Genomic DNA, 101862 nt, shown 5'->3' with positions numbered 1-101862 from the left:
GCCTCCCGAGACACCGGCACCCGCGATCCGGCCATGACACCGATCGGGTCACCCGCGCGGCCGTCCTCGTGGGCGAGATCCTCCAGGGTGGTAGTGACCACCACCGTCACGGGCATCCCATCCAACACCGGCGCATCAACGGCGCGGGCGGCGGCGATGAGGATGGTCGCGAGGGTGTCGTGGCGGCGCTGCTCCGGGGTGCGGGTATCAGTTGGCTCGTAGTGCGCGAGGTCGGGTTCCTCGGTGAACCGGGGCGTGCGGCGGTGGGCTTCCATCAACCCCAGCAGCAGCGACCCCACTTCAGGCATGAGCAACCCAGATACCGGGATGAGCCCGTCGGAGTCCTGCTGACCAACCCGGAACGACCGGCGCCGCCTCGCGCGTTCCTCCCGCGGCCTGGCCCCGTCCGGGTCGATCGCCGCGGTGATCAGCGAGAACTGTCCCGCCAGCGACGTCACCGACTCCGGCACCACCGGGTGCGAACCAGAAGCATCCAACCCGGAGGCCAAGTTCACCAAGACCTGCTCGGTCGCCCCCAGCAACCCCGGCTCCACGTGCGGTTGAACGGCACCCAGCTGTCGAGTGATGAGCTCGGCAGCATCCAACCCGACCTGCTCCAACGAGGCAGCCAGCACCGGCAACCGTGCCGGTACCTCCGCCCCCGACAGCGACCGGTCCACCCGTGTGACCGCCGCCACAGCCAACCGGGCGCGGGCCGTCTTTTCCGACACCCGCGCCAACGTCGCGACCGCCGCCACCGGAGAGGCGAACCCCAAAGCCTCCGCCGTCCCCGCATCCACCGAACCCGCGACACGCACCCGCGCGGCATCCACGACCCGACCGATCTCCTCCACCGCCACCACCCCGTCAGCACCCGACGGCAGGGCGTCGAGCAGCTCACGCAGAGCGGTCAGGGCAGGAGAAGTCATACACCAAGTTTAGCCAACAATCGAACACACGTTCTAATAAACCAGAATCTGTGGAAAACTCCGCCCCGACCTGCCGTCAGCGCACCCCGGCCGCATGCACGACAATGGAGACGTGGCTCAGAGCACCGATTCCCCCCGCCGCGTCGCCGTCCTCGGTTCCGGATCATGGGGCACGACGTTCGCCAAGATCCTCGCCGACGGCGGCTCGAGCGTGGCGATGTGGGCCCGCCGCCCCGAGCTCGCCCGGGAGATCTCTCAGTCGAACCGCAACAGCGACTACCTGCCCGGCATCAACCTGCCCCGCAACATCTGGGCCTCCGCACGGCTGCCCGAGGTGCTCGAGGGCGCCGAGCAGGTGTACCTCTCGGTTCCCTCGCAATCGCTGCGCGAGAACCTCCGCATCGTGCGAGAGATCATCCCCGAGGACGCTCTCGTCGTCTCGCTCATGAAGGGTGTCGAGAAAGGCACCGGTGCGAGGATGAGCGAAGTGATCCGCCAAGAGCTCGGGCTCGGCGGAGAGCGGGTGGCCGTGGCATCCGGGCCCAACCTCGCCCTCGAGATCGCCAAGGAGCAGCCCACCGCCGCGGTCGTCTCCTCTGAGAGCATCGATACCGCGACCGCAGTGGCCATGACCGCGACGAACCCCTACTTCCGCAGCTTCGTGAACACGGATGTCATCGGCACCGAGTTCGGCGGAGTGCTCAAGAACCTCATCGCCGTCGCCATCGGCATCGTCGACGGCGTCGGCTACGGTGAGAACACCAAGGCGTCGATCATCACTCGGGGGCTCGCCGAGATGACCGACTTCGCGGTCGCTTACGGCGCCCGCCCCGAGACGCTCTCCGGGCTCGCGGGCCTCGGCGACCTCATCGCGACGTGCGAGTCGAGCCTGTCGCGCAACAACACCGCGGGTCGCCTCCTCGGGCAGGGATACAGCTACTCCGAGGTCATCAAGCAGATGAACCAAACCGCCGAGGGCCTGTCATCCGTCGCTCCCGTGCTCGAGCTTGCGCTCGCCAAGGGCGTGCAGATGCCGATCGTCAGCCAAGTCGCCGAGGTGCTGGCCGGTACGCTGAATCCGCGGGACATCGCGCCCCACCTCACCACCGACGAACTGCCGCAGGGAGAATGACGTGAGCCGAACCCGAGTCGCCCTCCTGTTCGGCGGCCGGTCGTCGGAGCACGAGATCAGCTGCTCCACGGCGAGCGGCGTGCTGTCGGCGATCGACCGCGACAAGTACGAGGTCGTGCCCATCGGGATCACCAAGACCGGCGCCTACACGCTGCAGCCGGATGACGCCGCCGTCTTCGCCATGAACCCGGAGGCCATGCCGACCGTCGCCGACAACGGCACGCGCGTGCTCTGGCCCGACTCCACGGCAACCCGCGAGCTCGCCTACTTGGATGCCTCCGGCCACCGTCACTCGCTCGGCGACATCGACATCGTCTTCCCGATCCTGCACGGCCCCTGGGGCGAGGACGGGACCGTGCAGGGGATGCTCGAGCTCGTCGGCCTCCCGTACGTCGGCAACGGCGTGCTCGCGTCATCCCTCGGCATGGACAAGCACTTCACGAAGACCGTCCTCGAGGGCGCCGGCGTCGCGGTCGCGCCGTGGATCACGGTCTCCCGCCGGGAGTGGGCCGACGACCCCGAGCTCTGGACGCGCCGAGCGCATGGTCTCGGCCTCCCCGTCTTCGTCAAGCCCGCTCGCGCCGGCTCCTCCGTCGGGGTCACCAAGGTCGACGGCTTCGCGGATCTCGACGCCGCGCTGCAGGTCGCCCTCGCCGAAGACTCGCGAGCCCTGGTCGAGAGCGCCGTCGTCGGCCGCGAAGTGGAGTGCGCCGTGCTCTCCGGTCGGGGCGGCGGGGCGACGCGGGTGAGCGTCGCGGGCGAGATCATCATGCACGGCCGAGAGTTCTACGACTTCGAGGCGAAGTACATCGACCCGGATGCCGCGGAACTGGTGTGCCCGGCATCCCTCGCCCCTGGCGAACTGGCCGAGATGCAGCGCATCGCCGCCCGGGCGTTCGAGGCGATCGGCGGTTCGGGGCTCGCGCGAGTCGACTTCTTCTTCACGGGCACGGAGTTCGTCGTCAACGAGCTCAACACGATGCCAGGGTTCACCCCTATCTCGATGTACCCGAAGTGCTGGCAGGCGAGCGGGATGAGCTATCCCGAGCTCATCGACGAGCTCATCCAGCTCGGTCTCGAGGCGGTGCGCTAGGTTCCTGGCGCGATGCAGGCACCAACCACGGGTAGGCGGGATACCGCAGGGCCCAGGGCCGTCAGCACATCTCGACCGGATGCCGCCTCGCCGTCGATGATGACTTCCACGGCGGGCTCGCGCCCGTAGGTGGTGAAGACGAAGTTCGGGTCGTCCGAGTCATCCCGCAGCCAGTCCACGCCCTCGACCGTGATGCACGGCAGCTCAGCGGTCGGCGCCGGGGAGGGCACCCCGCAGCGCAGGATGACGGCGGTCGGCTCACCCCAGGCGCCGGTCGCCTGGGCGTTCGTCTCGCGGGATGACAGCTCTCCGATGGCCTCCGGGAGGCGCACGCTCACCTCGGCGCACAGCGGGCTCGCGGCGTCGTCCGCGGGCTCGAGTGCGACGGTAGGGGAGCACCCCGCGAGCACGAGGGCAACGGGAACCAGGGCGGCGGCGAGGAGGCGTCTCATCGTCATCAAGGCTAGCCGGTGACTATTCTGACTGCGTGACCAGCGTGCTCGACGTACTGGTGGGAGAGACGCTCGACGCGGTCGTCTTCGTCGCCGACTACTCCCAGGTTCAGTTCACCATCGATTCCCGCCCCGAGCGGGTGAACTTCGGGGCGTGGCCGGAGGTCGCTCAGACGGATCGGATCTACCGTTTCGGCGAGCCGGGATATCGTGACGCTTACTGCGAGTTGATCGGTCGGAAGGTCACAGGAGTCGTCGAGTGGCAGACGCGCGGCCTCGGCATCGAGTTCGACGACCGCTCCCTCATCATCACGATCGCGGCAGGGCTAGCCATCGGCCCCTACGAGATCGCCGACTTCCGCACCTGGATCTGGCGCTCAGATCTGCCGCCGTTCGGCGGTACCTCGTGACCGGCGACCGTCCGCAGCGAATCCCGCTCCGGAGCATCATCGTGATTGTGATCGCGGTGCTCGTCGTCGTGGCGGGCATCGCGCTGCGCGTGTGGATGGGCTGGCGCCTCTGGCCCTGGACGGGGTCCGGTCCGTGGCCCGGGTCGTGAGCGCTAGCGTGGAGGGGTGACCACCCTCGGAACGCTCGGCGAGTCGGCCGTCCTCGCGCGAGTCTTCCCGCGACTGCCCGCCGCCCGGGCACAGCAGCTCGGACCGGGGGATGATGCGGCCGTCGTCGCGGCGCCCGACGGGCGGTTCGTCGTCACGACCGACATGATGATCCACGGCCCCGACTTCCGGCTCGCGTGGTCTGCTCCGTTCGACCTGGGGTTCAAAGCCGCAGCCACGAACCTGTCCGACGTCGCCGCGATGGGAGCCGTGCCGACAGCGCTCGTGGTGGCGCTCGCGGCGCCGGCTGAGACCCGAGTCGACTTCCTTGAGGCGTTCGCCGACGGACTGCGCGCCGCGTGCGACGAGCTCTCGCCCGGTGCGGGAGTCGTCGGCGGCGATCTGTCCGTGTCCGCGACGCTCACGATCGCGGTCACCGCATTCGGCGACCTCGAGGGCCGAGCGCCCGTGCTGCGCTCCGGCGCGAGACCTGGCGACGTGGTGGCTGTGTCCGGCACTCTCGGACTCGCGGCCGAGGGGCTGCGACTGCTGTTCGAGCGGGGCGTCGTCGACGGGCGCCCGGATGCCGCGGCCGCCGCCGAGCTCGCGCGCGAGCATCCCGTTCCGATCGCCGCCCAGCTCAGGCCGCACCCGCCCATCGCGGACGGCAGGGCCGCCGCGATCGCGGGCGCTACCGCGATGCTGGACGTCAGTGACGGGCTCGCGAGGGACGCGTCCCGGATCGCTGACGCGAGCGGCGTCGCGATCGACTTCTCGGGCGTCTCCGCAGCCGAGCTCGCGGGGGCCGAGGACCACGGCCTGCTCGCGTGCTTCCCGCCGGGCATCCCGTTGCCGGGAGGCTTCCGGCAGATCGGTTCGGTGCTCGAGGGCACCGGTGTGCTCTCGGACGGCGAGCGGATCACGGGCTCCGGTTGGGACCCCTACGCGGGGTGGGACGGCGGGTCGGACTAGCTGTCGCGAGCGCGCCTCCGCTACAGTGAAGGCCTCCGGATCGCGAGGGGGAGAGCCCGTGAAGAGCTTCACCGGCGTTGCTGCGGTGGTTGCCGCGCTCGTCGTCGCGCCGATCCTGGGGATCGTGACGCCGGCGGCGGCCATCACGGTGACGTCCAGCCCGGTTTCCTCCGGCGAGCTCCACTACTCCGGTCTTTCGGGGGATGCGTCGCACGCAACCGATGGCGATGACGACTCCCATATCGTGGTGCCGGCGGAAACCCCGGAGCTGGCGGAGACGGGCGCCGGCGACCGCGCGCTCCTCGTCCTCGGCGGGATCGGCGGGGTGCTCCTGCTCGTCGGGTCGGTCGTGTTCGCACTCACCGCTCGACGCAACGCGAACCGTTAGTCGGCGGAGGCCCAGTAGACGGCGGTCTCGCCGTAGTCCTTGCGGCGCTCGAACTCGAGCCCCTCGGGCCAGCTCGGCTCGGCCGAGCGGGAGCTGCGCTCCACCACGACGACTGCACCGGGCGTCAGCCGCGGCACGAGGGCGACCAGGTTGCGATCGAGTTCGGCGGTGGTGAGGTCGTACGGCGGATCGAGGAACACGAGGTCCCAGAACGACCGTGCAGAGTCGAGGAACGACTGCACCGACTGTCCGGTGGAGACGAGTTCCGGCCGTGTACCGGCGGGGGCCTGCTTGAGCACGCGCGCGGCGTTCTGCTGGGCGGTGCGGATGACTCGGTCCACAAGGGTCACGTGGGATGCCCCGCGCGACACCGCCTCGAGCCCGAGCGCGCCGGAGCCGGCGTACAGGTCGAGCACGCGCATCCCGTCGATGGCGTCCCGCGCTTCCAGCGCCGAGAACATGGCCTCCCGCACTCGGTCGCTCGTGGGGCGGGTGCCGCTCGGGGGCACGGAGATCGCGATCGAGCCGGCGAACCCGGAGATGATGCGCGTCACGGCAGGTTCTCCCGCAGCCACGTGACACTCCGGCCCACCAGGTCGAGCTCGTCGACCTCGCCGGATCCGAGTGACGCGATCTCGACGCACACGTCGCCGCGGTAGTCAGCGCGCTGCAGGATGTCGAGGATCGCGGGGAGATCGGCGACCCCGTCTCCGAGGGCGGTGCACACCGGCCCGCCGTCGGCGAGCGGGTCGCCCGCTTCGTGGTCCTTGAGCTGCACGAGCAGGGTGTGCGGGGCGAGCAGGCGGGTGCCCTCCAGCATGTCGTCGCCGACGCGGACGAGGTTCACGTTGTCGAGGCACACCCCGAGGGAGTCGGGGAGGGCGACCGCGTCCAGCAGCGCGACGATGTCGACCGCACGGAGGTCGCCGTGGTTCTCGAGGGCGAGCCGCACGCCCGCCCCCTGGGCGTGCCGGGCTGCTCGCCTCAGCGGTCCGACGAGGCGCTCGACGAGCACCTCGGCCGGCTCATCGCCCCTCGAGGCCGGGCTGCCCGCGGTGATGCGGAGCACGCGGTGGCCGAGTCGGGCGGCGGCGTCGATCCAGCGCCCGAGTTCCTGCTCGGCCGCCCAGGACCGGCCGCCTTCGAGGCCGTGCACCCGGCCGGGCCAGGGATGCCCCCACGAGAGCCCGACGTCGAGCGGGGAGTCGAGCATCCCCGCCGTCACCTCCTCCGGCTCGGGGAGGTAGCAGGTCTCGAGGTAGACCGCCTCGGCTCCCACGGAGAGCGCGTGCTCGAGCACGGGCCGCGGGTCGAAGGGCCAGGGCTCGCGATCGAGCTGTCGCTCGCCCGCCCTGATCTCGCCGTAGAGGCGGTGGTACGAGTAGCTGTCGATGCCCGCGCGCATCACGCGTCGCGCCTGACCCCGACGGTGCAGACGGAGTTGACGGACGTCAGCACGATCGGCGTGCCCGGGTAGTAGAGCGCCTTCACGAACGCCGCCGACACCGCGATGAGGGGGCCGGCGGTGAGGCGGTGCAGTCCGTGCACGATCGACGTCCGGAACCCGCGTCGCACGGGCCCGCGGTACCGGAGAACCTCCAGCCCAGCCGCTTCGGCGAAGTAGGTCATCTTGTAGTACCCGATCTGGGTGACGTGGGTGGGGTCGCCGTATTGCAGGGCGTTGCCGAGCCAGGTGTCGACGTTCGGGTAGCGCAGCAGCATCCGCCCGTCCGGTCGCAGCAGGGACCTCAGTTGCGAGAGGAAGTCGACGATCGTGTCCTGCTCGAGGTGCTCGAGCACGTCGAACAGCACGATGAGGTCGAAGGATGACTCGGCGAACGAGTCGAGGGCGGTCGAGGGGTGCACATCGAACCCCGCCTCGAGGCCGGCGGCGACCTGCACCGATGAGAGCTCGGTGCCGGTCATCCGCCACCCTTGCGACCGGCCGTAGCCGAGGAAGGCGCCGTCGCCGAAGCCGACTTCGAGCACGTCGGCGACCGGTCGGCCGATCGCGGTTGCCGTACGGAGCTCGCGGCGGTAGTAGTCCGCGTCCCCGGCAGTGAACTGCCCGAAGCGGTGGGTGGACCCCCAGCCCTTCCACCGTGAGTACGCGGCGTCGTCGCCCTGCCGGTCAGCCATTGCGTCATCCTATCGAGCCGGGATGCCGCGGCGGAGCGCACCGATGGGGCCGGGGGTCGCCGGTAGCCTCGACGTGTGACCTCTCCGCTGGACCAGAAGCTGAGCGCCGCACTGGGCGGCCGCTCGGCTCAGGCGCTCCAGCGCGGCCTCGGCTTGGAGACCGTCGGGGATCTGCTCAGCCACTACCCGCGGCGCTACGCGCGCAGGGGGGAGCTCAGTTCGCTCGTCGACCTCCCCATCGACGAGAACGTGACGATCGTCGCCGAGGTGCTCGAGGTGCGGTCTCGGTCGATGCAGGCCCGTCGCGGCACGATCTCCGAGGTGCTCATCGGCGATGGCCGAGGCACTCTCACGCTCACATTCTTCAATCAGAAGTGGCGGGAGAACGAGCTGCGACCGGGGGTGCGCGGCATCTTCGCCGGCAAGGTGGGCGTCTACCGCAACTCGAGGCAGCTCGCGCATCCCGACTACGAACTGTTCGACGTCGCGGCGGATCCCTCGGCGGCGCGCGCGTGGGCGGAGACGCCGATCCCGATCTACCCGGCCACATCGACGGTCGCGAGCTGGCAGATCGCCAAGGCGGTCGGGGTCGTGCTCGACACGCTGCCGGAGCTCGACGACCCCGTTCCCGATGCCGTGCGGTCGGCGCGCGGGCTCGTGCCCTTCCGTCGTGCCCTGGAGCTCGTGCACCGCCCCGCGGTCGACTCCGAGTGGCAGGCGGCTCGATCGGCGCTCAAGTTCCAGGAGGCCTTCGTGCTGCAGGCCGGTCTCCTGCTGCAGCGCGAGCGGCTGCGCGCCACGGCGGCGACGCCGCGCGAGGCCGGCGCTCTCCTCGAGGGGTTCGACGCGTCGCTCCCGTTCGAGCTCACGGGAGACCAGCGCGCCGTCGGCGAGGAGATCGCCAGCGACCTGGCGGGCGATGTGCCGATGAATCGACTCGTTCAGGGCGAGGTCGGCTCCGGCAAGACCCTCGTCGCGCTCCGCGCAATGCTCGCGGTCGCCGAGTCCGGCGGGCAGTCGGCGCTGCTCGCCCCGACCGAGGTGCTCGCCGCCCAGCACTTGCGCTCCATCGTCCGCACGCTCGGCCCCGACCTCGCCGCTCGGTTGCGGCCGACCATCCTCACCGGCCAGCTGCCGGCGGCGGAGCGGCGCAAGGCGCTCCTCGCGATCGTCTCCGGGTCGGCGCGGATCGTGGTGGGCACCCACGCCCTGCTCGGTGACGCCGTGACGTTCTTCGACCTCGGTCTCGTCGTCGTCGACGAGCAGCACCGCTTCGGCGTGGAGCAGCGCGAGGCACTCCGGGTGAAGGGCGCACAGCCCCCTCACGTGCTCGTGCTCACGGCGACACCGATCCCGCGCACGGTCGCGATGACCGTCTTCGGCGACCTCGACATCTCGTCGATCGCTCAACTGCCCGCGGGGCGCTCGCCGATCTCGAGCCACGTCGTGCCGCTCGCCGAGAAGCCGGGCTGGATGACGCGAGTGTGGGAGCGTGTCGCCGAGGAGCTCGCCCAGGGCAGGCAGGCGTTCGTCGTCTGCCCGGCGATCGACGAGTCGTCGGCTGAGGATGCCCCGCTCGAAGCCGAGGCGCCGGCCACGAGCGACACCGTCGCGCGCCCCCGCGCCACCGTGCTCGAGACGCTCGCGGAGCTGCGCTCGAATCCGCTGCTCGAGGGCCGCCGCGTCGAGGCGCTCCATGGCCGCATGTCGAGTGACGAGAAGGATGCCCTGATGCGCGCCTTCGCGGACGGGAGCATCGACGTCCTCGTCGCCACCACCGTCATCGAGGTCGGCGTCGACGTGCCGAACGCCTCCACGATGGTCGTGCTCGACGCCGACCGCTTCGGGGTGTCGCAGCTCCACCAGCTCCGGGGCCGGGTCGGTCGCGGCTCCGTGCCGGGGCTGTGCCTGCTGGTGACGGGGGCGGAGGAGGGCACACTCGCCCGGGAGCGGGTCGACGCGGTCGCAGCGACCCTCGACGGCTTCGAGCTCGCCAACCGCGACCTGGAGCTGCGGCAGGAGGGAGACGTGCTGGGGAGCATCCAGTCGGGCGGGCGGTCGAGTCTGCGACTGGTGCGGGTCACGCGCGACGGCGAGCTCATCGGCGATGCACGACTGCTCGCGGGGCAGCTGCTCGCTGACGACCCCGGCCTCGAGCGCCACCCGGCTTTGCGCGCCGCGCTCGACCGGCGGCTCGACGAGCAGTCCCAGTCGTTCCTCTCGAAGAACTGACACGATCCGTCATTGTCACAAACCGGTAACACTCACCGGCTATCGTGAGGAGCATGAGCAGGATCGCCGTTGTTCCTGGGTCGTTCGACCCCGTCACCCGTGGCCACTTGGACGTGATCGAGCGGGCGGCCGGGATCTTCGACGAACTCCACGTACTCGTCGTGCACAATCCCGGAAAGACGGCCCTTCTGCCGATCGCCCAGCGCGTGTCGCTCATCCAGGAGTCCATCGCCGAGGCGGGGATCGCCGGAAGCATTCTCGTCACGAGCTGGAGCGTCGGACTCCTCGTCGACTACTGCACCGACGTGGGCGCGAGCGTGCTCGTGAAGGGCATCCGCTCGGAGGTCGACGTCGCGTACGAGACGCCGATGGCGATCGTCAACCGCGACCTCGCCGGGGTCGAGACGGTCTTCCTGCTGCCGAGCCCGGAGCACTCGCACGTGTCGAGCTCGCTCGTGCGCCAGGTGTCGTCGCTCGGGGGCGACGTGACCCCCTACGTGCCGCCGGCAGTCGCCCGATTCCTGCAGACGCCGCGCGACTAGCCCGCGGGGACGCGGGAGCAGGCTAGAGCCCGGCGACCTGGCGGGCGGTCCGAACGAAGGTCTCCCGGATCGTGTCGGGGCCATCGAGGTAGCCGCCGACAAGGGCGGCATCGCGGAGCAGCACGAGCGCTCCCGCTCGCTCGGCCGCGTCATCCCGCCCCGCCGCCGCGAGCGCGCCCTCGAGCGTGCCACGGAACCATGCCCGGTGCTCGGCGACGGTCTGCCGCACCGCACTCGAGGCATCCGGGTACTCGGCGGAGGCGTTGATGAACGGACAGCCCCGCGTGTGGTTGCGGCTCACGTCGTCGGCGATGCCCTGGATGATCGCCTCGAGCATCTCCTCGGGACCCGCGTCGATCGCTCCGAGGTGCTCGGCTGCCGCCGCGAAGGCGGAACGCAACGCGGCGTCCTCCGCCTCCAGATAGGCGACGACGAGGTCTTCCTTGCCGGGGAAGTGGCGGTAGAAGGTCGCTCGGGTGACCGCACCCTCGGCGACGATGCGGTCGACGCCGACGGAGTGGATGCCCTCCCGGTAGAAGAGGTCGGACGCGGTGCGGAGCAGTCGCTCGCGGGCGTCGGAGGGGCGGGTCGAAGTGGCCATAGCAAGAATGATAGAACGATCTTTCTCTTTTTTCTTGACTTCTGCGGAATAGGTGCCGTAACTTCTCAGTTACCAAGAAAGAACGATCGTTCTCCCTGAGGGCGACTGAGAAAGGAAACCGAAATGACTGCATCGAAGACCCCTATCGTCCTCATCCACGGACTCTGGATGACCCCCACGAGTTGGGACACCTGGGCGGAGCGCTTCCGCGCCCTCGGTCACGACGTCATCGTCCCGGGATGGCCCGGCATCGACGACCGCGACGTCGCCGACATCCGCCGCAACCCGGAGGCGCTCAAGGGCGTCGGCCTCAAGCAGATCGCCGACCACTACGAGGCCATCATCCGTGCCCTTCCCGAGAAGCCGATCATCATGGGCCACTCCTTCGGCGGCGTCATCACCCAGATGCTCGCCGACCGCGGGCTCGGCGTCGCCTACGTCGGCGTGACCCCCGGCCAGACCGCCGGCATCACGACGCTCCCGCCGTCGACGGCGCGCACCGGCTTCCCGATCCTCCGCAACCCCTTCAACAGGAACGGTGCCTCGCCGATCTCGAAGAGCCACTTCCACTTCACGTTCGGCAACGACCTCACCCGCGCCGAGTCGGACGCGATCTGGGAGGAGTACGCGGTCAACTCCTACAACCGGGTCTTCTTCGAGGGCGTCGCGGGAGCGTTCAACGAGAGGGGCGGGGTGACGCACGTCGAGTACGGGCGCCCCGAGCGCGCACCGCTGCTCATCATCGCGGGTGAGATCGACCACGTCGTGCCCCCGGCCATCGCCAAGGCCATCGTTGCGAAGTACACGAAGAGCGGCGGCCCCGCCGTCGTCGACTACAAGGAGTTCGCGGGTCGCACGCACCGCATCGTCAGCCAGGACGGCTGGGAGGAGGTCGCCGACTACGCCCTCAACTGGGCGCTCGCGAACGCGGCCAAGTAGTACTCACACGCACCACGACACGGCGCGGGGCCCTCGGGCTCCGCGCCGTCGGCGTACCCAGAGTCCGCAACCCGCCCGAACGGGGTACAGAGCCGATCGCTCAGCGTGCTCTAAGGTGAACTCACTGTGAGTGCGAAGCCGCGTCAGGCTTCGCACTCGATCCGTTTAACAGCAGGTCCCGCGCCATCCGACCTCGGCCCGTAGGGGGTGATGAGCACCGTGAGCGACACCGTAGCGATGCCGCCCGTCGATGCCCCGTTCGTCACCGGCTCCTCCGCGCCGCCGCCCCCGCCCACCTCGCCGGGCTGGAGCGCCGCAGCGACGGCGATCCACGGTATCCAGCAGATCCCGCGACCGATCCTCGTCTCGCTGTCGCCGGCGGGCTTCTCGTCGATCGCCATCGACTTCCGCCACCAGGAGTTCGTGTGGGCGACTCCGCTGGAGGAGTTCCCCGAGCATCCGTCCGACGTCGCCGTCGGGACCTACCCGATCGAGATGGACTCGCCGCGACTTGCCGGGCAGACGGTCGGGGTGGATGCCCTGCTCTGGCTGATCGGCCTGCACTCGTACCCCGGGCAGCGGGCATCCTGGCTCCGGCCCGGGGACAAGTACCGGCTCAAGTGGTGGCCGGACTTCGACCACCTGCCGGCGACGCCCGAGCAGGTCCGCATCGTCAAGGCGTCGGTGAAGGGGCTCATGACCGTGGAGAAGCTCGCAACCGTCGCCAAGTGCGACGTGGGCGACGCTTACTCGGTGATCAACGCGCTGAGCCTCATGGGTGCCTTGCGCCGGGTCGAGGGAAAGGGCGGCTCGCCCACGCAGCCGATGCCCGAGGGCAAGTACGACCTGCCCGACCGCCAGCGCGGCGGGCGGCACGTCAAGCGCGGTGGCTAGGTCGTCGGCTTCGTCGCCTTGCCGTCGAGCCAGAGCTCGTTCGACTCGTCACGGTGGCTTCCCGTCGTGCCGACGTGCTTGTCGCTGATCGTCGCCCCCTTCTGGATGACGTGCACGATCGCCATCCCGTGCCCCCGGCCGAGACCGTAGTCGGCGGCGAGCCACTCGAGGATGGCGCCGGCCTTAGTGCCCGGGGTATCCAGTCCCTTCTCGGCGGCGAGAGCGATGAGCTGCCGGGGAGTGAGCCCCGTCTTGTCCTCGACCGCGTCGAGGTAGGCCTGGAACGACATGGCGCCAGCCTAGTCGCGGGGCGGCTCCGCGACGGTGGGCCGCCGTCGCTCCGGGAGCAGCAGCAGGATGCCCAGCAGCAGGCTGCTCCCGACACCGATGACGTTGCCGATCGCATCGAGCACCGACAGCCCGACCAGGTGGTGCAGGTGGTAGTAGAGGTGCGGGATGCCGAAGACCGTCCACGCGATGCCGGCCGCGCGCGTCGCCGCCACCGACGGCCAGAAGAACGCGTACGCGGCGATCGCGCCGATCGCCAGATACAGCGCGCCGACATCGCGGATGAGGTGCTCGTTGAACGGACCGTCGATGGCGATCCACATGAAGCCGAAGCCAGGGAACGAGTCGTAGAACGACTGGGGGAGGATGGCCGCCCAGCCTCCGACGTAGAGGCCGGTGACGGCGACGAGGGCGAGCGCGATGCGGTGGAGGAGTCTCATGCCAGCTACGACCGGGCGGGCATCCGGAGTGTGACAGGGCCGTAGCGGCGCGAAGGTGATGCATACTCTCAATGGCACGTGCCAAATACCTGGACCAACGGAGCTCAATGCGTCGTCGAACATGGACAGTCGAAGAACTTGCCCGGGAATCTGATCTCGATGTCGAGCAGGTGCTAGTCGCGTTGTGGTCCGAAGGCGTCGAATATCCCGTTCAACCTTCGCATCGAATACGGAGCGAGCACGCGACGATCGCCGAGCGCGCGACCGGAATCGTCGGCGGACAGGCCAAACGGATCTCCTACTGGACGCAGGCTTTCGGCGTTACGCGAGAGCAACTTGCGGCAATTCTCGACGGCTACGGCATCCGGTTGCCGCGGGACGCGCAGGTGCTTCCAAAGGGCGCAGTTAGGCGACTTCGCGCGCATTTTGGTGCAATGCCCGCCTCAAGCGCCCCCGAGGCTACGGACCTTGCGCCCCAGCTTCCCACAGCTCCACCTTTCGAGTGGTCGGCGCCCGGGACTGCCCGAGACTGCCAGCACCTGACATCAGAAGAGCTCGTTCAGGTCCATGAGGCTCTGGCGGCAGACTTTGCTTCCACGGCGGACCCGATTTCTCCCGCCGGCGTCAAGAGCATGGCCCTTCTGGAGAGCGCAGCGGCCCGGCCCGCCACGAGCTACGGAGACTCCAGGAAGTACCCGACGGTCGAGTCAGCGGCGGCCGCCCTGTTGCACTCGATCGTTCATAATCATCCGTTCCACAACGGGAACAAGCGTTCGGCTCTCGTTTCTACGATGGTTTTCCTGGATAGACACAACCTCGTCATCGAATCGAACGAAGAAGAGCTTTTCCGCTTCATGATTCGGGTCGCTGCACACGATCTCCTGCCCGACGGATACGTCTATGACCAGGTATCCGACCGTGAGGTTGCGGCGATTGCAGATTGGCTGATTGCACGATCCCGACAGATTCGACGAGAAGAACGTTCACTGACCTGGCGGGAGTTGCAAAAGAAACTGAAGCAACGAGGATGTGACGTCGAAGTAATGCGTGGTGGGAAGATCCACATAACGCGCGAGGTTCAAGGGCGACGGCGATTTCTAGGCGGGCACAAGACGGACACCCTTTCGACCTACTTCATCAACACCGGCGACGGTCGAGAGGTTCCGAAAACACAGCTCAAACGAATGAGATCCGATCTTCACCTGGATGCTGACCACGGTGTTGACGCTGAAGTGTTCTACGGCGACCACAAGGACCCTGACTTCTTCATTCTGCGATACTCGCAGTTGCTCAAGCGTTTGGCGCGGGTGTGATCGGGGGCCGTAGTCGCCGCGATGCGCCCGTCAGCTAAGTATATTCGGCCGAGGGCGTCAACTTGACATGCCTAGGCTCGGTGGGGTGAGCAGCCTCGGCTGGATTCGCGCGTGGATCGTGTTCTTCATGGTGGCGCTCGTGGTGAGCGGGGTGACGGCGTTCCCGCTGCTCGAGGAGCTCACGCTCGGATCGAGCATCCTGCACTCCTGGGGGGTGGAGCAGTGGATGCCCGCGCTCGTCGAATGGATCGACCGGGTTCGCGCCGGACTCGCCGACACCTACGCCTCGTACCCCTGGCTCGCTTACGGAACGGACTGGCTGGCGTTCGCGCATCTCGTGATCGCCGTCGCGTTCGTCGGGCCACTTGGCGACCCGGTGCGCAACGTGTGGGTCATCCACTGGGGCATGATCGCGTGCGTCGGAGTGATCCCGCTCGCCCTCATCGCCGGCTCGATTCGGGGACTTCCCTGGGGCTGGATGCTCGTCGACATGTCGTTCGGGGTGTTCGGGATCATCCCGCTCCTCATCATCCTGCGCCTCACTCGGCGAATAGAGCATGAGCAGGCCATCCCAACCAGCGAGTCGCCCGAGCGCCCCGTGTGAGTTCCCTCCGTATCGGAGCGACCCCCTTGAGGCTCGCGCCGGACCTTGGAAGCGTGGAAGCCACCGCTGAACAAGGAAAGGAAGCGCAATGCTCACCCTCACTGAAACAGCCAGCACGGTCGTGAAATCGATCGTGGACCGCGATCCGAACGTCGTGGACGGCGCCATGCGCATCGCCACCGGTGCCACCTCGCACGACTTCGCGATCTCCGTCGTGAGCGAGCCGGAGCCCGGCGACGCCCTCGTCGAGTCGCACGGCGCGCGCCTGTTCGTCGAGCCGGGCGCTTCGCTCGTCCTCGAGGACAAGACGCTCGACGCGACGGTGTCCGAGGAGGGCGCGATCTCGTTCGCGCTCACGCCGCAGACCTGATGGGGAAGCCGAGGGCCAGAAGCCCGAGGTGGGAAGGGGCCGGTTACGCCGGCCCCTTCTTCTGTTCGCGGGGCGGGCGAGGAGCGCGGGCAGGCTTCGGCGGCTTCGGGGGGAGCTCCCCGATCTGCAGGTAGGCGAGGTGCAGCCACTCCACGAGCTCATCCCGCGGCCACGTCAGCGGGAGCCCTACGTATTCGCGCAAGGGCTTCTCGCCGGGGCCGAAGCCGCCGGCGCCCGGGCGGTTCGCGAGTTCGGCGCGGGCCGAGTCATCCGGCAATCGCACCCCGATCGTGTCGCCGATGAGCGCGGCGAACATCGTGCCGTTCACGAACGCCCCGAGGTTCGCGAACATCGGCTTGACCGTGACCCCGGAGAAGTCGGTCACGAGATCGCGGAAGAACTCCTTGCCCTCGTCGGTCGGCCGCGGCATCTTCATGCGCGCCAGGCTAGCGGTACCGTGAGACGATGCTCACCGTCTTCGCTGTCCCGCTGCCTGAGATCGTGCCGGGAGACGACCTCGCTGCCCTTGTCGGTGATGCGCTCGAGGGCAGGCTCGAGGACGGCGACATCCTCGCCGTCACCTCGAAGATCGTCAGCAAGGCCGAGGGCCGCGTGATCGCCGCAGCCGATCGGGAGGACGCGATCACCGCCGAGACGGTGCGCGTCGTCGCCACGCGCGAGCATCCGGGGGGAGTCACGCGGATCGTGGAGAACCGGCAGGGCCTCGTCATGGCGGCCGCCGGGGTCGACGCGTCCAACACGCCGGATGGCACCGTTCTGCTGCTGCCCGAGCGGCCGGATGACTCGGCTCTCGCCCTCGCGACGGCCCTGCGCGACCGCTTCCGCCTCTCCCTCGGCGTCGTCATCACAGACACGCTCGGGCGTCCCTGGCGCCAGGGGCAGACGGACGCGGCGATCGGGGCGGCGGGCATCCACGTCCTCGACGACCTCCGCGGCAGCGTCGACGCGGGGGGCCGGCGGCTGGATGTTACGGTCGCCGCCGTCGCCGACGAGATCGCCTCGGCCGCCGACCTCGTGAAGGGAAAGACGTCAGGGATGCCCGTGGCCGTCGTCCGCGGACTCGCCCACCTCGTCGGACCGCTGGACTTGCCCGGCGCTCGCACGATCACCCGACCGTCGGAGGAGGACATGTTCCGGCTCGGCACGGCGGAGGCGTGGGCGGCGGGCTACGCGGAGGGGGTGGCCGCCGCGCCGGAGGCTCCCTAGGATTCAAGGATGATTCAGATCATCCTGTCGGTCGCGATCCTCGTCGCGACGATCGTCACTCTCGCGAACATCATCACGAGCGCGGACTGGCAGGTGAAGCACCTCCCCAAGGTGTTGTGGGTGGTGATCGTCATCTTCGTCCCGCTCATCGGCATGGTGCTGTGGTGGTGGGTCGGTCGCGACTACGGCGACCGGTCGGAGTCGATCCCCTTCGGCGACCCGCGCCGCTCGCAGGCGATCCGGCCCGCCCCCCGTCGACTCGACGACGACGAGGACATCGACGCCGCGGTGGAGCGGGAGATCGCGTTCTACGAGAACGAGGCCCGGATCCGCCGGCTGGAGGCTGAGCTGAAGCAGAAGCGCGAGACCGGCCAGTAGCGCGGGTGCGCTCAGCGGGCCGTGTCAGACTCGAGGGGTGCAGAACTGGACGATCGTGATCCCGGTCAAGGGGACCGCGGCGTCCAAGTCGCGCTTCGGCCCTGGGGATCACCGGGACCTCGCCCTCGCCATGGCACTCGACACGGTCGAGGCGGCGCTCGCCGTCGCCCCCGTCATCGTCGTGACGGTCGGTGGAGCGGAGTTCCAATCGCTCGGCGCGACGATCCTGCAGGACCCGGGGGCCGGGCTCATCGCCGCGATCGAGGCCGGGCTCGAGGGAGTGGAGTCGCACTCGGCGGTGCTGCTGGGCGATCATCCCGCGCTGCGACCGCAAGAGCTGCAGGATGCCCTCGCCGCCGCCGAGAGGAACCCGCGGTCGCTCGTGCCCGACGACGACGGCACGGGCACCGCCCTCGTCGCCGCCCTCCGAGGCGCCCGGCACGATCTCGCGTTCGGACCGGGGTCTCGAGCCGCTCACCGGGAGCGCGGGTACGCCGAGCTCGAGGGCCAGTGGCCGGGCCTGAGCCGAGACGTGGACCTGGCCGAGCACCTCGAGGAGCTCGCGATTGCGGGCCTCGAGCTCGGTCGGCACAGCCGAGCACTCGCCGGAAGAGTGGCGAGCTAAGCTCACTGACGGCGAACTCACAGGGTGTCCCGGCCGGGTTCTCTGCGAGACTCGGACGGTGGAGACTTCTCGATACGGCCTCAGCGACGAGGGCCTCGCACCGAATGCCGGGCGGTCCGAGCCGGTCGAGGCGATGACCCACGACGAGTTCTACTCGCGGTCGCGGGGCATCCTGCGCAGCATGGAAACCGTCATCGACGGCAAGCGGTCCGCGGTCGAGATGGCGCTCACCGTGCTCCTCGCGGAGGGGCATCTGCTCATCGAGGACGTTCCCGGCGTGGGCAAGACGATGCTCGCCCGCGCGCTCGCGCGCTCCGTCGACTGCTCGGTCAGCCGCATCCAGTTCACTCCCGACCTGCTGCCCGCCGACATCACCGGCGTCTCGGTCTACAACCAGTCCGACCGCCAGTTCGAGTTCAAGCCGGGTCCCGTGTTCGCGAACATCGTCATCGGCGACGAGATCAACCGCGCGAGCCCGAAGACGCAATCGGCGCTCCTCGAGAGCATGGAGGAGCGCCAGGTCACCGTCGACGGCCGCACCTACGCGCTCGCGACGCCGTTCGTGGTCGTCGCCACCCAGAACCCGATCGAGATGGAGGGCACCTACCCGTTGCCGGAGGCGCAGCGTGACCGCTTCATGGCCCGCATCTCGATGGGCTACCCCGATTCGGCCGCCGAGCTCGAGATGCTGCGGAGCCGGGATGCCTCGAGCCCGCTCGATTCGCTCGACCCCGTCGTCTCCGGCACCGAGCTCGCCGCCATGATCGCCACCGTGCGAGGGGTCTTCGCGAGTCGAGCCGTCGAGCAGTACGCCGTCGCGATCGCGCAGGCGACCCGGGTCGATCGCGACCTCCGGCTCGGGGCGAGCCCGCGCGCGACCCTCCAGCTCGTGCGCGCTGCGAAGGCCCGCGCGGCGCTCGACGGACGGGAGTTCGTGCTTCCCGACGACATCGACGCGCTCGCCGTGCCTGTGCTCGGGCACCGGCTCATCCCCGCGCGTCGGGTGTCGGGCGGACTCGGCGGCACCGCGGTCTCAGACGTCATCTCCCGTATCGTCGCGGACACCCCGGTGCCGCTCTCCTCGGCCGGGCCGGCCTGACCGACGTGCCCCGAGCGCCCCGGCACGCCGCATCGCACGGCCTCGCCTCGTTGCGGGTCCGCGGCGTGGGTCTGACGGTGCGCGGGTGGTGGTTCCTGGGCGCCGGCGCTGCGTCGTTCGTCATCGCCTACCTGGGCGGTCGCGAGGCGTTCGTGTTCGTCGGGGCGCTCCTCGTCGCGCTCCCTCTAGCGGCTGGTGTGCTCGCGGCTGTGCGGCGGCCGCGCGTCGAAGTCACGCGGTCGTTCGCCCCTCGCACGATCGCGGCGGGCAGCGCGACGAGCGTAGCGCTCACGGTGCACAACAGAGCCGCCGGGCGGAGCCTCGAGGCGACGTGGTGGGACACGGTGCCCTGGTATCCGTACGTCACCGCCGCCGGGCGCTTGGCTGCGCTCGAGCCGCGCAGCCGCCGGTTCGCGGCCCGGAACCACACCACCGTCGGCTACGACCTGGTCCCGCCGCACCGCGGGGAGTTCCTCATCGGACCGTTGAGCGTGCTCGCAGGCGACGCCTTCGGACTCGCTACGAGCCTGACGGTCGTGGGCGAGCCGCAACCGCTCATCGTCACCCCCGAGGTCGTTCCCCTGCCGAGCGCCGGGTTCTCGCTCCCTGCGGGGGACGGCGAGGCGACGCTCGTGCAGCGCCGCGCGGCGGGCGACGAGGACGACATCATGACCCGCGAGTACCGCAGCGGTGACGCAATGCGACGCGTGCACTGGCGCGCCTCCGCCCGCCACGGCGACCTCATGGTTCGGCAGGAGGAGCAGCGCTCGTTCCCGGAGGCGCGCATCATCGTCGACACGACTGCCGATGCGTACGCAGACCTCTCCACCGAGCCCACCGAGGTCGATCCCGACAGTCTCGCCTTCGAGTGGGTCGTGCGGATGCTCGCGTCGGCTGCGGTGCACTTGCGACGCGCGGGCTTCCTCGTGTCGATCGAGGAGACCGGGCATCCGCAGCTCGACGGCCTCGGCGCGGGCCGACGCCGCACCTGGGGAGACGAGGAGTTCCTTGCCCGGCTCGCCTCGCTCGAGCTGACGGACGAGCCGGAGGAGCGGTCGACCCGCAGCCCTGGATCGACGGGACCGCTCATCGCCCTTCTCGGCACCCCGTCGTCCGAGACCGTCGAGTGGATGCTCGCGCGGCGACGTCCGGGCGAGCTCGCGGTGGCGTTCACCGTGCAGACCCAGACCGCGCTCGACCGGTTCGGCCGACCGTTCGGGATCGTGCCCGAGGCGAGCGCTGTCGCCGAGCGGCTCGCCGACGAGGGCTGGCTCGTGGTGCCGGTGGGACCGGACGACGACCCGGCCGCGGCATGGCAGGCGATCGTCGCCGAGACCGGGCGGGGACGTGCCTAGCCGCGGCCGCCGAGCCCCCGCTCCCACGGACCGGGGGAGCGCGCCCTGGCTCGTCTCCGCCCTGCTCGCGACGATGATCGGGCTCGCCCTCTGGGGGCTCACCCCGGTGCTGCGCGATATCGGCTGGTGGCTCGAGGCCGTCGTCTCGGGTGCCGTGGTGCTCCTCGTGGCGGCCGCGGTGCGCTCGATCGCCCTGCGGCGGTTCTGGGGAACGATCGCGGGTGCCGCGACGGGCCTCGCCTTCCTCACGGCCACGTTCGGCGACGGATCGGGCTTCCTGGGCGTTCTCCCGACTCCCGAGACCATGGCCGTCTTCGGCGAGCTCAATCGCGCCGGCAACCGGGACATCCTCGAGCAGTCGATCCCGGCCGACGCGACCGAGGGCATCCGCTTCCTGCTGTGCGTGGGCGTGGTCGCGATCGCCATCGCCGCGGATGGCATCGCCCACCTCCTCAGGGCGCCGGCGCTCGCGGGCATCCCGGTGCTCGTGCTCCTTCTCGTGCCCTCATTCGTCAGGCCCGACTTCCTGGACCTACCGCTGTTCGCGCTCACGGCTGCCGCGTGGCTGGCGCTCCTCGTCGTGCACTCGCGCCCCGTCGCCCGGCGCACGGCCGTGGGCGTCGGCGCGTCGGCGGTGGTGCTCGCGCTGCTCGCTCCCGCAGTACTCCCTGCCGTCCAGGGCCCGGCCCCCGACGAGGGTTCGGGCGGGGGACTCGCGACCGGACTCAATCCGATCATCACGCTCGGCGACGACCTCCGCCGCGGCAACCCGAGGCACGCGCTCACGTACCGCACGAGCGACGACTCGGAGCAGTACCTGCGTCTGACGGTTCTGGATGACTTCACGGGCCGGTCGTGGGAACCTTCGGAGCTGCCCGAGCCGGGTCGGGACGTGGAGCAGATCGGCCCGGTGCCGGGCCTCGCAGAAGGAGTGCCCTCGACGACCATCACCGCCACGATCGTCGTGGGCGACGTCGCCAGTCGCTGGCTCCCGGTGCCGTACGCGCCAACGTCGATCCGCGGGCTCGACGGGGCGTGGAGCTGGGACCCGGAAGGTCTGACCGTGCGCACCGAACGGTCGAACGCGCAAGGCCAGGGCTACGAGGTGGACGTGGTCCTGCCCGCCCCGAGCGTCGAGCAGCTCGTGGCGGCCGGGAGCGGACCCGCCGCGGGCATGGAGCGCTACCTCGCCCTCCCGCCCGAGCTGCCCGACTCCGTCGCGCGCACCGCTCTCGAGGTGACCGAGGGGCTCGTGTCGAACTACGACCGGGCACTGGCCCTCCAGCAGTTCTTCCGCGCCGGCGACTTCACCTACTCCGAGCAGGCTCCCGTCGAGGACGGCTACGACGGCTCCGGCGCGGAGGTCCTCGGCGCGTTCCTCGACGCGCGCTCGGGGTACTGCGTGCACTTCTCGTCCGCGATGGCAGCCATGGCCCGCACGCTCGGCATCCCCTCCCGCGTCGTCGTGGGCTTCACCCCGGGCAGCTCCGTGAAGGAGGGCGAGGACGACACGATCGTCCACCGGGTGACGACGCACAACCTTCACGCGTGGCCGGAGCTCTACTTCGACGGCATCGGCTGGGTGCGCTTCGAGCCCACGCCGGGGCGCGGAACGCCTCCCGCGTTCGCCCCCCTCGACGAGGACGACCCCGCCACGCCCGATGTCGACGAGTCGGTGCCCCCGCCTCCGACCCCGGCGCCGACCTCGACAGCCGGTCCCACGGGGGCGCCCGAGATCCCGGACGACGAGCCGACGGAGGTGCCCGATGAGTCGGTCGCCTCGCCGGATGCTCCGGCCCGAGCCATCCCGATCGGCGCTGTCCTCCCCGCTCTCGTGCTCGCGCTCCTGCTCGCTCCGGCGGTGCTGCGCGCCCTCCGCCGCGCCCGCCGGCTGCGAGCCGTGGACCGCGGCTCCGCACTCGACGGCTGGGACGAGCTGCGCGACACCGCCTTCGACCTCGGCCTCTCGAGCGACGTCGGTCTGACGCCACGACAGTTCGCGGAGTCTGTCGCGCCGCTGCTCGATGACGATGCGGCTGCCGCTCTCGCGCGGCTGCGCTCCGCGGTTGAGGCTCACGCATTCGACCGGGTATCGACGCCGTCCGATCCGGCCGACGTCTCGACCGTCGTGCACGGGTTGCGCCGCGGGGCGGGAGTCGGCCGGGCTATCGCGAGTGCCCTGCTGCCGCGCTCTCTCGTGCGAGCCTGGCTGCCGACGGCCGCGAGGGACTAGGCGAGACCGAGCCGGGCGTCCTCGCGGTGGCGCGCGGCGATGAGCGCGAACCCGATCACCGGCCCGAACACGATCACGAGCACGGCGTCGTGGAGGGGGATCGGCGGCAGCCACGCGCGAGCGGAGCGCCTCAGGAGGAGGACGATGGGTGCGGCGGCAGCGGCGGCAGCCGCGACGGAGATCGCAGCGAGACCCGGTGCATCGGCGACCACTGCGGAGACGGCGACTCCGATGGCTCCGAGAGCGACGAGCCACAGCGCGAACACGAGCAGCATGTCGGTCTTGCGACGCCAGGTCGCGAGCGCACCGAGGGCGACGAGCGCGGCGGCGGTCAAGAGAACTGTCACGGTGGCGAGAGCCACGGGCGCACGGCGCTCAGCGGTCGTCAGCTCGAGGGACTGCTCGGCGATCAGGGCGAGGGCGACGGCGTAGGCCGAGAGGGCGACGGCGTAGGACGCCGCGAGGGCGAGGGCGGTGGTGACGGAGGCGGGGCGGCGGCGGAACTGGGACACACTGACTAGAGGCGCGATCGCCCCAGTCATGACGGGGGCGCCGAGTCAGGCTCGAGCGGCCGTTGCGAGGGCGAGGGCGATCTCGGCCATTCCCGCGTCGATGAGACCGACCGTCACGCGAACGTGCGGCCTGTCGGGGACCAGCTGGAACGGCGCCCCGCGCGCGACGCGGATCCCGGCGGTCGCGAGGCTCACCATCGCCGCGCGCTCGTCCCCGACCGGCAACCAGGCGTTGAGTCCGTCCCCGACTCGGAGCGGGATGCCCTGCTCGCCCATCGCGCGCGCGAACGCCGACTGGCGGCCGGCGTACGCCTCCCGCGCGGCCTGGACGTGCTCGGTAGCGTCCGAGAGCAAGTCGAAGAGGATCGCCTGCATCATGCGCGACGTCCACCCGGGCCCGAGCAGTCGGCGCGCGACCACGCGGTCTACGAGGTCGCGGGCGCCGCCGAGCGCTCCGATGCGCAGGTCGGGTCCGTGCGTCTTGGAGAAGCTGCGCACGTGCAGCACGCGATCGGGGAGCCAGGTCGCGAGGCTCACGTCGGGGGAGACGGAGATCGCACCGGAGTGGTCGTCCTCGATCACGACGGCGCTGTCGGCGGTCCGGCTCCGGCGCAGCAGCTCGGCGAGGTGCTGCGCCCGCGCCGGCGACATCGAGATGCCGGTCGGGTTGTGGGCGCGCGGCTGCAGGAGCACGATGCGCGGGCCGGAGTTGAGGGCCGCGGCGAAGGCCTCGGGGTGCATCCCCTCGTCGTCCATAGCGACGGGCACGCCTTCGAGACCGTACTGCTCGAGCAGGTCGATGAAGGGCGGGAACGTCGGGCTCTCGACCACCACGCGGTCGCCGTACCGCACGAGCGTGGCGAGGGCGCGGTCGATGGCGTCGAGTGCGCCGTTCGTCACGGTGATCGACTCGACGGGCGAGGGCCAGGTGGCGCGCAAGAGGTCGTGGAGCTCGGGGATGTCGGGTTTGAGCTGATAGCTCGCCGTCTCCGCGCCGAGTCGCACGCGACCGAGCGCGTCGCCGAGTCCGGGGAGGAGGGCGGGATCGGGAGTGCCCCGGGAGAGGTCGAGCGGGGCATCCGTGCCGCCTTCGAAGTCGCGGTAGCGCAGGGGTAGCCACTCGCGGGGGGCCGAGCGGACGGTGCTCCCGCTGCGGCCTCGGCTGACGATGAGGCCCGCTCCCGCGAGCGTCTGCCACGCGTGCGAGACGGTGGCCGGGCTGACCCCGAGTTCGGCCGCGAGGGCCCGCACGGTCGGCAGTCGATCGCCCGGGGCGAGGTCGCCGCTCGTGATGAGTCGGGCGATTCCGGCCGCGATGCCGCGCGGGGTGGGCTCCTCGATGGCGAGGGCTACCGACTTCATGGCGTGGGCCGTAGGGTGCGAAACACGGTTTTACTCCGCCGTCACATTCGGAAACGTTCGAGAAATGTTTACTGCTAAGAATAACAAAAGGCACCATCGAGGAGAGAAGCAATGACCGTAGTACGCGCAGCGATCACCCAGACCACGTGGACCGGCGACAAGGAGTCGATGCTCGACAAGCACGAGCAATTCGCGCGGGATGCCGCGGCGCAGGGCGCCCAGATCATCTGCTTCCAGGAGCTCTTCTACGGCCCCTACTTCGGCATCACCCAGGACAAGAAGTACTACCGCTATGCGGAACCCTCCGACGGCCCGATCGTCACGCGCTTCGCCGCGCTCGCCAAGGAGCTCGGCATCGTGATGATCCTGCCGATCTACGAGGAGGCCCAGACGGGCGTGTACTACAACACCGCGGTCGTCGTGGATGCCGACGGCACCGTGCTCGGTCAGTACCGCAAGCACCACATCCCCGACCTCGAGAAGTTCTACGAGAAGTTCTACTTCCGCCCCGGCAACAGCGGCTATCCGGTCTTCGACACGGCCGTGGGCAAGGTCGGCGTCATCATCTGCTACGACCGCCACTTCCCGGAGGCGTGGCGCGAGCTCGGGCTCAACGGCGCGCACATGGCGTTCAACCCGAACGCGACCAAGCCCGGCCTGTCCAACCGGCTCTGGGAGGTCGAGGGACCCGCGGCCGCCGTCGCGAACGGCTACTTCGTGCTTCAGCCCAACCGCGTCGGGCTCGAGGACAACGAGTACGGCGACCAGGCCGTCAACTTCTACGGCACGAGCCAGGTCATCGACCCGCGGGGCAACTTCGTGGGCGAGCGCGGCTCCGGCGAGTCGGAGGAGATCCTCATCCGCGACATCGACCTCGACCTCGTGCAGCAGATGCGCGACGACTGGCAGTTCTACCGCGACCGTCGTCCGGAGAGCTACAGCGAGATCGTGGCCCCGTAGTCCGACGAGATCGAAGGAGATCGACATGGCAACCACTCTCATCAAGGGCGGCACCGTCGTCACCGCCACGGGTCGTTCCGAGGCGGACGTGCTCATCGACGGCGAGACGATCGTCGCCGTCCTCGCCCCCGGATCGGTGCTGCTCGGCACCGACTTGTCCGCGGGCGTCGACACCGTCATCGACGCGAGCGGCAAGTACGTCATCCCGGGCGGCGTCGACGCGCACACCCACATGGAGCTGCCCTTCGGCGGCACGGCGGCATCCGACACGTTCGAGACCGGCACGCGCGCCGCGGCGTGGGGCGGCACGACGACGATCATCGACTTCGCCGTGCAGACCTACGGCCAGAAGGTGCTCGACGGGCTCGCCGCGTGGCACGAGAAGGCCGCGGGCAACTGCGCGATCGACTACGCGTTCCACCAGATCATCGGGGGAGTGGACGACGACTCGCTCGCCGTGCTGCCCACCCTCGTCGACGAGGGCATCACGAGCTTCAAGCTCTTCATGGCCTACCCGGGCGTGTTCTATTCCGACGACGCCCAGATCCTCAAGGCGATGCAGGTCTCCGCCGAGACCGGGATGCTCACCATGATGCACGCCGAGAACGGTCCCGTCATCGACGTGCTCGCCGCTCAGCTCGTCGAGAAGGGCAAGACCGACCCGTACTTCCACGGCATCGCCCGGGCGTGGCAGGCGGAGGAGGAGGCGACGCACCGCGCGATCATGCTCTCCAACCTCACCGGTGCCCCGCTCTACGTCGTGCACGTCTCCGCGAAGCAGGCCGTGGAGCAGCTCGCCTGGGCCCGCGACAATGGGCAGAACGTGTTCGGTGAGACGTGCCCGCAGTACCTCTACCTCTCCCTCGAGGAGCAGCTCGGGGCATCCAGCGAGGAGTGGGGCGCCTTCGAGGGCTCGAAGTGGGTGTGCTCGACTCCGCTGCGCTCCCGCGAGGAGGGCCACCAGCACCACATGTGGCAGGCGCTGCGCACGAACGACATCCAGATGGTCTCGACCGACCACTGCCCGTTCTGCATGAAGGGCCAGAAGGAGCTCGGCCTCGGCGACTTCCGCAAGATCCCGAACGGCATCGGCTCCGTCGAGCACCGCATGGACCTCATGTACCAGGGCGTCGTGAACGGCCAGATCAGCCTCGAGCGCTGGGTCGAGCTCACGTCGACGACTCCCGCCCGGATGTTCGGCCTGTACGGCAAGAAGGGCGTCATCCAGCCGGGCGCCGACGCCGACATCGTCGTCTACGACCCGAACGGGCACACGTCGATCGGCCTCGGTAAGACGCACCACATGAACATGGACCACTCCGCGTGGGAGGGCTTCGAGATCGACGGCCACGTCGACACGGTGCTCTCGCGCGGCAAGGTCGTCGTGGACGGCAACCAGTACATCGGCTCCCAGGGCGACGGCAAGTTCGTCAAGCGCGGCCTCTCCCAGTACCTGATCTAAGGACCAGTAGCAATGGAATTCGGAGCAGTCCTCCAGACCAACCCGCCGGCGTCGCGCACGGTCCACCTCGCCAAGCTCGCCGAGCAGTACGGATTCGAGTACGTGTGGACGTTCGACTCCCACCTGCTGTGGGAGGAGCCCTACGTCATCTACTCGGCCATCCTCGCCGAGACCAATCGCGTGATCGTCGGCCCGATGGTGACGAACCCGGCGACCCGGGACTGGACGGTCACTGCATCCGTGTTCGCGACTCTCAACGAGATGTACGGCAATCGCACGATCATCGGCATCGGCCGAGGCGACTCCGCGGTGCGCGTCACGAACGGCAAGCCGACGACGCTCGCCGAGCTGCGGGAGTCGATCCACGTCATCCGCGAGCTCGCCAACTCGCGCTCCGTGGAGTACAAGGGCGCGACGCTGCAGTTCCCGTGGTCGAAGGGGTCGCAGACGGAGGTGTGGGTCGCGGCCTACGGGCCGCTCGCCCTCAAGCTCACGGGCGAGGTCGGCGACGGCTTCATCCTGCAACTGGCGGACCTCGACATCGCCGAGTGGATGATCAAGACCGTGCGGGATGCCGCGGAGAAGGCCGGCCGCGACCCGATGTCCGTGAAGTTCTGCGTCGCGGCGCCGATGTACATCGGCGCCGACTGGGACCACATGCGTGCGCAGACCCGGTGGTTCGGTGGGATGGTGGGCAACCACGTCGCCGACATCGTCGCCAAGTACGGCACCGACGGCGCCGTCCCGAAGGCGCTCACGGACTACATCAAGGCGCGCGAGGGCTACGACTACAACTCGCACGGCAAGGCGGGCAACGACCATGTCGACTTCGTGCCCGACGAGATCGTCGACCGCTTCTGCGTGCTCGGCTCGGCTCAGGACCACATCGCCAAGCTGGAGGCCCTCAAGGAGCTGGGCGTCGACCAGTTCTCCGGCTACCTCCAGCACGACAACAAGGAAGAGACCCTCCGCGTCTACGGCGAGACCGTCATGCCGGCGATCCGCGAGAGGATCACGGCCAAGTCATGAGGAGGGGTGCCGCGGCGCTCTGGGGGACGCTCGGCGTGCTCGCCGTCATCCTGCTCTGGGAGGCGTACAAGTTCCTCGGGCCCGCCGAGGGGGTCGTCGTCGGAGCGGACGGCTCGACCGGTTCGGGCGTGATGATCCTGCCGCGCACGAACGACCGCGCGATGCCCCACGTGTGGGACATGGTCGCCCGGCTCTTCCAGTCCACGAGCGGCGGGGACACGCCGCCGCTCATCGTCCCCGTCGTGACCGCGGCGCTCACCACCCTCGGGATCGCTGCGGTCGGCTGGCTCATCGGCGTGCTCGTGGGCACCCTCTTCGGCCTCATGATGCAGCGCTGGAAGCTCGTCGAGTGGGGCATCCTGCCCTGGATCGTCGTCAGCCAGACCGTGCCGCTCATCGCGTTCGCGCCCGTCGTCAACAGTCTGGGGCTGCAGATCGACCGCGGCGGCTTCCCGTGGCCGCAGTGGCTCTCCGTCGCCGTCATCTCGTCGTACCTCGCGTTCTTCCCGGTAGCTGTCGGAGTGCTGCGCGGCCTGGATGCCCCGGATCGGATCCACGAGGACCTCATGCGCACCTACGCCGCCGGGTATTGGCAGACGCTGCTGCACCTGCGGCTCCCCGCCGCGGTGCCCCACCTGCTGCCCGCCCTGCGCCTCGCGGCGGCCAACGCGGTCGTCGGCGCCGTCGTCGCGGAGGTGTCGATCGGCATGCGCGGCGGCATCGGCCGGATGCTCATCCAGCTCGCCGGGCAGGCCTCGAGCGATCCCGCCGCTCCCTGGGGACCCACGTTCGGCACGATCGCGCTCGGCCTCGTCGCCGCCGGCTCGGTCGCGCTCCTGGGCCTCGCCCTCAAGAACTACCGCAGAGGAGAAGCAACAGCATGAGCCCCGCCACCACGACCAGTGCCGCTGCCGTGAGGGCGACCGGCGTCGGCAAGGTCTTCCCGACCAAGGCCGGCGAGGTCGTCGCTCTCACGGGAGTCGAGCTCGAGGTCCGCGCGGGCGAGTTCGTCTCGCTCATCGGCCCGTCCGGCTGTGGCAAGTCCACCCTTCTGCGACTCATCGCCGACCTCGACCCGGCGTCGAGTGGCGAACTGAGCATCTTCGGCAAGCCCGCGGCCCAGGCCCGCGTCGACCAGGACTACGGCATCGCCTTCCAGCAGGCGGGACTCCTGCCGTGGCGCACGGTCGCGTCCAACATCGGGCTGCCGCTCGAGCTTCACAAGGTCGGCAGGGCCGAGCGGACCGCCCGGGTCGCCGAGCTCGCCGAGCTCGTCGGGCTCACGGAGTTCGTGGACCGCTACCCCGACCAGCTCTCGGGCGGGATGCAGCAGCGCGTCGCCATCGCGCGCGCACTCGCATCCCGACCCAAGCTCCTGCTCATGGATGAGCCGTTCGGGGCGCTCGACGAGATGACCCGCGAGTACCTGCAGTCCGAGCTCACTCGAATCGCCGCCGAGACGGAGGCGGCCGTCGTCTTCGTCACCCACTCGATCCCCGAGGCCGTCTTCCTCTCCGACCGTGTCGTCGTCATGAGCCCTCGGCCCGGACGCATCACCGACGTCATCACGACGGACTTCGGTCACGACCGTGACGACGCCCTTCGCGAGTCTCCCGAGTACTTCGAGCGCGTGACGGCGGTCCGCGAGGCCCTGCACGGCGTCAAGGTGGAGAGGGCGAACGAGCGATGAGCACGCTTCGACAGGCTCAGCGAGCGGGATTGCCGAGTTGGCTCCGCTTCGTCGCACCGGTCGTCGTAGGCGCGCTCGGGGTCGCCGTGTGGATCCTGTACGTCGACGTGCTCGGCGCCGCCCCGCGCATGCTCCCCAGCCCGATCGCGATCGGCAACGAGCTCGTCCTGCGCTGGCCGATCATCGGGGACGCCATCATGATCACGGCGACGAACGCCCTCGTAGGCCTCCTCGCCGGTTCTCTGATCGCGATCGCTCTCGCCGGGCTCGCCGCCGCCATCAAGCCCATCGACGGGATGCTCGTGCCGCTGGTCGCCGCGATCGCCGTGGTCCCCATCGTCGCGCTCACCCCCATCCTCAACACCATGTTCGGGGCATCCAGCCAGTTCGGGCGCCAGGCCGTGGCCGCGATCGCCGCGTTCGTGCCCGTGTTCGTCAACGTGCTGCGCGGCCTGCGCCAGACCCGTCCCGTGCACCGCGACCTGCTGCGGGTCTCGGCCGCGAGCCCGCTGCAGGAGTTCCGCGTGCTGACCCTGCCGACCGCGCTGCCGTACCTCCTCACCGGCCTGCGCATCGCGAGCTCCGTCGCCGTCATCGCCGCGCTCGTCGCGGAGTACTTCGGCGGCCCCGCCGACGGCGTGGGCACCGCCATCGCGACGTACGCGAAATCGGGCCGCGCCGCCCTCGCGTGGGCGTTCGTGGCCGGGGGCATCCTCATCGGCCTCGTGTTCTTCCTCGTCACGTCGCTCCTCGAGCGGCTCGTGTCGAGGCGGTCGCCGGTCTAGCCGGCATCCCTGCACCGAAGCACCACCCATCACGAAAGGAAACAGCATGAGACACAGCACTCGACGCGGCCTCGCGGCCGTCGCCACCGCTGCGATCGCGTCCCTCGCGCTCGCCGCGTGCTCCGCTCCGTCGAGCGACGACTCGGGTTCCAGCGAGGACTTCGAGCCGCTCACCTCCATCAAGCTCCAGCTGCAGTGGCTTCCGCAGGCGCAGTTCGCCGGCTACTACGTGGCCGCTGACCAGGGCTTCTTCGAGGAGGAGGGCTTCGACAGTGTCGAGATCGTGCCCTCCGGCGGTGACATCGTTCCGCAGGACGCGCTCGTCGCGGGCGACGTGGACTTCGCCGTCGCGTGGGTCCCCAAGGTGCTCGGCACCCTCGAGGCCACCGGCGTCGAGCTCACCGACATCGCGCAGGTCTTCCAGAAGTCCGGCACCCTGCAGGTCTCGTGGGCCGATAGCGGCATCGAGTCGGTCGCCGACTTCGAGGGCAAGCGCATCGGCTCGTGGGGCTACGGCAACGAGTGGGAGATCTTCGCGGCGATGGCCGCGGAGGACCTCGACTCGACGTCGGTTTCCATCACGACCCAGGACTTCAGCATGAACGCGCTCCTGGACCGTGACGTGGACGCCGCCCAGGCGATGACCTACAACGAGTGGGCGCAGATCCTCGAGGTCGTGAACCCGGCCACCGGCGAGCTGTACCAGCCGGAGGACTTCAACGTCATCTCCTACGAGGACACCGAGGGCGCCATGCTCCAGGACGCGATCTGGGCCGACACCGCACGACTCGCGGATGACCCCGCCTACGCGGACGCCGCCGTGCGCTTCCTCGAGGCCGTCATCAAGGGCTGGGTTTTCGCCCGGGACAACCCGGAGGAGGCCGCGTCGATCACGTACGACGCCGCGATCAACGCCGAGGCCGCCTTCCCGGTGGGCCCCGTGCACCAGCTCTGGCAGATGAACGAGGTCAACAAGCTCATCTGGGCCGGTGGCGACTTCGGTCTCATCGACTCGGCAGCCTGGGACAAGACGGTCGCGGGCGCCCTCGCGGCGGTCAACCAGGACGGCCTGAACCTCATCACCACCGAGCCGGCGGCCTCCGCCTACTCGAACGACTACATCCAGCAGGCGCTCGACGCGCTCGCCGAGGAAGGAGTCGAGGTCGGCGGGGAGTACACGCCGATCGAGGTCACCCTCACCGAGGGCGGCCAGTAATAGTAACGTCGGTCGGGCGGCCCTCCGGCCGCCCGACCGACACCTACCTAGGAACCTGATAAACGATGAGCGACAACCAGCTCACCTACGACCTCGACCGCGCCCACGTCTTCCACTCCTGGTCGGCGCAGGGCTCGCTCACCCCCCTCGTGATCGCCGGCGGCGCCGGCTGCGAGGTGTGGGACTTCGACGGCACCCGCTACCTCGACTTCTCGAGCCAGCTCGTCAACACGAACATCGGCCACCAGCACCCGAAGGTCATCGCCGCGATCAAGGAGCAGGCCGACACCCTCGCCACCATCGCTCCGGCGACCGCCAACCTCGCTCGCGGCGAGGCGGCCAAGCGCATCCTCGCCAAGGCCGGCGCGCACTTCGGCAAGGTCTTCTTCACCAACGGCGGTGCAGACGCCAACGAGAACGCGATCCGGATGGCACGGCTCACCACGGGCCGCGACAAGATCCTCTCGACCTACCGCTCCTATCACGGCAACACGGGCGCCGCCATCGTGGCGACCGGCGACTGGCGCCGCGTGCCCAACGAGTTCTCGCGCGGGCACGCCCACTTCTTCGGACCGTTCGAGTACCGTTCCGAGTTCTGGTCCGACTCGCCCGAGCAGGAGTCGGAGCGCGCCCTCCACCACCTCGAGCGGGTCATCCAGTCCGAGGGGGCGAACTCGATCGCCGGGCTCATCATCGAGACCGTTCCGGGCACCGCGGGCGTCCTCGTACCGCCGCCCGGCTACCTCGAGGGGGTGCGCGCGCTGTGCGACAAGTACGGCATCGTGCTCATCTTCGACGAGGTCATGTGCGGCTTCGGCCGCACGGGCGAGTGGTTCGCCTGGCAGGGCTTCGGGGTCGTTCCGGACCTCATCACGTTTGCGAAGGGCGTGAACTCCGGATACGTCCCCGTCGGCGGAGTGATCATCTCCGAGTCGATCGCCAACGCGTTCGACGCGCAGGTGTTCCCGGGCGGGCTGACCTATTCGGGTCATCCCCTCGCCGCCGCCTCCATCGTGGCCGCGATCGACGCCATGGATGCCGAGGGCATCGTGGAGAACGCGGCCACGATCGGTCGGGACCACCTCGGCCCCGGTCTCGCCGCGCTCGCCGCCAAGCACCCTCTCATCGGCGAGGTTCGCGGTCTCGGCGTGTTCTGGGCACTCGACCTGGTCGACGACCCCGAGTCGCGCCAGCCGGTCTCGGCGGGCCTCGTCGGCGATCTCAAGAAGGCGCTCATGGAGCGGGGGCTGCTTCCGTTCACGGCGGACAACCGCATCCACGTCGTGCCGCCGTGCATCGTCACGCCGGAGGAGGTCGAGCGCGCGCTCGGCATCTACGACGAGGCGTTCACCGCGGTGGAGGCCAATCTCTAGCGCCCCGGCGGTAGAATCGCTCCTCGTGTCCACGAAGCCCCAGTCCCCGTACGCCGTCTCCGTCATCGACCTCCTGCACAAGCCGGGGGAGATGCGGGAGAAGTCGTTCGACGTCGCCGAGCCCGAAGGGTTCGGCAACGCCGTGATCGGCGTTCGGCAGGGTTCGAGCGTGCACGTGGACGTCCGACTCGAGTCCCTCCACGACGGCATCCTCGCCTCTGGCGATGTGGATGCCGTCGCGGAGGGCGAGTGCGTGAGGTGCCTCGTCGACGTCTCGCTGCCCGTCGAAGTCGAATTCCAGGAGCTTTTCGCGTATTCTGAGGACGAAGCTTTTGACTACACCATCCACGATGACTACATCGACCTGGAGCCCGTAGTCAGGGATGCGGTGGTGTTGTCGCTACCGTTCCAGCCGGTCTGTCAGGAAGATTGCCTCGGCCTGTGCCCCCAGTGCGGGGTGCGGCTTCTCGACAACCCCGGTCACGAGCACGAGGCGCCCGTCGATCCACGGTGGGCTGCGCTCGCCGGCCTTGAGGGCCTCACCGACACAGAGTCTGAAGCAGAGAAGAGATAACCATGGCAGTTCCCAAGCGCAAGATGTCGCGGGCATCCACCCGCATGCGCCGCGCCCAGTGGAAGGCTGACGCCCCCACGCTCGTCAAGACGATCGAGAACGGCAAGGTCACCTACAGCCTCCCGCACCGCGCGAAGGTCGTCGAGGACTCGACCGGCACGCCCCTGTACATGGAGTACAAGGGCCGCAAGGTCGCCGACGTCTGATCCGATGGCTCGCGCCTCGGGCGACGAGCTCTCATCGCCGGCCGACGCTGACCAGCTCACCACAGTGCTCGGGGTCGATATCGACCCCGAGCTACTTGTGCTTGCCCTGACTCACCGCTCGTACGCGTACGAGCACGGCGGCCTGGCTCACAACGAGCGACTCGAGTTCCTCGGCGACTCGATCCTCGGGCAAGCAGTCACGGTCATGCTCTATCGCGACAATCCCGAGCTCGACGAGGGGGAGCTCGCGAAGCGGCGGGCGAGCCTCGTCTCGAGCGCCGCCCTCTCCGAGGTCGCCCGATCGATTGGTCTCGGCAGGTTCCTCCTTCTCGGCAAGGGCGAGGAGCAGACCGGCGGTCGGGACAAGTCGTCGATCCTCGCGGACACCGTCGAGGCCCTCATCGGCGCCACCTACCTCGATCGTGGGGGAGAGCACGCCACTGACCTCGTGCTGAGGCTCATCCGTCCGCTCCTGGACAACCCCGAGCGGTTCGGCGCCGCGATGGACCCGAAGACGAGCCTGCAGGAGCTCGCCGCGAGGGTCGGTCGTGGGCTGCCGAGCTACCAGGTGAAGGACTCCGGCCCCGACCACTCCAAGCGGTTCCACGCGACCGTGCTGCTGGGCGGCACCGCGGTCGCGACCGGCTCCGGCTCGAGCAAGAAGCAGGCCGAGATGGCCGCGGCGCTTGAGGCGTGGACGATCCTGCAGTCGGCCTGACGTGCCCGAGCTTCCCGAAGTCGAGGTCGTGCGCGCCGGCCTCGCCCCCGCGGTCACCGGCGCCCGCGTGGCCGCCGTCTCCGTGCTCGATGAGCGCTCCCTGCGCCGTCATGACGGACCCGCTGAGGACTTCGCGGGCCGGTTGACGGGACGCGGGATGCTCGCCCCCCGCCGACGCGGCAAGTTCCTGTGGATTCCGCTCGACGACGCCGACGAGGCGGTCGTCGTCCACCTGGGAATGAGCGGGCAGGTGCTGCTGCGGACCCCCGGCACGGATGACCCGCGCACGCGCATCCGGCTGGAGCTCGAGCATCCCGGCCACGGGCCGCTGCGCGTGAACTTCGTCGACCAGCGCATCTTCGGCTCGATGGCGATCGACCGCCTCGTGCCCACCGCGGACTCCGACGAGCTCATCCCGAGTCAGGTCGCGCACATCGCCCGAGACCCGATCGACCCGCTCTTCGACGACGCCCGGTTCCACGCACGGCTGCGCTCGCGTCAGACGACCGTCAAGCGCGCTCTCCTCGACCAGACGCTCGTGAGCGGCATCGGCAACATCTACGCCGACGAGTCGCTGTGGGCCGCGCGCATCCACTACGACCAGCCGACGTCAGCGCTCAGTCTGCCGAAGTCGAAGCTCCTGCTCGCGGAGGTGCGGGCCGTGCTCGCCCGCGCACTCGAGGAGGGCGGCACGAGCTTTGATACGCAGTACCTCAATGTCAACGGGCAGTCCGGCTACTTCGCCCACTCGCTCCGCGCGTACGGGCAGCAGGGCAAGCCCTGCCCGCGGTGCGGTCGCCCGATCGTGCGCGAGCAGTTCATGAACCGGGGCTCGCACTTCTGCCCGTACTGCCAGCGGGTGCGCCCCGCGTCCACCTAGCGCGCGCCGGGCATCCGGGGGCTATCGTCGAGCCATGAGCGTCACGGAAGCCGCGTTCGGACTCGAGTCCCTCCTCACCGACGAGCAGCGATCGTGGCGCGATCGAGCGCGCATCGCCGGGGCCGTGATCGCCGAGACGATCGACTCGGATGCCGAGTCGGCGGTGTTCCGCCGCGAGTACGTGCGCCTTCTCGCCGGGGCCGGGCTCATCGGGATGGGCATTGCGGGGCCGGGTGCCGGCGCCGACGCCGTCTCGTACGGGCTGGCATGCTACGAGCTCGAGGCGGTCGACACCTCGTGGCGGACGTTCCTGTCGGTGCAGGGGCCGCTCGCGATGGGCGCGATCGCGAAGCTCGGCTCACCGCAGCAGCGAGAGCGCTGGCTTCCCGGCATGGCGGCGGGGGAGCTCCTCGGCTGCTTCTGCCTGACCGAGCCGCAGGGCGGCAGCGACTCTGCGGCGCTGGAGACGACGGCTGTGCGCGACGGGGGATCCTGGCGGATCTCGGGCGTCAAGCGCTGGATCGGCCTCGCCTCGGTGGCCGACGTCGCGGTCGTGTGGGCGAAGACTGCGGAGGGCATCCGCGGTTTTCTCGTCGAGACCACCGACCCGGGGTTCGCGGCGACCGACATCACGGGAAAGTTCGCCCTTCGTGCGTCGCTGCAGTGCGACGTCGTGCTCGACGGGGCTCGCGCCGAGGAGCTGCCCGGGGCCACCGGGCTCTCGGCCGCGTTCACGTGCTTGACGGAGGCGCGCTACGGCATCGCCTGGGGAGCGCTCGGCGCCGCGCGCGCGTGCCTCGACGCCGCGATCGAGCGGTCGACGGCGCGTGAGGTGTTCGGCGGGCCGATCGGCGCCAAGCAGCTCGTGCAGGCCCGGCTCGCCGACGCGTTCGTCGAGTTCGAGAAGGGGATGCTCCTCGCCCTCCACCTCGCCTCGCTCAAAGACGCGCACGCTCTCGCCCCGCTGCCGATGAGCGTCGGCAAGCTCAACAACGTGCGCGAGGCCATCCGTATCGCTTCGGCTGCCCGTGAGGTGCTCGCCGGAGACGGCGTCACCGACGAGTTCCCTGTTATGCGCCACCTCGCCAACCTCGAGGCGGTGCGCACCTACGAGGGCACCGACGACATCCACACCCTCGTCATCGGTCGTGCGCTCACGGGGCTCTCGGCGTTCTAATCGCCGAGCTAGCTGAGTCCGCTCGTGATGACGACTCGGGTCACCTCGGAATCCTTGAGCGCGTCGTACCCTTCGTTGACTTCGTCAAGTGCGATCTCGCGAGACAGCAGGTCGTCGAGGTTGAACCGGCCTTGCAGGTACAGGTCCGCGTACAGCGGAATGTCGTGCTTCGGAGTCGTGGATCCCATGTAGACGCCCTGGATACGCTTCTGCGTTCCGATCAGCCCAATCGTCAGCAGGGGCAGCGTGGCCGAGGGATCGAGGATCCCGATCAGATACAGCCCGCCACCGGGGCGGATCATGTCGAGGCCCGACTGGGTCACCGCCGGGATGCCCACGAAATCGAACGCGGCGTCGGCACCCCGACCGGTGATCGCCATCACCTCGGCGACCGCATCCGTCTTCGTCGAGTTGATGGTGTGGGTCGCCCCGAACCGCCGCGCCTTCGCGAGCTTGTCGTCCGCGACATCGACCGCGATGATCGTCGAGGCTCCCGCAACGAGGGCACCGTTGATGGCGTTGAGACCGACGCCGCCGGCGCCGATCACGACGATCGAGTCGCCCGCCTGGGTGTTGGAGGTGTTGATCACAGCTCCCGCTCCGGTGACGACGCCGCATCCGAGGAGGGCAGCCTGAGGGAACGGGATGGATTCACTCACCTTGACGAGTTGGTTCTCGTGGATGAGCGCCTGCTGGGCGAACCCACCGAGGCCGAACACTTGAGCCAGGGGCTCGCCGCCGACGCTGAGCCGAGGCGGCTCACCCTCGTGGCGCAGCGTCGCCTCGGGGTGCTCGCACTGGAACGTCCGGCCGGTGAGACAGGCCGTGCACCGTCCGCAGGACTGCACGAGGCATCCGACCACATGATCGCCGACGGCGAGTTCCGTCACGTCGGGGCCGACCTGGGCGACCACGCCGGCGACTTCGTGCCCCAGCAACATCGGCAGGGAGCTCCCGAGGTTGGTGCGCGAGTAGGTGAGGTCGGTGTGGCAGAGTCCCGACGCCTTCACGTCGACGAGGACCTCGCGCCCGATCGGGGCGGCGATCTGCACGTCTTCGGTGACGAAGCCTGCGCCAATTTCGCGCACAATGGTGGCCTTCATGGGTGTTCCTTTCCTTCGGGTAGGTATCAGCGAAGTCCGCTGAACCACGACGGCAGGAGTCGGGTGAGGTGTTCGACCAGCTCCTGTTCGTTGAGAGTGACCTCGTCGGTGATCCAGGCATCCAGGAGGCCATGAGCGGCACCGGCGATGTAGCGCGCGGTCGCTTCAGGCTGGAGGTCCGCGGGGCGGTTCGGGTGAGTGTCGAGAGCTTCTTCGATGAGCGCCGCCATCGAGCGCACGCCGGCGAGGTAGCCGTCTTTGGACACGGGGAGAGCGGCGACTGCGGAGTACAGCGCGCGATTCTCTGCGTAGTGCGCGACGAGGAGTTCGTGTGAGGTCCACATGGCGTCGGCGCGGTCGCGTGGATCGTGAGCGTAGATGTCGCTGATGGTCACGAAGGCGTCGCGACGCATTGTGTCAGCGAGCATGTCGAGGCTGGCGTAGTGAGAGTAGAAGCTCGCGCGGCTGATGCCCGCCTCGCGGATGATCGACGCGACGGTGATCGGCTCGCCGCGATCGCTCAACGCGTGCACTGCCGCAGCGATGGCTGAGCGGGTGCGTGCGACGCGCGGATCTCCGGTGGCCCCGATGGTGCGGCGGATTGATGCATTGGTACTCGCCGCGTCGCTCACAGGATGATGGTACGCCTCTGCTGGACACTTGTACAGAAAGTGACCTAGAGGTCCTTCCGCCACGCCCCCTCGTGCGCGATCGGCACGAATCCGACCGCCTCGTTGACATCGAGCATGGGCCGGTTCTCCTCCGCGTTGAACGTGAGGACCGACGGATGCCCCGGCCGCTCCCGTTCGAGGTGGGCGAGGTTCGCCACCTTGAGGAGCATCCCGAGCCGGTGGCCGCGGTGCTCGCGGAGCACGAGTGTCGCGTACTGGTCTACGCAGCGCTCCCTCTGGGCGGGCACGGAGAGCACGGAGAAGCCGACGAGCCGACCCGTCGGCACGTGCTCGACGGCCGCCGTGAGTCGGGTACGAGGGCTCGCGAGGTCCCGCTCGTCCGCTTCGACGATACGCTCGACGGTCCACACGTCCTCGGGCTCCTCGAGGCCCGCGCTCGGGGCATCCGTGCTCATCCGCGTGCCGAGCAGCGCGAGGTCGGACCGCCAGCGCTCGGGCGTGCCGCCGATCCACGTGACGACGCGGTAGTCCGGCCCGCTCGCGGCACTGGCGTCGGCGACGAGGGCGTCGAGGCCGTCCACGGGCAGGCCCAGTCGGCTCACCCGCTCCACCTGTTCGAGAGAGTATCCGCGCGCGAGGAGGAATCGCGTGGCACGAGCATCCCGCGGCACCGAGCCGAACCCGGTGGGCGAGGCCAGCCGCTCCCCGCCTTTCTCGGTGGTGCCCGTGTAGGCGAGCAGCTTCGTGCGACCCTCGGATGCCGCGAGCTCCTCCACCGCGTCGGCGAGGGCGCGCCCGATACCGCGGCCCTCGAACTCCGGCAGCACGTTCACGCCGATCCACGCCGTATCGGTGTCCTCCGCGGCCTTCGTCTCGTACGACGCCCGACCGACGATCTCGCCGTCGACGCGGGCGAGCAGCAGGCGGTGAGGCGAGTGCCGGTCGCGCCAGTGCGGCAGCTCCTCCTCGGGGCGGTAGGCGATGTCGGCGGTGCCGTAGGCGATCGCCTCGACGGCATTGCCGATCTCGACGGCGCGGGCGAATTCGGCGCCCCCGGGCGCGTCGAGCGCGACGGGGATGGGCAGCTCGTCGATGAGCACGGCGTCCTCCTGGGTGTCGGCAGCCTTGTAGGCTACAACGCCGGCCCCGCCGCGCAGGTCACGATCTAGTACCGTTGACTATCCGCTCGCTTCCGACCTGAAGGGCCGCCTGTGTATCTGAAGAGCCTGACCCTCAAGGGGTTCAAGTCCTTCGCACAGCCGACGACCTTCGCGTTCGAACCGGGTGTGACGTGCGTCGTCGGGCCGAACGGCTCGGGCAAGTCCAATGTCGTGGATGCCCTGGCCTGGGTCATGGGCGAGCAGGGCGCGAAAACGCTCCGCGGCGGCAAGATGGAGGACGTCATCTTCGCGGGCACCGCGACGAAGGGCCCGCTCGGCCGCGCCGAGGTCATCCTCACCATCGACAACGCCGACGGCGCGCTGCCGATCGAGTACTCCGAGGTGACGATCAGCCGCACGCTGTTCCGCAACGGCGGCAGCGAGTACGCGATCAACGGCGAGCAGTGCCGTCTCCTTGACGTCCAGGAGCTGCTGAGCGACTCCGGCCTCGGCCGTGAGATGCACGTCATCGTCGGCCAGGGGCAGCTCGACGCCGTGCTGCACGCGACCCCCGAGGACCGCCGCGGGTTCATCGAGGAGGCGGCGGGCATCCTCAAGCACCGCCGCCGCAAGGAGAAGACCCTCCGCAAGCTCGACGCGATGCAGGCCAACCTCACGCGGTTGAGCGATCTCGCGGGCGAGATCCGCCGCCAGCTCAAGCCGCTCGGCCAGCAGGCCGAGATCGCCAAGGAGGCCGCATCCATCGCCTCCATCGTGCGGGATGCCCGCGCCCGGCTCCTCGCGGACGAGGTGGTCGAGCTGCGCGCGCAGATCACCGACTTCTCGCGCTCGGAGTCGGAGCGCAAGACCGAGCGCATCGTGCTGCAGGAGCAGCTCGACCAGGCGAAGCTCCGGGAGGGCCGACTCGAGCAGGCGCAGGTGGGCGACGCCGTCGACCTCGCCCGCCGCACCGCGTTCGGACTCGAGAGCGCCCAGGAGCGCCTGCGCAGCCTGTTCACGCTCGCCAACCAGCGGCTCGCGCTGCTCAGCCAGCAGGCAGAGGGGCCCACTGTGGGATCGACGATCAGCCAGGCGAGCGTGCAGGAGGCCCTCGACGAGGCCGAACGGCTCGCCGCGGGCGTCGCCGACGCCGAGGAGGCGGTCGGCACGGCGGCGGCGGCGACCGCGACCGCGAAGGCGTCCCTCGACTCCCTCGACGAGGAGATCTCGGCGCAGAGCGCGCTCGTCTCGAAGCACGAGCTCGAGCTCGCCGGCCTTGCCGCTCGCGTCGACGTCGCTCGCTCGACGCTCGCGGCCGCGCGCGGCGAGCTGCTGCGGCAGCAGAACGCGCTGGAGGCCGCCGAGCAGCGGCGCGATTCGACCCGCACGGAGTTCGTGGCCCTCGAGGCCGAGGCTGCGACGACGTCGGAGGGCGACGGCTCGCTCGACGCGGCGTACGAGGCTGCCGAGGCCGTGGTGGCTGGGCTCCAAGCCGACATCGAGCAGCTCCGCGACGATCTGCACGCCGCCGAGCGCGAGCGCGACGCCCTGGCCGCTCGCAGCTCGGCGCTCTCCCTCGCCGTCGACCAGAAGGACGGCTCGAGCGCCCTCGTCGGTGCGAAGCTCTCGGGCATCCGCGGTCTCGTCGCCGAGCACGTCAAGATCGAGCCGGGCTTCGAGGCCGCCATCGCCGCGGCCCTCGGCTCGCTCGCCGACGCCGTGCTCGCCGACACGCAGGATGCCGCGTTCGACGCGCTCTCGCACTCCGCCGACAAGGACTTCGGCCGCGTCGAGGTCGTCGTGGCGGAGGCCTCGGCTCCCGCCGCACCGGGGTTCAGCGCCCCGGGCATCCGCTCCGCCGCCGACGTCGTGACCGCACCCGGGGGAGTGCTCGGCCTCCTCGCCTCCGTCCTCGTCGCCGACGACCTCGCCGCCGCCCGGGCCGCGTGGTCGAGCGCACCCGAGACTGCGACCTTCGTGACGAAGCAGGGCGACGTGCTCACCCGCTACGTGCTGCGGGGCGGGTCGGGCGCGAAGCGCTCCCGACTGGAGCTCGTCGCCGAGCGCGACGCGGCAGCAGCCAAGCTCGCCACCGTGACCACCCAGATCGAGCGCACCCGCTTCGCGCTCGCCGAGAAGCGCGGGGCCCTCGAGACGGCGAAGACGGATGCCGCGACGGCCCTCGAGGCGCTGCGCGAGTACGACGCCCAGCTCGCCGCCCAGTCCGAGCAGCTCGGCCGGTACCGCATCCAGCTCGAGGCCGCCCAGGCGGAGTGGGAGCGCCTCTCGCAGTCGCTCGAGACCACGACGGAGGCGGTGCGCGACGCCGAGGCGGAAGTCGAGCGCGCTAAGGCCGCCCACGACGAGTACGAGGCGATGCCCCGCCCGATGCTGGATGTCTCGGCTCGCGATGGGGTGCTCGCCGAGGTCGAGTCGGCGCGCGCCGCCGAGCTCGAGCTGCGCATCCAGCTGGAGACCATTCGCGAGCGCGTGCGCGCCGAGCGAGCGCGCGCCGACCAGCTCGCCGCCCAGCTCGTCGCCGAGCGGGAGGCCGCCGAGGAGCAGGCGCGACTCGCCGTCATCCGGCAGCGGCAGATCGCGGCCGCGAACGAGGTGATCGCCGCCCTGCCCGCGGTGCTGGATGCCGTCGACCGCTCGGTCTCGCAGGCGCGCCTGGAGCTCGCGGCCGCGGAGGCCGAGCGCAGCGCTCAGAACGAGGAGCTCGCGGCGCTGCGCCGCGAGGAGACGGCCCTCCGCGAGCGACTGGCGGCGATCAGCGAGAACGTCCACGGCCTCGAGATGCAGATCTATGAGAAGAAGCTGCACCTGTCGACGCTCCTGGAGCGCGCGGGGGAGGAGCTCGGTCTCGTCGAGGACGTGCTCGTGGCCGAGTACGGCCCCGCGGTGCCCGTGCCGGTGCCGGACTCCGACGAACCGGTGGCGTTCAACCGCGCCGAGCAGCAGGCGCGCCTGGCGTCCGCCGAGCGCAAGCTCGCGCAGCTCGGTCGCGTCAACCCGCTCGCCCTCGAGGAGTTCGACGCGCTCGAGCAGCGCCACAAGTTCCTCACCGAGCAGCTCACCGACCTCACGAACACCCGCAAGGACCTGCTGACGATCATCGAGGAGCTCGACGAGAAGATGCAGGACATCTTCTCGAGCGCGTTCGACGACACGAAGGCGGCCTTCAACCGGGTGTTCCCGATCCTCTTCCCCGGCGGCACGGGGAGCATCCACCTCACCGACCCGGAGAACATGCTCACGACCGGCATCGAGGTCACGGTGAAGCCGGCGGGCAAGAAGATCGAACGGCTGTCGCTGCTCTCGGGCGGGGAGCGCTCGCTCGCCGCGGTCGCCCTGCTCATCGCGATCTTCAAGGCGCGCCCCAGCCCGTTCTACATCATGGACGAGGTCGAGGCAGCGCTCGACGACGCCAACCTGGGCCGGCTCCTCACGATCTTCGAGGACTTGCGGGAGTCGTCCCAGCTCATCGTCATCACGCACCAGAAGCGCACGATGGAGATCGCCGACGCGCTCTACGGCGTCTCGATGCGTCAGGACGGCGTGAGCGCCGTCGTCGGGCAGCGCGTGGGCGACGGCAAGCGGGAGGCGAGCTGATGGCACCGAGCTGGTCGCTCTCCGGAGCGCTCAAGGGCATGTTCTCGCGGGCCACGATCGACGAGTCGACGTGGGAGGACCTCGAGGACGCGCTCCTCGCGGCCGACTTCGGCCCCGACATCGCCGACGCCGTCGTCGAGGAGCTGCGCGCGAACGTCGCAAAATACCGCACGACCGACCCCGCCGACCTGAAGCGGATGCTCCGCGAGAGCCTCGAGGAGCGGCTCGCGAAGCTCGACCCCACGCTGCGCCTCACCGCCCGCCCCGCCGTCGTGCTCGTCGTCGGCGTGAACGGCGTCGGCAAGACGACGACGATCGGCAAGTTCGCGCGGTTCCTCGTCGGCTACGGTCGCTCGGTCGTGGTCGGCGCGGCGGACACCTTCCGCGCTGCGGCCGTCGAACAGCTCGCGACGTGGGCGGAGCGCGGCGGAGCCGAGATCGTACGACCGCAGCAGCAGGGCCAGGACCCCGCATCCGTCGCCTTTCAGACGGTCGAACGGGCTCAGCGCGAGGGCATCGACATCGCGATCATCGACACGGCGGGGCGCCTCCAGACCAAGAGCGGCCTCATGGACGAGCTCTCGAAGATCCGCCGCGTCATCGAGAAGCAGACCGAGATCGCCGAAGTGCTGCTCGTTCTCGATGCGACCACGGGCCAGAACGGACTGGCTCAGGCGGAGGCCTTCATCGAGCACGCCGGTGTGACGGGTCTCGTGCTCACCAAGCTCGACGGCTCGGCGAAGGGCGGCTTCGTGCTCGCTGTGCAGGAGAAGACCGGCATCCCGATCAAGCTCGTCGGCCAGGGCGAGGGAATCGGAGACCTCACGGGGTTCACCCCGCACGTGTTCGTTCAGGGGCTCGTCGGCTGATTCTGGCGTCGTGACCCCCAAACGGGTGTCAAGATGGGGGCATGATTATTTGGTCCCGCTGGGGAACCCTCGTCCTGCTGTTCGTCGGCCTCGGAGTGCTGCTCGGCTTCGGTATCGCCGGTGTGACGGGGCTCGTGGCGTCGAGCGGTCCGATCAACGGAGTGTTCGTGGGCATCGGCCTCGTGCTGAGCGCGGCCCTCTTGTGGGTGTTCACTCGGTTCGTGGTCGGCACGTACATCGACAAGCCCCGCCCCGCGGTCATGTACGAGAAGCTCGCCGAGCCGGTGCGAGACGAGGCGGGTGCGGTGCGCACCCACCGCGTCATCCCGGTGCTGCACCCGGAGACCGGTCAGCAGGTCTGGACCAACCCCGTCTCGACGTTCTTCTTCGTCCCCCTGAGGTATTGGCCGTTCGTCCTCGGAGCCATCGGCGTGCTGATCTTCGTGATCAACCTCGTGGTGGTTCTGACGCGTTAGGCGAGCGGGGTCAGCGGCCGCAGCGTCTCGGGCATCGGGAACGGCAGCGGGAAGTAGACCTGGGGGATGCCCACCGCACCGAAGTCGTCCTGCTTGGCGACGATGCGCGTCGGTGAGACCTCGGCGAGGCGCACGCGAAGCCACTCACCCGAGTCGAGGCGAAGCTCGTACAGGTCGGCGAGGTAGCCGATGCCGATCGAGTCGAGCGTCTCCTCGGCGGTGAGCCAGTCGACGGCGTCGGTCCGATCGCGGCCGAGGAGGTCGATCACCACGAAGCCGTCGCCCTCCGGTCGCATCCATCCGAGGAGTTCGCCGTCGCCGCCGCGGCGGTGCTCGATCCACGCAGGGTCCATGCCGAGGATTCTACGGATGCCCGCGCACCACTACGGTGGTGCCATGAACGCACGCCGTGGTGTCATCCCCCTGCTCGCCGCCGTGGTCGGCGTCGGCCTCATGGCCTGGTCCTTCGCGACCGGCGTCTCCGCTGCGCTTGACGGGTCGGGCGCCGGCTCGCTGGTTTACCAGGTGATCTTCATCGCCGCGGCCGTGCTCGTGCTCGCGTCGCTCGTGATCGCCGTGATCAACCTCGTGCGCGGCGACTCGCGCCCGCTCGCGATCATCACGATTCTCGTGGCGTTCGCGCCCTTGATCGCGGTCATCGTGCTCTCGGTGCAGGCCAGATCCTAGAGCGTCGCCTCCGCGTGTGCGGCCGCGGTCGCGAGGTAGCGCTGCGCGTTGTCGCGGATGCCCGCCTGCTCCTCCGCGGTGAGCTCGCGCCGCACCTTCGCCGGTACTCCGGCGACGAGTGACCCCGGCGGCACGACCGTGCCCTCGAGCACGACCGCACCGGCGGCGACGAGCGATCCCGCTCCGATGATCGCGCCGTTGAGCACGGTCGAGCCCATGCCGATGAGGCAGTCGTCCTCGACGGTGCACCCGTGGAGGATCGCGCCGTGACCGACGCTGATGCGCGCCCCGAGTCGCGCCGGCACTCCCGCATCGCAGTGGATGACGACGTTGTCCTGGATGTTCGTGCCCTCGCCCACGTCGATCGAGTCGACGTCCGCGCGCAGCACCGCGCCGTAGAACACACTCGCGCGATGACCGAGCGTCACCGCCCCGACGAGCGTCGCAGTCGGGGCCACGAAGGCGGAGTCGGGCACGAGGGGGGAGGAGCCGCCGAGCGGCACGAGGAGGGCCATGGCACAATCACACCATGAGCCCCACTCCGCCCGCACCCGGAGCCGCGACCACGCGGCAGTTCCTGCTTGCGGCGCTCGCCGAGGGCGCGCTCCTGCTCTCGATCGTGCTGCTCGAGTTCCTGCCGGCGGAGCTGCCCTTCCTGGTGGTCTCGGCGGCGCTCTTCGCGGTCGGCCTGGTCCTTGCCGTCTCCACGATCTACCGTGCGGTCCGGCTCATGGTCGATCCCGCCACGCGGTCGGTCGCCTACCTCTCGATCGCCCTCGTCGTCGGCGGGCCGATCGTGCTCTGGGCCGTCCTCCAGCTGAACTGAGGCACCGCACGGCGGGGCTCGGTTAAGCTGAGTGCACCATGGCCATGTTCGGAACCCTCACGGATCGCCTCGCCGATACCTTCAAGAACCTCCGCGGCAAGGGCAAGCTCAGCCCCGCCGACGTCGACGGCACCGTCCGCGAGATCCGCCGCGCACTCCTCGACGCGGACGTTGCGCTCGAGGTCGTCAAGGACTTCACCGGTCGCGTCCGGGAGCGCGCCCTCGGCGACGAGGTCAACAAGGCGCTCAACCCCGCCCAGCAGGTCGTGCAGATCGTCAACGAGGAGCTCGTCACGATCCTCGGCGGACAGCAGCGGCGGCTGGAGTTCGCCAAGCAGCCGCCGACGATCATCATGCTCGCCGGCCTCCAGGGCGCGGGTAAGACGACGCTCGCCGGCAAGCTCGCCAAGTGGCTGCGCTCCGAGGGCCACACTCCCGTCCTCGTCGCGGCCGACCTCCAGCGCCCGAACGCGGTGACCCAGCTCCAGGTCGTCGGCGAGCAGGCGGGCGTCCCCGTCTTCGCCCCCGAGCCGGGAAACGGCACGGGCGATCCCGTGAAGGTCGCCAAGGAGGCCGTCAAGCACGCGAAGTCGAAGCAGTACGACGTCGTCATCGTCGACACCGCCGGCCGCCTGGGTGTGGATGCCGAGCTCATGAAGCAGGCGTCGAACATCCGCAAGGCCATCGACCCCGACGAGGTGCTCTTCGTCATCGACGCCATGATCGGTCAGGACGCCATCCAGACGGCTCGCGCCTTCCAGGAGGGCGTAGACTTCACGGGCGTCGTGCTCTCCAAGCTCGACGGAGACGCGCGCGGCGGTGCCGCGCTGTCCGTGGCATCCGTCACCGGTCGCCCGATCATGTTCGCGTCGACGGGGGAGGGCCTCGACGACTTCGAGCAGTTCCACCCGGACCGCATGGCGAGCCGCATCCTCGACCTCGGCGACATCCTCACCCTCATCGAGCAGGCGCAGAAGGCCTTCGACGAGGAGGAGGCTCGCAAGACCGCCGAGAAGTTCGCGACGGACTCCTTCACGCTCGAGGACTTCCTCGCGCAGATGCAGCAGCTCAAGAACATGGGCTCCATCAAGGGGATGCTCGGAATGCTGCCCGGTGCGAAGGGCATGCGCGAGCAGCTCGACAACTTCGACGAGAGCGAGATCACCCGCACCGAGGCCATCATCCAGTCGATGACGGTCCAGGAGCGCCGGCAGCCCAAGGTGCTCAACGGCTCGCGCCGACTGCGTATCGCCAAGGGGTCGGGTACGACCGTGACCGAGGTCAACGCCCTTGTGAACCGCTTCGAGCAGGCCGCGAAGATGATGAAGACCGTCGCGAAGGGCGGCACGCCGCAGATTCCCGGCATGGGACCGATTCCCGGTCAGCGCTTCGGCGGTGGATCGTCGAAGAAGAAGGGCAAGACCTCCCGGTCGGGCAACCCCGCGAAGCGGGCGGCGGAGAACGCGGCGCTCGCCGCCGGCAAGTCGCTCACGCCGAGTGCCCCTGCCGGGTCGGGCTTCGGGCTCGGCTCGAAGGCGGGCGGCCCGAGCGAGGAGGAGCTCGCGAGCCTGCAGAAGTTCCTCGGCCGGGGATGACCGGGCGCCCCATCAGGGTGGGGGTGCAGCTCGCTCCCCAGCACGCGACGGTGCCGCAGCTGCGCGATGCGGCGCTGCGCGCTGAAGAACTCGGCGTCGACCTCCTGCTGGGCTGGGACCACTTCTTCCCCCTCACGGGCGATCCCGACGACGCGCACTTCGAGGGTTGGATGCTCCTCGCTGCGCTCGCCGAGGCCACGAGCCGGGTCGAGCTCGGGCCGCTCGTCTCGAGCGCCCCGTTCCGCAACCCCGATCTCGTCGCCGACATGGCGCGCACGATCGACCACATCAGCTCCGGGTCATCCGGCCGCGGTCGCTTCCTGCTCGGCCTCGGCTCGGGCTGGTTCGAGCGAGACTTCACCGAGTACGGCTTCGAGTTCGGCACGCCCGGGTCCCGGCTCGACGTGCTCGCCGACGCTCTTCCGAGGATCCGGAACCGCTGGGCCGCCCTGAACCCGGCGCCGACGCGCAGCATCCCGATCCTCATCGGAGGCGCCGGGGAGCGCAAGACGCTGCGCCTCGTCGCCCGGTATGCCGACATCTGGCACACGTTCGTGCCGCCCGCCGAGCTCCCGCACAAGCTCGGGGTGCTCCGTGCGTGGTGCGAGGAGGCGGGCCGGGACATCGGCGAGATCGAGATCTCGTCGGGCACGAGCGTGCGGTCGCTCGGCAGCCTCGACCGTTCCGTGCTCGACGAGCAGCTCTCCCTCGGGGTGACGACCTTCATCGCCGCCGTCGACGGGCCCGACTATGATCTGGGCCCGATCCGAGACCTCCTGCGCTGGCGCGACAGCCTGGCGTGACGGATTCCCCCCGCGAGCCGGAGTAGCGTGGAGGGGATGACTCGATCGATTCGCCTGGGCATCCAGGTCCAGCCTCAGCACGCCACCTACCAGCACATCCGGGAGACCGTCGTCGAGCTCGAGCAGCTCGGTGTCGACATCCTCTTCAACTGGGACCACTTCTACCCGCTCTCGGGCGAGCCAGACGGACTCCACTTCGAGGCCTGGACGGAGCTCGCGTCGTGGGCCGAGCTCACGAGCCGCGTCGAGCTCGGCAGCCTCGTGAACTGCAACAGCTACCGCAACCCCGACCTGCAGGCGGACATGGCCCGCACGATCGACCACATCAGCGCCGGGTCGACCGGGACGGGCCGGTTCATCTTCGGCACGGGCTCGGGATGGTTCGAGCGCGACTACGACGAGTACGGCTACGAGTTCGGCACCGCAGGCTCCCGCCTCGACGCGCTCGCGGCTGCTCTGCCGCGAATCGAGGAGCGCTGGACCAAGCTCAACCCCGCACCGACGCGGGACATCCCGGTCCTGATCGGCGGCTCGGGGGAGAAGAAGACCCTGCGCATCGTCGCCCAGCACGCCGACATCTGGCACAGCTTCGTCTCGCCGGAGGACCTGCCGCGCAAGCTCGAGATCCTCGCCGAGCACGGCGAGGCCGTCGGCCGCGACGTGAGCGAGATCGAGCTCTCCAACGAGCTTCGCAATCGCGACGAGTCGGTGGCCGACGCGCTGCTCGATGCAGGCGTGACCCTCTTCACGTTGGGCATCAGCGGCCCCGAGTACGATCTCGAGACGGTCAAGCACTGGATCCGCTGGCGCGACTCGCGCAACGCCTGACCGCCAACTTTCGGCGGCATTCGGACAACGAGTCCGGATGCCGCCGCTCTCGTCGGCGGGCGGCACTAGCGTGAGCGCATGACCACCAGCACCGCCCCCGCCCGGGTGACCCCGATCGTGCTCGTCGCCATCGCCGTGACGATCGTCGCGTGGGCGAGCGCCTTCATCGTGATCCGCGGCACCGCGGGCCACTTCTCCGGGGGCGCGCTCGCGCTCGGCCGACTTGCGGTGGGCACCCTCCTGCTCGGCATCGTCGTGCTGCTCGGGCGGCGATGGGTGTGGCCCAATCGCACGGAGTGGCTGCAGCTCCTCGGCTTCGGCGTGCTGTGGTTCGGCGCGTACAACGTCGCCCTGAACATCGCCGAGCAGACGATCGACGCAGGCACGACGGCGATGATCGTCAACATCGGCCCGATCCTGATCGCCCTGGGGGCAGCGGTGTTCCTGAGGGAGGGGCTCTCGACGTGGCTGGCGATCGGCGCCGCGGTGGCATTCGTCGGCGTCATCCTCATCGGCGTCGCCACGGGCGGCACCTCGTTCACCGATCCCGGCGTCCTGTGGGCGCTCGTGGCCGCCGTGACGTATGCGGCGGGCGTGCTGCTGCAGAAGCCGACGCTGCGCCGCTTGCCGAACGCCCAGGTGACATGGATGGGCTGCGCGATCGGGTTCCTCGTGTGCCTGCCGTTCACCGCCGACCTCGTCCGCGACGTGCAATCGGCGCCGCCGAGCGCGCTCCTCGGCGTGGTGTACCTGGGGGCGATCCCGACGGCCCTCGCCTTCAGCACGTGGGCGTTCGCGCTCTCCCGGATGCCCGCCGGCCAGCTGGGCGTGTCGACGTACATCGTCCCGCCCCTCGCGATCGTCATGGGCCTGCTCTTCTTCGCGGAGGTGCCCGCACCGCTTGCCATCCTCGGCGGAGCGGTGTGCCTTCTCGGTGTCGCCCTCTCGCGCCGGAAGCCCCGCACGAAGGCGACCACCGCGTAGCATCGCTCCATGGAGCGCACTGCCGTCGAGATCGCCGCTGACGTCCGGTCCGGCGCGAGCTCGGCGCTCGCCGAGACGCGAGCGGCACTCGAGCGGATCTCCGGCGACGACGTGGGCGCGTTCCAGATCGTGCGATCGGAGCACGCCCTGGCCGAGGCGGCCGGCGTCGATGCGCGGGGCGATCGAGCCGTCCTCCCGCTCGCGGGCGTGCCGGTGGCGGTCAAGGACAACATCCCCGTCTCCGGCGAGCCGCTCCGGGACGGGTCGGCGGCGACCGACGCCACCCCGCAGGCGCGGGACCACGAGGTGGTCGCCCGGCTGCGCGCAGCCGGAGCCGTCGTCGTCGGCATCACGAAGGTCCCCGAGCTGTGCGTCTTCGGCGCGACCGACTCGGTCTACGGCATCACGCGCAACCCCTGGAACCGCGACCGCACCGCGGGGGGATCGTCAGGAGGGTCCGCCGCCGCTGTCGCGTCGGGTCTCGTGCCGATAGCCCACGGCAACGACGGGATGGGCTCCATCCGCATCCCCGCGGCGAACTGCGGGCTCGTGGGTCTCAAGCCGGGCTCCGGTCTCGTGCCGCAGGACATCGGCGTCGACGCCTGGTTCGGCATGAGAGAACGGCCCGCTCGCGACGACCGTGGCGGATGCCGCACTCATGCTCTCCGTGCTGGCCGGGCGCGCGGCTCTCGCCGATGTCCGCGAGCCGGACCGACCGCTGCGCATCGCGGTCGCCCCGGGAGCCGCATCCCCGCTCGCCCCTGTAGATCCCGAGTGGGTGCGGGGCCTCCGCGAGACGGCCGACGCACTGTCGAACGCGGGGCACTCGGTGACCGAGGCCGTCTTCCCGTACCCGTCCAATCCGATCCCCCTCCTCGCCCGGTGGTTCGCCGGCACCGAGACGGATGCGGCGCTCCTCGACCGCCGCCGCCTCGAGCCGCGCATCCGCACCCACGCGCGCTGGGGTCGCGTGCTCGCCCGGGCGGCGCGCGACCCGCGGCCGGTGGACGCGTTCCGCGCGGCGACGACGGCATTCTTCGAGCGGTTCGATGTGCTCGTCACGCCGTCGCTCGCGCAGCCGGGCATCCCGGCCATCGACTGGCACCGCGAGAGCTGGTTCGCGAACATGAGGGCCAACATCCGCTACGCCCCGTTCGCGTCGCCGTGGAACCTGCTCGGCTGGCCGGCCGCGAGCGTCCCCGCGGGGTGGCACGCCGCCGCCCGCGTCCCGCTCGGCGTGCAGCTCGTGGCGCCGCCGCGACCGGACGGAGCCGGCGAGGCACTCCTGCTCTCGCTCGCCGCCCAGCTCGAGCGGCTGCGCCCGTGGCCGCGCGTCGCCCCCGGGCGCGATCGGTGAGACCAGGATTCCCGCTCTCGGGCAAAACCGTGGCAGAATAGCCAGTCGAGTCCTCTGCCGCCCGACCCTCTAATCAGGCGCGCGAGAGGATCCATCAGAGCTTTCGACGCCGAGTGTGCCCCCACGCCCACGGCTCTCGAGCACGACATCCCTCTAATTCTGGAGAATTGTGGCTGTAAAGATTCGTTTGAAGCGCCTCGGCAAGATCCGTGCGCCCTACTACCGCATCGTCGTCGCGGACTCGCGCACCAAGCGCGATGGCCGTTCGATCGAGGAGATCGGCAAGTACCACCCCACCGAGGAGCCCTCGCTCATCGAGATCGACTCCGAGCGCGCGCAGTACTGGCTGAGCGTCGGCGCCCAGCCGTCGCCGCAGGTCGAGGCGCTCCTGAAGCTCACCGGTGACTGGGGCAAGTTCAAGGGCGACAAGAACGCGGTCAGCACCGTGAAGACGGCGGAGGCCAAGGCCGAGTTCGTCGCGGACGAGAAGAAGAAGCCCGTCCTCAAGCCGAAGGCCGAGAAGAAGGCCGAGCCCGTCGCCGAGGAGACCGAGGTCGCCGAGGTCGAGGCCCCCGTGAGCGATGGCGCCGCCGAGGAGGCCCCCGCCCCCGAGGCCGCCGATGAGGCGCCCGCTGTCGGCGACGAGACCGAGGCGGCGGCGGATGCTGCTGCTGAGGAGCCCGCGGCCGACGACGCCGACAAGGCCTGACCTTGCTCGCTCCCGCTCTTGAGCACCTCGTGAAGGGGATCGTCGATCACCCGGACGAGGTGCGGGTCTCCGCGAAGAACTCCCCGCGTGGTGATGTCCTCGAGGTGCGCGTGCACCCCGATGACCTCGGCCGCGTGATCGGGCGTGCCGGCCGCACGGCGAAGGCACTCCGCACCCTGGTCGCGGCGCTCGCCGACGGCCGTCGGGTGCGTGTCGACGTCGTCGACACCGACCAGTAGCGGTGGCCGCCAAGAAGGCTGCCGGCACCCAGCTCCGGGTGGGGCGATTGACGAAGGCCCATGGGCTCAAGGGCGCGATCAAACTCGAGCTGTACACGGACGCCCCGGAACGACGCTTCGTTCCGGGCGCCGTGTTCACTCTCCAGGTTCCGACGTCGTCGCCCTGGCACGGTAAGACTCTCGAGCTCGCCGAACTCAAGTGGTTCAACAGCCACCCCGTCGCGTTCTTCAAGGACGTCGACGACCGCACGACCGCGGAGACCCTGATCAAGGCCATCCTGTGGATCGAGCAGGACCCCGCGGAGGCGCCCGAAGAGGACGCGTGGTTCGACCACCAGCTCGTGGGCCTCTCGGTGCTCCGTGACGGTCAGAGCGTCGGCACCGTCGCCCGAGTCGAGCACCTGCCAGCGCAGGACCTCCTCGCTGTCACGACCCCCAACGGCGAGATCCTCGTCCCGTTCGTGAAGGCCATCGTGCCGACCGTGGACATCGCCGCGGGCACGCTGACGGTGACTCCGCCGCTCGGTCTCTTCGAGGACCTGCCCGACGACGAGGTGTGACCCGCGGTGCGCGCCTCAGCCGTCTACGCTGGTCGGGTGCGCATCGACATCGTGACGATCTTCCCCGAGTTCTTCGGGGTGCTGGACGTCTCGCTGCTGGGCAAGGCGCGCGATCGCGGCCTCATCGACATCGCCGTCCATGACCTTCGCGACTACACGCACGACAGGCACCGCACGGTCGATGACACCCCCTACGGCGGTGGTGCCGGCATGGTGATGAGACCGGAGCCGTGGGGCGAGGCTCTCGACGAGGTGCTCACCCCGGAGTCCGTCCTCATCGTGCCGAGCCCGGCGGGGGAGCGCTTCACGCAGGCGATCGCCCGTGAGCTCTCGACGGAGGCGCGGCTCGTGTTCGCGTGCGGTCGGTACGAGGGCATCGACCAGCGCGTCGTGGACTACGCGTCATCCGTCGCCCGCGTGCGCGAGCTGAGCCTCGGCGACTACGTCCTCAACGGCGGGGAAGTAGCGGCCATGGCCGTGATCGAGGCCGTAGGTCGGCTCGTGCCCGGTGTCGTCGGCAATCCGGAGAGTCTCGACGAGGAGAGCCACGAGGGCGGCCTGCTCGAGTATCCGAGCTACACGAAGCCGGCCGAGTGGCGGGGGATGCCCGTGCCCCCGATTCTCCTGAGCGGCAACCACGGCGCGATCGCCTCCTGGCGCTACGAGCAGCAGCTCGAGCGCACCCGCCGTGTTCGGCCCGATCTCCTGGGGGACTCGTGACTCGATTCTGGCTCTGGGTGCAGCCGGCGCTCGCCGTCGTGCTGCTCGCTCACATCGTCTACACGCTCGTCGCGTTCGCCTGGCCGGATTTCCCGGGCAGCTTCGTCTCGATCCAGTTCGTCGTCGACGGGGCGTTCGTGCTCCCGGGCCTCGTCATCTCGCTCGCCGTGAACCAGGCGATCCTGATGTTCCGCAAGCCCCGCGTCGTGACGCGGACCGAGGCGATCATGATCGGCATCCTCGTCGCCATCGTCGCGGCGCTCATCGGCACGTCGTTCGCGGAGGATGCGATCGTCGCCGGGCTGTTCCTCTGGCCCGTTCTCATCCTCTTCGCGATCGCCGTGACCATCGTGCTGGGCGTGACGAGCGCCCGACTCGCCCGTGCCGCCTCACCGCAGGGGACTGCGGACGACGCGGAGATGGACGAGCTATTCGCGGGCGGAGAGGACTAGCGGCCCGTCCTCGGTGACCGCGACGGTGTGCTCGAAGTGGGCGGCGCGCGACCCGTCGTCGCTGCGCAGCGTCCAGCCGTCGGCATCGGTGTAGATCTTCTTCGTGCCGAGCATGAACCACGGCTCGATCGCGAACACGAGTCCGGCCTGAAGCGGGAACCCGCGCTTCGGCTTGCCGTCATTGGGCACGTGGAGGTCGCCGTGCATGACGCGGCCGACGCTGTGACCGCCGAAGTCGAGGTTGACCTTGAGCCCGGCCTTACGGGCCACGGCGCCGATGGCGGCCGAGACATCCCCCATTCGATTGCCGACCACGGCCGCCGCGATCCCGGCATCGAGGGCGCGGGAGGTGACCTCGATGAGTCGCTCGTCCTGCGGGCGCGGCGTGCCGACGATGATCGTGACGGCCGAGTCGGAGACCCAGCCGTCGACGGACGCGGCGAAGTCGAGGCTCAGAACGTCGCCGTCCTGCAGTCGGTAGTCGTGCGGCAGTCCGTGGAGGGCCGCGTCGTTCACGGAGGTGCAGATGACCTTGCCGAACGGAGAGCCGCCGAAGGACGGGTGGTAGTCGATGTAGCAGCTCTCCGCCCCGCGCTCACGGATCATGTCGTGAGCGAGGGCGTCGAGTTCGAGAAGATTGACGCCGACCGCGGATGCCGCGGCCGTCGCCGTGAGCACACTGCCGACGAACTCGCCGGCGACCCGCATCTTCTCGAGCTCGGCGGGAGTGCGCAGCTCGATCACGACGCGGAGTGCTGGGAGAGGAAGTCGGCGACGATCTCGCGGAGGCGTGCGATGTAGCGCTCGTCGCCCGCTGCGTCGTACCGGAACGCGCGGTGCAGGAGTGCGTCGCCGATCTCGACGAGCACCTCGATGTCGAATGCGAGCTCGTCGGAGGGACTGAGCTCGTAGCGCGTCACCAGGAGATCGGTGAAGAGCTTCGACAGGGCCGAGGTCGCTCCCGGGTTCTCTCGGATGAAGCGGTCGTCGATCACGTCGCCGAAGCGAAGCGCCCGGAAGCCGGGCTCGGTACGGGCGAGTTCGAGGTAGGCGTCCACGACTCCGTTCATCGCGCCCAGCGCATCCGCGGCGCTCGCGGGGAGCAGCTCGTGGAGCCGGGTGGTGAAGCGGTCGAGGTTGCGTGCGGCGAGCGCCTTGAGGAGCGACTGGATGTTGGGGAAGTAGCGGTAGACCACGCCTACCGAGGAGCCCGATCGGGTCGCGACGTCGCTCGTGGTGAGGCCGTCGATGCCGTTCTGGTCGATGAGCTCGGCCGCGGCATCCAGGAGGCTGGTGATGCGCTCGGCACTGCGCTGCTGCACAGGCTCGGCGCGGACGGACAGGGCGGTGGCGGGGAGATTCATACGGGAGTGAACTTTCTGGTCGTACCCCCGACGATAGTGCTCGGCCATATGAGCCGGCTGAGTGGCACGCCGAGCATCATCTGTGAGAGAATTCTCGATCGTGTCCTGTTCCGGCTCTGCCACAGGGGTTCCGGCAGTCTATGTGACACACCTCCACCTTTTCTGAACTTATCAACACCGCGGTCGACCTGTGGCGGGCGCAGAGAGCGAACAACCATGCACATCCTTGACAGCGTTGACGCAGCGTCCCTCAAGGACAACATCCCCGATTTCCGTGCCGGTGACACCGTCAAGGTGCACGTGAACATCATCGAAGGCTCGCGCTCGCGCATCCAGGTCTTCCAGGGCGTCGTCATCGGCCGCTCCGGCGAGGGCGTCCGCGAGACCTTCACGGTCCGCAAGGTGAGCTTCCAGGTCGGCGTCGAGCGCACCTTCCCGGTGCACTCCCCGGTCATCGACCACATCGAGGTCGTCACCCGCGGTGACGTCCGCCGTGCCAAGCTCTACTACCTCCGCAACCTGCGCGGAAAGAAGGCGAAGATCAAGGAGAAGCGCGACTTCTAAGCGCCTCCCGCGTGTCAACTTTCCTGGGCTCCCTGCGACGTATGCTTGCAGGGAGCTCAGGGGTTTAATGACAGATCACACCAGGGACGAGGCGGTCGCCGCGTCCGACGACAGGCGCGCCGAGTCCGACGGCAAGCGGCCCGCGGGCAAGGGCTGGAAGCTCTTCCTCCGCGACGTCCTGCTCATCTTCCTCGCGGCTCTCGTCATCTCCTTCCTCATCAAGACGTTCCTCATCCGGTCGTTCTACATCCCCTCGTCATCGATGGAGCAGACGCTCCACATCGACGACCGCATCATCGTGAACCAGCTCACCCCCGACCTGATGCCGCTCGAGCACGGCGACGTCGTGGTGTTCCGCGACCCGGGCGGCTGGCTGTCGCCGACGGTCCAGGAGCCCACCAACTGGCTCGTCGGGGCGGTGGATGCCCTGCTCTCGTTCGTCGGGTTGACGGCCCCCGACTCGAACGACCACCTGATCAAGCGCATCATCGGGCTGCCGGGCGACCACGTCGTGTGCTGCAACGACTTCGGGCAGCTCGTCGTCAACGACGTGCCGCTCGACGAGCCGTACATCACGATTCCGAGCGGCAGCACGAAGGCCACGCGCGACGACTTCGACGTCACGGTACCCGAGGGGTCGCTGTGGGTCATGGGCGACAACCGCTACAACTCCGCGGATTCGTCGTTCCACAAGGACGACCCGACCGGCGGGTTCGTGCCGATCGACAACGTCGTCGGCCGCGCGCTACTGATCAGCTGGCCGATCGACCGCTGGGCGTGGCTCGACAACTACCCGCTGACGTTCGCCGGCGTCGACGAGGCTGGGGCCGGCAAGTAGTGGCGGTCGCTGACCCCACGCTCGCCGTCGAGAGGGCGCTCCTGCGGTCCGGCGCCCGGTTCGTGATCGGATGCGACGAGGTCGGTCGCGGGGCGATCGCCGGCCCGGTCGTCGTCGGCCTCTCCGTCGTGGAGGTGGGGGTGCGGGGCATCCCGACCGGGCTTCGCGACTCGAAGCTGCTGAGCGAGAAGCGCCGCGAGGAGCTCGCTCCCGTGGCGCGGGCGTGGTCGCGCTACACCGCGATCGGGGCCGCGACCGCCGACGAGGTCGACTCGATCGGCATCATCGCCGCTCTCGGGCTCGCCGGCCGCCGCGCGCTCGTCGAGCTGCACGAGGCCGAGGTCGCGATCCACGAGTCGATCGTGCTGCTCGACGGCGCTCACGACTGGCTCACCCCCGCACTGACCAAGCCGCCTCGAGTGCAGACCCGCGTCAAGGCCGACCGTGATTGCGCGTCCGTCGCGGCGGCGTCGGTCGTGGCGAAGGTGCACCGGGACCGCATCATGATCGACGCGGACTCCGTGCATCCCGGTTATGGCTGGCCGGGCAACAAGGGCTACGGCTCCGCCGACCACTACGCGGCGATCGCCTCGCTCGGACCGTCGGCGATGCACCGCCAGACCTGGTTGCACGAGCGCACGGCTTAGACTGTCTGAACCATGGATGAGGACGAGTTCGAGGACTACGACCGCGAGGTCGAACTGGCGCTCTACCGGGAGTACCGGGACGTCGTGAGCCAGTTCCGCTACGTCGTCGAGACGGAGCGGCGCTTCTACCTCGCCAACGAGGTCACGCTAGTGCGCCAGGACACCGAGCACGACTTCTACTTCGAGCTCACCATGAACGACGTGTGGGTGTGGGACGTCTACCGCTCCGACCGGTTCGTGAAGTCGGTGCGGGTGCTGACCTTCAAGGACGTCAACGTCGAGGAGCTCTCCGCCAAGGAGCTTGAGCTCCCCAAGGAACTCGCGCTCGACGAGTGATCCTCTGGGTCAACGGCCCGTTCGGCGCCGGGAAGACGACGCTCTGCCGGGCGCTCGAGGCCCGACCGGATGTCACCGTCGTCGACGCCGAGCAGCCCGGCTACCTCCTCCAGCCGATCCTCGGCCCGAAGCGGCCCGTCCGCAACTTCCAGGACTGGCCCGCCTGGCGCGTGCTCGCCGCGGATCTCGTGCGGTCGGTTCATGACGAACTCGGTGGAGTGGTCGTCGTTCCCCAGTCGGTCTTCGTCGAGGCGTACTGGGACGAGCTGCTCGCCGGCATCGGCGAGCCGGTCGTCGCCGTCACGCTGCACGTCGACCGGGCGGCACTGGAGAGGCGCATTCGCCGGGACCTCCGTGAGAGATCGGCGCGACGGTGGCGGCTCGAGCAGGTCGACGCGTACGAGGCCGCGCGACCCTGGCTTGAGTCGCGATCCACGATGATCGACACCACCGAGCTCTCGCCATCCGCCGTCGCGGAGGCGGTCTCCGCGATGGTTCCCTGACATTCGAACATACGTTTGGCGTGTCGCCATTCGGCGGCGTAGCATTCGAACACGAGTTCGATTGTCGAGGGAGTTGTCATGAGCGTTCTGCACGCCACCGGTCTGCGCGTCTGGTTCGAGGGCGGTGTGCCCTACGGCCTCGTCTGGGAGGGGCGCTACTACCGCGTCACCGATACCCCGACCCGGCTGGCGGACGAGCTCGTCGGCATGACCCACCCGCTCGACCTGCAGGGCTGGCGGTTCCAGGGCACCGATGACGACGAGGTGTCGCGCATGTTCGACATCCGCCGCTTCGGCGAGGAGTGGGGCGTCGTCCGCGTTTACGACTGATCGAGACTGCGAGCCGCCGCGGCGGCGATCGCGGCGGCGACACGGTCGAGTGCGGTCGTCCGCAGGGACCACTGCTGCCAATGCAGCACGACGGTGTCGTGGCCGGTCGGGCTGAGCTCCACGAGCCGGCCCTCCCGCTCGGGCTCGAGAGACTGCTGGTCGGGCAGCATCGCCCAGCCGAACCCGAGGAGCACGGCCTCCGCGAAGTCGGCCGACACGGGCACGTAATGCCGAGGTGGTGTGAGGCCCGGCCCCGCGGAGCGCAGGAAACGGTCCTGGATGTCGTCCTTGCGGTCGAACACCACGACGGGCGCCACCGCGAGGCTTCGGGCATCCACCCCGCTAGCGAACCAGCGCTCGGCGAACTCGGGCGAGGCGACGGGGCGGTAGCGCATCGCGCCCAGTCGCACGGACGTGCAGCCCTGAACCGGCCGCGCCTCCGTGGTGATCGCGGCCATGACGGTTCCGTCGCGCAGAAGTTGGGCGGAGTGGTCCTGGTCCTCCCGGTGGATGTCGAACACCATGTCGCCGGCGAGCTCGGCGAGGGCGGGCATGACCCAGGTCGCGAGGGAGTCGCCGTTGACGGCGATCGGGATGCGCGGCAGCTGTTCGGCGGTGCCGGTCGCCTCGGCCGCGGCATCCGTCGCGAGCGCATCGATCTGACGCGCCAAGCGAAGGTAGGCGACGCCCGCGGGGGTGGGCACGACGGGCTTGGAGCGGGCGAGCAGCACGCTGCCGACGGAGTTCTCGAGCGCGCGGATCCGCTGGCTGATCGCGGACGGGGTGACATGGAGGGTTCGGGCGGCGGCCTCCAGGGTGCCGCCGTCCACGGTCGCGGCGAGGGCCTGGAGCTGCGAGAGGTCCATGAAGGAACTCTAATGGACCATTAGGAACTGTAGCTGGACTGGTCGTTGGTCGAGCCGTAGCGTGGGTCGGGTGCTCGCCTCCCTCCTCGCCGGTCTCGGTCTCGGCCTGTCGCTCATCGTCGCGATCGGCGCCCAGAACGCCTTCGTGCTCCGGCAGGGTCTGCGCCGCGAGCACGTACTCGTGATCGTCGCGATCTGCGCGCTGTCGGATGCCGTGCTCATCACCCTCGGCGTGGCTGGGCTCGGCGTGCTCATCGAACAGGCCGACTGGCTGCTCGTCGTGGTGAGGATCGCGGGCGCCGCCTTCCTCACCTGGTACGGCGTTCGATCCGCGATGCGCGCGTTTCGTCCGGGGGCGCTCGACACCGATCCCGCCGGGTCTCCGATCTCGCTGCGTTCCGCGGTACTCACCGTGCTCGCGCTCACGTGGCTCAACCCGCACGTCTATCTCGACACGGTCGTGCTGCTCGGCTCCATCGGAGCGACCCACGGCGACGACCGCTGGTGGTTCGCGCTCGGCGCGGCCCTCGGCAGCGTCGCGTGGTTCAGCGCCCTCGGTTTCGGGTCGCGGATGCTCCGGCCCCTGTTCGCGCGGCCGGCGTCCTGGCGCATCCTCGACGGCCTCATCGCCGTGGTGATGATCGCGATCGCGGTAAGCCTGATCGTGGGGCTCTGGGGGCACTAACCTCCCGCCATGTACAGCGCACTCGTGCTGCTGCAGACCCTCGTGCTGCCGCTCGTGTCGGGCCTCATCCACCTCGTGGTCGCGGGCGGGCATCCCCTCGTCGTCTTCGGGATCTGGTGGGCGTTCTGGGGCGTGGGCACGCGGCTCGTCGTCGCGGGGATCAGTCAGCTCGCGAACCCTGCTCGCACGGCGCAGGGCATCCTCGGTATCGAGGACAAGGGAGCCGAGCAGGTCGTGCACGAGCTCGGGTTCGCCAACCTGTGCCTCGGCGCGGTCGCGCTCGTCGCGCCGTTCATCCCGGCGTGGGGCTACCTCGGCGCGCTGCCGGGCGCGCTGTACCTCGGGCTCGCGGGATTCCGGCACGTCGCCAAGCGGGGTAAGGGACGTGACGAGACGGTCGCGACGTGGACGGACATCGTCGTCTTCGCTGCCGTGGTCACGGGGCTCGTCGGGATGCTCGTGGCCTAGTCACGTCGCGTCGAAGTCGCCGCGCCACGCCCGGATCATGACCCGGACGAAGAACACCTCGAGAGCGACGCCGACGGCAGCGACCCCGAAGGAGAACGGCGAGTCGGTGAACCCCATCACGAGGCTCAGCCCGATCACGGTGACTCCCTCCCTTCCCTCACACCGTCGGTGAGGCAACGGTAGTCCACGGTCTCCCTCCGCCCGCGCCGCGAGTGGGTTCCTGTCACCCAGCCTGGAGGCATGGCAACCAAAGACGTCCTCGGCCGCCGCGGCGAGGAGATCGCCGCCCAGCATCTGACGGCGCAGGGGCTGACGATCATCGAGCGCAACTGGCGGTGCGCTCGGGGCGAGATCGATCTCGTGGCCCGCGACGGCGACGTCCTCGTGATCGTGGAGGTCAAGACGCGGTCGGGGCTCGGGTTCGGGCATCCGCTCGAGGCGATAACGACGGGCAAGCTCGCGAGGCTGCGGCAACTCGCGGCGTCGTGGTGCGAGGCGCACCCGGGGCACTGGCGCAGCATCCGCATCGACGCGGTCGCGGTGATCGCGCCGCGCGAGGGGCGTGTGACCGTCGAGCACCTCGAGGGGGTGTTCTGATGGCGCTCGGGCGCACGCACGCGATCGCGCTCGCCGGGCTCTCGGGAGCGGTCGTCGACGTCGAGGCGGACATCTCCAGCAATCTGCCCGGGGTCGTCATCATCGGCTTGCCCGACGCGGCACTGTCGCAGGCGCGCGACCGGGTGCGCGCGGCCGCGGTGAACTCGGGATGCGGGTTCCCGTCGCACCGCGTGACCGTCAACCTGTCTCCCGCCTCGCTGCCCAAGCACGGATCGGGCTTCGACCTCGCCATAGCCGTCGCGGTCCTCGCGGCGGACGGCGCGGTGTCCGCCGAGTCGATCGATCGGGTGGTGCACCTCGGGGAGCTCGGGCTCGACGGCCGGTTGCGGCCGGTGTCGGGCATCCTGCCCGCCGTGGTCGCGGCATCCGCCGCTGGCTACCGCACCGTCATGGTGCCGGCGGCCAATGCCGACGAGGCCTCGCTCGTGCCGGATATCGCCGTCGTCCCCGTCGCTTCATTGCGCGACGCGGCCATCTGGCACGGCGGAGAGTTTGAGCCAGAGCCCGTCGAGGCGATCGCTCGTCCCGCCGCGCCCGCGCCGGAGACCGCCGGCGGAGATCTCGCCGAGGTCATCGGCAACGTGGACGCGGTCGAGGCGCTTCTCGCGGCCGCCGCGGGCGGCCACCACGTCTTCCTCCTGGGGCCGCCAGGCGCGGGCAAGACGATGCTCGCCGCGAGACTGCCCGGCCTGCTACCCGATCTCGACGCGCGTGCCGCACTCGACGTCAGCTCCATCCATTCGCTCGCGGGCCTGCCCGTCGGGGACTCGCTCATCACGCGGCCGCCCTACGAGGCACCGCACCACACTGCGTCGGCTGCTGCCCTCGTCGGCGGCGGGAGCGGGCTGATTCGGCCCGGCGCCATCGCTCGGGCATCCGACGGCGTCCTCTTCCTCGATGAGGCGCCCGAGTTCGCGCCGTCCGCGCTCGACGCGCTGCGCCAGCCCCTCGAGTCCGGTGTCATCACCATCCATCGCGCCGGGGGAGTCGCGACCTATCCGGCGCGGGTGCAACTCGTCATGGCGGCGAACCCGTGCCCGTGTGGGCAGTACGGCGCTCGCGACTCGGAGTGCTCGTGCCCGCCCATGGCACGACGGCGCTACCTGGGGCGGCTCTCGGGTCCGCTGCTCGACCGCATCGACATCCAGTTCCGCGTGGCGCGCATCACCGCCGCCCAGTTGCGCACGGCGCAGGATGCCCCACGCCTCACCACGGCGGATGCCCGGGCCCGAGTCGCCGCAGCCCGTGGGGCCGCCGCCGCGCGACTGGCCGCAACCCCGTGGCGCCTCAACTCCCAGGCCTCGGGAGCGTGGCTACGTGCCCCGGGCATGCGGCTGCCGCCAGCAGTGACCGTGGACATCGACCGCGCACTGGAGCGCGGCGGCATCACGATGCGCGGCTACGACCGCGTCCTGCGTCTGGCGTGGACGCTCGCCGACCTCGCCGGCGCCGACAAACCGACCGCCGACCACCTCGGTCAGGCGCTGTACCTGAGGAGGGCGATCTCGACGTGACCATGTTCGGACTCAAGGAGGCGGAGGTCGCCGAACTCGTGCGCGCGGTGAGCTCGCCCGATCTCGACCGCGACGGCATCGAGGAGCGGTTCGCCCGATCGGTGTGGTCAGGCCTCGCCGAGCCCGGCGACCGCGTGGCGGGGCTGCTCGTGGCTGAGCTCGGTGCCGCCGGCGCCCTCACCGCCCTGGTCGAGCGCTCGGAGCTCGAAGCGATCACCCGAGCCGCCTCGCCCAGCGGGCTGGGTCCGAGGGACATCCAGTCAGGACTCGATCGATGGATCCCTCGGCTCGCGTCGGCCACAGCGCTGGTGGCTCTGCGGCAGGCGGTGCGCCTCGGGGTGCGGCTGAGCATCCCGGGCGAGGACTCGTGGATCCCCGGCGTCGACGACCTCGGGGAGTCAGCCCCCCTCGCGCTGTGGCAGCGCGGGCAGGGCGGTGCCGTCGCCGCACTCGACTCATCGATCGCGATCGTCGGCGCCCGCGCGGCCACCGGCTACGGGGAGCACGTCACCATGGAGGCGTCCGCCGGGCTCGTCGACCGCGGATTCGCGATCGTGTCCGGCGGCGCGTACGGCATCGACGGGATGGCCCATCGCGCCGCTCTCGCGAGCCAGGGCGCGACCGTCGCGTTCCTCGCCGGCGGCGTCGACCGCTTCTACCCCGCGGGCCACGAGGCGCTCCTGAGCCGCATCGTCGAGCGGGGCTGCGTGATCGCTGAGCTCCCGCCCGGCGCGCAACCGACGAAGTGGCGGTTCCTGCAGCGCAACCGCCTCATCGCCGCGGCGAGTCAGGCGACGGTCGTCGTCGAGGCGGGCTGGCGTTCGGGCGCCCTCAACACCGTGAGCCACGCGCTCCAGCTCGGTCGACCCGTGGGCGCCGTACCCGGCCCGGTCACGAGTGCAGCATCCGCGGGATGCCACCGCGTCATCCGCGAGCACGACGTGCGGCTCGTCACGAGTCCCGACGAGATGGCCGAGCTCGTCGGGGTCGAGCTACCCGAGAGCGCGCGGGGGAGCGCGGGCGACCCCCGCGTCATCCGATTGCTCGATGCCCTCAGCGACCGTTCCGCGCGACGTCCCGAGGAACTCGCCGCGCGGTCAGGGCTCTCGGTCGTCGACGTCCACGCGGCGCTCGGGCTGCTCGAGCTCGACGGGCGTGTCAGGGAGCGCGAACGGGGGTGGGTCCGAGTACTGCCGCGACCGGCATCCGGCACCTAGGGTGGGAGCGTGATCCAAGTCGGGCAGTACCCTGCCGCATCCCACGTTCTCGCCCACATCAGCGACACCCACTTCCTCGGGGGCGGCCGCAAGCTCTACGGGGCGGTCGACACCTTCGGCCACCTCGAGCTCGCCCTCAAGCAGCTCGAGCGCTCCATCGCCCAGCCGCAGGCCCTCGTCTTCACCGGCGACCTCGCCGACCTCGGCGAGCCCGACGCCTACGAGCGGCTCAAGTCGATCGTCGAGCCCGCAGCGGCCCGGATGAACGCGCAGATCATCTGGGTCATGGGCAACCACGACGAGCGCCCCGAGTACTCCCGCATCCTGTTCGGCCAGGAGTCCGATGCTCCGCAGGACCGCGTCTACGACCTCGACGGGCTCCGCGTCGTCTCCTTCGACACGACAGTGCCGGGTTATCATCACGGCGAAGTCACCGACGACCAGCTGGACTGGCTCGCCGACGTGCTCAGCTCGCCCGCCCCGCACGGCACGATCATCGCGGTGCACCACCCGCCGATCCCCACTCCCATGCTGGAGGCGATGGGGATGCTCGAGCTCCAGCACCAGGAGCGCCTCGCCGATGTCGTCCGCGGTACGGACGTGCGGGCCATCCTCGGAGGGCACCTCCACTACTCGACGCACTCGACCTTCGCCGGCATCCCGGTTTCGGTCGCGTCAGCCACGTGCTACACGCTCGACCTCAGCGCCGAGGACCGCATCCTCTCCGGCGTGGACTTCGGCCAGTCGATCAACCTCGTGCACGTCTACGAGCAGCAGCTCGTGCACTCGATCGTCCCCGTCGGCGACACGACGGAGGTCACGGGCGTGCCGGCCGCGGGCTGGGATCAGATCGCTGCGATGACGCCCGAGCAGCGGCAGGACGTCTTCTCGCGCAAGGACTCCGACTTCAACCGCGGCGAGCAATCCTAACGGCGTCGCGCCCACCGTGTGCGGCGCGCGTTCGCCGTCACGAGACGCATCGGTATCGCCCCCATCACGAGCGAGAGCAGCTTGTAGCGCAGACTCGGTATCGAGACGGCTCGACCCCGATCCGCGTCGCGCAGTGCCGCGCGCACGAGCGGCTCGACCTCGAGCCACAACCATCGCGGCGCCATACTCTCCCGCGCGATGCCCATCCGCTCGTGGAACTCGGTGCGCACGAAGCCCGGGGCCAGTGCAGTGATCGTCACCCCGGCCGGACGGTAGTAGGCGTTCGCCCAGCGGGAGAACACGACAGCCCACGCCTTCGCGGCCGAGTACGTCGTCAGGGGCGCGTAGCCCGCGAGGCTCGCGACGGTGATCACCGTGCCGGAGCGCCGCGCGATCATCTGCGGCAGCACCGCATGGGTCAGGCGCAGCGGAACCGTCGCGAGAAGGTCGAGCTGGCGCACCTCGTCGTCCACCGGGTTGAGATCGAAGTCGAGTGGAAGCCCGAACCCCGCGTTGTTCACGAGGACCTGGATAGGCGCGGACGCGAGTCGCGCCTCCACCGCCGCGCGCTCCTGAGGCACCGTCAGATCGGCGACGAGCACCTGGACGTCGACGGCGTACCGCTCGGCGAGCTGCGCCGCGGATGCCCGCAGTCGGCACTCGTCGCGGGCGACGAGCACGAGGTCGAGTCCGCGATCGGCGAGCTGTCGCGCAAACTCCGCCCCGATGCCCGCGGTCGCGCCGGTCACGAGAGCTGTGAGGCGGTCGGCATCGGGGAGCTCTGTCATCCGCAAAACGCTACCGTTGATCCCCCGATGGCGCGCCCCCTGGGCCACGATGGGGTCATGGACCTCAGCGGGGTGATCGACGCCTTCTCGGTGCACCTGGAGGCCGAGCGCGGCTTCAGCGCCAACACGGTCAAGTCCTACCGATCCGATCTCGTGCGGCTGGTCGACTTCGCGATCGAGCGCGGCGCCGAGTCCGCTGAGGACATCGACCTCGAGCTGCTGCGGGACTGGCTCTGGCACGGCTCGCAGTCGGGGCTCGCGAAGTCGACGCTCGCTCGTCGCGCCGCCGCGGCGCGCAGCCTCTCGTCGTGGCTCGCCCGCACCCACGCCACCCCGACGAATGCGGCAGCGCGGCTGAGGGCCCCCAAGTCCGATCACCACCTCCCGAGAGTTCTCACCCGCGAGCAGATGGCGGGCATCCTGCGGCGCGTCGCCGAGCGGGCGAGCACGCACGATCCCCTCGCCGTGCGCGACCTCGCCGTCGTCGAGCTGCTCTACGCCTCCGCCCTCCGCGTGAGCGAGCTCACGGGGCTCGATCTCGGCGACATCGACCTCGGCCGGCTCACGGTGCGGGTGCTCGGCAAGGGCTCGAAGGAGCGTGTGGTGCCGTTCGGTATCCCCGCGAAGGAAGCGCTCGTCGAGTGGCTCGACCGCTCCCGCCAGGCGCTCACCGACGAGACGGCTCCCGCCTCGCCGGTCTTCGTCGGCGCCCGGGGCAAACGGATCACGAGCCGCGCGGTGTACGACCTCGTCTCCGGGCTGCTATCGACGGTGCCCGGGTCGGGGCCGTCGGGGCCGCACACGCTGCGCCATACGGCGGCGACCCACCTCCTCGACGGGGGAGCCGACCTGCGAGCGGTGCAGGAGATGCTCGGCCACGCGAGCCTCGGCACCACCCAGCTCTACACTCACGTCTCGACGGAGCGCCTCAAGGAGAGCTACCGCCTGGCCCACCCGCGGTCGTAGGCGGTTCGGGCAACTGGGCGCGGAACACCTCGAGCACCCGCTCGAGGTAGGCCGTGATGACCTCTTGCTCGTCCGGCTCGAACTCGTCGAGTACGCCGTCGATGCCCATGATCATCGGCATGAGGGTCGCCATGGCGCGCTCGACCGAGGCGGGCTCCGGGACGATCACGATTCCCCGTCGGTCGCTCGGATGCTGCGTCCGGCGGGCATGCCCGACCGCGACGAGTCGATCCACCACCGCCGTGGTCGCCGCGGTGGAGATGCCGAGGCGCCGGGAGAGCTCCGTCGGCCCGAGCGGTCCCTCCATGATGAGGTGCTGCATGGCCTGCAGGTCGGTGGGGTTCACGGTGAGCTCGCGTCCCACGTGGGCCTCGAAGTCCTCGCTGACGTCGAGGAACTCGCGGATGAGTTCGGTGGGGCGTCGCACCGGCGGTCGCGGCCGGAACGGCGCATCCTCCGGCTGAGTTGTCATGGCGAGCAGTCTACCGCTATGTTGTTCGAGCTGTTAGTAATTAGACCATCTAACAAAACCGAGAGAGCCATGCGCCGACTGACGACCTTCCTCACCGCCCGCCGCACATCCTGGGTGCCCCTCGTGCTCGCGCTGCTCTTCGCCGGTGGTGTCTTCGCGCTCGGCTCGGGGGCGACCGACGAGACGGCCCCGGGGGTCGGGCTGCCGGACAGTGCCGAGTCGGCACGAGTCGCCGCCGCGCAGGACTCGCTCCCCGGAGCGGACACGACGAGCGCACTACTCGTCTTCTCGCGCGATGGCGATGAGCTGACGGACGCCGACCTCGAGGCGATCACGGCGGCGGCGGGGGACCTCGCCGAGCTCTCCACCGATGACTTCGTTCCGCCGCCCACCGTCTCGGACGACGGCACCGCGGCCATCCTCGCCGTCCCGCTCGACGTCATCTCCGACGTGGCCGAGCAGGCCGAGCGCGCTGACGAGATCCGCAGCATCGCCAATGCCGACCTTCCGGACGGCCTGTCCGCCCTCCTTACCGGCCCCGAGGGCTTCGCGGTCGACATCGCCGCCGTCTTCGAGGGCGCGGATGTCACCCTCCTCATCGTCACCGCCTCCGTCGTCATCGTGCTGCTCCTGATCACCTACCGCAGCCCGTGGCTGTGGCTCGTGCCGCTCATCGTGGTGGGTACCGCCGACGGGCTGGCCCGCATCGTCGCCACTCGCGTCGCCGCGGCCGCCGGAATAACCCTGGATGCTTCGGTCACCGGCATCCTCTCCGTGCTCGTCTTCGGCGCCGGCACGAACTACGCGCTCCTGCTGATCGCCCGCTACCGCGATGAGCTCCGCCTCGAGCCCGACCGTCGAGTCGCCATGGCCCGCGCCCTCCGCGGCGCCGGGCCGGCCATCCTCGCGAGCGGCGGCACGGTCGTGCTCGCCCTCCTCACGCTCCTGTTCGCCCAACTGGAGGGCAACCGCGCACTCGGCCTCGCCTGCGCGACCGGTGTTGTGATCGCCATGGCGTTCGCGCTCCTCGTGCTCCCCGCGGCGCTCGTCCTGTTCGGTCGGGGACTGTTCTGGCCGTCGGTGCCGAAGGTCGGCAGCGAGGGCAGCACCGAGCGCGGTGTGTGGTTCCGCCTGGGATCGCTCGTCTCCCGCAAGCCTGTCGTCGTCGCGATCATTGGGGCCCTCGTCCTCGGCGGCCTCGCGCTGGGCGCCACGCAGGTGCGGGTGGGGCTCGCGCAGACCGAGCGGTTCACGACCGTCCCGGAGGCGGTGATCGGCCAAGAGCTCATTGCGGAGGCGTTCCCCGCGGGAAGCGGCTCGCCGGCCGTCGTCATCGCGAACGCCGATTCCGTGGACGACGTGGTCGCCGCGGCCGAGGACGTGCCCGGCGTCGATTCGGTGCGGGTCGGGGAGAGCGACGGCGAGATCACTCAGATCGATGTGGTCCTCGACTCGGCGGCCGAGACCGAGGAGTCGTTCGAGACCGTTCGAGCGCTCCGCGAGACACTGCACGAGGTGCCCAGCGCCGACGCGATCGTCGGAGGTCTGGACGCCCAGACCCTCGACGTCAACGCCGCGCAGCAGGCCGATCAGGATCTCGTGATCCCGCTCATCCTCGCCCTCGTGTTCCTCGTGCTCGTCATCCTGTTGCGCGCGCTCGTGGCGCCCGTGCTGCTCCTTGCCACAGTCGTGGCCTCGTTCTTCGCGAGCCTCGGGGCGAGCTGGCTGCTGTTCACGTCGCTGCTCGGGTTCCCGGCGCTCGACACCAACGTCGTGCTGTTCAGCTTCCTCTTCCTCGTGGCCCTGGGCGTCGACTACAACATCTTCCTCGTCACCCGTGCGCGGGAGGAGGCCCTCGGTCACGGCACGCGCAGCGGGATGGTGCGCGCCCTCGCGGCGACCGGCGGGGTGATCACGAGCGCGGGCATCCTGCTCGCGGCGGTGTTCGCGGTGCTCGGCGTCCTGCCCCTGATCACGCTCACGCAGATCGGCATCATCGTCTGCATCGGCGTCCTGCTCGACACCCTCCTCGTCCGCACGCTCATCGTTCCGTCGCTCGCGTTCCTCACCGGGGAGCGGTTCTGGTGGCCGGGGCGGGCGATCTCGGTCGCCGCCGAGGTGCGCACGACGGGCAGCGCGGCGCGGCCCCAGTAGTCGTCAGCGGGTCGGCAGCAGGATCGCCCGGGGGATGCCCCCGAAGAAGGCCATCGGCGAGACGTACTGCCCGTCCACCCGCACGCCGACGTGTACGCACGTCTCGGAGCAGTGACCCGGGATGATCGTGCCGATGGTCTCGCCCCGCTCGACGGCGTCCCCGCGCGAGACGAGGGCGACGACGGGCTCGAAACTCGACACGACGCCTCCGCCGTGGTCGATGGACAGCACCGGTCGGTCGACGACGACGCCGGCGAACCGTACCGTCCCGCTCGCGGGGGCGAGCAGCCGTTCATCGGGTGCGGCGATGTCGAGTCCTCGGTGGCCGGCGGCGTAGGGCGTAGGCGGAGCCTGGAACGGTCGCAGTACCGAGCGCGGACCGACCACGGGCCAGCGCCACGACGGCGCGTCGGCGGCCGTCGCCGACGGGAGCGCGGACAGGAGCAGGAGCGGGATCACCGGCAGAACGAGCAGCGCGCGGAGTCGATGAGGCATGAGGCCGAGCATCCCGCCGGTCGGCGCCTCGCGGCTGCCCGGTCGCGCGATCCGTGCACAGCTGCGCCCGCGCTCGGGATCGTGGGGAGCAGTCGAGGGGCCTGGGTGGTACCATGGTCCCAGCACCTCGGGAAACTGGGGTGACTTCGCGTGTCCGAATGCGCTCGAGCGCGGCACAACCCCATCAGTCATCGAATCGGTGCGGGGCTGCGTCCGGACACCAGGTTCCGCCCCGACCGGTGGCGGGAAGACAACTGAGAACGGCACCCCCGCGTGCCAGAGAAGGAGCACGGCCATGGCCGTCGTCACCATTCGCCAGCTGCTCGACAGCGGCGTTCACTTCGGACACCAGACCCGTCGGTGGAACCCGAAGGTCAAGCGCTTCATCCTGACGGAGCGCTCCGGCATCCACATCATCGACCTGCAGCAGTCGCTCGCCTACATCGACAAGGCGTACGACTTCGTCAAGGAGACGGTCGCCCACGGTGGCACCATCCTCTTCGTCGGCACGAAGAAGCAGGCCCAGGAGGCCATCGCCGAGCAGGCGACCCGCGTGGGCCAGCCCTACGTCAACCAGCGCTGGCTCGGTGGGCTCCTCACCAACTTCGCGACGGTCTCCAAGCGCCTTGCGCGCATGAAGGAGCTCGAGGAGCTCGACTTCGAGGACAGCAGCAAGAGCGGCTTCACCAAGAAGGAGCTGCTCATCAAGAAGCGCGAGCTCGACAAGCTCCACAAGACCCTCGGTGGAATCCGCAACCTCACGAAGACCCCGAGCGCGATCTGGGTCGTCGACTCCAAGCGCGAGCACCTCGCCGTCGACGAGGCGCACAAGCTGGGCATCCCGGTCATCGGCATCCTCGACACGAACGCCGACCCCGACGAGGTCCACTACCCGATCCCGGGCAACGACGACGCGATCCGCTCGGTCGGCCTGCTGACCCGCATCATCGCGGATGCTGCTGCCGAGGGCCTCATCCAGCGTCACCAGAAGCCGGAGGAGGGCGCCGACGTCGAGCCCCTCGCCGCGTGGGAGGCGGAGCTGCTCGCCGCGTCGGAGACCCCGTCGTCGACCGCCGAGAAGATCGAGGCCGTCGACCAGGGCGCGAACGCCGCTGAGGCCGTCGCCGAGGTGATCGCCGCCGAGACACCCGTCGAGGAGAACGACGCCGACGCGGTCGCCGCCGAGCACGAGGCCGCCGCCGACGAGACCGTCGTCCCCGAGCACCACGTCGAGTCCGACGCGGAGACCGAGGCGAAGATCGAGGCCGAGGCCACCGACGCCGAGAAGGCGCCCGCCAAGAAGCCCGCCGCCAAGAAGGCCGCGGCGAAGTCCGACGACAAGTAGACGACACGAACCCAAGTAAGGACAGCACCGATGGCAGACATCAGCCTCGCTGACATCAAGGCCCTGCGCGACCGACTCGGCACGGGCATGGTCGACACCAAGAACGCTCTCGTCGAAGCCGAGGGCGACATCGAGAAGGCCGTGGAGATCCTGCGCCTCAAGGGAGCCAAGGGCAACGCGAAGCGCGCCGACCGCTCCACGAGCGAGGGCCTCATCGCGGCCGTCGAGTCGGCGACCGCCGTGACCCTCATCGAGCTCGCCTGCGAGACCGACTTCGTCGCGAAGAACGAGAAGTTCATCGCCCTCGGCGAGAAGGTGCTCGGCGCCCTCGCCGACTCGGGCGCGGAGACGCTCGACGCCGCTCTCGCGGTGCCGCTCGAGGGGGGAACGGTCGCGAGCGTCATCGACGACCAGGCCGCCACGATCGGCGAGAAGGTGGAGCTGCGTCGCGTCGTCCGCATCCCGGGCGAGAAGTTCGCCGTCTACCTGCACCGCACGTCGAAGGACCTGCCGCCGCAGATCGGCGTCGTCGTCGCCTACACGGGTGACGACGCCGAGACGGCCCGCTCGATCGCGCAGCACATCTCCTTCGCCGACCCCCAGTACCTGGGCCGCGATGACGTGCCGCCGGCCGAGGTCGAGAACGAGCGCCGCATCGTCGAGGAGATCAGCCGCGGCGAGGGCAAGCCCGAGGCTGCCCTCCCGAAGATCGTCGAGGGCCGCATCGGCGCCTTCTTCAAGCAGGTCGCCCTCCTCGAGCAGGAGTACGCCAAGGACAACAAGCTCACGATCGCCAAGGTCCTGAGCGACGCGGGTCTGACCGTCACGGGCTTCGCCCGCTTCAAGGTCGGCGCGTAGTCCTCACGCACGACCGAAGGGCCCCGGCATCGCGCCGGGGCCCTTCGTCGTTGACCCCGCTCCGGAGGAACTACCCTGTACTGAGCGCACTAGAGGGAACGGGGACGCGGATGACGGACGGACGCAAGCGGCGGGTACTGCTGAAGCTCTCGGGAGAGGCGTTCGGCGGCGGTTCGCTCGGCGTCAACCCCGATGTGGTCAGTGCTCTCGCGAAGGAGATCGCCGCGGCATCCGCCGAGGGGGTCGAGGTCGCCATCGTCGTCGGCGGCGGCAACTTCTTCCGGGGCGCGGAGCTCAGCCAGCGCGGCATGGATCGCGGCCGCGCCGACTACATGGGCATGCTCGGTACCGTCATGAACGCCCTCGCCCTCCAGGACTTCCTCGAGCAGGCCGGAGCCGCCACCCGCGTGCAGTCGGCGATCTCGATGACCCAGGTCGCGGAGCCCTACATCCCGCGGCGCGCGGAGCGTCACCTCGAGAAGGGCCGCGTCGTGATCTTCGGCGCCGGTGCGGGGCTCCCGTACTTCTCCACCGACACGGTCGCCGCGCAGCGCGCGCTCGAGATCGACGCCGAGGTCGTGCTCGTCGCCAAGAACGGCGTCGACGGCGTCTACACCGGCGACCCCCGCAAGGACGACTCCGCGTCCAAGCTCGAGCACGTCACCTACCAGGAGGCGCTCGTGCAGGGGCTCAAGGTCGTCGACTCGACGGCCTTCAGCCTGTGCATGGATAACTCGATGCCGATGGTCGTGTTCGGCATGGAGCCCGCGGGCAACGTGACGAAGGCGATCCGCGGCGACCGCATCGGCACCCTCGTCTCCAACTAGGTGCTCGTCGCCCTTCTGGTCGCCGGCGCGGCGATCGCCCACGCCACCTGGAACATCACGGTCAAGAAGACCGGGGCGAGCGGACCGGGCTTCATCTGGGCGGGGATCGTCGTCAGCGCCGTCGCCTACGCGCCCTTCGGCATCGCCTCGCTGCTCGAGTCGGGGGCCGTGGTGGCCACGTGGCTGCCGCTCGCTGTCGTCAGCGGCATCCTGCAGATCGTCTACTTCTTCGTCCTCCAGCGCGGCTACCGGCTCGGGGATGTCTCGGTCGTCTACCCGCTCGCCCGCGGAACGGGTCCCGCTCTCGCCGTCGTGCTCGCGATCGTGCTGCTCGGCGAGCGGCCGGGGTGGATCGCCCTCGTCGGTGCCGCCGTCGTCGTGACGGGGGTCGTCGTCATCGGCCTCGCCGGGGGAGCCGAGCACGCGCGCGGCAACCGGGCGGGCATCCTCTATGGGCTCGGGGTGGGCGTCATCATCGCGGTCTACACGCTGTGGGACGCGGCCGCCGTCACCGTCCACGCGCTGCCGCCCGTCGGGTACTACTGGGCGAGCGTCGTGGTGCAGCTCGTCGTGCTCGCGCCGTGGGCGCTGCGGCACCCGCGGGACACGGTCGGGATGGCTCGGCAGCACCCGATCGCGGTGCTGCTGTTCGGCATCCTCGGTCCCCTCGCGTACATCCTGATCCTCATCGCGATCCAACTGGCGCCGGTGTCGATCATCGCCCCGGCCCGGGAGGTGAGCGTCGTGCTCGTGGGGCTCGCGGGCTGGCTGCTCTTCAGGGAGCCGCACCCCGTGCAGCGGCTCCTCGGTGCGCTCGTCGTCATCGGCGGCGTCGCCCTGCTCGCGATCGCCTGAGCGGCGGTCGTGGCGGGAGCGCGCTCGCCACTAAACTTGCTGAAGACACAAAGGAGTTGCCTGTGATCAGCGACGTGATGGCCGAAGCCAAAGAGAAGATGCAGAAGGCCGTGGAGGTCGCCAAGGACGACTTCGCGACCGTGCGCACGGGCCGGGCCAATCCGGCGCTCTTCCAGAAGGTGCTCGTCGACTACTACGGCACCCCGACGCCGCTCGGTCAGCTCGCCTCGATGGTCAACCAGGAGGCGCGCACGCTCGTGATCACGCCGTTCGACAAGAGCGCGCTGAAGGAGATCGAGAAGGCCATCGTCAGCGCGCCGAACCTGGGCGCCAACGTCGGCAACGACGGCTCGATCATCCGCGCGACGCTCCCGGAGCTCACCGAGGACCGTCGTAAGGAGTTCGTCAAGATCGTGCGCGACAAGGCCGAGCAGTCCCGCGTCGCGCTGCGCAACATCCGTCGCAAGGCGAAGGACGACCTCGACGCTCTCAAGGAGGTCGGGGAGGACGAGATCGCTCGCGCCGAGAAGGAGCTCGAGTCGATCACGAAGTCCCACGTCGAGGCGATCGACGAGGCCCTCAAGCGCAAGGAAGCCGAGCTGCTCGAGGTCTGATGGTCTCCGACTTCGAAGCCCAGGTCCGCGCGACGAACGACAAGATCAACGCGCGGTCCGGTCGACCCCTCGTGCGGGCGATCATCGTGGGCCTCGTGCTCGGGGGATCGCTGCTCGTCAGCCTCATCGTCGTCAAAGAGCTCTACATGCTCTTCGCGGCGGCACTCATCGGCTTCACGTCGTTCGAGCTCGCGAGCGCCCTGCGGTTCGCGGGGCGGGACGTGCCGCGACTGCCCACGGTCGTCGCCGGGCTCGCGGTCGTGCCCGCGGCGTTCTACTGGGGGGCGACCGGCCACTGGCTCGTGACGCTCGCCGGCATCGCGGCGATCGCCGTCTGGCGACTCGTCGAACTCGTTCGGCCGAGTCACCGCGTCTCCGGTCTCGACCTCCTCAAGGACATCGGGGCGGGCGCATTCATCATGGCGTACGTCGCCTTCATGGGCGGCTACACCGTGCTCCTGACCGCCCAGGACGGCGGCCAGTGGTGGACGCTGGCCTTCCTCATCGTGGTCGTCGCCGTCGACACCGGCGCCTACGCGAGCGGCCTCGCCTTCGGCCGACACAAGATGGCGCCCATCATCAGCCCCGGTAAGACCTGGGAGGGCTTCGCCGGCTCCGTCGTCGTGGCGATCGTGGCGGGCGTCCTGCTCGCGCTCTTCATGCTGCAGCAGCCCTGGTGGGTCGGCATCGTCCTCGGGGTGGTCCTCGTGGGCACCGCGACGATCGGCGACCTTGCCGAGTCGCTCATCAAGCGCGACCTCGGCATCAAGGACATCAGTACCTGGCTCCCGGGTCACGGCGGCTTCCTCGACCGGGTCGACTCGTCGCTGCTGTCGGGCGCGGCGGCCTTTGCGCTCTTTCTCATCTTCACCTAGGGCACAATAGAGCGGTGAGCACAACCTTCCCGCGCACCCGCAAGTCGCGACCGGGGTACAACATCGACCAGGTCGAGGACTTCCTCGAGGAGGCTCGACGGGCGTACACCTCCGATCGCGGGGGGCTGAGCGTCGTCACCGCGGAGTCCATCCGCACGACGGCCTTCAGCATGCAGAGGGGCGGGTACTCGACCACGCACGTGGACGCCGCGCTCGAGCGCCTCGAGGACGCCTTCGCGGCCCGGGAGCGGGAGCGGGCCTTCGCCGAGGTCGGGGACGCCGCGTGGTACGCGAACGCGCGCGCCTCGGCCCAGGAGATCCTCAACAGGCTCGCCCGGCCGAAGGGCCAGCGCTTCAACCGCACCGGCATCTTTACCGACGGCTACGACCCCAAGGCGGTCGACGCCTTTGCGGACCGACTCGTCGGCTACTTCCAGCACGGCAAGCCGATGAGTGTCGACCAGGTGCGCACCGTCGTGTTCAAGACGAAGAAGCGCGGCTACTCCGAGCTCCAGGTCGACCTGCTGCTCGACGCGGTCATCGACGTGATGCTGGCGGTTCGCTAGCCCCTCACTGCCGCTGTGCAGCTTTGTTCGGCTAAAATCGTGCAACTGTGGGGAGACACGAGAGACTGAGCGTTCTCCGCGCGGAGCGAAAGAGCGCCGGCGGGGATGTCACGGGGCGCCATGTGCGCACGCCGTGGTCTCTTCCGCTGTTCGCCGTGTTCGCGAGCTCGGCACTCGTGCTGTCGGGCATCCTCACTCCGTACACGTCCGGTGCGACGGCGGCGACGCTGTACCCGGTGGCCCCCGGTGAGCCGCTCGTGGGTGACGTGCAGCAGTTGACGGTAGCGGGCGAGTACTCGCATTCCGCCGCGCGTGACGCGTTCGAAACGAGCGAGGTCGTCGTGGCCCCGGTGGTGTCCGCCGCTCCGGCCGCGGGAGTTCCCGATCCCGGCACGGCCCAGGCGATCGCCCTGCAGATGATCACGGGCATGGGCTGGGGAGCGAACGAGTATGACTGCCTCGTCGCCCTGTGGAACCGCGAGTCGGGCTGGAACGTGTACGCGCACAACGCCTCGAGCGGGGCGTACGGCATCCCGCAGGCGCTTCCCGGTGACAAGATGGCGTCGGCGGGCGCGGACTGGGCGACGAACCCCGCGACGCAGATCCAGTGGGGCCTCTCCTACATCGTGGGGCGATACGGCACGGCCTGCGGAGCCTGGGCGCACTCCGAGACCGAGGGCTGGTACTAGCCGGTCATCGCTAAGCTGGCGCGATGGAGCTGCAGCTGGCCATTTTCCTGGTGATCGGGCTCGTGACGATCGTCGCTGCTGGCGTCTTCGGCAAGAAGCTCGGCATCGCCGCCCCGCTCCTGCTCATCATCATCGGTGCGGGCCTGAGCTTCGTGCCGGGCGCGCCGGACGAGGTCCCGGCCGACGTGATCCTGCTGGGATTGCTCCCGCCCATCCTGTACTCGTCGGCGATCACGGTGCCCGTCGTCGATTTCCGGCGCAACTTCGCGTCGATCGGCGCGCTCAGCGTGCTGCTCGTCATCGGCACGACGTTCGCCACCGGCGTGCTGCTCTGGCTCGTATTTCCGGCTCTGTCACTGCCCGCCGCTATCGCCGTCGGCGCTGTCATCAGTCCGACCGACGCTGTCGCAGCAACCGCCGTCGCCAAGCGCTTCGGACTGCCGCCCCGGCTCGTGACGATCCTCGAGGGGGAGGGGCTCGTCAACGACGCGACCGCTCTCGTGCTGCTGCGATCGGCGATCGCGGCGACCGCGGGGGTCGTCACCTTCTGGGATGCCCTGGGCGACTTCGCCTTCGCCGTGACCGTGGCGATCGCCATCGGCCTGGTCGTCGGGGTCATCACCGTGTGGGTGCGGTCGAAGCTGCGGGACCCCCTGCTCGACACCGCGATCTCCTTCGCTGTGCCGTTCATCGCCTTCGTGCCCGCCGAGTACGTGGGGGCGAGCGGCGTGATCGCCGTCGTGGCGGCCGGGCTCTACTCCGGGCACCACGCGGCTCGACGGTTCTCGCCCCAGATGCGCGCGACCGAGCGGACCAACTGGCGCACCATCCAGTTCATCCTCGAGAACGGGGTGTTCCTGCTCATGGGGCTCGAACTCAGCTTCGTGCTGGAGAGCGTGCAGGAGCAGGACCTGAGCGTGGGACAGGCGGTGCTCCTCGGACTGCTCGTCACGGCCCTCGTCATCGTCCTCCGGTTCCTCTTCGTGGGGCCGCTGCTCGGCTGGCTCCGCTCCCAGGAGCGCAGGTCGGCGCAGCAGCAGGAGCGGTTCCGCTCGCTGCTCGAGGAGCGCACCCCACCGGGGGAGCTGCCCGTGCACCTGCAACGGCGGGTGGAGAGCGCCCAGAAGCGGCTCGAGAGGCGCGACAACGACCTCAAGGAGCTCCGGGCGCAGGGACTCGGCTGGCGTGGCGGTGTCATCCTGAGCTGGTCCGGGATGCGCGGAGTGGTTACGCTCGCGGCTGCCCAGTCGCTCCCCGACACGACGCCCTACCGCTCGCAGCTCGTGCTCATCGCGTTCACCGTGGCGATCGTCACCCTGCTCCTGCAGGGCGGCACGCTTCCCTGGCTCATCCGCGTCACGGGCATCCAGGGCACGGATGCGGCTGCCGACCGCCGGGAGTTCGCCTCACTCCTCGACGAGCTCAACGAAGCGGGACTCGCCGTCCTCGAATCGCCCGTCGACGAGGACGGCGAGGAGATCGACCCCGAAGTAGTGGAGCGGGTCCGTGGCGATACGCTGCTCGGGGCATCCGCCGCGTGGGAGCGTGTGGAACATGAAGGCGACGCGGAGAGGCTCGCCCGCTCGCCCCAGCACCGGTACCGAGAGCTCCGCCGCGCCGTGCTCGACGCCGAGCGGGAGGCACTGCTCGAGGCGCGCTCAGCGGGTAGCTACTCCTCTCGCATCCTCTCGCGCGCGCAGGTGATGCTCGACCTCGAGGAGGCCCGGCTCGAGCAGTTCGACGACTCGGCCTGAGTAGGCTGGAGGCATGCCCCGCTCGAACCGACCCCGCGGACGTCGGGACCGGGACGAGGTTCCCGAGCTCGATCTCGCGAGGGCGCTCCAGGGTCGCCTGCACACCGAGAGCAAGCGCGACGGGCTCTGGAACGTGCAGCCCCTCACGGCCGCGAGTGCGGTCAAGGTGTACACCTGTCCGGGCTGCGGACTCGAGATCGAGCCCGGACTCGCCCACCTCGTGGCGTGGCGCGCCGACGGGTTGTTCGGCGAGGCCGACGACCTGGCCGCGCGTCGGCACTGGCATGTGCACTGCTGGAAGATCAGGACCTAGGAGCCCTATGACGATCGAGATCCGCGGCGCGACCGAGCTGCCCGCCCGGCGCGAAGACATCGAGCTGCACACCGCCGACGGGCTGACTCTCGTGGGGGAGCTCGCGCTGCCCGAGGCCGCAGACCCCGTCGCGACGATCGTGGCCCTGCATCCGCTGCCCACCGCAGGCGGCTTCATGGACTCGCACATCCTGCGCAAGGCGGCCGCGCGGCTGCCCGCCCTCGCGGACATCGCGGTGCTGCGCTTCAACTTCCGGGGGGTCACCTCCCCGCGCGGCACCTCTCAGGGGCAGTTCGGGCACGGCGTCGACGAGCAGCACGACCTCGCGGCAGCGATGGACTTCGTCGCCGACCGCGGCCTGCCGAACCCGTGGCTCGTGGGGTGGTCGTTCGGCACGGAGGTCACGCTCAAGTGGGGGCTCGCGCATCCCATCGTCGGCGCCATCCTGCTCTCGCCGCCGCTGCACAGGACATCGCCCGAGGAGGTCGCCGCGTGGGCGGGAAGCGGCAAGCGGCTCGTGGCCGTCATCCCCGAGCTCGACGACTACTTGCGTCCCGGCGAGGCGCGCGAGCGCTTCGCGAGCGTTCCGGACCTCGAGTTCGTCGCCGTGGAAGGCGGCAAGCACCTGTGGGTGGGGGAGGAGCAGACCTACCGTGTGCTCACGGAGATCGTGGCGCGGCTGAACCCCGGGGTCCTGCCCCTGCCGCGAACGTGGGACGAGTAGCCGCTACAGCTCTTCCTGCCGCGGCACGAAGACCTGGTCGATGACGAGCATGATCGCGGCAGCCACCGGGATCGCGATGAGTGCGCCGAGGATGCCCAGCAGCGTGCCTCCCGCGAGTGCGGCGATCACGACCACCGCGCCCGGCACCTTCACGGCCTGGGCCATGATCCGCGGGTTGAGCACGTAGGCCTCGAGCTGCATGTAGACGAGGTAGTAGATGCCGACGATGAACCACGCGGGCGAGCCGTCGAACAGCAGCACGAGCAGGGTGATGACGACCGACCCCGAGATGGTGCCGACGAGCGGGATGAGCGACCCGAGGAAGGCGATGAACGCGAGCAGGGCCGAGTAGGAGATCTGGACGCCGAACCACGGCAGGATCACCGTGAGCACGAGGAACGAGAGCACCCCGTTGCACAGGGCCAGGAGCACCTGTCCGCTCACGAACCGACCGACGGCCTTGGAGACCTGTTCGGCGAGATCGATGAACGTGGGCCGCTTCGATGCGGGCACCAGGCGGTAGATGCCGCGCTTGAGGCTCGACAGCGACGACACGAAGTAGATCGTGAGGATGAGCACGATCACCGCGCCCGTCGCCCCGGTCGCGATGCCGATGCCGACCGTCAGCACGCCGCCGCCGACCTGCGTCCAGTCGAGGGTGCCCAGCCAGTCCTGGATGCCGTCGAGCATGTCCTGCACGTTGATCCACGGGAACGTGTCCTCGATGAACTTGCGCGCCGTCCCGTCGAAGAACGAGTCGATGAACCTCGGGATCGTCTTGGTCGCCGTCTGCACCTGGTCGATGATGACCGGCACGATCGCGAAGATGAGGCCCGCGAAGACGGCGAGCACGCCCACCAGGACAGTCACGATGGCGAGCGGCCGCGGGAACTTGTGGCGCTCGAGCCAGCTCACCACGGGGTCGAGGCCGAGCGCGAGGAACAGCGCGGCGCCGACGTAGGTGAGGATCGTGGCGAGGGATGCCACGGTCGCGCCGATGCCGACGGCCACGAGCACGCCGAGCCCGCCGAGGAGCCCCACACGGAATGCGTTCTGGATCTTCACACGGGTCCTTCGGGGTCGTCGAAACGCTGGTCAGTGCAGATTACTGCTCCGAGGCGACCTTTTCCGCCTGCGACAGCACGCCGCGCAGGTTCTCGAAGTAGCCGGCGACGGTCTCGCGCTCGATGCGGATCTTCGCGAGCCGCTCCTCGGCGTCGGCGATGAGCTCGGCGTGGCGCTTCTCCGCGCTCTCCACGATCGACTTCGCGCGCGCCTGCGCCGACTCGACCACCTCGCGGGCGTGGGCGTCGGCCTCCTCGCGGACGGCTCGCGCTGCGGCGGTCGACTCGGCCTCGAGTCGCTCGGCCTCGCGGCGCTTGTCAGCCGCGCGCTGGGTGGCCTCCGCGAGCTGCGCCTGGGCCTCGGCGAGGAATGCCTGCGTCTGCGAGGTGGCCTCCTGCTGGGCGGCGAGGAAGGCTTTCTCGGCCTCGTCCCGTCGCGTCGCGAGCTCCAGTTCGAGAGCGGTGCGAGCCTGCTCGGCCTCGCGCTCGAGTCGGGAGCGTGTCTCGTCCGACTGGTGGGCAAGCGCGGCCCGCGTCGACTCCGTCTCGCTCGCGAGCTCGGCGCGCTGACGCTCGATGTCGCGGGCGAGGTCCGTGGTCTGCTTCTCGATGTCGTGCGCGAGCTTCGCCCGCGCCTCCGAGACCTCCTTGTCGAGGGCGGCACGCTTCTGCTTGATCTCTGCGGCGAGGGCGGCCGAGCGCTCGGCCATGTCGGCGTTGAGCGCCGCTTGCGCAGCCGCCGTCTGCGCCTCGAGGTCATTGCGCGCCGCGGTCGTCTCGGACTCGAGAGCCTGCCGGGTCGCGGCGGTCTCGGCCTCCAGCTCGGCGCGCGCGGTCGTGAGCTCGGCGTCGAGGGCCGATCGCGCGGATGCCGTGTCCGCCTCCAGAGCGGCCCGCGCCGCGGAGATCTCGGTCTCGGCCGCCGTGCGCGCCGTAGACACCTCGGCCTCGAGCGCCGCCCTGGTGGAGGACACCTCGGCCTCGAGCGCGGCCTTCGTGGAGGACACCTCGTTCTCGAGGGCCGCCTTCGTGGACGACACCTCGTTCTCGAGCGCGGTGCGGGTCGCGGTGACCTCGGCTTCGAGCTCCGCGCGGGTGCGACGGGCCTCGGACTCGAGCTGGGCGCGCGTGTTGCGCGCCTCGGCCTCGAGAGTCGCTCGGGCCTCGGTGGTCTCGGTCTCCAGGGCGGCCCGAGCTGCGGCGGTGTCCGCTTCGAGGGCGGCTCGAGCCGCCTCGGTGTCGACGCGGAGCTTCTCCTGCGCGGCGGCAGTGTCGTTGGCGAGCTTCTCCTGCGCGGCGGCGGTGTCGTTGGCGAGTTTCGTGCGCGCCGCAGCGGTCTCCGCCTCGAGCTCGGCGCGACCGGTGGCGAGCTCGCGCGCAAGATCCGTGCGGCCCTGCTCGAGGTCGCGAGCGAGGTCGGCGCGCAGTCGGGCGTTCTCGTTCTCGAAGGTCGCGCGGCCGAGCTCCGAGTCGCGGGCGAGCTCGGCGGCGGCCTCACGGGCTGCCGTCGCCTCGCGCGACGCGGCCTCACGCAGCTCCGCGGCCTCGCGCTCGGCGTCGGCCCGGAGGGCGGCGGCCTCGCGCTTCGCGGTAGCTCGGGCCTCGGCGGCCTCGGTGGAGGCGGCGCCGCGCACGGCCGCGGCCTCGCGCAGGGCATCCTGGTTCAGGGTCTCCGCCTCGGCGCGAGCGCGCGCGAGCAGGGAGTCGGACTCCGACTTCGCGTCGGCGAGAGCCTTGGATGCCCGGGCGCTCGCCTCATCGAGCAGCCGCTGCGACTCCTCTGCGGCATCCGCGCGCAGCTTCTGCACCTCGGCGGTGACGGACTGCCGCAGCTTCTCCGCGTCGATGTCGGCCTGCGCGATGAGCCGAGTCGACTGCTCCTCCGCGACGCGCAGCGTGTTCTCGAGCTTCGTGCCGAGCCCGCTGTAGGTGGGGCTGCCGGTCTCGTCGAGCTCGGCCTGCAGGTCTTCGTTGACCGCGAGCAGGCGCTTGACCTCCTTGGCCGCATCCGCTCGGTCGGCGTTCGCCTTGATGAGCTCCCGCCGAAGCTCCTGGATCGCCGCGTCGACCTCATCCTTGCGGTAGCCCCGCATCTCGGTGCCGAATTCGGTGTCGCCGGCGGCCATGGCTCTCCTTGGATCGAACGAGGGGGATCAGTCGAGTGTAGCTTTCCCAGGCACTTCCCAGTGCCTCCGTTACCGTCGTCGAGGGCCGTTCGGCTATTCTTGATTGTCTTTGTTGCTGCCTCTCCCGGGCGTTCCCGGGAGGCCTTCCCCTCGTCAGAACGAGCGGCCGCGCGCTTCGCGGCGGAGGGTGCTGAACCCGAGTTCTCCGGCCAGGTGGCACGAAAGGAGTAGTCCGTGCGGTTCGTACTCGCGATCGTCGCTTTCGTCGTCGCCGCCCTCATGATCGGCTTCGGCGTCGCTCAGCGCACCATCCTCGCGGAACCCGACCGGGTGACCCTGTCCACGACGGTGGACTCGGATGCCACGGTGACCGTCATCGACGGTGCCACCCTCAACGCGTTCGAGGGCAGCCAGACGCTCACCGTGTCCGGATCCGGCGAGGTCTTCGCTGCGTACGGCCGCACGAGCGATGTGCTCGCGTGGATCGGCGACACCACGTACACGGCCGTGTCGCGCGACCCGGAGACCGGCGAGCTGGTGAGCGAGACGGTCACCGGGACCGAGACCGAAGTGCCGGACCCCAACGGCTCCGACCTCTGGCTCGACGACTACGTCAAGGACGAGGACCTCACCCTGACGGTCAATGTGCCGGACAACATCTCCTTCCTCATCGCCTCCGACGGCGTCGAGCCCGCCCCCGCGGACATCGCCATCGCGTGGCCCATCGACAACTCCACGCCGTGGGCGGGCCCCCTCATCGTCGGCGGTGCGATCGTGCTGCTCGTCGGAATCGGATTCCTGATCTGGGCCATCCACCACATGCGCTCCACGCGCGGTCCCCGCCGCAAGATGCCGAAGGTTCCGAAGAAGCCCGTGTACAAGCCCGCTCGCAAGCCCGTCGAGTCCGCGGCGAGCGGTCGCCGCCGCGGCATGATCGCCGTGCCCATCGCGCTCGTGAGCCTCCTCGCCCTGTCGGGCTGCTCCCCGGAATTCTGGCCGGGAGGGGGCACCGGGCCGACACCCGAGCCCAGTGCATCCGTGCCTGCCGGGTCAGAACTGAAGCCGCCCGCCGTGACCGTGCGCCAGGTCGAGCGGATCGTCGCCCGCATCAGCGCGGTGACGGCCGAGGCCGACGCGAACCGCGACGCGGAGCTCCTCAAGACCCGCTTCGACGGGCCCGCGCTGGAGCTGCGCCTCGCGAACTACACGATCCGTGGTCTCGACCCGGCCGCCGCCGCCCTTCCCGCCATCCCCGAGGGCCCGGTGCGGCTCACGCTCCCACAGCAGACGGACACGTGGCCGCGGACGGTGCTCGCTGTCATCCAGGACGACAAGGATGCGACGATCCCCCCGGTCGCCCTCATCCTCGAGCAGCCGGACCCCCGCTCCGACTACAAGGTCACGTACGCGATCACGCTCGAGGCCTCGGCCGTGCTGCCCGACGTCGCTCCCGCGAGCGTCGGAGCCGCGCGGCTCCCCGCCGACACCGGGCTGCTCTCGACCGCGCCGAGCGCTCTCGCCGAGGCGTACGGCGAGATCCTGATGGAGGACGTCGACGCGGACTCCTACCTGGACTTCGAGGCAGAGGGCGACACACTGCGCACGAGCGTCGGGCTCGACGCCAAGAACCAGTTGCGCGGCTCGCTGCCCACCACGGCGTCGATGGCGTTCACGAACGGCCCCGGTCCGGGCGACACGATCGCGCTCGCGACGAACGACGCCGGGGCGATCGTCGCCGTCAACCTCCTCGAAGCCACGACGGTGACCCCCGTCGAGGCGGGCGCTGCCATCAACCCGACCGGCCAGGTGAAGACGCTGTCGGGCATCGCGGTGTCGCAGAAGGGAGTCGTCGCGACCTACAGCGACCAGCTCCTGTTCTACGTTCCCCCCGCGGGCAGCGATGGCAAGATAATCCTGCTCGGCTACAGCACGGGCCTCGTCACGGCAACGGAGATCGGATGACCAACGCCCCCCTGAGCGGCGCGAACCTTCGCGGCGCCGTCGACCTGTCCTCCCTCGTTCGGCCGCCGGCCCCGCCGCAGGGAGCGCCCGCACCGTCGGGCGGGCTCGTCAGGGAAGCGTCGGACGCAACGTTCACGCAGATCCTCGACCTGTCGGCGAGCGTCCCCGTCGTCGTCGAGTTCATCGGGCAGGGTATCGGCTCCTCGCTTTCCGCCCTCATCGGCGAGTACGCCGGTCGCATCGCCCTCGCCACCGTCGACGCGCCCACCAACCCGCAGCTCGTTCAGGCCTTCCAGGTCACCGAGGTGCCGACGGTCGCGGCGGTCATCGGGGGCCGCCCGATCCAGCTCTTCGCGGGGGTGCCCTCCGCGGAGGACGTGCGGTCGGTATTCGACCAGCTGCTGCAGCTCGCCGCCCAGCAGGGCGTCACGGGGAGCATCCCCGCCGATGGCGCGGAGCCCGCCGAGCCCGTCGAGGAGCCGCTGCCGCCGCTTCACCAGGAGGCGTACGACGCCATCACCGAGGGCGACTTCCCGCGGGCCATCAAGGCGTACGAGACCGCGATCGCGCAGAACCCGCGCGACCACCTCGCCGTCGCCGGTCTCGCCCAGGTGTCGCTCCTGTCCCGTCTCGATGGAGCCGTCGCCGCCGACGTGCGCAGTGCCGCCGCCGAGAAGCCGGGCGACGTGGATGCCCAGCTCGCCGTCGCGGACCTCGACGTCTCGGGCGGCCACCTCGAGGACGCCTTCGGGCGACTCCTCGACCTGTTCCCGAGCCTCGACGCGGCGGGCAAGGACGCGATCCGCGCGCGGCTGCTCGAGTACTTCGAGATCGCGGGCGGCGAGGACCCGCGCGTGGTCGCCGCCCGTCGCCGCCTCACCCTCCTGCTGTACTGAGACGACCGCAGGATGACCGCCGTGCGCCCCACCGCCTGGCAGTGGGATCTGCGGGCCCGACTCGCCCAGCTCGGGGGAGTGGCGGGCCTCATCGGGCTGGGGGTGTTCTCCGTCGCCGGGGTACTCGTCGGGGCGGCCGTCTCGGCGGCCGTCATGCTCGCGCTGTTCGCGACCTCGGTGGTTCTCGCGCTGCGCGTGGGGCGGGCATCCGACCTGGAGCGCGCCGCCGGCTACTCGACCATCTTCGACTTCCCCGGCTTCGAGCTGCGCGACGGACGCACCCTGCAGGTGCTGCGCACGGCGGATGTGGCACCCGAGCAGCCCGGTCGGCGCTCGTTGCTGCGCGGGATGCTGCAGAGCATCCGTCTCCCGCGCGAGCGTTAGCCCGTCAGCGCGTCAGCGCGCGGGCGCCAGCCACAGCCCGCCGAGCGGCGGCAACGTGAGCTCGACGGACGCGGGGCGGCCGCCCCACGGCTCCTCCGACGCGGTCACCGAGCCGTAGTTGCCCACCCCGGAGCCGCCGAACTCGGCCGCGTCGGTATTGATGACCTCGCGCCACTGCCCGGCGAACGGCAGGCCGATCCGATACGGTCCGACGGGGTTGCCGCTGAAGTTGAACAGGCCGACGAGGGGCTCACCGGAGCGCGACCAGCGCACGAACGCGAGCACGTTCTGGGCAGAGTTGCCGCCGTCGATCCACTCGAACCCGGCTTCCGAGTTGTCTTGCTCCCAGAGCGCCGGGCTCTCGCGGTAGACGCGGTTGAGCTCGCCGACGAGCCTCTGCAGCCCCTGATGAACGGGCTGGTCGAGGATCCACCAGTCGAGACCGCGCTCCTCGCTCCACTCCGACGGCTGCCCGAACTCGCTGCCCATGAAGAGCAGCTGCTTGCCGGGGTGCGCCCACATGAACGACAGGTACACGCGAACGTTCGCGAGCTTCTGCCACTGGTCGCCCGGCATCTTGTGCAGCAGCGAGCCCTTGCCGTGCACGACCTCGTCGTGGCTGATCGGCAGCATGAAGTTCTCGCTGAACGCGTAGAAGAACGAGAAGGTGATGTCGTTGTGGTGGTACGAGCGGTACATCGGGTCCTCCTGCATGTACTGCAGGGAGTCGTGCATCCAGCCCATGTTCCATTTGATGCCGAAGCCGAGACCGGACGACGCGGTCGGCTTCGTGACGCCCGGCCAGCTCGTCGACTCCTCGGCGATCATCACGATGCCGGGGTTGCGCTTGTAGGCGGTCGCGTTGACCTCCTGGAGGAAGCTGATCGCCTCGAGGTTCTCCCGTCCGCCGTACTTGTTGGGCAGCCACTCGCCCTCTTTTCGCGAGTAGTCGAGGTAAAGCATGGATGCCACGGCGTCGACCCGGAGTCCGTCGATGTGGAACTCCTCCAGCCAGTAGAGCGCGTTGGCCACGAGGAAGTTGCGCACCTGCGACTGGCCGAAGTCGAAGATGTAGGTGCCCCAGTCCATCTGCTCGCCGCGCCGCGGATCGGAGTGCTCGTAGAGCGGTTGACCGTCGAAGCGGGCGAGCGCCCACTCGTCCTTCGGGAAGTGGCCCGGTACCCAGTCCATGAGCACGCCGATGCCGGCGGTGTGCAGCCGGTCGATGAGGTACTTGAGGTCGTCGGGGTGGCCGAAGCGGCTCGTCGGCGCGTAGTAGCCGGTCACCTGGTAGCCCCACGACCCGCCGAACGGATGCTCGGCCAGCGGCATGAACTCGACGTGCGTGAACCCCGTCTGCTCGACGTAGGCGATGAGCTCGTCGGCGAGGGACCGGTAGTCGAGTCCGGGCCGCCAGGAGCCGACGTGCAGCTCGTAGACGCTCATGGCGCCGTTGTGCGGGTCGGACTGCGCGCGCCGGGTCATCCAGTCGCCGTCGCTCCACTGGAACAGCGATTGGCCGACCTTGGACGCGGTCGCGGGCGGCACCTCCGTGTAGCGCGCCATCGGGTCGGCGCGCTTCACCCAGTCGCCGGACGCGGTGAGCAACTCGAACTTGTAGGCCGTGCCCGGCTCGAGGCCGGGGATGAAGAGCTCCCACACGCCGTTGTCGTCGAGGCGGCGCATCGCGTGCCCGACGCCGTTCCAGCCGTTGAAGTCGCCGATCACCCGCACCGCCCGGGCGTGCGGTGCCCACACGGAGAACGACGTGCCGACGACGTCCTCGTGCGGCCGGTAGTGCGCGCCGAGCACGTGCCAGAGCTGCTCGTGCCTGCCTTCGCCCCACAGGTACAGGTCGACCTCGCCGACCGAGGGAACGAAGCGGTACGGGTCGTCGGCCGTCCAGGCGGGTCCGTTGTCGTAGGTCGTCTCGACGGTGTACGCCTGACCCGCTCCCGGGGCGAAGCCGTGCCACAGGCCGGCGTCGACGTGCTCGAGCGGGATGCGGGTGCCGTCCGCCCGCACGAGGGTGACCGTCTCGGCGAGCGGTCGCACGACGCGCACCACCCAGCCGCCGTCGACCTCGTGCTGCCCGAGCGCGGAGTGCGGCTGCGGGTGGGAGCCGGCCACGAGGGAGGCGATGTGATCGGGGTGGAGCTTGGGCAGGGCGACGGTCTTCTTGGCGGGCATCCGGTTACCGTCCCTTGGGGTACTCGACGTGCAGGATGTGCAGCGGCTGGGTGAAGGCGTCGAGGCGGACGTAGTTGTCGCGCCCCCACTCGAAGGAGTCGCCGGTGAGCAGGTCGCGCACGGTGAAGCGCGCGTCGGGCGCGAGACCCAGCCGGGTCAGGTCGAGGTGGACCATCGTCTCGCGCACGGAGTGCGGATCGACGTTGACGACCATGATGAGGGCATCGGTTCCCGCGCCCTCCGTGTAGGCCCCGTCGAGGAACTTCGAGTACACGAGGATGGAGTCGTCGTCGCTCCAGTGCACGTCGAGGTTGCGCAGCTGGCGCAGCGCCGGGTGGGCGGCGCGGATGAGGTTGAGCCGCGTGAGGTACGGCGCGAGGCTCGTGCCCGCCTTCTCGGCGGCGGCCCAGTCGCGCTGCTTGTACTCGTACTTCTCGTTGTCGATGTTCTCCTCGCTGCCCGGCCGCGCGACGTGCTCGAAGAGCTCGTAGCCCGCGTACACACCCCAGCTGGGACTCGCCGTCGCGGCGAGCGCGGCGCGGATCCGGTATGCCGGCAGTCCACCGAACTGGAGGTACTCGGTGAGGATGTCGGGGGTGTTCACGAACAGGTTGGGCCGGAGGAACGCGCTCGTCTCGTGCGAGATCGACGTGAAGAACTCCTCGAGCTCGGCCTTCGTGTTGCGCCACGTGAAGTAGGTGTACGACTGCTGGTAGCCGACCTGGGCGAGGGAGTGCAGCATCGCCGGGCGGGTGAACGCCTCCGCGAGGAAGACGACGTCCGGGAACTCCGTGTTTATCTCGTGGAGCACGACCTCCCAGAACTGGAGGGGCTTCGTGTGCGGGTTGTCGACGCGGAAGATGCGCACGCCGAGACCGATCCAGTAGCGCAGCAGCCGCAGCACCTCGGTGCGGATGCCGACCGGGTCGGTGTCGAAGTTGATGGGGTAGATGTCCTGGTACTTCTTCGGCGGATTCTCCGCATACGCGATCGACCCGTCCGGGAGGTGAGTGAACCACTCCGGATGCTCCGTGACCCACGGGTGGTCGGGGGAGCACTGCAGTGCGAAGTCCAGCGCGACCTCGATGCCGAGCTTGTTCGCGGTCTGCAGGAAGAATTGGAAGTCCTTGACGGTGCCGAGATCGGGATGCACGGCGTCGTGCCCGCCGTCCGCCGAACCGATCGCCCACGGCGACCCCGGGTCGCCCGGCTGAGTGACGAGCGAATTGTTGGGGCCCTTGCGGAACGCGTGGCCGATCGGATGGATCGGCGGCAGGTACAGCACGTCGAAGCCCATCTCCGCCACCGCCGGCAGTCGCTTCGCCGCCGTCCGGAAGGTGCCGCTCGTCCACGTGCCGTCCTTGGCGCGCTTGGCGCCCTCGCTGCGGGGGAAGAACTCGTACCAACTTCCCACTCCGGCCCGGGGGCGCTCTACCCGGAGGCTGAGCGGCTCGCTCTCGGTGGTCAGGCTCGCGAGCGGCTTCGCCTCGATCGCGGCGGTGAGGCGCGGGTCGAGTGCGACGGCGAGCTTCGCCTCGGGGCTCAGGGCCGGGTCGGCGAAGGCGGCAGCGGCATCCGCCACGACCTTGCGGGTGCCGGCGCGCTCGAGCAGATCGCGGCCCATCGTGATCATGAGGTCCACATCGATTCCGGCGGGGATCTTGACCTCGGCGTTGTGCAGCCACGTCGCCCAGTCGTCGGCGAAGGCGCGCACCTTCCACGTCCAGGTCCCCTCGACGTTGAGCTGCAGCTCAGCCCGCCAGCGGTCCGTGCCGGCGGCGACCGACCGCATCCGGAACGTCGTCGCGCGCCCCGTCGGATCGGTGATGATGAGGCGAACACCCAGTCTGTCGTGGCCCTCGCGGAAGACGGTCGCCTCGAACGGCACCACCTCTCCGGCGTAGGCCTTGGCGGGCCACAGGTTTCCGGGCTGCTGGGGCGCGAGGTGGCGGATCGGGATGCGACCCAGCCTCGGCTCGTACTCGACTACCACTCCTCGACCGTACCCCTTTTGCCCGCGTTGCCAACCGCTTTACATTTCGGCAACCTCGTGCCTTTATCGTGGGACGGGTGAAAGCGATACGCAGGTTTACGGTCCGGACGGTGCTCCCCGAGCGGCTCACCGGCCTCGAGGAGCTCTCCACGAACCTCCGCCGGTCGTGGCACCAGCCCACGCGGCAGTTGTTCCGCTCCATCGATGCGCGACTGTGGGATGCGACCGGCAACGACCCGATCGCCTTGCTCGGCGCCGTCGACCCGGCACGACTGGACGAGCTCGCCGCGGACGACTCGTTCGTCGCCACCGTTGACGGCCTCGTCGCGGAGCTGCACGACTACCTCGAGAAGCCGCGGTGGTACCAGTCGCTCCCGGATGCTCCGGCCTCCATCGCCTACTTCTCGCCCGAGTTCGGAATCGCGGCCGCCCTGCCGCAGTACTCCGGCGGCCTCGGGATCCTCGCCGGAGACCACCTCAAGGCCGCGAGCGACCTCGGCGTACCGATCATCGGCGTCGGTCTCTTCTACCGCGCCGGGTACTTCCGCCAGGCGATCTCCCGCGAGGGCTGGCAGCTCGAGTCCTACCCCGTGCTCGATCCCGACGGCCTGCCCCTGACCGTGCTGCGTCACCCCGATGGCACCGCCGCGCACGTCGTGCTCGCGCTGCCCGACGGCAAGGCGCTCTCGGCGCGCATCTGGCAGGTGCGCGTCGGGCGCATCCCGCTGCTCCTCCTCGACACCGACATCCCGGAGAACGAGGAGTCGCTGCGCTCCGTCACCGACCGGCTCTACGGAGGGGGCGGCGAGCACCGCCTCCTCCAGGAGCTCCTCCTCGGCGTCGGTGGCGTGCGGGCCATCAAGGCCTTCGTCGAACTCACCGGAGCGCCTGCCCCGGAGGTGTTCCACACCAACGAGGGCCACGCCGGATTCCTCGGACTCGAGCGCATCAGCGATCTCATCGGCGACGGGCTCTCCTTCGACGCCGCGCTCCAGGTCGTTCGCGCGGGCACCGTCTTCACGACCCACACACCCGTCCCGGCGGGCATCGACCGCTTCGAGGTCGACCTCGTCACGCGCTACGTCTCGACCGATCTGCTCCCCGGCGTCGACCCCGCCGACGTGCTCGCCCTCGGTACCGAGGACTACGAGGGCGGCGACGCCACCAAGTTCAACATGGCGGTCATGGGGCTGCGGCTCGCCCAGCGGGCCAACGGCGTCTCGAAGCTCCACGGCGAGGTCTCCCGCGGGATGTTCGGTCCGCTCTGGCCGGGCTTCGACGCGGACGACGTGCCGATCACGTCGGTCACCAACGGCGTGCACGCCCCGACGTGGACCGACCCGATGCTCACCGCTCTCGCGGCGGAGAAGTTCGACGGCTCCGACCCGACGTCGTGCGACTGGATGTCGCCCGTCGTGAGCGACAAGGACCTCTGGTCGGTCAAGCGCCGGATGCGCGAGCAGCTCGTCTCGGATGCCCGCCGCCGTGTCAGCCTCGCGTGGCAGGAGCAGAACCCCGGGGTGGGCGACCCCTCGTGGTTCTCCGAGCTGCTGGACCCGGACGTGCTGACCATCGGCTTCGCCCGACGGGTGCCGACCTACAAGCGCCTCACCCTCATGCTCCACGACCCCGAGCGGCTGCGGGCGCTTCTGCTGCACCCCGAGCGCCCCGTGCAGCTCGTGATCGCAGGCAAGTCGCATCCCGCCGACGACGAGGGCAAGCGCCTCATCCAGCGCCTCGTGGAGTTCGCGTCGGACCCGGAGGTTCGTCGCCGCATCGTGTTCCTGCCGAACTACGACATCGGCATGGCCAAGATCCTGTACCCAGGCACGGACGTGTGGCTCAACAACCCGCTGCGGCCCCTCGAGGCGTGCGGCACATCGGGGATGAAGGCGGCCCTCAACGGCTCGCTCAACCTGTCGATCCTCGACGGCTGGTGGGCCGAGTACTACGACGAGGAGAACGGCTGGGCCATCCCCTCCGCCGACTCCGCGGGCGACGGTGCCGAGCGCGACAAGCTCGAGGCCGACAGCCTGTACGACCTCATCGAGCACCAGATCGCGCCACGGTTCTACGACCGCGGCACCGACGGCGTGCCGACGCGATGGGTCGCCTCGATCCGTCACACGCTCGCGACGCTCTCGCCCGAGCTGTCGGCCGAGCGCATGGTCACGCAATACGTCGAGCGCCTGTATGTCCCGGCGGCGGGCGCCGAGCGGCGCATCACCGCCGATGGCTACCGGCCCGCTCGAGACCTCGCCGCGTGGAAGAAGCGCGTCACCGACGCGTGGCCGAAGGTGCACGTCGCGCACGTCGAGTCCGGCGGCGTTGACTCGGTGCCGCAGGTCGGCGACGAGCTGCACCTTCGCGCGACCGTCGAGCTCGACGGTCTGTCGCCGGACGACGTGCTCGTCGAGGTCGTCTACGGTCGGGCCCACGAGAGCGACCGACTCGACGGGGTCACTCATCTCGAGCTGGCGCCCGCCGAGGGGGACGCCCGCCCGCCGGTATTCGCGGGCACGGTGCCGCTCGCCCGCGCCGGCAGCTTCGGCTACACGGTGCGCGTCGTGCCGCGGAACGCGCTCATCGCGTCGCCCGCGGAGCTCGGGCTCATCGCCGTCGCGGAGTAGTCAGGTGCGCGCGATCGCCGCCACGACGGCGTCGGTCGCGCGCACCAGGTCCGCGGGGGCGAGCTCGATGTCGAGGCCTCGGCGGCCGCCGCTGACGAACACGGTGTCGTACAGTTCCGCTGTCTCGTCGAGCACGGTGGTGTGGCGGTTCTTCTGGCCGATGGGGCTGATTCCGCCGACGATGTAGCCCGTGCGCCGCTCGGCGAGCTTCGGGTCGGCCATCTCGGCCCGCTTGCCGCCCACCGCGCTCGCGAGGGCCTTGAGGTCGAGCTTGCCGGTCACCGGGACGATGCCGACGACGAGGGAGCCGTCGACGTCGGCGAGGAGGGTCTTGAAGACCTGCTCCGGGTCGAGTTGGAGCGCCTCCGCTGCCTCGAGCCCGAAGTTGGTGGTGCCAGGGTCGTGGTCGTAGGAGTGCTCGGTGAAGGGGATGCCCGCGGCGGTCAGTGCCACGGTGGCGGGGGTTCCAGCGGCCATCCGCTCAGGGTATCGCGGTCAGCACCCCGGTCCGTGCGGGTTGCGCACGCAGTCCTCGTCGACGAGCACCGTCTTCGCGGACATGATGCGGATGTCGGCGCTCGGGCCGGTGCGCACGAGGGTACCCGCGATGGGGATCCACGGTCCGCCCGCGACCTGGTACTCCGCCCGGAAGGCGATGGACACCGTCAGGGTGTACGTGCCGCGGGACCGGTAGGCGTGACTCGTGGGCGTGGGGTCGAATTCCGCGATGCCGAGCGACTCCCACCGGGCGCCTCCCGTCTCGGACGTTCCGGTGGAGCCGTCTCCGTAGTCCCAGTACCACTCGACCGGGGTGAAGCGCACGTTCGCCGGTGCACCGAGCAGCGTCGCTCCGACCGTGTGGGTGCTCGCACTCGAGATCGGGTTCGCGGGGAGGCGGAGTGGCGCCCACCCGGCGGGCTGCGTGCTGAGCGTGCCGAGGTCGGGCACGAGGTGGGCGATGTCGGCGAGCGTCACGGTGCCCGCCGCCGGGGGAGTGTCGCGACCGGGACCGACGGCGCGGCACCGCCCGTCGAGCACCACTGTGCAGTTCGCGAACGGATCGTTCACTCCGTCGTCGAGGTCGATCAGGATGTCGCCGCCCCCGCCGCCGTCGGAGCCCGAGTAGCTCCCGCCTCCCTCGAGCGTGACGCCGCCGTTGTCGAGCGAGCCGGAGTAGTCGCAGGAGCCCAGGTTCAATCCGTCGCCTTCGCAGCCAGCCGTCAGACTGGTCGCGAGCAATAGCGTCAGAAGCATGATGACCCATGGCTCCAGAGCTCGCTGTGATCTACGAGCACTGATCGCTCGTCTACCTCGAAGGTGACCACGAAGGTCGCGACGTTCGGTCGATCCGCGGGTGTGGCGTCAGCGCCGGCGCTGTCGAGAACGCGAATGCCTGTGAAGTCCTGGCAGGCGTAGATAACAATCGATTCGTTGTCCCAGCTTTGCAAGCGGGTATCTAGCAGAACAGAACTACCGACGGTCCGTAGGCCACGATCGCGGTAACTGGAGTAGGTATGCAGTTTTTCTTCATAGTGGGCGTCAGTGACCAGCTGCTCGATCCGCTCGGGTCGCTCGCCGGCATCCCCGGTAATTGACTCGCCTGTCGCCACGTACGCCTCGTACACCTCCATCGCCGCCGCCAGCGCCTCCTCCTCCGTCTCGAACGAGAGCGCGGGTTGCGCCCACGCGCGGCCCGGGGGAGCGGGCTCCGTCTCCGGGGCGGCGGGAGCGCAGGCGGCGAGCGGCAGGGCACAGGCGAGCACGACGAGTGCGGGAGTCAGACGCATCCCGGCACCGTAGGTCAGGCCGGCGACCGCTCGCCGGACTTGTCCACAGCGAGGGACCTACTGGGCGCCGTGCGCCCGGAACAGCTGCATCGACGCCCCCGACACGCGTCGGGTCGACCCGGGGAGGTAGTCCACGAGCGGGTCTGCGTGTTCCTCGAGCGCGGAGTCCCACAGCAGCGAGTACCCCGCGACGCCTTCGTGAGCGGGGAGGATGACGTCCACGTCGTCCTCGAGGCCGTGCACGATGAGGAGGATGCGGTTGAACTCCTCGAACTCGGGCGTGGACGCCGCGAGGTACTGGAGGGTGCGCTCCTCGGGGGAGTTCCAGTCCTCCTCGTCCATCGCCTCGCCCTGCTTGTTGAACCAGTCCATCTGCGTGGCGCTCGGCACGGTCTCGCCCCACTTGCCGTAGCGCACCGGTCGCAGTGCGGGGTTCTCGCGACGGAACGCGATCAGCTGGCGAGAGACCGCGAGCAGATCCTCCTGCCACTCCTCGTGCTCCCACGGCAGCCACGTCAGCTCGCTGTCGTGGCAGTACGCGTTGTTGTTGCCCCGCTGGGTGCGGCCGAACTCGTCGCCGGCGGTGAGCATCGGGATGCCGGCGGACAGCAGCAGGGTGCCGAGGAGATTCCGCATGGCTTTGCGGCGGGCATCCACGATCTCGGGCTTGTCGCTCGGGCCTTCGACGCCGTGGTTGAACGAGTGGTTGTTGTCGCTGCCGTCGCGGTTGTTCTCGCCGTTGCCCAGGTTGTGCTTCTGGTTGTAGGCGGTGAGGTCGGCCATCGTGAACCCGTCGTGAGCGGTGATGAAGTTCACGGACGCGAGGGGACCGCGCTCCTGCGAGAACACGTGCGCGGAGCCGGCGAGACGGCGCGCGAGCGAGCCGATACCGTTCGGTGCGACCCCGTTGGCGCGCGCGGCGGCGATGTCGGTGAGCCAGAAGTCGCGCATCCGGTCGCGGTAGCCGTCGTTCCATTCGCTCCAGCCGCGTCCGGTGGGTCCGACCCCGGGGAAGTTGCCGACCTGCCAGCCGCCCATGCCGACGTCCCACGGCTCCGCGATGATCTTCGCCGACTGGAGGCGGGCGTCGTCGCGGATCGCGAGGAGCAGCGGATGCTCGGGCTGGAACTCGTGCCCGGCATCCCGCCCCAACTCGGCCGCGAGGTCGAAGCGGAAGCCGTCGACCTGCAGGTCGTTCGCCCAGTAGCTGAGCGAGTCGAGGATGAGCTGCTGCACCGCGGGCGTCGCAGTGTTGAGGGAGTTGCCGCACCCGGTGGTGTCGACGTAGTCGCCCTCGGCGGTCTGGCGGTAGTAGTTCTTGTTGTCGAGTCCGCGGAACGAGGTCGTCGGCCCCTTCGGGCCCTCCTCGGCGGTGTGGTTGTAGACGACGTCGAGCACGACCTCGAGGCCAGCCTCGTGGAGGAGCTTGACCATCCCCTTGAACTCGCGAAGCACCGCTCCGGTCCCGCCGAACTGGGCCTCGCGGCTCGCGTAGAGCGCGTGCGGGGTGAAGAAGTTGAGGGTGTTGTACCCCCAGTAGTTGACGAGGCCCTGCTTGATGAGTCGCTGCTCGCTCACAAACGCCTGCACGGGCAGCAGCTCGATCGTCGTGACCCCGAGGTCCTTCAGATACTCGATCGTCGAGGGGTGGGCGAGTCCGGCGTAGGTTCCGCGGAGGTCCTCCGGGACGGCCGGGTTGAGCTTCGTGAGGCCCTTCGCGTGCGCCTCGTAGAGCACCGTGTGGTCGAGGGGGATGCCCGGCTTCTCCGAATCGCCCCAGTCGAAGGTGTCCTCCTCCTGCACGTACCCCCGCCACTCGCCGTTGCCGGCGCGCACCAGCCCCCGGGCGTAGGGGTCGATGAGGTGCAGCGCCGGATCGAACGAGTGCCCCGGGCCCGTGGGGCCCGTCGCCCGGATCGAGTAGCGCGTGCCGGGCTGCAGCAGCGGCGTCGTCACCGACCAGACGTCGCCGTCGCCCTTGACGAGCGGAACCGACTGCGCCACCCAGTTGATGTCCTTGTCGTCGAAGACGCACAGCTCGAGAGCAGTGGCGCTCGCCGACCACACCTTGAGCCGACCGCCCTGCGCGGTGAGGCGCACGCCGAGGTCGTCAAGGGGTTCAGGCATGCGTTCTAGAGTAATGAACCGTGGCGATCTACCTTGACCACGCCGCCACCACGCCGATGACGCCGGAGGTGCTCGCGGCGTACACGAGCGCGCTGTCCGTCGTGGGCAACCCGTCGAGCATCCACTCGCAGGGGCAGGCGGCCCGCCGGATGCTCGAAGACGCACGCCACACGATCGCCGCCGCCCTCGGCGCGGATGCCGTCGAGCTCACGTTCACGTCGGGCGGCACGGAAGCCATCAACCTGGCGATCAAGGGGCTGTACTGGGCGAGGGCTCCGCGGAGGCGCATCCTGTCCACCCGCGCGGAGCATCACGCGACCATCGACGCCCTCGAATGGTTGGAGCGGCACGAGGGCGCGGTCGTCGAGTGGATTCCCGTCGACGGGTTCGGGCGCATCGACCTCGTCGCTCTCGAGGCGGCACTCGATGGGGACGTCGCCCTCGTGACGACCCTCCAGGCGAACAACGAGGTCGGAACCCTCCAGCCGGTCGAGCGCATCGTGGAGCTCGCCGCAGCGCACGGGGTTCCGGTGCACGTCGATGCCGTGTCGGCGTTCGGCTCGGTGCCGGTGGACTTCGCCGGCTCGGGTGCGGCCGCGCTGAGCGTCTCCGCGCACAAGATCGGGGGACCGGTCGGCGTCGGGGCGCTCGTGATCGCGCGCGGAGCGACCGTGACCCCTCTGCTGCACGGCGGCAACCAGCAGCGCGCCCGCTCGGGGACGCTGGATGCGGCGGGTGCCCACGCCTTCGCCGTGGCGACCGCCGCGCTGCCCGGCCCCGACCTGCGCGCGCTCCGAGACCGGCTCATCGCGGGAGTGGTCGCCGCCGTCCCGGACGCGGTGCTCCGCGGCGACCCCGTCGACCGCCTGCCGGGCAACGCGCACTTCACGTTCCCCGGCTGCGACGGCGACTCCCTGCTGTTCCTCCTCGACTCGGCGGGGTTCAGCGTGTCCACGGGGTCCGCGTGCCAGGCGGGCGTGCCCGAGGCATCCCACGTCCTGCTCGCGATGGGCGTGGACGAGCGCGGCGCCCGCGGTGCGCTGCGGTTCACTCTCGGGCACGAGTCGAGCGAGGCGGAGGTCGACGCACTGCTCGCTGCGCTCCCGGGCGCCGTCGAGCGTGCCCGCGCCGCCGGTCTCGCGTAGGGGCGAACGTAGACTGGTCGGCATGAAGGTGCTGGCGGCGATGAGCGGGGGAGTCGACTCCGCCGTGGCCGCGGCGCGCGCCGTCGACGCGGGTCACGACGTCGTCGGAGTGCACCTGGCTCTCAGCCGGCAGCCGGGCACCCTCCGCACGGGGGCGCGGGGGTGCTGCACCATCGAGGACTCGATGGACGCCCGGCGGGTCGCGGGGATGCTCGGCATCCCCTTCTACGTGTGGGACTTCTCCGAGCGCTTCGCTGCCGACGTCGTCGACGACTTCGTCGCCGAGTACTCCGCCGGCCGCACCCCCAACCCGTGCATGCGCTGCAACGAGCGGATCAAGTTCGCCGCGCTCCTCGACAAGGCGCTCGCGCTCGGCTTCGACGCCGTCGCGACAGGCCATTACGCGAGCATCGTCACCGACGCCGACGGCAACCGGGAGCTGCACCGCGCGGCTGCCTGGGCGAAGGACCAGTCGTACGTTCTGGGGGTACTCACCGCCGAGCAGCTCGAGCACGCCATGTTCCCGCTGGGCGCGACACCCTCGAAGGCGGAGGTGCGCGCGGAGGCGGCGGCCCGCGGCTTCGACCTCGCGCAGAAGCCCGACTCGCACGACATCTGCTTCATCCCCGACGGCGACACCCGCGGGTGGCTCGCGGGCCGGGTCGGCGCGGAACCCGGGCCCATCGTCGACCGGTCGGGCGCGGTGCTCGGCACCCATGAGGGCGCTGCGGCGTTCACCGTCGGTCAGCGCAAGGGGCTGAGCATCGGGTACCCCGCCGAGGACGGCAAGCCGCGGTTCGTGCTCGAGGTGCGGCCGAAGACCAACGAGGTGGTCGTGGGTCCGCGGGAGGCGCTTGCCGTGGCCGAGATCGCGGGGTCGCGGTACACCTGGGCGGGCATCCCGCCGCAGTCGTCGAGCTTCGACTGCGAGGTGCAGATCCGAGCCCACGCCGATCCGGTACCCGCGGTCGCGGCAGTGACCGAGCACGAGCTCGTCATCACCCCCGTCGACCCGCTCGACGGGGTCGCCCCCGGTCAGACCGCGGTGGTCTACGTCGGCACGCGGGTGCTCGGCCAGTGCACGATCGACCGCACGGTCAGCGCGGTGCCGGTTCCCGCCTGAGCTCGTCGAACACGCGGAACACGTCGTCCCACAGCGGCACCGCGCGCTCCCGGAAGTAGCCCATGTGGCCGACCGCGCCGATCCCTCGCGTCGAGACGTCGATGTCGGCGGTGCGCCACGGGGCGGACGTGTAGCCCGTCATGATCGCGTCGCGCGCAGCCGGTTGCGCCCATAGATCGTCGGTGGCGTTCGCCAGCACCATCGGCGTCGTCACTCGCGCGTACTCCTCGCGCGCTTCGGGCAGCGTCGGGTCGTCGAGCAGACCGAACCGGCGGGAGCACCAGCGGCGCCACTGCCAGAAGATGTCGCTCGGCAGGTCCTCACCCGACATGACTCGGCTCCAGGGGAGGTAGCCGTGGGTCACCGTGAGCGCGGGGCCGACCAGGTTCCACACCGCGCGGACACGCCAGCGCTCCGCGCCCGGGATGAACCCGTCCCACCCTGTGCCGATGCCGAAGCCGTACATCCCCCGGATGCGGTCGGGGCGGGGCACCAGGCCGAAGGCCATGCCGCCGTACGAGTGGCCCACGAGAAAGACGGGTCGGGCATCCGGGTTCAGGGCGTCGATCGCGGCGTCCATGTCGCGTCGGGCCCAGTCGGTGAAGTCCATGCGGTAGCCGCGCAGGCTCGCGGGCCGGGACTGACCCGTGCCGCGGTAGTCGAGGGTGAGGGTCTCGAAGCCGCGCTCGGCGGCGGACTGGGCGAACCGGCGGTAGAAGCCCTGCGGCACCGCGGTCGCGCCCGCCACCAGGATCGCCGAGTGCGCGTCGGCCTCCGATCGAAAACGCGTGGCGGCGAGCTGCACGCCGTCGGTGGTCGTGATCGACTCCTGCGACTGGAGAACCGGCATGGCGCGAACCTAGCCACAAGAGTCGGGATGCTCAATCGCCTCGTAGCATCCCTACAATCGCCGCCCGTCCTGGGCAAGGCCTGACTGTCGTCGGGGGTCAGCCGTAGGCTGAGAGCCGTGGCAGACGAGCTCGTTCCCCAGCACGCGGATTCCGCCCTTCTCGCAGCCAAGGCGGAGGTGGACGAGCTCACGGCTCGCATCCTCGAGCTGCGCGACGCCTACTACGAGCGCGACGAGGAGCTCGTCAGCGACGCCGAGTACGACGCGATGATGCGACGCCTCGAGGAGCTCGAGCGGGAGCATCCTGAGCTCCAGGGGCAGGACAGCCCCACCCAGACCGTCGGCGGGCGAGCCGCGTCCCTCTTCGACCCCGTGCAGCACGCCGAGCGAATGCTGAGCCTCGACAACGTGTTCTCGATCGACGAGTTCACGGCGTGGGCGGCGAAGGTGGAGCGCGACGCGGGGCGGCGAGTCGACTACTTGTGCGAGCTCAAGATCGACGGACTCGCGATCAACCTGCGGTACGAGAACGGTCGCCTGACGTCGGCCGCGACCCGGGGCGACGGCGTGGTCGGCGAGGATGTCACGGAGAACATCCGCTTCGTGCAGGGCATCCCCGCGCGGCTCTCGGGCTCGGGGCATCCGCCGATCGTGGAGGTGCGCGGCGAGATCTTCTTCCCCGTCGAGGCGTTCCGCGAGCTCAACGCCGAGCAGGCGGAGTCGGGGGAGCGCGTCTTCGCTAACCCGCGCAACGCGGCCTCCGGCTCGCTGCGCCAGAAGTCCGAGGGCAAGAACGCGGCCGCGCTCGACCTCATGCACCGCCGACTGTCGCGGCTCCGGATGCTCGTGCACGGCATCGGGGCGTGGCCGAACCCGCCCGTCTCCGCCCAGAGCGAGGTGTACGCGCTCCTCGCGGACTGGGGACTGCCGACGAGCAGCCACTTCTCGGTGCGCGACTCGGCGGCGGGCGCCGCCGAGTTCATCGAGTACTACGGCGAGCACCGCGACAGCGTCGAGCACGAGATCGACGGCATCGTCGTCAAGGTCGACGAGCTCGCGCTCCACGACGAGCTGGGCGCGACATCCCGCGCTCCGCGCTGGGCGATCGCCTACAAGTATCCGCCCGAGCAGGTCAACACGAAGCTGCTCGACATCGTCGTCTCTGTCGGACGCACCGGTCGGGCGACGCCGTTCGCGGTGATGGCGCCCGCGCACGTCGCCGGTTCGGTCGTGCGCCAGGCCACCCTCCACAACCAAGACGTCGTGAAGGCGAAGGGCGTGCTCATCGGTGACACCGTCGTGCTGCGCAAGGCCGGGGACGTGATCCCCGAAGTGCTCGGTCCGGTTGTCGAGCTGCGCGACGGCAGCGAGCGTGAGTTCGTCATGCCCACCCTGTGCCCGGAGTGCGGGACCCCGCTCGCGCCTGCCAAGGAGGGCGACATCGATCTGCGCTGCCCGAACGCGCGCAGCTGCCCCGCGCAGGTGCGCGGTCGCGTCGAGCACGTCGGCAGTCGCGGTGCCCTCGACATCGAAGGGCTCGGCGAGGTCAGTGCCGCCGCACTCACCCAGCCGCTCGTGCCGTCGACGCCGCCCCTCGAGACCGAGGCGGGGCTGTTCGCGCTGACTCTCGAGGACCTCTTCCCGATCGAGGTCGTCGTACGAGACTCGGAGACGGGCCTGCCGAAGCTCCTCGATGACGGCACCGAGAAGGTCGAGACACCGTTCCGGAGACGGCGCCAGAAGAAAGACGGCGAGTTCGATCCCGCTGCGCCGTTCTTCGGCGACGCCGAATCCGTTCCGTCGAGCCAGGCGACGCAGCTCATCGAGAACCTGGAGAAGGCGAAGACGAAGGAACTCTGGCGCATCCTCGTCTCGCTGTCCATCCGGCACGTCGGCCCGGTGGCGGCGCGTGCGCTCGCCGGCTACTTCGGTTCGCTCGACGCGATCCGCTCGGCGACGCGGGAGGAGCTCGCGGCCGTCGACGGTGTCGGCGGGATCATCGCGGATGCCCTGCTCGACTGGTTCGAGGTGGACTGGCACCGCGACATCATCGAAGCGTGGCGCGAGGCGGGCGTGCAGTTCGCGACTCCCGGACACCCCGGTCCCGGA

At 69.9% G+C, this 101862-nt stretch carries 110 protein-coding genes and 2 pseudogenes (1 of these 112 cut by a window edge); 80 read left to right on the top strand and 32 right to left on the bottom strand.

What is annotated here, in order from left to right; translation table 11 throughout:
• Positions 1-929 (bottom strand): DUF222 domain-containing protein (locus Q5716_RS10050; RefSeq protein ID WP_305002939.1); only part of this gene is annotated, 929 nt, incomplete at its 3' end.
• Between the two features lie 94 nt (positions 930-1023).
• Here Q5716_RS10050 and Q5716_RS10045 point away from each other — a divergent pair.
• Both Q5716_RS10045 and Q5716_RS10040 read left to right on the top strand, forming a co-directional pair.
• On the top strand, positions 1024-2061 hold the full coding sequence (locus Q5716_RS10045) for an NAD(P)H-dependent glycerol-3-phosphate dehydrogenase (RefSeq protein WP_434056597.1): 1038 nt from the start codon (positions 1024-1026) through the stop codon (positions 2059-2061).
• A 1-nt stretch (position 2062) separates the two neighbouring features.
• Positions 2063-3154 (top strand): D-alanine--D-alanine ligase family protein, encoded by a 1092-nt coding sequence (locus Q5716_RS10040; RefSeq protein WP_305002937.1) that lies wholly within the window; start codon positions 2063-2065, stop codon positions 3152-3154.
• Here Q5716_RS10040 and Q5716_RS10035 read toward each other — a convergent pair.
• Positions 3151-3606: a DUF3515 family protein gene (locus tag Q5716_RS10035; protein WP_305002936.1), complete on the bottom strand. Its 456-nt coding sequence runs from the start codon at positions 3604-3606 to the stop codon at positions 3151-3153. The two genes, Q5716_RS10040 and Q5716_RS10035, sit on opposite strands and share 4 nt — an antisense overlap.
• 35 nt (positions 3607-3641) lie before the next feature.
• Here Q5716_RS10035 and Q5716_RS10030 point away from each other — a divergent pair, with 35 nt between their 5' ends.
• Genes Q5716_RS10030 through Q5716_RS10015 form a run of 4 tightly spaced genes read left to right on the top strand, consistent with a single transcriptional unit; the run spans position 3642 to position 5523 of the window.
• A complete protein-coding gene (locus tag Q5716_RS10030; protein ID WP_305002935.1) occupies positions 3642-4016 on the top strand; it encodes a hypothetical protein in 375 nt (124 codons plus the stop codon).
• Positions 4013-4165 carry a hypothetical protein gene (locus Q5716_RS10025; RefSeq protein ID WP_305002934.1) on the top strand — a complete coding sequence of 51 codons (153 nt, stop codon included), beginning with the start codon at positions 4013-4015 and terminating at the stop codon, positions 4163-4165. Before Q5716_RS10030 ends, Q5716_RS10025 begins: the two co-directional genes overlap by 4 nt.
• Positions 4166-4181: 16 nt before the next feature.
• Entirely contained in the window at positions 4182-5135 is a 954-nt protein-coding gene (gene thiL, locus Q5716_RS10020) for a thiamine-phosphate kinase (RefSeq protein ID WP_305002933.1), read from the top strand.
• Positions 5136-5193: 58 nt separating this feature from the next.
• Positions 5194-5523 (top strand): hypothetical protein, encoded by a 330-nt coding sequence (locus Q5716_RS10015; RefSeq protein WP_305002932.1) that lies wholly within the window; start codon positions 5194-5196, stop codon positions 5521-5523.
• Here Q5716_RS10015 and rsmD read toward each other — a convergent pair.
• Genes rsmD through Q5716_RS10000 form a run of 3 tightly spaced genes read right to left on the bottom strand, consistent with a single transcriptional unit; the run spans position 5520 to position 7662 of the window.
• Positions 5520-6077 carry a 16S rRNA (guanine(966)-N(2))-methyltransferase RsmD gene (rsmD, locus tag Q5716_RS10010; protein ID WP_305002931.1) on the bottom strand — a complete coding sequence of 186 codons (558 nt, stop codon included), beginning with the start codon at positions 6075-6077 and terminating at the stop codon, positions 5520-5522. The two genes, Q5716_RS10015 and rsmD, sit on opposite strands and share 4 nt — an antisense overlap.
• Positions 6074-6928: a sugar phosphate isomerase/epimerase family protein gene (locus Q5716_RS10005; protein WP_305003000.1), complete on the bottom strand. Its 855-nt coding sequence runs from the start codon at positions 6926-6928 to the stop codon at positions 6074-6076. The genes rsmD and Q5716_RS10005 overlap by 4 nt, the downstream gene beginning before the upstream one ends.
• Entirely contained in the window at positions 6928-7662 is a 735-nt protein-coding gene (locus tag Q5716_RS10000) for a class I SAM-dependent methyltransferase (protein ID WP_305002930.1), read from the bottom strand. Before Q5716_RS10000 ends, Q5716_RS10005 begins: the two co-directional genes overlap by 1 nt.
• Positions 7663-7737: 75 nt before the next feature.
• Between Q5716_RS10000 and Q5716_RS09995 the strand changes: the two genes are divergently transcribed.
• Entirely contained in the window at positions 7738-9894 is a 2157-nt protein-coding gene (locus tag Q5716_RS09995) for an ATP-dependent DNA helicase RecG (protein WP_305002929.1), read from the top strand.
• 53 nt (positions 9895-9947) lie between these two features.
• Positions 9948-10436, top strand: coding sequence for a pantetheine-phosphate adenylyltransferase (coaD, locus tag Q5716_RS09990; protein ID WP_305002928.1), 489 nt, complete (start codon positions 9948-9950; stop codon positions 10434-10436).
• Positions 10437-10458: 22 nt separating this feature from the next.
• Here coaD and Q5716_RS09985 read toward each other — a convergent pair whose 3' ends face one another.
• Positions 10459-11037, bottom strand: coding sequence for a TetR/AcrR family transcriptional regulator (locus Q5716_RS09985; RefSeq protein WP_305002927.1), 579 nt, complete (start codon positions 11035-11037; stop codon positions 10459-10461).
• A 123-nt stretch (positions 11038-11160) separates the two neighbouring features.
• Here Q5716_RS09985 and Q5716_RS09980 point away from each other — a divergent pair, with 123 nt between their 5' ends.
• Together Q5716_RS09980 and Q5716_RS09975 are read left to right on the top strand one after the other, a co-directional pair.
• Positions 11161-11976 carry an alpha/beta hydrolase gene (locus tag Q5716_RS09980; protein ID WP_305002926.1) on the top strand — a complete coding sequence of 272 codons (816 nt, stop codon included), beginning with the start codon at positions 11161-11163 and terminating at the stop codon, positions 11974-11976.
• A 219-nt stretch (positions 11977-12195) separates the two neighbouring features.
• Complete coding sequence (locus tag Q5716_RS09975; protein ID WP_305002925.1) at positions 12196-12870, top strand: hypothetical protein; 675 nt, start codon at positions 12196-12198, stop codon at positions 12868-12870.
• Here Q5716_RS09975 and Q5716_RS09970 read toward each other — a convergent pair.
• Both Q5716_RS09970 and Q5716_RS09965 read right to left on the bottom strand, forming a co-directional pair.
• Complete coding sequence (locus tag Q5716_RS09970; protein WP_305002924.1) at positions 12867-13160, bottom strand: DUF4287 domain-containing protein; 294 nt, start codon at positions 13158-13160, stop codon at positions 12867-12869. The genes Q5716_RS09975 and Q5716_RS09970 overlap by 4 nt on opposite strands.
• Positions 13161-13169: 9 nt before the next feature.
• A complete protein-coding gene (locus Q5716_RS09965) occupies positions 13170-13598 on the bottom strand; it encodes a DUF4345 family protein (RefSeq protein ID WP_305002923.1) in 429 nt (142 codons plus the stop codon).
• A gap of 107 nt (positions 13599-13705) precedes the next feature.
• Between Q5716_RS09965 and Q5716_RS09960 the strand changes: the two genes are divergently transcribed.
• The 3 genes from Q5716_RS09960 to Q5716_RS09950 all read left to right on the top strand — a co-directional run bounded on the left by Q5716_RS09960 (position 13706) and on the right by Q5716_RS09950 (position 15885).
• Positions 13706-14911: a type II toxin-antitoxin system death-on-curing family toxin gene (locus Q5716_RS09960; protein WP_305002922.1), complete on the top strand. Its 1206-nt coding sequence runs from the start codon at positions 13706-13708 to the stop codon at positions 14909-14911.
• An 85-nt stretch (positions 14912-14996) separates the two neighbouring features.
• Positions 14997-15515 (top strand): hypothetical protein, encoded by a 519-nt coding sequence (locus Q5716_RS09955; protein WP_305002921.1) that lies wholly within the window; start codon positions 14997-14999, stop codon positions 15513-15515.
• An 88-nt stretch (positions 15516-15603) separates the two neighbouring features.
• Complete coding sequence (locus tag Q5716_RS09950) at positions 15604-15885, top strand: iron-sulfur cluster assembly accessory protein (RefSeq protein ID WP_305002920.1); 282 nt, start codon at positions 15604-15606, stop codon at positions 15883-15885.
• A 43-nt stretch (positions 15886-15928) separates the two neighbouring features.
• Here Q5716_RS09950 and Q5716_RS09945 read toward each other — a convergent pair whose 3' ends face one another.
• On the bottom strand, positions 15929-16321 hold the full coding sequence (locus Q5716_RS09945; RefSeq protein ID WP_305002919.1) for a TfoX/Sxy family protein: 393 nt from the start codon (positions 16319-16321) through the stop codon (positions 15929-15931).
• Between the two features lie 29 nt (positions 16322-16350).
• Here Q5716_RS09945 and cofE point away from each other — a divergent pair, with 29 nt between their 5' ends.
• The 6 genes from cofE (at position 16351) to Q5716_RS09915 (ending at position 22802) form a co-directional block, all read left to right on the top strand.
• Entirely contained in the window at positions 16351-17112 is a 762-nt protein-coding gene (gene cofE / locus Q5716_RS09940) for a coenzyme F420-0:L-glutamate ligase (RefSeq protein WP_305002918.1), read from the top strand.
• Between the two features lie 9 nt (positions 17113-17121).
• Positions 17122-17490, top strand: coding sequence for a PLD nuclease N-terminal domain-containing protein (locus tag Q5716_RS09935; RefSeq protein WP_305002917.1), 369 nt, complete (start codon positions 17122-17124; stop codon positions 17488-17490).
• Between the two features lie 37 nt (positions 17491-17527).
• Entirely contained in the window at positions 17528-18115 is a 588-nt protein-coding gene (gene cofC / locus Q5716_RS09930) for a 2-phospho-L-lactate guanylyltransferase (protein ID WP_305002916.1), read from the top strand.
• A gap of 133 nt (positions 18116-18248) precedes the next feature.
• Positions 18249-19214 (top strand): AAA family ATPase, encoded by a 966-nt coding sequence (locus tag Q5716_RS09925; RefSeq protein WP_305002999.1) that lies wholly within the window; start codon positions 18249-18251, stop codon positions 19212-19214.
• Between the two features lie 5 nt (positions 19215-19219).
• Positions 19220-20569, top strand: a complete 1350-nt coding sequence (locus Q5716_RS09920) for a DUF58 domain-containing protein (protein ID WP_305002915.1) — start codon at positions 19220-19222, stop codon at positions 20567-20569.
• Complete coding sequence (locus Q5716_RS09915; RefSeq protein WP_305002914.1) at positions 20562-22802, top strand: transglutaminase TgpA family protein; 2241 nt, start codon at positions 20562-20564, stop codon at positions 22800-22802. The genes Q5716_RS09920 and Q5716_RS09915 overlap by 8 nt, the downstream gene beginning before the upstream one ends.
• On the opposite strand, the gene Q5716_RS09910 is transcribed toward Q5716_RS09915, so the two are convergent.
• Both Q5716_RS09910 and Q5716_RS09905 read right to left on the bottom strand, forming a co-directional pair.
• Positions 22799-23314 carry a hypothetical protein gene (locus Q5716_RS09910; RefSeq protein ID WP_305002913.1) on the bottom strand — a complete coding sequence of 172 codons (516 nt, stop codon included), beginning with the start codon at positions 23312-23314 and terminating at the stop codon, positions 22799-22801. The genes Q5716_RS09915 and Q5716_RS09910 overlap by 4 nt on opposite strands.
• Positions 23315-23359: 45 nt before the next feature.
• Positions 23360-24676 carry an aminotransferase-like domain-containing protein gene (locus tag Q5716_RS09905; protein ID WP_305002912.1) on the bottom strand — a complete coding sequence of 439 codons (1317 nt, stop codon included), beginning with the start codon at positions 24674-24676 and terminating at the stop codon, positions 23360-23362.
• Positions 24677-24787: 111 nt separating this feature from the next.
• Between Q5716_RS09905 and Q5716_RS09900 the strand changes: the two genes are divergently transcribed.
• The 13 genes from Q5716_RS09900 (at position 24788) to Q5716_RS09840 (ending at position 36746) form a co-directional block, all read left to right on the top strand.
• Positions 24788-25636 carry a nitrilase-related carbon-nitrogen hydrolase gene (locus Q5716_RS09900; RefSeq protein WP_305002911.1) on the top strand — a complete coding sequence of 283 codons (849 nt, stop codon included), beginning with the start codon at positions 24788-24790 and terminating at the stop codon, positions 25634-25636.
• 25 nt (positions 25637-25661) lie between these two features.
• Positions 25662-27098: a dihydropyrimidinase gene (hydA, locus tag Q5716_RS09895; RefSeq protein WP_305002910.1), complete on the top strand. Its 1437-nt coding sequence runs from the start codon at positions 25662-25664 to the stop codon at positions 27096-27098.
• Positions 27099-27110: 12 nt separating this feature from the next.
• Positions 27111-28127, top strand: coding sequence for a TIGR03842 family LLM class F420-dependent oxidoreductase (locus Q5716_RS09890; protein WP_305002909.1), 1017 nt, complete (start codon positions 27111-27113; stop codon positions 28125-28127).
• Positions 28124-29011, top strand: a complete 888-nt coding sequence (locus Q5716_RS09885; RefSeq protein WP_305002908.1) for an ABC transporter permease — start codon at positions 28124-28126, stop codon at positions 29009-29011. The genes Q5716_RS09890 and Q5716_RS09885 overlap by 4 nt, the downstream gene beginning before the upstream one ends.
• The gene (locus tag Q5716_RS09880; protein ID WP_305002907.1) at positions 29008-29817 is read left to right on the top strand and encodes an ABC transporter ATP-binding protein; all 810 of its coding nucleotides are present in this window, start codon (positions 29008-29010) and stop codon (positions 29815-29817) included. The genes Q5716_RS09885 and Q5716_RS09880 overlap by 4 nt, the downstream gene beginning before the upstream one ends.
• Positions 29814-30602, top strand: a complete 789-nt coding sequence (locus Q5716_RS09875; protein ID WP_305002906.1) for an ABC transporter permease — start codon at positions 29814-29816, stop codon at positions 30600-30602. Before Q5716_RS09880 ends, Q5716_RS09875 begins: the two co-directional genes overlap by 4 nt.
• Positions 30603-30648: 46 nt before the next feature.
• On the top strand, positions 30649-31818 hold the full coding sequence (locus tag Q5716_RS09870) for an ABC transporter substrate-binding protein (RefSeq protein ID WP_305002905.1): 1170 nt from the start codon (positions 30649-30651) through the stop codon (positions 31816-31818).
• Positions 31819-31883: 65 nt separating this feature from the next.
• Complete coding sequence (locus tag Q5716_RS09865; protein ID WP_305002904.1) at positions 31884-33191, top strand: aspartate aminotransferase family protein; 1308 nt, start codon at positions 31884-31886, stop codon at positions 33189-33191.
• A gap of 25 nt (positions 33192-33216) precedes the next feature.
• Positions 33217-33765, top strand: a complete 549-nt coding sequence (locus tag Q5716_RS09860) for a YceD family protein (RefSeq protein ID WP_305002903.1) — start codon at positions 33217-33219, stop codon at positions 33763-33765.
• A gap of 2 nt (positions 33766-33767) precedes the next feature.
• Positions 33768-33971, top strand: a complete 204-nt coding sequence (gene rpmF, locus Q5716_RS09855) for a 50S ribosomal protein L32 (protein WP_305002902.1) — start codon at positions 33768-33770, stop codon at positions 33969-33971.
• A gap of 4 nt (positions 33972-33975) precedes the next feature.
• Entirely contained in the window at positions 33976-34689 is a 714-nt protein-coding gene (rnc, locus tag Q5716_RS09850; RefSeq protein ID WP_305002901.1) for a ribonuclease III, read from the top strand.
• Between the two features lies 1 nt (position 34690).
• Positions 34691-35569, top strand: coding sequence for a bifunctional DNA-formamidopyrimidine glycosylase/DNA-(apurinic or apyrimidinic site) lyase (mutM, locus tag Q5716_RS09845; protein WP_305002900.1), 879 nt, complete (start codon positions 34691-34693; stop codon positions 35567-35569).
• A 34-nt stretch (positions 35570-35603) separates the two neighbouring features.
• Positions 35604-36746, top strand: a complete 1143-nt coding sequence (locus Q5716_RS09840; protein WP_305002899.1) for an acyl-CoA dehydrogenase family protein — start codon at positions 35604-35606, stop codon at positions 36744-36746.
• Between the two features lie 8 nt (positions 36747-36754).
• On the opposite strand, the gene Q5716_RS09835 is transcribed toward Q5716_RS09840, so the two are convergent.
• From Q5716_RS09835 to Q5716_RS09825, 3 genes are read right to left on the bottom strand one after another with little or no spacing between them, the layout of a single operon-like run.
• Entirely contained in the window at positions 36755-37849 is a 1095-nt protein-coding gene (locus Q5716_RS09835) for a Zn-dependent alcohol dehydrogenase (RefSeq protein WP_305002897.1), read from the bottom strand.
• A gap of 26 nt (positions 37850-37875) precedes the next feature.
• A complete protein-coding gene (locus Q5716_RS09830; protein WP_305002896.1) occupies positions 37876-38481 on the bottom strand; it encodes a TetR/AcrR family transcriptional regulator in 606 nt (201 codons plus the stop codon).
• A gap of 44 nt (positions 38482-38525) precedes the next feature.
• Entirely contained in the window at positions 38526-39581 is a 1056-nt protein-coding gene (locus Q5716_RS09825) for a GNAT family N-acetyltransferase (RefSeq protein ID WP_305002895.1), read from the bottom strand.
• Positions 39582-39692: 111 nt separating this feature from the next.
• Between Q5716_RS09825 and smc the strand changes: the two genes are divergently transcribed.
• The 3 genes from smc to Q5716_RS09810 are packed head-to-tail and all read left to right on the top strand — an operon-like array spanning position 39693 to position 44541.
• Positions 39693-43196 carry a chromosome segregation protein SMC gene (gene smc / locus Q5716_RS09820; RefSeq protein ID WP_305002894.1) on the top strand — a complete coding sequence of 1168 codons (3504 nt, stop codon included), beginning with the start codon at positions 39693-39695 and terminating at the stop codon, positions 43194-43196.
• A complete protein-coding gene (gene ftsY, locus Q5716_RS09815) occupies positions 43196-44065 on the top strand; it encodes a signal recognition particle-docking protein FtsY (RefSeq protein WP_305002893.1) in 870 nt (289 codons plus the stop codon). Before smc ends, ftsY begins: the two co-directional genes overlap by 1 nt.
• A 41-nt stretch (positions 44066-44106) precedes the next feature.
• Entirely contained in the window at positions 44107-44541 is a 435-nt protein-coding gene (locus tag Q5716_RS09810) for a hypothetical protein (protein WP_305002892.1), read from the top strand.
• On the opposite strand, the gene Q5716_RS09805 is transcribed toward Q5716_RS09810, so the two are convergent.
• Entirely contained in the window at positions 44538-44894 is a 357-nt protein-coding gene (locus Q5716_RS09805; protein WP_305002891.1) for a hypothetical protein, read from the bottom strand. The genes Q5716_RS09810 and Q5716_RS09805 overlap by 4 nt on opposite strands.
• Positions 44895-44937: 43 nt before the next feature.
• Between Q5716_RS09805 and Q5716_RS09800 the strand changes: the two genes are divergently transcribed.
• On the top strand, positions 44938-45228 hold the full coding sequence (locus tag Q5716_RS09800; protein WP_305002890.1) for a hypothetical protein: 291 nt from the start codon (positions 44938-44940) through the stop codon (positions 45226-45228).
• On the opposite strand, the gene Q5716_RS09795 is transcribed toward Q5716_RS09800, so the two are convergent.
• A complete protein-coding gene (locus Q5716_RS09795; RefSeq protein ID WP_305002889.1) occupies positions 45225-45743 on the bottom strand; it encodes a gamma carbonic anhydrase family protein in 519 nt (172 codons plus the stop codon). The two genes, Q5716_RS09800 and Q5716_RS09795, sit on opposite strands and share 4 nt — an antisense overlap.
• A gap of 14 nt (positions 45744-45757) precedes the next feature.
• On the opposite strand from Q5716_RS09795, the gene Q5716_RS09790 reads away from it, so the two are divergent.
• The 12 genes and pseudogenes from Q5716_RS09790 to Q5716_RS09740 all read left to right on the top strand — a co-directional run bounded on the left by Q5716_RS09790 (position 45758) and on the right by Q5716_RS09740 (position 54301).
• Positions 45758-46054 (top strand): hypothetical protein, encoded by a 297-nt coding sequence (locus Q5716_RS09790; RefSeq protein ID WP_305002888.1) that lies wholly within the window; start codon positions 45758-45760, stop codon positions 46052-46054.
• A gap of 38 nt (positions 46055-46092) precedes the next feature.
• Positions 46093-47649 carry a signal recognition particle protein gene (gene ffh / locus Q5716_RS09785; RefSeq protein WP_305002887.1) on the top strand — a complete coding sequence of 519 codons (1557 nt, stop codon included), beginning with the start codon at positions 46093-46095 and terminating at the stop codon, positions 47647-47649.
• Positions 47646-48452: an LLM class F420-dependent oxidoreductase gene (locus Q5716_RS09780; RefSeq protein ID WP_305002886.1), complete on the top strand. Its 807-nt coding sequence runs from the start codon at positions 47646-47648 to the stop codon at positions 48450-48452. The genes ffh and Q5716_RS09780 overlap by 4 nt, the downstream gene beginning before the upstream one ends.
• Before the next feature lie 36 nt (positions 48453-48488).
• Positions 48489-49280: an LLM class F420-dependent oxidoreductase gene (locus Q5716_RS09775; protein WP_305002885.1), complete on the top strand. Its 792-nt coding sequence runs from the start codon at positions 48489-48491 to the stop codon at positions 49278-49280.
• 78 nt (positions 49281-49358) lie between these two features.
• The gene (locus tag Q5716_RS09770) at positions 49359-50264 is read left to right on the top strand and encodes a DMT family transporter (RefSeq protein WP_305002884.1); all 906 of its coding nucleotides are present in this window, start codon (positions 49359-49361) and stop codon (positions 50262-50264) included.
• Between the two features lie 9 nt (positions 50265-50273).
• A pseudogene (locus Q5716_RS15955) lies at positions 50274-50843 on the top strand (amidase family protein); the annotation flags it as partial.
• A gap of 52 nt (positions 50844-50895) precedes the next feature.
• Positions 50896-51621: pseudogene (locus Q5716_RS09765) on the top strand (amidase family protein); the annotation flags it as partial.
• Positions 51622-51790: 169 nt separating this feature from the next.
• Complete coding sequence (rpsP, locus tag Q5716_RS09760) at positions 51791-52330, top strand: 30S ribosomal protein S16 (protein ID WP_305002883.1); 540 nt, start codon at positions 51791-51793, stop codon at positions 52328-52330.
• A 2-nt stretch (positions 52331-52332) separates the two neighbouring features.
• Positions 52333-52569, top strand: coding sequence for an RNA-binding protein (locus Q5716_RS09755; RefSeq protein WP_305002882.1), 237 nt, complete (start codon positions 52333-52335; stop codon positions 52567-52569).
• Between the two features lie 2 nt (positions 52570-52571).
• A complete protein-coding gene (rimM, locus tag Q5716_RS09750; RefSeq protein ID WP_305002881.1) occupies positions 52572-53129 on the top strand; it encodes a ribosome maturation factor RimM in 558 nt (185 codons plus the stop codon).
• A 36-nt stretch (positions 53130-53165) separates the two neighbouring features.
• Positions 53166-53849 (top strand): tRNA (guanosine(37)-N1)-methyltransferase TrmD, encoded by a 684-nt coding sequence (gene trmD / locus Q5716_RS09745; protein WP_305002880.1) that lies wholly within the window; start codon positions 53166-53168, stop codon positions 53847-53849.
• Entirely contained in the window at positions 53846-54301 is a 456-nt protein-coding gene (locus Q5716_RS09740; protein ID WP_305002879.1) for a hypothetical protein, read from the top strand. The genes trmD and Q5716_RS09740 overlap by 4 nt, the downstream gene beginning before the upstream one ends.
• Here the strand turns inward: Q5716_RS09740 and map are convergent.
• Positions 54278-55045, bottom strand: coding sequence for a type I methionyl aminopeptidase (map, locus tag Q5716_RS09735; protein WP_305002878.1), 768 nt, complete (start codon positions 55043-55045; stop codon positions 54278-54280). The two genes, Q5716_RS09740 and map, sit on opposite strands and share 24 nt — an antisense overlap.
• Positions 55042-55665, bottom strand: a complete 624-nt coding sequence (locus Q5716_RS09730) for a TetR/AcrR family transcriptional regulator (protein ID WP_305002877.1) — start codon at positions 55663-55665, stop codon at positions 55042-55044. The genes map and Q5716_RS09730 overlap by 4 nt, the downstream gene beginning before the upstream one ends.
• 216 nt (positions 55666-55881) lie before the next feature.
• On the opposite strand from Q5716_RS09730, the gene rplS reads away from it, so the two are divergent.
• From rplS to Q5716_RS09700, 6 genes are all read left to right on the top strand, one after another.
• Positions 55882-56229, top strand: coding sequence for a 50S ribosomal protein L19 (rplS, locus tag Q5716_RS09725; protein WP_305002876.1), 348 nt, complete (start codon positions 55882-55884; stop codon positions 56227-56229).
• Positions 56230-56296: 67 nt separating this feature from the next.
• Positions 56297-57067, top strand: coding sequence for a signal peptidase I (gene lepB / locus Q5716_RS09720; RefSeq protein WP_305002875.1), 771 nt, complete (start codon positions 56297-56299; stop codon positions 57065-57067).
• On the top strand, positions 57067-57714 hold the full coding sequence (rnhB, locus tag Q5716_RS09715; RefSeq protein WP_305002874.1) for a ribonuclease HII: 648 nt from the start codon (positions 57067-57069) through the stop codon (positions 57712-57714). Before lepB ends, rnhB begins: the two co-directional genes overlap by 1 nt.
• Before the next feature lie 12 nt (positions 57715-57726).
• Positions 57727-58050, top strand: coding sequence for a DUF2469 family protein (locus Q5716_RS09710; RefSeq protein ID WP_179497896.1), 324 nt, complete (start codon positions 57727-57729; stop codon positions 58048-58050).
• Positions 58047-58553 (top strand): AAA family ATPase, encoded by a 507-nt coding sequence (locus tag Q5716_RS09705; RefSeq protein ID WP_305002872.1) that lies wholly within the window; start codon positions 58047-58049, stop codon positions 58551-58553. Before Q5716_RS09710 ends, Q5716_RS09705 begins: the two co-directional genes overlap by 4 nt.
• 78 nt (positions 58554-58631) lie before the next feature.
• Positions 58632-58883, top strand: a complete 252-nt coding sequence (locus Q5716_RS09700) for a hypothetical protein (protein WP_305002871.1) — start codon at positions 58632-58634, stop codon at positions 58881-58883.
• On the opposite strand, the gene Q5716_RS09695 is transcribed toward Q5716_RS09700, so the two are convergent.
• On the bottom strand, positions 58874-59749 hold the full coding sequence (locus tag Q5716_RS09695; protein WP_305002870.1) for a LysR family transcriptional regulator ArgP: 876 nt from the start codon (positions 59747-59749) through the stop codon (positions 58874-58876). The two genes, Q5716_RS09700 and Q5716_RS09695, sit on opposite strands and share 10 nt — an antisense overlap.
• A 70-nt stretch (positions 59750-59819) precedes the next feature.
• Between Q5716_RS09695 and Q5716_RS09690 the strand changes: the two genes are divergently transcribed.
• Together Q5716_RS09690 and Q5716_RS09685 are read left to right on the top strand one after the other, a co-directional pair.
• Positions 59820-60434, top strand: a complete 615-nt coding sequence (locus Q5716_RS09690; RefSeq protein ID WP_305002869.1) for a LysE/ArgO family amino acid transporter — start codon at positions 59820-59822, stop codon at positions 60432-60434.
• A gap of 9 nt (positions 60435-60443) precedes the next feature.
• Positions 60444-60902, top strand: a complete 459-nt coding sequence (locus Q5716_RS09685; protein WP_305002868.1) for a hypothetical protein — start codon at positions 60444-60446, stop codon at positions 60900-60902.
• On the opposite strand, the gene Q5716_RS09680 is transcribed toward Q5716_RS09685, so the two are convergent.
• On the bottom strand, positions 60903-61040 hold the full coding sequence (locus tag Q5716_RS09680) for a hypothetical protein (RefSeq protein WP_305002867.1): 138 nt from the start codon (positions 61038-61040) through the stop codon (positions 60903-60905). It lies immediately after the preceding gene.
• Positions 61041-61142: 102 nt separating this feature from the next.
• On the opposite strand from Q5716_RS09680, the gene Q5716_RS09675 reads away from it, so the two are divergent.
• From Q5716_RS09675 to Q5716_RS09660, 4 genes are read left to right on the top strand one after another with little or no spacing between them, the layout of a single operon-like run.
• Complete coding sequence (locus Q5716_RS09675) at positions 61143-61499, top strand: YraN family protein (protein ID WP_305002866.1); 357 nt, start codon at positions 61143-61145, stop codon at positions 61497-61499.
• Positions 61499-63034, top strand: a complete 1536-nt coding sequence (locus Q5716_RS09670; protein ID WP_305002865.1) for a YifB family Mg chelatase-like AAA ATPase — start codon at positions 61499-61501, stop codon at positions 63032-63034. Before Q5716_RS09675 ends, Q5716_RS09670 begins: the two co-directional genes overlap by 1 nt.
• A 2-nt stretch (positions 63035-63036) precedes the next feature.
• A complete protein-coding gene (gene dprA / locus Q5716_RS09665; protein WP_305002998.1) occupies positions 63037-64251 on the top strand; it encodes a DNA-processing protein DprA in 1215 nt (404 codons plus the stop codon).
• A gap of 9 nt (positions 64252-64260) precedes the next feature.
• Positions 64261-65181 (top strand): phosphodiesterase, encoded by a 921-nt coding sequence (locus Q5716_RS09660; protein WP_305002864.1) that lies wholly within the window; start codon positions 64261-64263, stop codon positions 65179-65181.
• Here Q5716_RS09660 and Q5716_RS09655 read toward each other — a convergent pair.
• Positions 65178-65969, bottom strand: a complete 792-nt coding sequence (locus Q5716_RS09655; RefSeq protein ID WP_305002863.1) for an SDR family NAD(P)-dependent oxidoreductase — start codon at positions 65967-65969, stop codon at positions 65178-65180. The two genes, Q5716_RS09660 and Q5716_RS09655, sit on opposite strands and share 4 nt — an antisense overlap.
• 57 nt (positions 65970-66026) lie before the next feature.
• Here Q5716_RS09655 and Q5716_RS09650 point away from each other — a divergent pair, with 57 nt between their 5' ends.
• Entirely contained in the window at positions 66027-66935 is a 909-nt protein-coding gene (locus tag Q5716_RS09650) for a tyrosine recombinase XerC (RefSeq protein ID WP_305002862.1), read from the top strand.
• Here the strand turns inward: Q5716_RS09650 and Q5716_RS09645 are convergent.
• Positions 66898-67407 (bottom strand): MarR family winged helix-turn-helix transcriptional regulator, encoded by a 510-nt coding sequence (locus Q5716_RS09645; protein ID WP_305002861.1) that lies wholly within the window; start codon positions 67405-67407, stop codon positions 66898-66900. The two genes, Q5716_RS09650 and Q5716_RS09645, sit on opposite strands and share 38 nt — an antisense overlap.
• Before the next feature lie 69 nt (positions 67408-67476).
• On the opposite strand from Q5716_RS09645, the gene Q5716_RS09640 reads away from it, so the two are divergent.
• Positions 67477-69561 carry an MMPL family transporter gene (locus Q5716_RS09640; RefSeq protein WP_305002860.1) on the top strand — a complete coding sequence of 695 codons (2085 nt, stop codon included), beginning with the start codon at positions 67477-67479 and terminating at the stop codon, positions 69559-69561.
• Between the two features lie 3 nt (positions 69562-69564).
• On the opposite strand, the gene Q5716_RS09635 is transcribed toward Q5716_RS09640, so the two are convergent.
• A complete protein-coding gene (locus Q5716_RS09635; RefSeq protein ID WP_305002859.1) occupies positions 69565-70056 on the bottom strand; it encodes a murein hydrolase activator EnvC family protein in 492 nt (163 codons plus the stop codon).
• 295 nt (positions 70057-70351) lie between these two features.
• Here Q5716_RS09635 and rpsB point away from each other — a divergent pair, with 295 nt between their 5' ends.
• The 11 genes from rpsB to Q5716_RS09580 all read left to right on the top strand — a co-directional run bounded on the left by rpsB (position 70352) and on the right by Q5716_RS09580 (position 79476).
• Positions 70352-71401 carry a 30S ribosomal protein S2 gene (gene rpsB, locus Q5716_RS09630; RefSeq protein ID WP_305002858.1) on the top strand — a complete coding sequence of 350 codons (1050 nt, stop codon included), beginning with the start codon at positions 70352-70354 and terminating at the stop codon, positions 71399-71401.
• Between the two features lie 30 nt (positions 71402-71431).
• On the top strand, positions 71432-72259 hold the full coding sequence (gene tsf / locus Q5716_RS09625) for a translation elongation factor Ts (RefSeq protein ID WP_305002857.1): 828 nt from the start codon (positions 71432-71434) through the stop codon (positions 72257-72259).
• Between the two features lie 110 nt (positions 72260-72369).
• A complete protein-coding gene (pyrH, locus tag Q5716_RS09620; protein WP_305002856.1) occupies positions 72370-73086 on the top strand; it encodes a UMP kinase in 717 nt (238 codons plus the stop codon).
• On the top strand, positions 73087-73941 hold the full coding sequence (locus tag Q5716_RS09615; RefSeq protein ID WP_305002855.1) for a DMT family transporter: 855 nt from the start codon (positions 73087-73089) through the stop codon (positions 73939-73941).
• A gap of 62 nt (positions 73942-74003) precedes the next feature.
• Positions 74004-74555 (top strand): ribosome recycling factor, encoded by a 552-nt coding sequence (gene frr, locus Q5716_RS09610; RefSeq protein ID WP_305002854.1) that lies wholly within the window; start codon positions 74004-74006, stop codon positions 74553-74555.
• On the top strand, positions 74555-75430 hold the full coding sequence (locus Q5716_RS09605; RefSeq protein WP_305002853.1) for a phosphatidate cytidylyltransferase: 876 nt from the start codon (positions 74555-74557) through the stop codon (positions 75428-75430). Before frr ends, Q5716_RS09605 begins: the two co-directional genes overlap by 1 nt.
• A 14-nt stretch (positions 75431-75444) precedes the next feature.
• Positions 75445-75996, top strand: a complete 552-nt coding sequence (locus Q5716_RS09600; RefSeq protein ID WP_305002852.1) for a DivIVA domain-containing protein — start codon at positions 75445-75447, stop codon at positions 75994-75996.
• 47 nt (positions 75997-76043) lie between these two features.
• Positions 76044-76685, top strand: coding sequence for an aggregation-promoting factor C-terminal-like domain-containing protein (locus tag Q5716_RS09595; RefSeq protein WP_305002851.1), 642 nt, complete (start codon positions 76044-76046; stop codon positions 76683-76685).
• Positions 76686-76708: 23 nt separating this feature from the next.
• On the top strand, positions 76709-78439 hold the full coding sequence (locus tag Q5716_RS09590; RefSeq protein WP_305002850.1) for a cation:proton antiporter: 1731 nt from the start codon (positions 76709-76711) through the stop codon (positions 78437-78439).
• Positions 78440-78452: 13 nt separating this feature from the next.
• The gene (locus Q5716_RS09585; protein ID WP_305002849.1) at positions 78453-78752 is read left to right on the top strand and encodes an Rv1322 family protein; all 300 of its coding nucleotides are present in this window, start codon (positions 78453-78455) and stop codon (positions 78750-78752) included.
• Positions 78753-78759: 7 nt separating this feature from the next.
• Positions 78760-79476 (top strand): alpha/beta hydrolase, encoded by a 717-nt coding sequence (locus Q5716_RS09580; protein WP_305002848.1) that lies wholly within the window; start codon positions 78760-78762, stop codon positions 79474-79476.
• Between the two features lie 3 nt (positions 79477-79479).
• Here the strand turns inward: Q5716_RS09580 and Q5716_RS09575 are convergent, their stop codons facing one another.
• Both Q5716_RS09575 and Q5716_RS09570 read right to left on the bottom strand, forming a co-directional pair.
• The gene (locus Q5716_RS09575) at positions 79480-80541 is read right to left on the bottom strand and encodes an AI-2E family transporter (protein WP_305002847.1); all 1062 of its coding nucleotides are present in this window, start codon (positions 80539-80541) and stop codon (positions 79480-79482) included.
• Positions 80542-80581: 40 nt separating this feature from the next.
• Entirely contained in the window at positions 80582-82666 is a 2085-nt protein-coding gene (locus Q5716_RS09570) for a DivIVA domain-containing protein (RefSeq protein WP_305002846.1), read from the bottom strand.
• 234 nt (positions 82667-82900) lie between these two features.
• On the opposite strand from Q5716_RS09570, the gene Q5716_RS09565 reads away from it, so the two are divergent.
• The 3 genes from Q5716_RS09565 to Q5716_RS09555 are packed head-to-tail and all read left to right on the top strand — an operon-like array spanning position 82901 to position 85908.
• The gene (locus tag Q5716_RS09565) at positions 82901-84628 is read left to right on the top strand and encodes a DUF8094 domain-containing protein (RefSeq protein ID WP_305002845.1); all 1728 of its coding nucleotides are present in this window, start codon (positions 82901-82903) and stop codon (positions 84626-84628) included.
• The gene (locus tag Q5716_RS09560; RefSeq protein WP_305002844.1) at positions 84625-85524 is read left to right on the top strand and encodes a co-chaperone YbbN; all 900 of its coding nucleotides are present in this window, start codon (positions 84625-84627) and stop codon (positions 85522-85524) included. The genes Q5716_RS09565 and Q5716_RS09560 overlap by 4 nt, the downstream gene beginning before the upstream one ends.
• 12 nt (positions 85525-85536) lie before the next feature.
• A complete protein-coding gene (locus Q5716_RS09555; protein ID WP_305002843.1) occupies positions 85537-85908 on the top strand; it encodes a hypothetical protein in 372 nt (123 codons plus the stop codon).
• Positions 85909-85920: 12 nt separating this feature from the next.
• Here the strand turns inward: Q5716_RS09555 and glgB are convergent, their stop codons facing one another.
• Both glgB and Q5716_RS09545 read right to left on the bottom strand, forming a co-directional pair.
• Entirely contained in the window at positions 85921-88098 is a 2178-nt protein-coding gene (glgB, locus tag Q5716_RS09550; RefSeq protein ID WP_305002842.1) for a 1,4-alpha-glucan branching protein GlgB, read from the bottom strand.
• 4 nt (positions 88099-88102) lie between these two features.
• Positions 88103-90091, bottom strand: coding sequence for an alpha-1,4-glucan--maltose-1-phosphate maltosyltransferase (locus tag Q5716_RS09545; RefSeq protein WP_434056596.1), 1989 nt, complete (start codon positions 90089-90091; stop codon positions 88103-88105).
• Positions 90092-90168: 77 nt separating this feature from the next.
• On the opposite strand from Q5716_RS09545, the gene glgP reads away from it, so the two are divergent.
• Positions 90169-92721, top strand: a complete 2553-nt coding sequence (glgP, locus tag Q5716_RS09540) for an alpha-glucan family phosphorylase (protein ID WP_305002841.1) — start codon at positions 90169-90171, stop codon at positions 92719-92721.
• Here the strand turns inward: glgP and ybaK are convergent, their stop codons facing one another.
• Genes ybaK through glgX form a run of 4 tightly spaced genes read right to left on the bottom strand, consistent with a single transcriptional unit; the run spans position 92722 to position 96635 of the window.
• Positions 92722-93198 carry a Cys-tRNA(Pro) deacylase gene (gene ybaK, locus Q5716_RS09535; protein WP_305002840.1) on the bottom strand — a complete coding sequence of 159 codons (477 nt, stop codon included), beginning with the start codon at positions 93196-93198 and terminating at the stop codon, positions 92722-92724.
• Between the two features lie 18 nt (positions 93199-93216).
• Positions 93217-93918, bottom strand: coding sequence for a PKD domain-containing protein (locus tag Q5716_RS09530; protein ID WP_305002839.1), 702 nt, complete (start codon positions 93916-93918; stop codon positions 93217-93219).
• Between the two features lie 47 nt (positions 93919-93965).
• Positions 93966-94508: a hypothetical protein gene (locus Q5716_RS09525; protein WP_305002838.1), complete on the bottom strand. Its 543-nt coding sequence runs from the start codon at positions 94506-94508 to the stop codon at positions 93966-93968.
• Positions 94509-94565: 57 nt separating this feature from the next.
• Complete coding sequence (glgX, locus tag Q5716_RS09520) at positions 94566-96635, bottom strand: glycogen debranching protein GlgX (protein ID WP_305002837.1); 2070 nt, start codon at positions 96633-96635, stop codon at positions 94566-94568.
• Positions 96636-96655: 20 nt separating this feature from the next.
• On the opposite strand from glgX, the gene Q5716_RS09515 reads away from it, so the two are divergent.
• Positions 96656-97780 (top strand): cysteine desulfurase family protein, encoded by a 1125-nt coding sequence (locus tag Q5716_RS09515; RefSeq protein ID WP_305002836.1) that lies wholly within the window; start codon positions 96656-96658, stop codon positions 97778-97780.
• 22 nt (positions 97781-97802) lie between these two features.
• Entirely contained in the window at positions 97803-98903 is a 1101-nt protein-coding gene (gene mnmA, locus Q5716_RS09510) for a tRNA 2-thiouridine(34) synthase MnmA (protein ID WP_305002835.1), read from the top strand.
• Here mnmA and Q5716_RS09505 read toward each other — a convergent pair.
• Positions 98878-99753, bottom strand: a complete 876-nt coding sequence (locus Q5716_RS09505) for an alpha/beta hydrolase family protein (RefSeq protein ID WP_305002834.1) — start codon at positions 99751-99753, stop codon at positions 98878-98880. The two genes, mnmA and Q5716_RS09505, sit on opposite strands and share 26 nt — an antisense overlap.
• A 117-nt stretch (positions 99754-99870) precedes the next feature.
• Between Q5716_RS09505 and ligA the strand changes: the two genes are divergently transcribed.
• Positions 99871-101862, top strand: partial view of an NAD-dependent DNA ligase LigA gene (ligA, locus tag Q5716_RS09500; RefSeq protein ID WP_305002833.1) — the 5' portion only. 267 nt of this gene lie beyond the right edge of the window; 1992 of the gene's 2259 nt are visible here — the first part of the coding sequence; the start codon lies at positions 99871-99873; the stop codon falls past the right edge of the window.

It is taken from the genome of Antiquaquibacter soli (assembly GCF_030580675.1).
GTDB classification, from domain to species: Bacteria; Actinomycetota; Actinomycetes; order Actinomycetales; family Microbacteriaceae; genus Rhodoglobus; species Rhodoglobus soli.
This window is presented reverse-complemented; position numbering and strand designations above follow the sequence as displayed.

Excerpts from the sequence above, each read along its gene's own strand:
- Q5716_RS09640 (WP_305002860.1), top strand. The coding sequence starts at position 67,477 with ATGCGCCGACTGACGACCTTCCTCACCGCCCGCCGCACATCCTGGGTG.
- Q5716_RS09675 (WP_305002866.1), top strand. The coding sequence starts at position 61,143 with ATGGCAACCAAAGACGTCCTCGGCCGCCGCGGCGAGGAGATCGCCGCC.
- Q5716_RS10035 (WP_305002936.1), bottom strand. The coding sequence starts at position 3,606 with ATGAGACGCCTCCTCGCCGCCGCCCTGGTTCCCGTTGCCCTCGTGCTC.
- Q5716_RS09585 (WP_305002849.1), top strand. The coding sequence starts at position 78,453 with ATGCCCCGCTCGAACCGACCCCGCGGACGTCGGGACCGGGACGAGGTT.
- dprA (WP_305002998.1), top strand. The coding sequence starts at position 63,037 with ATGTTCGGACTCAAGGAGGCGGAGGTCGCCGAACTCGTGCGCGCGGTG.
- Q5716_RS09670 (WP_305002865.1), top strand. The coding sequence starts at position 61,499 with ATGGCGCTCGGGCGCACGCACGCGATCGCGCTCGCCGGGCTCTCGGGA.
- Q5716_RS09810 (WP_305002892.1), top strand. The coding sequence starts at position 44,107 with ATGATTATTTGGTCCCGCTGGGGAACCCTCGTCCTGCTGTTCGTCGGC.
- Q5716_RS09795 (WP_305002889.1), bottom strand. The coding sequence starts at position 45,743 with ATGGCCCTCCTCGTGCCGCTCGGCGGCTCCTCCCCCCTCGTGCCCGAC.
- Q5716_RS09650 (WP_305002862.1), top strand. The coding sequence starts at position 66,027 with ATGGACCTCAGCGGGGTGATCGACGCCTTCTCGGTGCACCTGGAGGCC.
- Q5716_RS09945 (WP_305002919.1), bottom strand. The coding sequence starts at position 16,321 with ATGAAGATGCCGCGGCCGACCGACGAGGGCAAGGAGTTCTTCCGCGAT.
- Q5716_RS09525 (WP_305002838.1), bottom strand. The coding sequence starts at position 94,508 with ATGCGTCTGACTCCCGCACTCGTCGTGCTCGCCTGTGCCCTGCCGCTC.
- Q5716_RS09695 (WP_305002870.1), bottom strand. The coding sequence starts at position 59,749 with ATGGACCTCTCGCAGCTCCAGGCCCTCGCCGCGACCGTGGACGGCGGC.
- Q5716_RS09700 (WP_305002871.1), top strand. The coding sequence starts at position 58,632 with ATGAGCGTTCTGCACGCCACCGGTCTGCGCGTCTGGTTCGAGGGCGGT.
- Q5716_RS09505 (WP_305002834.1), bottom strand. The coding sequence starts at position 99,753 with ATGCCGGTTCTCCAGTCGCAGGAGTCGATCACGACCACCGACGGCGTG.
- Q5716_RS09935 (WP_305002917.1), top strand. The coding sequence starts at position 17,122 with ATGATTCAGATCATCCTGTCGGTCGCGATCCTCGTCGCGACGATCGTC.
- Q5716_RS09800 (WP_305002890.1), top strand. The coding sequence starts at position 44,938 with ATGAACGCACGCCGTGGTGTCATCCCCCTGCTCGCCGCCGTGGTCGGC.
- pyrH (WP_305002856.1), top strand. The coding sequence starts at position 72,370 with ATGACGGACGGACGCAAGCGGCGGGTACTGCTGAAGCTCTCGGGAGAG.
- Q5716_RS09880 (WP_305002907.1), top strand. The coding sequence starts at position 29,008 with ATGAGCCCCGCCACCACGACCAGTGCCGCTGCCGTGAGGGCGACCGGC.
- Q5716_RS09980 (WP_305002926.1), top strand. The coding sequence starts at position 11,161 with ATGACTGCATCGAAGACCCCTATCGTCCTCATCCACGGACTCTGGATG.
- Q5716_RS09900 (WP_305002911.1), top strand. The coding sequence starts at position 24,788 with ATGACCGTAGTACGCGCAGCGATCACCCAGACCACGTGGACCGGCGAC.
- Q5716_RS09875 (WP_305002906.1), top strand. The coding sequence starts at position 29,814 with ATGAGCACGCTTCGACAGGCTCAGCGAGCGGGATTGCCGAGTTGGCTC.
- glgB (WP_305002842.1), bottom strand. The coding sequence starts at position 88,098 with ATGCCCGCCAAGAAGACCGTCGCCCTGCCCAAGCTCCACCCCGATCAC.
- Q5716_RS09775 (WP_305002885.1), top strand. The coding sequence starts at position 48,489 with ATGACTCGATCGATTCGCCTGGGCATCCAGGTCCAGCCTCAGCACGCC.
- tsf (WP_305002857.1), top strand. The coding sequence starts at position 71,432 with ATGGCAGACATCAGCCTCGCTGACATCAAGGCCCTGCGCGACCGACTC.
- rnc (WP_305002901.1), top strand. The coding sequence starts at position 33,976 with ATGGCTCGCGCCTCGGGCGACGAGCTCTCATCGCCGGCCGACGCTGAC.
- Q5716_RS09960 (WP_305002922.1), top strand. The coding sequence starts at position 13,706 with ATGCGTCGTCGAACATGGACAGTCGAAGAACTTGCCCGGGAATCTGAT.
- hydA (WP_305002910.1), top strand. The coding sequence starts at position 25,662 with ATGGCAACCACTCTCATCAAGGGCGGCACCGTCGTCACCGCCACGGGT.
- Q5716_RS09780 (WP_305002886.1), top strand. The coding sequence starts at position 47,646 with ATGACCGGGCGCCCCATCAGGGTGGGGGTGCAGCTCGCTCCCCAGCAC.
- rpmF (WP_305002902.1), top strand. The coding sequence starts at position 33,768 with ATGGCAGTTCCCAAGCGCAAGATGTCGCGGGCATCCACCCGCATGCGC.
- Q5716_RS09655 (WP_305002863.1), bottom strand. The coding sequence starts at position 65,969 with ATGACAGAGCTCCCCGATGCCGACCGCCTCACAGCTCTCGTGACCGGC.
- Q5716_RS09865 (WP_305002904.1), top strand. The coding sequence starts at position 31,884 with ATGAGCGACAACCAGCTCACCTACGACCTCGACCGCGCCCACGTCTTC.
- glgX (WP_305002837.1), bottom strand. The coding sequence starts at position 96,635 with ATGCCTGAACCCCTTGACGACCTCGGCGTGCGCCTCACCGCGCAGGGC.
- Q5716_RS09635 (WP_305002859.1), bottom strand. The coding sequence starts at position 70,056 with ATGCCTCATCGACTCCGCGCGCTGCTCGTTCTGCCGGTGATCCCGCTC.
- Q5716_RS09590 (WP_305002850.1), top strand. The coding sequence starts at position 76,709 with ATGGAGCTGCAGCTGGCCATTTTCCTGGTGATCGGGCTCGTGACGATC.
- Q5716_RS09985 (WP_305002927.1), bottom strand. The coding sequence starts at position 11,037 with ATGGCCACTTCGACCCGCCCCTCCGACGCCCGCGAGCGACTGCTCCGC.
- cofE (WP_305002918.1), top strand. The coding sequence starts at position 16,351 with ATGCTCACCGTCTTCGCTGTCCCGCTGCCTGAGATCGTGCCGGGAGAC.
- Q5716_RS09885 (WP_305002908.1), top strand. The coding sequence starts at position 28,124 with ATGAGGAGGGGTGCCGCGGCGCTCTGGGGGACGCTCGGCGTGCTCGCC.
- Q5716_RS09730 (WP_305002877.1), bottom strand. The coding sequence starts at position 55,665 with ATGAATCTCCCCGCCACCGCCCTGTCCGTCCGCGCCGAGCCTGTGCAG.
- ftsY (WP_305002893.1), top strand. The coding sequence starts at position 43,196 with ATGGCACCGAGCTGGTCGCTCTCCGGAGCGCTCAAGGGCATGTTCTCG.
- Q5716_RS10045 (WP_434056597.1), top strand. The coding sequence starts at position 1,024 with ATGCACGACAATGGAGACGTGGCTCAGAGCACCGATTCCCCCCGCCGC.
- Q5716_RS09710 (WP_179497896.1), top strand. The coding sequence starts at position 57,727 with ATGGATGAGGACGAGTTCGAGGACTACGACCGCGAGGTCGAACTGGCG.
- ffh (WP_305002887.1), top strand. The coding sequence starts at position 46,093 with ATGGCCATGTTCGGAACCCTCACGGATCGCCTCGCCGATACCTTCAAG.
- Q5716_RS09950 (WP_305002920.1), top strand. The coding sequence starts at position 15,604 with ATGCTCACCCTCACTGAAACAGCCAGCACGGTCGTGAAATCGATCGTG.
- Q5716_RS09605 (WP_305002853.1), top strand. The coding sequence starts at position 74,555 with ATGGTCTCCGACTTCGAAGCCCAGGTCCGCGCGACGAACGACAAGATC.
- rpsB (WP_305002858.1), top strand. The coding sequence starts at position 70,352 with ATGGCCGTCGTCACCATTCGCCAGCTGCTCGACAGCGGCGTTCACTTC.
- Q5716_RS09870 (WP_305002905.1), top strand. The coding sequence starts at position 30,649 with ATGAGACACAGCACTCGACGCGGCCTCGCGGCCGTCGCCACCGCTGCG.
- Q5716_RS09685 (WP_305002868.1), top strand. The coding sequence starts at position 60,444 with ATGTACAGCGCACTCGTGCTGCTGCAGACCCTCGTGCTGCCGCTCGTG.
- Q5716_RS09790 (WP_305002888.1), top strand. The coding sequence starts at position 45,758 with ATGAGCCCCACTCCGCCCGCACCCGGAGCCGCGACCACGCGGCAGTTC.
- Q5716_RS09580 (WP_305002848.1), top strand. The coding sequence starts at position 78,760 with ATGACGATCGAGATCCGCGGCGCGACCGAGCTGCCCGCCCGGCGCGAA.
- lepB (WP_305002875.1), top strand. The coding sequence starts at position 56,297 with ATGACAGATCACACCAGGGACGAGGCGGTCGCCGCGTCCGACGACAGG.
- ybaK (WP_305002840.1), bottom strand. The coding sequence starts at position 93,198 with ATGGCCGCTGGAACCCCCGCCACCGTGGCACTGACCGCCGCGGGCATC.
- Q5716_RS09835 (WP_305002897.1), bottom strand. The coding sequence starts at position 37,849 with ATGAAGGCCACCATTGTGCGCGAAATTGGCGCAGGCTTCGTCACCGAA.
- mnmA (WP_305002835.1), top strand. The coding sequence starts at position 97,803 with ATGAAGGTGCTGGCGGCGATGAGCGGGGGAGTCGACTCCGCCGTGGCC.
- Q5716_RS09560 (WP_305002844.1), top strand. The coding sequence starts at position 84,625 with ATGACCAACGCCCCCCTGAGCGGCGCGAACCTTCGCGGCGCCGTCGAC.
- Q5716_RS09925 (WP_305002999.1), top strand. The coding sequence starts at position 18,249 with ATGACCCACGACGAGTTCTACTCGCGGTCGCGGGGCATCCTGCGCAGC.
- Q5716_RS10000 (WP_305002930.1), bottom strand. The coding sequence starts at position 7,662 with ATGGCTGACCGGCAGGGCGACGACGCCGCGTACTCACGGTGGAAGGGC.
- Q5716_RS09970 (WP_305002924.1), bottom strand. The coding sequence starts at position 13,160 with ATGTCGTTCCAGGCCTACCTCGACGCGGTCGAGGACAAGACGGGGCTC.
- Q5716_RS09570 (WP_305002846.1), bottom strand. The coding sequence starts at position 82,666 with ATGGCCGCCGGCGACACCGAATTCGGCACCGAGATGCGGGGCTACCGC.
- Q5716_RS09905 (WP_305002912.1), bottom strand. The coding sequence starts at position 24,676 with ATGAAGTCGGTAGCCCTCGCCATCGAGGAGCCCACCCCGCGCGGCATC.
- Q5716_RS09805 (WP_305002891.1), bottom strand. The coding sequence starts at position 44,894 with ATGGACCCTGCGTGGATCGAGCACCGCCGCGGCGGCGACGGCGAACTC.
- coaD (WP_305002928.1), top strand. The coding sequence starts at position 9,948 with ATGAGCAGGATCGCCGTTGTTCCTGGGTCGTTCGACCCCGTCACCCGT.
- Q5716_RS10005 (WP_305003000.1), bottom strand. The coding sequence starts at position 6,928 with ATGCGCGCGGGCATCGACAGCTACTCGTACCACCGCCTCTACGGCGAG.
- Q5716_RS09965 (WP_305002923.1), bottom strand. The coding sequence starts at position 13,598 with ATGAGACTCCTCCACCGCATCGCGCTCGCCCTCGTCGCCGTCACCGGC.
- rplS (WP_305002876.1), top strand. The coding sequence starts at position 55,882 with ATGCACATCCTTGACAGCGTTGACGCAGCGTCCCTCAAGGACAACATC.
- Q5716_RS09645 (WP_305002861.1), bottom strand. The coding sequence starts at position 67,407 with ATGACAACTCAGCCGGAGGATGCGCCGTTCCGGCCGCGACCGCCGGTG.
- Q5716_RS09890 (WP_305002909.1), top strand. The coding sequence starts at position 27,111 with ATGGAATTCGGAGCAGTCCTCCAGACCAACCCGCCGGCGTCGCGCACG.
- Q5716_RS09770 (WP_305002884.1), top strand. The coding sequence starts at position 49,359 with ATGACCACCAGCACCGCCCCCGCCCGGGTGACCCCGATCGTGCTCGTC.
- Q5716_RS09840 (WP_305002899.1), top strand. The coding sequence starts at position 35,604 with ATGAGCGTCACGGAAGCCGCGTTCGGACTCGAGTCCCTCCTCACCGAC.
- Q5716_RS09555 (WP_305002843.1), top strand. The coding sequence starts at position 85,537 with ATGACCGCCGTGCGCCCCACCGCCTGGCAGTGGGATCTGCGGGCCCGA.